Source organism: Pseudomonas sp. P4_B4, from assembly GCF_056402255.1.
Map to the genome: position 1 here is coordinate 115,344 of NZ_JBFUHS010000016.1, position 105,352 is coordinate 220,695.

Consider the following 105,352-nt stretch of genomic DNA (forward strand, 5'->3'; position numbering starts at 1 on the left):
CGACCTCCCGTCCCGCGTGATCAGTGCAATGGAGCTCATCGGCCCCCAGGACCCGGCCGCGTACGGCTTGGGCGCATCACCGGATTTTTTCCACCCGGCGATCAACTGGTCACACCACTTCCACGCGGCTTCGATTTCATCTTTACGGACAAACAGGTTCTGATTGCCGCGCATCACTTCCAGCAACAACCGTTCGTAGGCATCGGGAATCCGTGCGCTGCTCCAGGTGTCTGAAAAATTCAGCTGCAATGGACCGCTGCGCAGCTGCATGCCCTTGTCCAGGCCTTGATCTTTGGTCATGACACGCAAGGAAATGCCTTCGTCCGGCTGCAGGCGGATAATCAGCTTGTTGCTGATTTGCAGGCGCTGCTCGGGAGCGAAGATGTAGTGCGACGGTTCCTTGAAGTGGATGACGATCTGCGACAGCTTCTGCGGCATGCGCTTGCCGGTACGCAGGTAAAACGGCACGCCGGCCCAGCGCCAGTTGCGGATGTCGGCACGCAGGGCGACAAAGGTTTCGGTGTCGCTCTGGGTGTTGGAATTGGGTTCTTCCAGGTACCCCGGTACCGCTTTGCCTTCGCTGTAGCCGGCGATGTACTGGCCGCGCACCACCTGGGTGGTCAGGCCTTCCGGGCTGATCGGCGCCAGGGCCTTGAGCACTTTGACCTTCTCGTCGCGGATGCTGTCGGCGGACAGGTCGGCCGGCGGGTCCATGGCGATCAGGCAGAGCAGCTGCAACAGGTGATTCTGGATCATGTCCCGCAGCTGGCCGGCCTTGTCGAAGTAACCCCAGCGGCCTTCGATACCGACCTTCTCGGCCACGGTGATTTCCACGTGGGAAATGTAGTTCTGGTTCCACTGGGTTTCGAACAGGCTGTTGGCGAAACGCAGGGCGATCAGGTTCTGGACGGTTTCCTTGCCCAGATAATGGTCGATGCGATAGGTGCGGTTTTCCGGGAAGAACTGCGCTACGGCGTCGTTGACCTTGCGCGAGGACTCCAGGTCCGAACCGATGGGTTTTTCCAGCACCACACGGGTGTTTTGCGCCAGGCCGACCTTGGCCAGGTTCTCGCAAATCGCGCCATACACGGCGGCCGGGGTCGCAAAGTAGGCGATGACCCGCTGCGAACTGCCGGCGGACTCGGCCAGGGCCACATAATCTTCGGAATTGAGGAAGTCGACGTGCAGGTAGCTCAGGCGCGCCAGAAAACGCTCGGCCACGGCTTCATCCAGCTCTTTGGCACCGACATAGCGGCGCAGCTCGGAGGTGATGAACGCCAGGTGTTCCTGCTCGCTGCCCGGCTCACGGGCCAGCGCGATGATCCGGGTGTCCTCGTGCAACAGGCCGGCGCCGTCAAGTTGATAAAGGGCAGGAAACAGCTTGCGCAAGGCCAGATCGCCAAGGGCGCCGAACAAGGCAAAGGTGCACGGTTCAACCGTAATCGAGAGCATGATGTTTGTTCTTTTATCAAGTTAAGCTACAAATACCTTTTTTTAAGGCATCACTCAAGGGAAAATGTAGTAATAACCACAACATTTTCGCAAAATACAGATTCCGAGTGGTGGTCGGTCGGAGCCATCAGTAGGATAGGCCACCGTTACGGGCCTCACCAAAGGCCCTTTTTGCATTAGCCGCGCGCTTATCGGTGCCGGTGAATCAAGGAAACTTATATGGACCGCGTGCGAAATTTACTGGAGCAAATCCAGAATCGCCTTGAAGAGCTGAACAAGGCCGAACGCAAAGTCGCCGAGGTGATCCTGCTCAACCCGCAGCAGGCCACCCGCTTCAGCATCGCCGCCCTCGCCCAGGCCGCCTCGGTCAGCGAACCGACGGTCAACCGTTTCTGCCGTTCGTTCGGCGTCAGCGGCTACCCTGAGCTCAAACTGCAACTGGCCCAGAGCCTGGCCAGTGGTGCCGCCTATGTCAGTCGTGCGGTGGAAGCCGATGACAATCCGGAGGCCTACACCCAGAAGATCTTCGGCAGCGCCATCGCCTCGCTGGACAGCGCTTGCCAGGCACTGGACCCGAACCTGATCAGCCGCGCCGTCGACCTGCTGATCCAGGCCCGGCAGATCCACTTCTTCGGCCTCGGCGCCTCGGCCCCGGTGGCACTGGATGCGCAGCACAAGTTCTTCCGCTTCAACCTTGCCGTCACGGCCCACGCGGATGTGCTGATGCAGCGCATGATTGCCTCGGTGGCCCATACCGGCGAGCTGTTCGTGATCATTTCCTACACCGGTCGCACCCGCGAACTGGTGGAAGTGGCACGCATCGCCCGGGAAAACGGCGCCTCGGTGCTTGGCCTGACCGCCGAGAACTCGCCACTGGCCAAGGCCAGCACCCTGAGCCTGAACATTCCGCTACCGGAAGACACCGACATCTACATGCCGATGACGTCGCGGATCATCCAGCTGACCGTGCTGGATGTGCTCGCCACCGGCATGACGTTGCGCCGGGGCGTGGATTTCCAGCCGCATTTGCGCAAGATCAAGGAGAGCTTGAATGCCAGCCGGTATCCGGTGGGTGATGAGTTCAACTGACCGATCCTGAATCTTTATTGCTTGAAAGGACGCCTTCGCGAGCAAGCCCGCTCCCACATTTGACCGCGTTCGTTCTGACGGAACCGGGTCACCTGTGGGAGCGGGCTTGCCCGCGAAGGGGCCAGCCCAGACACCACAAGATCCAGAACTAAGCCCCCACCCGCGCCTGCAAACTCAAATGCGCCCGCTCCCCAGGCTTCAGGCACAGGCTGTCGGTACCGCCACTCGCCGCCTCCACACAGACAAATTCGGATATCTCGTTCCAGGTCACGCCGAGCAACGGACGTGAACCGGGATGCCACACCACCGTGTCGGCCGTTTCACCCGTGTCGATACACAGCGCCCGCTGCCAGGCGTGGTCATTGAGCTGCAATTCGCCGTCGTGCTGGAACACCCGCTGGCATCCGCCGTCCACACGTAATTCGCCTTCCTGCTGACAAACCTGCCGGCTCAACTGGTCATAACCCTGCGCACCCTCGAGCCCAGACAGCGCTATCTCACTGACATCGCCAATACGCCAGTAAGCATGCAAAGCCTGGCTCAACTGGCACGGCATGTCGTCCTGATGCACGGTGCTCAGGCGCAGTTCCATGCGCTCACCCAGATGCGCATGCAGGTCCACCTGCCAGTCGCACAACTTCAGTTGCCAGTGCAATCGCACGCCATCGTCGTCACTGTTGCTGTCGAGCAGCTTCCAGTCGAGCAACCGCGCCCAGCCATGGGACGGCCAGGCGTTTTCGCTCGGATGCCGGCCATACCACGGCCAACACACCGGCACGCCGCCACGAATGGCGCCGACCTGCGGCCACTTCGCCGCGCACCACAGCCAGGGTTTCTGGCCCTTGGGCTGGAAGTGCAACAACTGCGCGCCCTGACGGCTGAACACCGCCTGACACAGCGGATGATCGATCACCAGCACGTCGCGCGTCTGATAGCGCTCCCACGCGAACACCGGACGTTCGCGCAAGGATTTGAAGAAGCGTTGTAGCGGATGCTCAAGCATGTGCCACGGTCCTGAAATCAACTGTCACCGGGGTGCGCGACCCGCAAAAAAAAGCGGACAGCCATGGCTGTCCGCAAATATGCGCACATGGAGAGAAGCTTATCGCAGACGCGTTAGAACACCGACTGAATTTTCAGGCCAGCCACCAGCGCGTTGTCGACTTCATCCACACCACCCGGGTGAGTGACGTATTGCAGGTTGGGGCGTACGGTCAGCCAGTTGGTCACGTGGAAGCCGTAGTTGATCTCGTAGTTGTATTCGGTTTCACGAATGGGCGAGAACAGCGGATTGTCGTATTCCGAAACACCGTTGGCCGCGTTGGTCAGCTCGGCGTTTTTCTTCACGTCATCGTTGACATGGATACGGGCGAAACCGATGCCCACGTCATCCTTCGGACGCGCGTCGAACGGGCCCTTGTACACAAACATCAGCGACTGGTAGTTGTCGATGAAGTTGGTGTCCTTGTCGTGGAAAGTGGCGTTGGCCGCGATGTTCAGACCGCGGGAAGCGTCGCCATTGTGGCTGGTGAGTTGCTGCTGCGCGACGAACCAGTAGCCGTGCTTGCTATCGTGGACGCGAAAAGGGTTGCCGGTGGTCGCGGCGTCCTGGCCGTTGTCGTCCTTGAGAACGTCGTCGGCAGGGGCAGTGCTTTTGTAGTAACCGACACGGTATTCGCCCGGCAGGTTGTTGACCTTCGGCGACCAGACCAGCTCGACCGGCAACACGGTGCCCGCAGTACCACTGCCGCTGAGCTTGAAGCCGTTGCCGTGCTCCAGTTGCGACGGGTTCTGGTTGTACGCGCCAATCTGAGCATAGAGCTCATCATTGATGTTGTACTTCACGCGGATCGCCGCCTGGCTGACCGGCCAGTTGAACCAGATGTTGGTGGCCCAGTTACCCACCTGGGATCCGCAGAACGCCAGGTTCTGGAATTCGCACGGGAAGGTGTTGAAGTCTTCACCTTCACCGAAGTAACCGGCTTTGACGTCCAGTTTGTTGTCGAGGAACTGATGCTGAATCCACAACTGGGTCAGACGGACCATATGACCACGACCGAAGACTTCCTGGGAGGAACTCAAGGTGCCGGCACGTGGATCGCCGATACGGTCGTTGGAGATGTTCTCACCGTTGCGGTTGGTGAGCTGGATCTTGGCCTGGGTGTTATCCCAGCCGAACAGTTTCTCCAGGTCCAGCGCCGCGCCCAGGCCAAACTGGTCGGCGTAGCGCGCGGTCTTGTCATCGTTGAAACCGCCATGCAGATTGCCGCCGACTTCACCGACGTAGTCCATCTTGATGTCGATGCCTTGCTCGATCAGCTTGGTACGCTCGCCACCCCAGTCGCCCGTCATCCATTTGGAGTCGGAGCTGAACGCTTCATCGGCCATCGCATTGCCGGCCAGAACCAGTGCTGCCGCTGCTGAAACCTGGCAGATCAACCGGGCCTTGTTCTTCATCTTCATCCCTACTTCCTCGTTTTATTGTTATTAACTTTTCTTCTTTAACGCGGTTACAACGGTTGCGACGGATGTCTCCACCCAACGCATATCCTCCCTGTGGGAGCGGGCTTGCTCGCGAAAGCGGTGTGCCATTCAACGCAGATGTCGACTGATACACCGCCTTCGCGAGCAAGCCCGCTCCCACATTTGTTCTTCAGCGACCTTTGAATTGGGCCACGTTATCAGCGTGCGCCTCGGCTTTCGGCACGCCGGCAACGCCCAACCGCTCCCCGCTCTTGGCATCGAACAGCAGCACTTTCGCCGGATCGAATTGCAGGGTCAGGGTCTCGCCCACTGCAGGCGCCACGTCCGGTGCCAGGCGGCAGCAGACCTTGGTGTCGTTGAGGTTGACGAAGACCAGGGTGTCGGGACCGGTCGGTTCAGTGACCTGGACTTCGGCACGAATGCTCGGCAAGCCGTTCGCTTCGCCATTGGCCAGGATGATCTGCTCAGGGCGCATGCCGAGGATCACTTCACGGTCTTCAAGACCGGCGTCCTGCATGCCCAGCGGCAATTCGCAACGGGCCTGGCCGCTGTCGAGCAACGCCAGCAGTCGACCGTCCTTGCGCTGCAAGCGCAGCGGGATGAAGTTCATCGGCGGCGAACCGATGAAGCTCGCCACGAACAGGTTGGCCGGGTTGTTGTAGATGTCCTTCGGCGTGCCGAACTGCTGGATGATCCCGTCCTTCATCACCGCCACTTTGTCGCCCAGGGTCATGGCTTCGATCTGGTCGTGGGTCACGTAGACCGTGGTGGTTTTCAGGCGCTGGTGCATCAGTTTCATTTCGGTGCGCATCTCGACCCGCAGCTTGGCGTCGAGGTTGGACAGCGGTTCGTCGAACAGATAGATCTTCGGCCGCCGCGCCAGGGCACGGCCCATCGCCACGCGCTGTTGCTGGCCGCCGGAGAGCTGGCCTGGCTTGCGGCTGAGCAGGTGTTCGATCTGCAACAACTTGGAAACCCGAGCGACCTCTTCGTCGATTTCGGCGGTCGGCATTTTGCGGATCTTCAGGCCGAAGGCGATGTTGTCGCGCACGCTCATGGTCGGGTACAGCGCGTAGGACTGGAACACCATGGCGATGTCGCGATCCTTGGGGCTCATGCCACTGATGTCGGCGTCGTCCACCAGGATCGCGCCGCCACTGATGGTTTCCAGGCCGGCGATGCAGTTCATCAAGGTCGACTTGCCGCAGCCCGACGGGCCGACCAGGATCAGGAACTCACCGTCATCGATTTTCAGTTCGATATTTTTCAGGGTGTCCGGCAAGCCGGGGCCGTAGGTCTTGTTGACGTTGCGTAATTCGAGAGTTGCCATGTTTCTACCCCTTGACCGCGCCGGACGTCAGCCCACGCAGGAAATACTTGCCAGCGAAAATGTAGACCAGCAGTGTCGGCAGCCCGGCGATCATCGCGGCGGCCATATCAACGTTGTATTCCTTGGCCCCGGTGCTGGTGTTGACCAGGTTGTTCAGGGCCACGGTAATTGGCTGGGCGTCGCCACTGGCGAACACCACGCCGAACAGGAAGTCGTTCCAGATCTGGGTGAACTGCCAAATCAGGCAGACCATCACGATCGGGATCGACATCGGCAGCAGGATCTTCAGGAAGATCGTGAAGAAGCCCGCGCCATCGAGCCGCGCGGCCTTGACCAGCGCATCCGGAATGCTCACGTAGTAGTTGCGGAAGAACAGCGTGGTGAACGCCAGGCCGTAGACCACGTGCACCAGCACCAGACCAGTGGTGGTGTTGGCCAGGCCGAACTTGCCGAGGGTGAACGAGGCTGGCAACAGCACGGTCTGGAACGGCAGGAAGCAGCCGAACAGCAGCAGGCCGAAGAACAGTTGCGAACCACGGAAGCGCCACATCGACAGCACGTAGCCGTTCATCGCACCAATAAACGTGGAAATCAGCACCGCCGGCACGGTGATCTTCACCGAGTTCCAGAAGTAGCCGCCGACCACGTCCCATGCCTTGATCCAGCCGATGCCGTCGATCACGCTCGGCCAACTCAACAGGTTGCCCGTACGGATGTCTTCCGGGGATTTGAAACTGGTCAGCAGCATCACCACCAGCGGGATCAGGTACACCGCCGCTGCCAGTAGCAGGGTGGCGTAGATCGCGATGCGGCTGAAACTGATACCCGATTTTCCGAGTTGATTAGTCATGGCGTTTGCCTCGCAGCTCGGAGTACAGGTAAGGCACGAGGATGGTCAGCACGGCGCCGAGCATCAGCATGGCGCTGGCCGAACCGATGCCCATCTGGCCACGGCTGAAGGTGAAGGAATACATGAACATCGCCGGCAGGTCGGAGGAGTAACCCGGACCGCCCGCGGTCATCGCCGCGACCAGGTCGAAGCTCTTGATCGCAATGTGCGCGAGGATCATGAAGGCACTGAAGAACACCGGGCGCAGGCTCGGCAGGACGATCTTCAGGTAGATGGTCGGCAGGCTCGCCCCGTCGACTTGCGCGGCACGGATGATCGATTGATCGACACCGCGCAGACCGGCGAGGAACATCGCCATGACAAACCCTGAGGCTTGCCACACGGCGGCGATCACCAGGCAATAAACGACACGATCCTGATCCACCAGCCAGTCGAGACGAAAGCCCTCCCAGCCCCAGTCACGCAGCATCTTGTCCAGGCCCAGGCCTGGGTTGAGCAGCCATTTCCACGCGGTACCGGTGACGATCATCGACAGCGCCATCGGGTACAGGTAGACGGTGCGGATGAAGCCTTCCTTGCGAATGCGCTGGTCCAGCAGCACCGCGAGGAACACGCCCAGCACCAGGCTGATGCCGATGAACATGCCACCGAACACCGCGAGGTTCTTGCTCGCGACCCACCAGCGGTCGTTGTCCATCAGGCGCATGTATTGCTGCAGGCCGACCCACTTGTAGCTCGGCATGAAGCTGGAGTTGGTGAAGGACAGAATGAACGTCCAGATGATGTAACCGTAGAAGCCAACCAACACGATCAGCATGCTCGGCGCGAGTACCAACTTGGGTAGCCAGCGTTGCAGCGCATCGAACGGTGAGGCTTTGCTGAAAACCGCCACAGAGCTCATCGGGATAATCCAGGTTTAGAGAAATGAATCGACACGGTGGTCCCTTGTGGGAGCGGGCTTGCTCGCGAAAGCGGTGCGTCAGTCGACATCAATGTTGAATGTCAGTCCGCATTCGCGAGCAAGCCCGCTCCCACATTGGGTCAGGCTGTGTCAGGGATTACTGGGCCGCTTTGACAGCCGAGGCCAGTTGGGCGCTGGCCTTGGCCGGGTCAGCATCCTTGTCGTTCATGAAGTTGGTGACCACATCGAAGATCGCGCCTTGCACCGCCAGGGAAGTGGCCATGTTGTGCGCCATGCTCGGTTGCAGGCCGCCGGTCTTGTCGTCCGCGATGAAGTCCTTGGCCGACTTCTGGGCGCACTCGTCGAAGCCGAGCTTGTCCATTTCGCTCAGCATGTCGTTACGCACCGGGATCGAACCCTTGTTCATGCTGAAGACTTTCTGGAAGTCGGTACCCAATGCGACCTTGGCCAGGTCTTGCTGGGCAGCGATGTCGCCCTTGCGATCGGCCTTGAGCTTGAACACCGCCAGGGAGTCGATGTTGTAGGTGAAGGCTTTTTCAGTGCCAGGGAACGCTACGCACTGGTAGTCCTTGCCCGCGACTTTCTTCGCCGCAGTCCACTCGCTTTTCGCCCAGTCGCCCATCATCTGCATGCCGGCCTTGCCATTGATGACGTCGGCGGCGGCGATGTTCCAGTCACGACCGGCGCGGTTCGGGTCCATGTAGCCGGTGATCTTTTTCAGCTCGGCGAACGACTGGGTCATCTGCGGGCCGGACAGGGTTTTCTGGTCCAGGTCGACCAGGGCTTTCTTGTAACCGTCGGCGCCCATGACCGAGAGCACCACGTCTTCGAACACGGTGCTGTCTTGCCAAGGCTGGCCGCCGTGGGCGAGCGCGATGAAGCCGGCGGCTTTGAGCTTGTCGCCGGCGGCATAGAATTCTTCGAGGGTAGTCGGGGCTTTTTCGATCCCGGCTTTCTTGAATACTTCCGGGTTGATCCACAGCCAGTTGACACGGTGAATGTTCACCGGAACGGCGACGTAGTCACCTTCGTACTTCACGGTGTCGGAGACTTTCTTCGACAGCAGGCCATCCCAGTTTTCCGCCTTGGAAACGTCTTTCAACGCGTCGGTGCTGAGCAGGCCAGTGCTGCCCCACTCCTGGATGTCCGGACCCTTGATCTGTGCAACGCCCGGCGGGTTGCCGGCTACGGCGCGACTCTTGAGTACGGTCATGGCCGTGGAACCACCACCGCCGGCGACTGCGCCATCCTTCCAGGTGAAGCCGTCTTTTTCGACTTGAGCCTTCAGGACATCGACCGCTGCTTTTTCACCACCGGAGGTCCACCAGTGAACGACTTCAACGGAGCCTTTGGATTCGGCGGCCAGGACACTGAGGGGGAGTGCAGACAGGGAAGCGAGAGAAATGACAGTAGCGAGGCGAGAAATCGCATTCATCTAGGAGCACCTTTCTTGTTGTTATGCATGCAAGTCTGTTGCTTGCGCTGCATAGGATTCTAAACAGGGGATAGCCCCTCGCAGGTAACGAAGGGATGCGCGAATGTCACCGCATGGTTACATAGAACCGCTCTGGGACAACTGCGCCAGCGCCGTGGCCATGCTCGGTGCCAGCGCCAGGCGCGGAATCAGCACGGCTTGCCAGGCGTGGTAAAGGTCAGGTTTACCGGGCCAGATATCGGCACTCGGGCGGTTCAGCGGGTCGAGTTCGTGATGCCAGCTGCCATCGCAGCGGTCGATGAAATGACTGTCACAGAATTCCCAGAATAATCGGTACCAGTGTTCGTATTGCACCTCCCCAGTGCGCTTGAGCAGCGCACTGGCGGCGGCGCTGGCTTCGCAATGGGTCCAGTGCAGGCGATGGCGGACCACCGCTTTGTTGTCCCAGTCCAGGGTGTAGACGATGCCCGGCGCGCCATCGACCTCCCAGCCGTGGAGGCAATTGTGCTCGAACAGTTTTTGCGCGTCGGTGACCAGCCAGCCCGGCGTGAGCATCCCGGCCTTCACCCGCGACGCCTCGAGGTGCAGCAACAGCCGCGCCCACTCGAAACCATGGCCCGGGGTGGTGCCGTAGGGGCGGAAGCCGTCGGCCGGATTGTCGTGGTTGTAGTCCCGCAGCGGCTGCCAGTCGCGGTCGAAATGCTCGATCACCAGGTAATCGTTGGCGGCGGCGTGATCATGGATCACGCGCTCGACGATGCGCTGGGCACGGCACAACCAACGGTTGTCATCGGTGACATCGGCCAGGGCGAGGAAGGCTTCGGTGGCGTGCATGTTGCTGTTGGCACCCCGGTACGCCTCCTCTTCGCTCCAGTCGCGATTGAAAGACTCGCGCATCGCGCCTTCTTCTTCGCGCCAGAAACAGGTGTCGATGATGTCGATGGCATCATCGAGCAAGGCTTGTGCACCGGGGCGCTGTGCGACCACCGCAGAACTGGCGGCCAGCGCGACGAAGGCATGCAGATAGGCGTTCTTGCCGGTATTGTCGTCGCGATGTTCGGCAGCCGCGAACCAGCCGCCATGCAGCGCGTCGCGCAATGGCCCGCACAAGGCCTGAATGCCGTGATCGACCAGTTCGGCAAAACCCGGCAAGCCCTGAATATGGGCCATGGCGAAGCTGTGGGTCATGCGCGCGGTGTTCATGGTCTGGGCTTGCGCATCAGCCGCAAGGCGACCCTTTTCATCGAGGTTGCCGAAGCCTTCAGGCAGTTTCGAAGCTTTGGCAAACGCCAGCAGGCGCAAGCCTTCGGTGGCAAGCCATTGCTGATGGGCAGGTGCGTTCAGCCAACTGCTGAAGGCCGGTTGGAAGGTGTCCATGGCGTACCTTTTTTGTTGTTTTGACTGTGGGGCAGCATAAACAACGGGGGAAGGTAGGCATGTAACGAAGGGGGTGGGTTATGTCACCAGGCTGTGACAATTGCATAGCAAGATCCTTTCAATCCATCGAGCGGGGTAACTGCAGGGTCACTCGCAACCCGCCCTCACGCAAATTCTGCAAGCTGACCTCACCGCCATGGCTATGGGCAATGTTGCGGGCAATCCCCAGCCCCAACCCATAACCCTGCTGCTGCCCGGCCAGGCGGAAGTGCGGTTCGAACACCTGCTCCAGGCGCTGCTCCGGCACGCCCGGCCCTTCATCATCGACATGCAGGATGAACGCGCTTTCGTCGTCATCGATGTGCAGGTGCGCGTTCTGCCCGTACTTCAACGCATTGTCGATCAGGTTGCCGATGCAGCGCTTGAGCGCCAGCGGTTTGCCCGGGTACGCCGCCAGCGCCCGCCCCTGTTGGGTCACGCGGCCGTTGCCGTTCGGCGCGAGATAGGGCTCCACCAGGCAGTCGAGCACATGGTTGAGATCCACCGGCTCGATGTTCTCGTGGATGTCGGTGTCTTTCACGCATTGCAGCGCGCCCTTGACCAGCAATTCGAGCTCGTCCAGGTCGCGCCCGAACTTGGCTTGCAGCGTTTCGTCTTCAAGCAACTCAACCCGCAGGCGCAAGCGGGTGATCGGCGTGCGCAGGTCGTGGGAAATGGCGCTGAACAACTGGCTGCGCTCGGTCAGGTAACGACTGATGCGCTCGCGCATGGTGTTGAAGGCGCGCCCGACCTCGACCACTTCGCTGCCGCCGCCCTCGGCCACCGGCTCCACGTCAGCCCCCAACGACAAATCCCGCGCCGCCCGCGCCAGGCGCTTGAGCGGACGACTCTGCCAGTGCACCAGCAGGCCGATGAACAACAGCAAAAAGCTGCTGGTCAGGACGATGAACCACACCTGCTGCGCCGGCAGGCCCTGCTCTTCAAGACTGGTGTAGGGCTCGGGCAACAGCGAGGCGATGTACAGCCATTCGCCCGGCGCCATCTGGATCTGCGTGACCAGCACCGGCGGATTCACCGGCTCCAGGGTCAGCGCGTAGTGCGCCCAGGAGCGTGGCAACTCATCGAGTTTCAGGCCGCCATTGAAGATGCGCAGGTCTTCCGGGCTGACGAAGGTCACCGAGATGACCGTGTCCTGGCCGAGGGACTGGCGCAGCACTTCGTCCACCGCTTTGAGCACCGCCTCTTTGCGCGGGGTGATGGGCAGCACTTCCATGCCCAGGGGTTTGTCGTTGAGCGTCACCACGAACCGGGTGCCGCCCATGCTGCGCAACTGGTCGAGCACCAAGGGACGATACGCCACCGGCAACGAACGGAAATAACTGACGCTGGCGGTCATTGAATGGGCCAGGCTGCGAGCACTGGTGACCAGGCCCTCGAGCTGCGTGGCGCGCAGTTGCGACACCCAGATCACGCTCGACAGCGTCTGGGCGAACAACACCGCCAGCAAGGTCAGCAACAACATCCGCCCAAGCAGCGAACGCGGCACCGGCACCTTGGCGGCGAGCTTGCGCAAAGTCTCAGTGACCATTGCTGGCAACCACGTTGGCTGCCAGTTGGTAGCCGCTGCCACGCACGGTGCGGATCAGCCGTGGCGGTTTTTCCGTGTCGCGCAGGCGCTGGCGCAATCGGCTGACCGCCATGTCGACGATGCGATCGAGGGGCATCAAATCGCGGCCACGGGTGGCGTTGCCGATGGTGTCGCGGTCGAGGATTTCCTGCGGGTGATCAAGGAACAGTTTCAGCAGCGCAAAGTCTGCGCCCGAGAGAATCACCTCTTCGCCGTCGATGTGAAACAGCCGATGGCTGACCATGTCCAGACGCCAGTCATCGAAGGCCAGCACCTCACCGCCACTGCGCTCCTGACCGAACTGCGCGCGGCGCAGCAACGCCTTGATCCGCGCCTGCAACTCCCGTGGGCTGAACGGCTTGCCCAGATAATCGTCGGCGCCCAGTTCCAGGCCGATGACACGGTCGGCTTCGTCGGAACTGGCGGTGAGCATGATGATCGGCACCTGTGCCTGGCGCGGATGCTGGCGAATCCAGCGGCACAGGCTGAAGCCGTCTTCGTCGGGCAGCATCACATCAAGGATCACCAGATCGCTCGGCGCCTCGTTCAGCGCCTGACGAAAACCGGCGCCGTCGGGCGTGGTACGCACCTGGAAACCGGCGCGGGTCAGGTAGGTGTCCAGCAACTCGCGTATCTCTTGATCGTCATCGACCAACAAAATCGACTTGTTGACTGAGCTCACGGGCGGCGTCCTTGTTGTTTGAATTGGGCGGATTATGCCTTATGCGCAAAATATACAAACACCACAGAAACAACTGTGGGAGCGGGCTTGCTCGCGAAGACGGTTTTACATTCAACACATTTGTTGCCTGACACTCCGCTTTCGCGAGCAAGTCGGAACGCCGCACCGCCGCTCCCACATTTTGATCGTATTTCAGGCTGGGAGAGATTGTTCCAAGGCCACACCCGCACCCATCAAGCCCGAATACGGCGCCGTCACCAGCCACACCGGAATCCCCTTGAAGTAATCGCTCATGCAACCCTTGTCGGCGAAGCACCGGGCGAAACCGCTTTCGAGGAAGAAATCGGCAAACCGCGGAATCACTCCGCCAACGATGTACACGCCACCGCGTCCACCGGTGGTCAGCACGTTGTTGCCGGCCACGCGACCGAGCCAGCAGCAGAACTGCTCAAGCACTTCCACGGCAATCGGGTCGCCCGCCAGCCCGGCAGCGGTGATGGCTTCCGGCGTGTCGAGCACCGGCGTGTGCCCGTCCACCGCACAGATCGCACGATAGACGCGGGGCAAGCCGCCACCGCTCAGGGCTGTCTCTGCACTGACATGGCCAATTTCGTTGAAGATGTGCTGCCAGAGTTGAGTTTCACGCGGACTGCTCAACGGCAGATCGACGTGACCGCCCTCCCCCGGCAACGCGGCAAAACGACCCTCCCCCAAATCGAGCAAGGTACCGACGCCCAAACCAGTGCCCGGGCCAATCACCACCGCCGGGCGCAATGGCTCCGGCGTACCTTCGCAGACCACGCGGAATTCGCCGGGCTGCAAACGGGTCATGCCCAGGGCCATGGCCGAGAAGTCGTTGACCAGCAACAGCTGATCCACCTGCAAGGTCTGGCAAAAGCCCTTGCGGCTCAGGCGCCAGTGATTGTTGGTGAACTTGAATTCGTCACCACTCACCGGGCCTGCCACCGACAGGCACACCGAACCGATCGCACCCGGTGCCAGCCCCAGGCCATTGAGGTAGAGGCTGATCGCATCGATAGGGCTGGGGAAATCTGCCGTTGCCAGCACCTGGACCGATTCCAGTTGCTGGTTTTTCCACAACGCGAAACGTGCGTTGGTCCCACCGATGTCACCGACCAAAGCCAGTTTCAATTAAGCGTCTCCAGGGCAGAAGTGAAGGCGCTGGCGCCCTGCTCCGCCGAGCTGAAGGCCATGCGCATGAAACCGAACAGCTCGCGACCGGTGCCGATGTTGTTGCCCAACAGGCCCTTGGCCGGCGTGCGCGCTGCGAATTCTTCGGCGTCCACCTTAAGCTCCAGGGTGCCTTTGACGCCATCGACGCGAATGATATCGCCCTCTAGCACCCGCGCCAAAGCGCCGCCTACGTAAGCTTCGGGGCTGACATGAATGGCCGCCGGGATTTTCCCCGACGCGCCGGACATGCGCCCGTCGGTCACCAGCGCAACTTTGAAGCCGCGATCCTGCAGCACGCCGAGGAACGGCGTCATCTTGTGCAGCTCCGGCATGCCGTTGGAGCGTGGCCCCTGGAAGCGCATCACCGCGACAAAATCCTTCTCCAGCAAACCGGCCTTGAACGCATCGGCCAGGTCCTGCTGATCCTGGAACACCATGGCTGGTGCTTCGACGATCTGGTTTTCCACGGCTACGGCGGAGACCTTCATCACGCCACGACCGAGGTTGCCTTCCATCACCCGTAGGCCACCTTCCGCCGAGAACGCGCGGGCGACCGGACGCAGGATGCTTTCATCGAGGCTGTCGGTCACGCCTTCACGCCAGACCAACTGGCCATTGTCGAGGAACGGCTCCTGGGTGTAGCGGCTCAGGCCGTGGCCCATCACGGTGTTGACGTTTTCGTGGAGCAACCCGGCTTCCAGCAGTTCACGGATCAGGAACGACATGCCGCCCGCGGCCTGGAAGTGGTTGATGTCGGCTTTGCCGTTCGGGTAGACGTGGCTCAGGGTCGGCACGACTTCGGAGAGGTCGGCCATGTCCTGCCAGGTCAACTGAATGCCCGCCGCCATGGCGATGGCCGGCATGTGCAGGGTGTGGTTGGTCGAGCCGCCTGTAGCGTGCAGTGCCACGATGGAGTTGACCAGCGAACGCTCGTCGACGATTTCGCCGATCGGCATGAAGTCGCCGTTCTGCTTGGTCAGGCGCGTGACCTGGTGCGCCGCCTCACGGGTCAAGGCATCGCGCAACGGCGTGTTCGGGTTGACGAAGGACGAGCCCGGCAGGTGCAGGCCCATGACTTCCATCAGCAACTGGTTGGTGTTGGCAGTGCCGTAGAAAGTGCAGGTGCCAGGGCTGTGGTAGGACTTCATTTCCGATTCCAGCAGCTCTTCGCGTGTCGCCTTGCCTTCGGCGTACTTCTGGCGCACGTCGGCTTTCTGCTTGTTGGAAATGCCCGAGACCATCGGCCCGCCCGGCACGAAGATCATCGGCAGATGGCCGAAGCGCAGTGCGCCCATCATCAGGCCCGGCACGATCTTGTCGCAGATGCCGAGCAGCAGCGCGCCGTCGAACATGTTGTGGGACAGCGCCACGGCCGTGGACAACGCGATCACTTCACGGCTCGGCAGGCTCAGCTCCATGCCCGGCTCGCCCTGGGTCACGCCATCGCACATGGCCGGGGTGCCACCGGCGAACTGGCCGACGGAGCCGATTTCGCGCAGGGCCTTTTTGATCATCTCTGGAAAGACTTCGTACGGCTGGTGCGCCGAGAGCATGTCGTTATATGACGAAACTATCGCGATGTTGGCGGAGTTCATCATCCGCAGGCTGTGCTTGTCGTCGCTGCCGCAACCGGCCACGCCATGGGCGAAGTTGGCGCATTGCAGCTTGCCGCGCATCGGACCGTCGCTGGCCGCACCGCGGATCAATGCAAGGTAGGCCTCACGCGTGGCGCGGCTGCGGGCGATAAGCCGTTCAGTGACCTCAAGGACGCGGGGATGCATGTGTAGAACTCCAGGCTAACGGATGTGGCGACCTGATTGTCTATGCTGATCAAAGGCCGGTGTCGATGGGATGACAGACGGTTTATTTGACCATTTGGACCAGTTGATTCAGGTCACTCGTTGTAGATCGAACAAAATATTGCCATCAAAAAGGCTTGTTTTCTATTTTTTTACGAATAATCTTGTAATTCCAACAACAAAACGACGGTAGCGCCGCAATATGACTCTTCGAATCGCAATCAATGGTTTTGGCCGCATCGGCCGTAATGTCCTGCGCGCACTCTATACCCAGGGCTACCGTCAGGATCTGCAGATCGTCGCCATCAACGACCTGGGCGACAGTGCGATCAATGCTCATCTGCTCAAGTACGACACCGTTCACGGCACGTTCGATGCCGATGTCCAGCACGATCAGGAGAGCCTGACGGTCAATGGCGACCGCATTTCGGTCAGCGCCATCCGCAACCCGGCCGACCTGCCCTGGGCCGCGGAAAAGATTGATGTGGTGTTCGAATGCACCGGTCTGTTCACCGACCGGGCCAAAGCCGCCGCGCATATTACGGCGGGCGCGCGCAAAGTGATCATCTCGGCCCCGGCCAAAGGCGCCGACGCCACCGTGGTTTACGGGGTGAACCACGACATTCTGCGCCAATCGCACCAGATCATTTCCAACGCGTCGTGCACCACCAACTGCCTGGCCCCGGTGGCCCAGGTGCTGCATCGCGAGCTGGGCATCGAAAGCGGTTTGATGACCACCATTCACGCCTACACCAACGATCAGCACCTGACCGACGTCTATCACGTCGATCCGTACCGCGCCCGTTCGGCCACCCAGAACATGATCCCGAGCAAGACCGGTGCTGCTGAAGCGGTGGGCCTGGTGCTGCCGGAACTGGCGGGCAAATTGACCGGCATGTCGGTGCGCGTACCGGTGATCAATGTGTCGCTGGTGGACCTGACGGTGCATCTGAAAAAAGAAGCCAGCGCAGAGGAAGTCAATGCGCTGATGAAAGAAGCCAGCCAGCACTCGAAGATCCTTGGCTACAACACCCTGCCGCTGGTCTCCAGCGACTTCAACCACAACCCGCTGTCGTCGATCTTCGACGCCAACCACACCAAATCCACCGGCAAGCTGCTCAAGGTGCTGGCGTGGTATGACAACGAATGGGGCTTCTCCAACCGCATGCTCGATAACTGCCTGGCGCTGTGCAACGCTGAATAAGCCCGGAGCAACTATCGATGATCGGCATCAGCTTTACGCAAAAGACCATGGCGGCGCGCAAGCGTATCGCCCTGGTCGCCCATGACCACTGCAAGGTGTTCTTGCTGGACTGGGCCGAACGGCAAAAAGACAGACTGGCCCAGCATGATCTGGTCGCCACCGGCACCACGGGGTTGTTGTTGCAACAACGCCTCGACCTGCCGGTGCAAAGCATGATCAGCGGGCCACTGGGCGGCGACCAACAGCTCGGTGCGCAAATCGCCGAGCAGCGGGTCGACATGCTGGTGTTTTTCTGGGACCCGTTCGAACCCCAGCCCCACGACCCGGATATCAAGGCATTGCTGCGGGTCGCGGCGGTGTGGAACATCCCGGTGGCGTGCAACGAATGCAGCGCCGACTATCTGCTCAGCAGCCCGCTGATGGATCAGGCGCACCTCCATCGGATTCCCGATTACGCCACCTATTTGCAGGGGCGCGCGTAAAGCTTCACAAATCAGTACTTGACCATTCGAGTAGATGATAAGCATTATCATTTGCTCGAAATGGATCAGGTTCTCCCGTGAGTCAGTCGCGCTTCAACCACGTTTTCCTCGCCCAGCGCACCTCCCTGCTGCGCACGCTGGAACGGATGGTCAACAATCACAGCACCGCTGAAGACCTCCTGCAGGAAACCTACCTGCGGGTGACCCGTGCATTGAGCGAACGGGCCATCGATCATCTTGAGCCCTTCGTCTTCCAGACGGCGCGCAACCTGGCGCTGGACCATTTGCGCGCGCGGCGTATCCACTCGCGCACCATGGTCGACGACGTGCCGCAGGAGGTGGTGTACAGCATCGCCGCTCCCACCAGCAGTGCCGAAGACGCCGCCCACGCCGAACAATTGCTGGAGCGCCTGAACGTGAGCCTCAGTGAACTCAGCGCCCGCCAACAGCGGATTTTCATCCTCAGCCGCCTGCACGGGCACAGCTACCAGGAAATCGCCGACGAGCTGAACGTGTCCCTCAGTACCGTGCAGAAAGAACTCAAACTGATCATGTCGATCTGCATCGGGGTTGCCGATCGCTTGAACACCAACTGAGCGCCAGGACCTTGCGCCTACCTGGACCGACTGCGCTAATCATCAGGCTTTGCTACCCTTGGCCCACTTTTACGCTTCACTAAAAAAACAGCCGTGCACAGACACTGCCGAGGAAACACCGTGACGGACAACCACCGCTCCCCTGAGCCTTCATCGGCGCAGGACCCCGCAAGCGCGATGGACCAGGCCCTGGACTGGCTGATCGTGCTCGGCAGTCCCGACGCGGAGCAGACCCGCCAGTTCCATGCGTGGCTCGACGCCGATCCGTTGAATGCCCAGGCGTTCGCCAAGGCCCAGGCGATCTGGGACGGCCCGCAAGTGGCGCAGTGCGCGCAAAACCTGGCCGCCCGTCCGGCGAAAGTCACTGTCCTCGCCCGTCTGCGTCCGCACTGGAAACCACTGGCCACTGCCGCCGTGCTGCTGCTCGGGCTGTTCAGTTTCAGCAGTTTGCCAATGCGCCTGCAGGCCGATCACCTGACCGTGGTCGGCGAGCGCCAGCGCCTGCAACTGGAGGACGGTTCCAGGGTCCTGCTCAATACCAATTCGGCGTTCTCAAGCACCATCAACGGCCAGCAACGTGTTGCCCGCCTGTATCAGGGCGAAGCGTTTTTCGAAGTCCAGGCCAATCGCGGCCAACCACTGGAAATCGACGCCGGACCGGTCACGGCCAGCGTTCGCGATACCGCATTTGCCGTGCGCTACCTCGACGGCGTGGCGCAGGTGCGGGTGCAACGCGGGGATGTCGACTTGCGCGCCACCCGGGATGACGCGCGGGTGCGCTTGTCCGCCGGGGAAAGCATTCGCATCGGCCCCAATGGTTTCGACCGCCCGGCCAAGCTGGATACCGCCACCGACCTGGCGTGGGTCCAGGGGCGACTGGTGTTCGAAAACTGCCCGCTGAACCAGGTGCTGGCAGAACTTCGCCGCTACTACCCGGGCTGGATCATCAACAACAACGAACAGTTGGCCGATGTCACCGTGACGGGCAACTACCGCCTCGATCAGCCGCTGGACGTGGTTCGCTCCCTGGCCCATATCACCTCGGCACGGCTCCAGGAATTCCCGGCGCTGGTCATCCTGAACTGAATGAGAATTATTTTTACTCGATAGCCAAACCCCGTACGTCTCGTTATAGCCAATGCAATTGATTCGCATCTCACCATGCCGATCAGCACCTATAAAGATTCGTGCGACACGGAGCGCTATCGATGTCCTCTCGCCTTACCCGCCAAGCCCCTTCACCCTCCCGCGTGCTGTCGCTGCTGACCGCTGCCATCCTGATGGCCGGTACCGCACCGCTCATGGCCGCCACCGCCACCGAGCAATCGACCCGCAAAATGGGCGACTACTCGTTCGCCATTCCCCAGCAATCACTGGTGTCGGCACTTAATGCCTTTACCGCCGTGACGGGCTGGCAGGTCGGCGTATCGTCGGAGCTGGCACAGGGTGTGGCCTCGCCGGGAGTACGCGGTTCGCTGTCGCCGGAGAAAGCCGTGGAGCGCCTGTTGGTGGGGACCACCCTGAGCTATCGCAAGCTAGGCAACAACAGCATCGTTCTGGAAAAACGCAGCGGTAGCAGCGCCCTCAATCTGGATCAGATCACCATCAGCGCCACCCGTAACGAACAGGCTGTGAACAGCGTGCCGAGCACGGTCTCTGTCTACACACGCGAAGATCTGGACCGCAATAACGTCAATACCATCAAGGAACTGGTGCGCTACGAACCCGGTGTTTCGGTAGGCGGCGCAGGCCAACGCGCCGGCATCACGGGCTACAACATTCGCGGTATCGATGGCGACCGTGTGCTGACCCAAGTCGACGGGGTGCAGGTGCCCGACGGTTTCTTCAACGGCCCGTATGCCCAGACCAACCGCAACTATGTCGACCCGGAAATCGTCAAGCGTGTAGAAATCCTCCGGGGCCCGGCGTCGGTGCTGTATGGCAGCAGCGCCATTGGCGGTGCGGTCAGTTACTACACGCTGGACCCGGACGACATCATCAAACCGGGCAAGGATGTCGGCGCACGTCTGAAAACCGGCTACAGCTCCGCCGACGACAACTGGCTGACTTCCGGCACCGTCGCCGGCCGTAACGGCGAGTTCGATGGTCTGCTGCATCTCAGTCAACGCAACGGTCATGAAACAGAGTCCTTTGGCGAAACCGGCGGCACTGGCCTGAACCGCACGGAGGCCAACCCCCAGGACGTGCGCACCACCAGCGTGCTGGCCAAACTGGGCTGGAATTACGCCGACGACTCGCGCCTGGGCCTGACCTACGAGCATTACAAGGCCGACCGCGACACCAATCAATTGAGCGCGGTGGGCGGCCCGTTCAATGCCGGACGCGGCTTGGGCTTCTATAAGTCCCGTACCGGTAACGACACGATCACCCGCGAACGCTTTGGCCTGGAACACAGCTTCGGTCTGGACAGCGCACTGGCTGACAACATCAAGTGGACGCTGAACTACCAGATCGCCAAGACCGACCAGAGCACCGAAGAGATCTACGCGCCGCCGTCACGGACCGTGTTGCGTAACCGTGATACCAACTTCAAGGATCGCCAATGGGTATTCGACGCCCAGGCTGACAAGTCGTTTGCCATCGCCGATACCGATCACTTCGTTACCTATGGCACCACCATCAAGCAGGACAAAGTTACCGGCCTGCGTACCGGTACCGGCACCTGCCTGACCGTGGCCGGTGCCTGCCGTGTCATTGGCGCCCCGAGCGCCAGCGACACGCTGAAACCCGCCAGTGACTTCCCGGACCCGACCATCAACAGCTACAGCCTGTTCGCCCAGGATCAGATCAGCTGGGGCAACTGGACCTTCCTGCCGGGTGCACGCTACGACTACACCGAACTCAAGCCGCACATCACCGAAGAGTTCCTGGCCACCGCCGACCAGAGCGGCAACGGCGTGGTCAGCGACGAGACCAAGATCTGGCATCGCCTGTCGCCGAAGTTCGGCACCACCTACAGCTTCAACGACCACTACACCTGGTTCGGCCAATACGCCGAAGGCTTCCGCACCCCGACCGCCAAGGCGTTGTATGGTCGTTTCGAAAACATCGCTGGCGGCTATCGGGTCGCGCCTAATCCGGACCTGGAGCCGGAAAAAAGCAAAAGCTACGAGACGGGTTTGCGCGGCAACTTCGAGCAGGGCTCGTTTGACGTGGCGGTGTTCTACAACAAATACCGCGACTTCATCAACGAGAACGCCATCACGCCCGGCTATAGCGAGACCATTTTCAAGAGCAACAACATCAAGCACGCCACCATCAAGGGTGCCGAGGTCAAGGGCCGCCTGAACCTCGATGCCTTCGGCGCGCCGCATGGCCTCTACACCCGGGGCTCGGTGGCCTATGCCTACGGGCGCAACGACGACAACGGCGAGCCGCTCAACAGTGTCAATCCGCTGACCGGCGTATTCGGCCTCGGCTACGACCAGGACACCTACGGCGGCTTGCTCAGCTGGACGCTGGTGAAGAAGAAGGACCGCGTCGACAGCACCAGTTTCAAAACCCCGGACGGCACCAGCACCCAGTTCAAGACGCCCGGTTTCGGCATTCTGGACCTGAGTGCGTTCTACAAGGTGACCGACGACGTGACCGTCAGCGGCGGCGTCTACAACCTCACCGACAAGAAATACTGGCTGTGGGATGACGTGCGCGGCTACGACAGCGTCGGCGAAGCCTCGGTGACCCAACCGGCCAACCTCGACCGCCTGACCCAGCCGGGTCGCAACTTTGCGGTCAACCTGATCTGGGATATCTGATCCGCTCATCCCGCCGGGCGGTTTCATCACGCTGCCCGGTGAGGATTTTTTACTGTCAGGCGCCTTCCTGTTCGTCTCGTTACCAAGCGCCTCTTCTTTCTCCAAGGAATTGCCATGACTACCCAGGCCACCGAACAACGCCCCAACCTGCGTTCGCAGCGTTTGAACCAGATCACCAACGAGCCGCACAGCAAGCTCGATGCCCTGGTCAAGGCCCATGCTCCGTTTGAAACCCCGGCCAATTTCGCCCGCTTCGTGGTGGCGCAGTACCTGTTCCAGTCGGAACTGGTGTCGCTGTACAACGATGCCGAACTGACCGCCATCGTCCCGGACCTGCCGGCCCGCTGCCGTGCCGATGCAGCCAGGGCCGACCTCGCGGACCTGGACACCGAGGTGCCAGCACCTGTCGCCGGTGCACTGAAGAGCCCGACCAAGGCCGAAGCCCTGGGCTGGATCTTCGTCTCCGAAGGTTCGAAGCTCGGCGCGGCGTTCCTGATCAAGCGGGCCGTAGGCCTTGGCCTGAGCGAAACCTTCGGCGCCCGCCACCTCGGCGAACCGGCCGGCGGCCGCGCTGAAGGCTGGAAGAGCTTCGTCAAGACCCTGGACGGCCTGGCATTCAGCGCCCGGGAAGAAGCTGAAGTGGAAAAAGGCGCCATCGACGCGTTCAACCGTTTTACCGTGTTGCTGGAGCAGGCTTACGCCAGCGCACCGGAAGTCGCCTGACACAACACCGACCCTGTGGGAGCGAGCCTGCTCGCGATGACGGTATTCCAGACAGCATTATTGTCGACTGATACTCCGCTATCGCGAGCAGGCTCGCTCCCACAAAGGGCCGGGTGAATCTGTAAGATCTCCATTCAGCGTCACACGCCCCCCCAGAGCCCATGCCTGCCTCCTCAAAACTCTCCCGCCTCCTCTTCGGCCTGCTGGCCTATGTCAGCCTGGGCATCGGCCTGATCGCCATCGTCATACCCGGCCTGCCAACCACCGAGTTCATCCTGCTGGCCGCCTGGGCCGCGACCCGAAGTTCGCCGCGCCTGAGTGCCTGGCTGGAAAACCATCGGCTGTTCGGCCCCATCCTCCATAACTGGCGCAACGGCAAGATCATCGCGCGCCGGGCAAAAATCAGCGCCACGGTCAGCATGTTGTTATGTGCCGGTCTTATGTTGGTGATGCTCGATCACGGTTGGCCGATTTACCTGGCAATTGCCGGGATGGGGCTGGGCAACCTGTGGATCTGGTCGCGACCGGAATCACTGTCGCAAGTCACCTGAAACCTCTTCAAACCGCCCTGTATTAGCCGGCAACGGCACACTTGAAAGTACCTACTTCCTGTTCGGATTTCTCCTACGCGGTTATCAGGTCATCCATGACCGGGTTTGGCCGTTAAGCACCATGAAACCCCACAACGAGAAGCTGACATGAATGTAAGTGCCGCTGCATCTTTTCAAGTTCCGTATCCGCAAACATTGAAAGCGAACACAGAAACGGCTCAACCCGAGAAAGTTGAACGCCCGGTAATAAATGAGCAAAGGGGGAGGTTTCTCATCGACAAAATCATGGGTCGTGCGGAACAAAAAGGTTACACGCTCGAAGAACTGCAAGAGGTGGAAGCGTTTTTGGAGACGAACGATCGAGGCCCCGACGATTGTGGACTTTATTTTCGGATGAAGGGGGGCAGAGCTGGGTTCCTCCTCGGTAAAGAAATCCAGGCAGAGATAAAGCTCCGTGAAATGGAAGGGATTTACTCCGATTTCAAAAAAGACTTGCAAAGCAAATGGTCTGGCTTGGCCAATAAAGTAATGGGCTTCACCGTGGCCGAAGACGGTCAGTTGAAAGTCACTTCGCCCCCCGACACACTGACTGCCAGGGATGAGGAAATATTGAATACCCTGTTGAACGAGACCAAAGGTTTGCAAACCCTGACACTCAAGCATGCCAAGCTTGTGATCGAACTGGTCCAGATGGATAAACCACAGTTCGAAGGCAAGGTGAATCTTGACCTGCGCAACTTCCATAAGATGATTGACTATGGATTATTGCTGAACAAAGGTGCGCTTGACCTGAGAAATTCAGACTCCTGGCTGGATCAATTGCATAAAAACGCTGAAAAGTATCCGTTTGAAAAAAGGCAGGGGCTACACATCGAAGCCTGATCGTTTGATAAAGCCCGGTAACGCGGGTGTGCACTACCGCGTTGCCGGGAATATAACAGGCCTAGTTACGCAACATATTTTGATAGCATATCTGAGCAAATGAAACGTTCCGCACGTTGTAACCTCCCACCCCCGAATCCTCTTTGTGTTGAACCTGGATCAACCAATACCCCAGATTGTATTCAACTTCCCACTTATAGCGATACTTGCCACTGCTGGTCCAGAAAGGATCAGACTTCAACTGGCCATAACACCTGCCTAACTCAAGAGCTTGCGCAGCGCTGCCAGTGCTATCCGTTATAAGGTCAAACTTCTCGTCATCCGCCCCTTTGTTCAATATCAAAGTAGCGGTAGCGCCTTCGAGCGGTTGCCCGGTCGAATCCCTCAATCGGACCGACCAATTCAAGACTCTGTAGGCCTGCGTAGTCGCCCAGTAGTGCCGCAGATCACCGGTATCGCCCTGGACGCGACTGTCGGCGTAATAAGGCGCTGAACCCAACTCAAGGTCGTAGATATCATCCGCCACGAACGGGGCAGACGGCATCTTCGAAATGCGAACCTGAACTTCCTGATTCGGCTGCAAGCCAGAAACCGTAAAGGGTTTACCCCAAGGGATTACGGCCCAGTTTCCATCGCGATTGTATTCCAGCGTCAATGGCCCGCCTTTCGTCACACCTGCATGGATCCACACATCCTGCCCCCGTACCGCCATGAAGCTGTAATGCTTCACATCCGTTTCGTCAGCCAGACTGTCCTCAAGGGTGTTCAGTTTGTCCGGCAGTACCGTGGCCGCCGAGGGTATTTGAGAGGCGATACCCGAAATAGCCGCCGAGTTCAGAAAAGACATCGCAGGTGCCGCACCTGCCGCCAATAACATCCCCCAAAAAAACAACACCGAGCGCAACCCGGTCCTTTTAATGCAAGTAATACACATGATGGCTTTCTCATTATTTACTGTCAGATGCCAGAAGCCAAAACTTCCGGAAGCGTTCCACCGAGGTGGCATCTGCATTTAATCGGTCTGCCCTTAATGAGAAGCGGTACATATGTATTTCGTGAACTTCATTTAAAGCGCAAAAAGCACCCTGGACGTCGATGCCAAATTGATCACCGTCCATCCGTGACTTTTCCTCTTTTTACCCCCATTTTCGGCACATTTTTCTGCGCAAACGTTCAACCACTACCGTTCGTCGAGTTGCCCCTCATGTAACCTCAGCGCCACGCCGATGTGCATTGATCGGCGCTAAATGGATTTAGCGTGTGAGCCGCAACGGCCCACAGCCAACACTTCATCCATTCGCGAGTTCGCCCCATGTTCGACTCACTGTCCATCCGCCTGAAAATCGTCCTGCTGTCCGGTCTGTGCCTGCTGGGCGTCGTCGCCTTGATAGTGGGCATGAACATCTACCAGACCAATCAGAACGATGACCTGGTCAGCGATTCCAGCAGCAGAATGCTCACCGCCAGTGTGCAGGACCTGCTCCAGGCCAAAGCCGCCGAGCAAGCGGTGCGGGTGCAGAAGACCTTCGGTGAAACCCTGACGGTGGTGACCGCCCTCGCGGATCAGATCCAGGACATGCGCAACCTCGCCGCCAAGCGCTCGCTTGAACCCGGCGCCCTGCGTGAAGAGTTGAACCAGAGCCTGAAAACCGCCTTCGAGCGCAACAGCAAGGTGCTGGGGATCTGGCTGGCGTTCGAACCCAACGGCCTGGACGGCAAGGACAGCGAATTCGCCAACGACGCCGCCCGCCAGTCCAACGAGATCGGTCGTTTCGCCACGTACTGGAGCCGCGCTGGAGGTGATGCCCTCAACACGATCATGGTCGAAGAGGACATGACCAAAACCACCCTGAACCTCAGCGGCACGCCGTACAACGTCTGGTACACCTGCCCGCGGGACAGCAAGCGCACCTGCCTGCTCGACCCCTACGCCGATACTGTCGGCGGCAAGGAAGTGTTGATGACCACCATTTCTGTACCGCTGCTGGAGAATGGCAAGTCCATCGGCGTGGTCGGTATCGACATCGCCCTCGATGCCCTGCAAGCGGCGGCGGTCGACTCCCAACGCGACCTGTTCAACAGTGCCGGGCACATGCTCATCGTTTCCGGTACTGGCGTGCTGGCCGCCTACAGTGTCGATGCCGGCAAAGTCGGCAAGAACATCGGCGACACCCTGGGCGCCGATGGCAAGGACATCCTGCAATTGCTCGCGAATGGCGCGCCGAAGATTCTCCAGCAAGGCGACCTGATCCGCGCGGTATACCCGGTCAGCCCGATTGTCGATGCCAAGGCCTGGGCCGTGGTGATCGACCTGCCCAGGCAAGTGCTGCTGGCCGACTCGGTGAAGCTGCAAGCGGTACTCGACGATGCCCAGCAAAGCGGCACACTCAAGGCGCTGTCGGTGGCGGTGATTGCCGGCCTGCTCGGGCTGTTGCTGATGTGGCTCACCGCGTCCGGCGTGACCCGCCCGATCAACAGCGTGGCACAAATGCTCAAGGCGATTGCCAGTGGCGACGGCGACCTGACCCAGCGCCTGCACTACAGCAAGCAGGACGAACTGGGCGAACTGGTGAGCTGGTTCAACCGCTTCCTCGAAAAGCTGCAACCGACCATCGCGCAGATCAAGCAAAGCATCACCGATGCCCGTGGCACCGCCGATCAGTCGTCGGAGATTGCCCGCCAGACCAGTGAAGGCATGCAGGTACAGTTCCGCGAAATCGACCAGGTCGCCACCGCGTCCAACGAAATGAGCGCCACCGCCCACGATGTCGCCAACAGCGCCTCGAACGCGGCGAATGCAGCGAAAGGTGCCGACCAGTCGGCCCGCGACGGCATGTCGATCATCGAGCGCAGCACTCGCGACATCAATCAACTGGCCGAAGAGGTCAGCAAGGCCGTGACCGAAGTCGAAGCCCTGGCGGCCAACAGCGAGCAGATCGGTTCGGTGCTGGAGGTGATTCGCAGCATCGCCGAACAAACCAACCTGCTGGCGCTCAACGCCGCCATCGAAGCCGCCCGTGCCGGTGAAGGCGGTCGAGGCTTTGCTGTGGTCGCCGATGAAGTGCGCAACCTGGCCAAGCGTACCCAGGACTCGGTGGAAGAAATTCGCCTGGTGATCGAGCGCATCCAGTCCGGCACCCGCGGCGTGGTCGCCACCATGCATTCGAGCCAGACCCAGGCCCACAGCAACGCCGGGCAGATCCAGCAGGCGGTCCAGGCCTTGGGCAAGATCAGCGACGCGGTCACCGTGATCAGCGACATGAACCTGCAAATCGCCAGCGCCGCCGAGCAGCAAAGCGCCGTCGCCGAGGAGGTCAACCGCAACGTCTCGGCGATCCGCACCGTTACCGAAACCCTGACCGGCCAGGCCACCGAATCGGCGCAGATCAGCAGCCTGCTCAACTCGCTGACCAACCACCAGATGAAGTTGATGGACCAGTTCCGCGTTTAGGAAGCACCACCGATCAATGTGGGAGCGAGCAAGCCCGCTCCCACAAAGGGATTTCATCTGGCCTCAGTTTTTTGATCTAAGATCTGGCTCTCGCTCCGGAGGGCTCTTCAATGACTGATCTGCTCACGTCCATTCAAGCCGCACTCGGTTTGCCTCACACCCCGATTCCATTCACGTCCAGCGGTGCCCTGCCCTCGGCGTTTGCCGTCACGGATCTGGCCTGCGCCAGCATCGCTGCCGCCGGCCAGGCCGCCAGCGAACTGCTGCACCAACAAACCGGACGCCTGCCCGACCTTGAGGTTGACCGGCGCCTGGCGTCTTTCTGGTTCGCGACCTCGATTCGCCCGCTTGGCTGGAGCGTTCCGCCGTTGTGGGACCCGATCGCCGGTGACTACGCCACCCGCGATGGCTGGATTCGCCTGCACACCAACGCGCCCCATCACCGCGCCGCTGCCGAAAGCGTGCTCGGCGCCTGTGCCGACCGAGCAGCGATGACCGGCAAAGTCGTGCAATGGGCGAAAAGCGAGCTGGAGCAGGCGGTGGTCGATGCCGGTGGTTGCGCCGCCGAAATGCGTACCTGGGAACAATGGCAGACCCATCCTCAAGGACAGGCGGTAAATGCCGAACCCTTGATTCTGTTCGCCAACCACCCAAGCCAGAACAGCAAACCGTGGACAGGTTCAGTTGCTCGACCACTGGCCGGCATCAAGGTGCTGGACTTGACCCGAGTACTGGCAGGCCCCATCGCCAGTCGCTTTCTGGCTGGCCTTGGCGCCGATGTCTTGCGCATCGATCCGCCGACCTGGAACGAGCCAGGGGTGGTGCCGGAAGTCACCTTGGGAAAACGCTGCGCGCGCCTTGATCTGAACGACAGGGCCGACCGCGCTGTATTCGAATGCCTGCTCAAGGACGCCGACATCCTGCTCCACGGCTATCGCGCCGATGCACTGGAGCGACTTGGCCTGGGCATGAATGAGCGCCGGCAACTGAACCCCGGCCTGATCGATGTTTGCCTCAACGCCTATGGCTGGAGCGGCCGCTGGCAAAACCGACGGGGCTTCGACAGCCTGGTGCAGATGAGCAGTGGCATTGCCGAAGCGGGCATGTGCTGGAAGCAGGCGGACAAGCCGACGCCATTGCCGGTGCAAGCCCTCGATCACGCCACCGGGTACTTGATGGCGGCCAGTGCAATCAGATTGTTGTCGCAGCGGTTGAACGACGGTACGGGGGGCTCGGCGCGATTGTCGTTGGCACGTACGGCGAGGTTGTTGATCGAGGCTGGGGCCGGGTCCGATGAGCCGTTGCGGGCAGAGGATCAAAAGGATCAGGGAATGGTGGTGGAGCAGACGCCGTGGGGGCCAGCGTATAGGTTACATGTGCCGCTTAAGATGATCGGGACACCGTTGCAATGGACATTGCCAGCAACTGATTTGGGTTCACATCGCGCGCAGTGGTGGTGACCGTCAGATCGCCTTCGCGGGCAAGCCCGCTCCCACAGGGACTGCGTTTTTCCTGACTATCGCGATCAAATGTGGGAGCGGGCTTGCCCGCGAAGGCGTCAGGACTATCAGCACAAAACCCGGATCAGCTCAGTCCGCCCGACTCAAAGAAGTCCACAGCACCTGCGCCGCATACCCTCGATAAGGACGCCACCCTTCAGCCCGCAACAACAGCTGCTTCGCTGTCACCGGCTCACCCTCCAGCGCCGCCAGCGCATTGATCAGCCCGACATCACCATTGGGAAACCCATCCATCTCCCGCAACTGACGCAAGGCAATGTATTGCGCCGTCCAGTCACCAATCCCGTGCAACGCCAGCAAGCGCGCTACGCCCCCCTCCCGACCGGGTTCAAACAATCGCGGATCATCGAGCAGTGCCTGAGCTACCCCCGACAAGGTCCGGCCTCGGCTTTTCGGCATGCCCAGCGCTGCCAGATCCGCTCCCGCCAGCACATCAGCCGTGGGAAACACATGGCTCAATCCCGACTGCGCTGAACTCAATGGCACACCGTACTGCGCAACCAGTTTGCCCGCCAACCGGATCGCCGCCGCCACCGTAATCTGCTGCCCCAGTACCGCACGGATCGCCAGCTCCAACCCATCCCACGCCCCCGGTACGCGCAGGCCCGGGCGTTCGGCAATCAACCGCGCCATCAGCGGATCAACCGCCAGGTGTCGGTGAATCGTGGGCAGGTCGGCATCCAGGTCGAACATTCGCCGCACTCGCGCAACGATCTCGGGCACGGCAGCAGCCTCTGGAAAGTCCAGGCTCAGCTCAAGTGCATCGGATGTAGCAGGCTGGATCGAAAACGTACCGTAAACGCCATGCAAGTCGATGCTGCGCGAGTAAACACTCTCGACCACCGTTTCCAGGCCAACGATCGCCCGCGCCGACAAGAACCCCAGCAACGCCGGCCAGTCATAGGGCGGCTGGTACGCCAGCAACAACCTCACAGACTGAGCAACCCGCTGTACAACCCATAAGCCGCCAGCCCCGCACCACCGATGACACAGGTGAAAATGCCTTTCTCGACCACCGTGAACAATGGTTTGCCCTGCTCATTACGTGCCTTGGCAAACAGGATCACACCCGGCGCATACAGCAACGCCGACAGCAGCAAATATTTCAGGCCGCCGGCATACAGCAACCACACCGCGTAGCCCAGGGCGATACCACCGATCAGCAGATCCTTGATCCGCTCGGCGGATGCCTGTTGGTAGGTTTCACCCCGTGCGCACAACAACACCGCATAGGCCGCCGACCACAGGTACGGCACCAGAATCATCGAGGACGCCAGATAAATCAGGCTGGTGTAGGTGCCGGCGGAAAACAGCGTGATCAACAGGAACAGCTGGATCATCGAGTTGGTCAGCCACATCGCATTGACCGGCACACGGTTGGCGTTTTCCTTGGTCAGGAATGCCGGCATGGTTTTGTCTTTCGCCGTGGCGAACAGGATTTCGGCGCACAGCAGCGCCCAGGACAATAAGGCCCCCAACAGCGAGATCGCCAGGCCGACACTGATCAGCAACGCCCCCCAGGGGCCGACGATATGTTCAAGCACCGCCGCCAGCGAGGGGTTCTGCAGTTTCGCCAGTTGCGGCTGGGTCATGATCCCCAGCGACAGCACGTTCACCAGCACCAGCAGCGCCAACACCCCAATGAACCCGATCACCGTCGCCCGGCCCACGTCGGAGCGTTTCTCTGCCCGGGCCGAATAGACACTGGCGCCCTCGATACCGATGAACACGAACACGGTGACCAGCATCATGTGCCGAACCTGATCCATCACGCTGCCGAATTCCGGGTTGTTGCGCCCCCAGATATCGAGGGTAAAGATGTCCGCCTTGAACGCCACGGCGGCAATCACGACGAACATGATCAGCGGCACAATCTTGGCCACGGTGGTCACCTGGTTGATGAACGCCGCCTCCTTGATCCCGCGCATCACCACAAAATGCACGGTCCAGAGCAGCACCGAAGCGCAGACGATGGCGATCGGCGTGTTGCCTTCACCAAAGACCGGAACGAAATAACCGAGGGTACTGAACAGCAGCACGAAGTAGCCGACGTTGCCCAGCCAGGCGCTGATCCAGTAGCCCCAGGCCGAAGAAAAACCCATGTAGTCGCCGAACCCGGCCTTGGCATAGGCGTACACCCCGGAGTCCAGCTCCGGCTTGCGGTTGGCCAGGGTCTGGAACACAAACGCCAGGGTCAGCATGCCGACGGCAGTGATTGCCCAACCGATCAGGATTGCCCCGGCATCGGCCCTGGCCGCCATGTTTTGCGGCAGGGAAAAAATCCCGCCGCCGATCATCGAACCCACCACCAACGCGATCAATGCGCTCAGGCGAAGCTTGTTCGGTGATTGCGCCATCGTTGCATCTCCATATTGGGGGGGCGACAACTGCCGCGACATCGTCACATAACGGGCGTCAACTAAACTGTTGAAGAGTAATAACGTTTATTGGATAACGCCAACATACGTCTTTTACTTGCACAAAACGGCTATTAGAGGCGCCGATATAATCATTTGTTGTATACGTTTTTCTAATACATCAATTTTGTACAAAAAACCCACGAGGAAAATTTGCGAATTCTCAAAAACCAACTAGCGTCATAATTCGAAACAAACTTTAAAAGTACTGAAATAATGTACAAAAGGCTCTAGAACAAGCGTTACAGACAGCCGCCTTGCAAATGATGGCACTCCGCCAACAAACTGGGAACGCTCTCATTTAGTGATCCAAGTCAGCTGATTGGATAGCCAACGGAATTAGTCTGTTGCCTCTCTTCTCCTGCATTGGAGTCATGCAATGTCTGAAGCTCCCGGAAAACTGAAACTCGGCGCGCTGGTTGCGTTAGTCGTGGGTTCGATGATTGGTGGCGGTATCTTTTCCTTGCCACAAAACATGGCCGCCAGTGCGGATGTCGGCGCCATTCTGATCGGTTGGGCGATCACTGCCGTCGGCATGCTCACCCTGGCGTTCGTGTTCCAGACCCTGGCCAACCGCAAACCCGATCTTGATGGCGGGGTTTACGCCTACGCCAAGGCCGGTTTCGGCGACTACATGGGCTTCTCGTCCGCCTGGGGGTACTGGATCAGTGCCTGGCTGGGCAACGTGGGGTACTTCGTACTTTTGTTCAGCACCCTCGGCTACTTCTTTCCGCTATTTGGGGAGGGGAATACCCCCGCAGCCGTGATCGGCGCCTCGGTGCTGCTCTGGGCCGTACATTTCCTCGTACTGCGAGGAATAAAGGAAGCCGCGTTCATCAACCTGGTGACCACCGTAGCCAAGATCGTGCCGCTGCTGCTGTTCATGTTGATTGCGGTGTTCGCCTTCAAACTGGACATCTTCACCGCCGACATCTGGGGCCTGAAGAACCCGGACCTGGGCAGCGTGATGGACCAGGTGCGCAAAATGATGCTGGTCACCGTGTGGGTGTTCATCGGCATCGAAGGCGCGAGCATCTTTTCGGCCCGCGCGGAAAAACGCAGCGATGTGGGTAAAGCCACCGTGATCGGCTTTGTCACCGTGCTGCTGTTTTTAGTCCTGGTGAATGTGCTGTCGCTGGGGATCATGACCCAGCCGGAACTGGCCAAACTGCAGAACCCGTCAATGGCCGCCGTGCTGGAACACGTGGTCGGTCACTGGGGCGCGGTGCTGATCAGCGTCGGCTTGATCATCTCGTTGCTGGGGGCGCTGCTGTCGTGGGTGCTGCTGTGCGCGGAGATCATGTTCGCCGCCGCCAAGGACCACACCATGCCGGCGTTTTTGCGCAAGGAAAACGCCAACCATGTACCGGTCAACGCCCTGTGGCTGACCAATGCCATGGTGCAGGTTTTCCTGATCATCACACTGTTCTCTGCCAGCACTTACCTGTCGCTGATCTACCTCGCCACCTCGATGATCCTGGTGCCTTACCTGTGGTCGGCGGCCTACGCCTTGCTGTTGGCAGTGCGCGGCGAAAGTTACGAAGGCGCGGCGGGCGAGCGGCAGAAGGATCTCATTATCGGCGCGGTGGCCCTGATCTACGCGATCTGGCTGCTGTACGCCGGCGGCATCAAATACCTGCTGCTGTCCGCCCTGCTCTACGCCCCCGGCGTGACCCTGTTCGCCAAGGCCAAGCTGGAAATCAACAAACCGGTTTTCACCAACGTAGAGAAGCTGATTTTCGCTGTGGTGGTCGTCGGCGCCGGGGTGGCGGCCTACGGTCTCTATGACGGCTTCCTGACCCTTTAGCTCCTGTTTCTAGAAGCACAACCCTGTTTTGTCATCTGGAGGATCACTGTAATGACCAAGGAAAAAGTTAAGTACGGCGTCCATTCCGAAGCCGGCAAACTGCGCAAAGTCATGGTTTGCTCCCCAGGCCTGGCCCATCAGCGGCTGACCCCGAACAACTGCGATGAACTGCTGTTCGATGACGTGTTGTGGGTGGCCCAGGCCAAACGCGACCACTTCGACTTCGTCACCAAGATGCGCGAACGCAACGTCGATGTGCTGGAAATGCACAACCTGCTGACCGACATCGTCGCCATCCCCGAAGCCCTGGACTGGATTCTGGAACGCAAGATCACCGCCAACTCGGTGGGCCTGGGCCTGATCAATGAAACCTCGTCGTGGCTGCGCAGTCTGGAGCCGCGCAAGATCGCCGAGTTTCTGATCGGTGGTGTCTCGGGCGACGATTTGCCCACCAGTTTCGGTGGCAAGGCCATCGAGATGTTCCGCGACTTCCTCGGCAACTCCAGCTTCATCCTGCCGCCGCTGCCCAACACCCAGTTCACCCGAGATACCACCTGCTGGATCTACGGTGGCGTCACCCTCAACCCGATGTACTGGCCGGCGCGCCGTCAGGAAACCCTGCTGACCACCGCCATCTACAAGTTCCACCCCGAGTTCACCAACGCCGACTTCCAGATCTGGTACGGCGACCCGGACAAAGAACATGGCAATTCTACCCTTGAGGGCGGTGATGTGATGCCGATCGGCAACGGCGTGGTGTTGATCGGCATGGGCGAACGCTCGTCGCGCCAGGCCATTGCCCAACTGGCGGTGAACCTGTTCAAAAACAAGGCCGTCGAGAAAGTGATCGTCGCCGGCCTGCCGAAATCCCGCGCGGCGATGCACCTGGACACCGTGTTCAGCTTCTGCGATCGCGACCTCGTCACGATCTTCCCGGAAGTGGTGAACCAGATTGTCGCCTTCACCCTGCGTCCCGATGAAAGCAAGGCGGGCGGCATCGACATCCGTCGCGAAGAAACCAACTTCCTCGACACCGTGGCCCAGGCCCTGAACCTCAAAGCGTTGCGCGTGGTGGAAACCGGCGGCAACAGCTTCGCCGCCGAACGCGAGCAATGGGACGACGGCAACAACGTAGTGGCCGTGGAACCGGGCGTGGTCATCGGCTACGACCGCAATACCTACACCAACACTCTGCTGCGCAAAGCCGGCGTGGAAGTGATCACCATCAGCGCCGGCGAACTCGGCCGGGGACGGGGCGGCGGCCATTGCATGACCTGCCCGATCATCCGCGATCCGATTGACTACTAACCTATTACCTTGGCCCGCGCTGCCCTCTACCCAAGGGCATGCGCAAGCCAAGGGGATAACCGACACCTTAGGAGATCCAAAATGGCGTTCAATATCCATAACCGCAATCTGCTGAGCCTGGAACACCACACCCCTCGCGAATTGCGCTACCTGCTCGACCTGTCCCGCGACCTCAAGCGTGCCAAGTACACCGGCACCGAACAGCAGCATCTCAAGGGCAACAACATCGCGCTGATCTTCGAAAAGACCTCGACCCGCACCCGCTGCGCGTTCGAAGTTGCAGCCTATGACCAGGGCGCCAACGTCACCTACATCGACCCGAACTCTTCGCAGATCGGCCACAAGGAAAGCATGAAGGACACCGCCCGCGTGCTCGGGCGCATGTACGACGCCATCGAGTATCGTGGCTTCAAACAGGAAATCGTCGAGGAACTGGCCAAGTTCGCCGGCGTACCGGTGTTCAACGGCCTGACCGACGAGTATCACCCGACGCAAATGATCGCCGACGTGCTGACGATGCGTGAACACGCCGACAAGCCCATCCACGAGATCAGCTACGCCTACCTGGGCGACGCGCGCAACAACATGGGTAACTCCCTGTTGCTGATTGGCGCCAAGCTCGGCATGGACGTGCGCATCTGCGCGCCAAAAGCCCTGTGGCCGGCGGACGACCTGGTGGCTCGCTGCAAACAGTACGCAGAAGAAAGCGGCGCGCGCATCACCCTCACCGAAGACCCGAAAGCGGCGGTCAAGGGCGTGGACTTCATCCACACCGACGTGTGGGTGTCGATGGGCGAGCCGGTCGAAGCCTGGGCCGAACGCATCCAGCAACTGCTGCCGTATCAGGTCAACGCCGAACTGATGAAAGCCACCGGCAACCCGCGCACCAAGTTCATGCACTGCCTGCCGGCGTTCCACAACAGCGACACCAAGATCGGCAAGCAGATTGCCGAGCAGTACCCGCACCTGAAGAACGGCATCGAAGTGACCGATGACGTGTTCGAGTCGCCAGCCTGTATCGCCTTCGAGCAAGCGGAAAACCGCATGCACACCATCAAGGCGATTCTGGTGTCGACGCTGGCTGATCTCTGACGGCTGACTCGCTCCCACTGACGCAACGCGGTCAATGTGGGAGCGGGCTTGCTCGCGAAAGCGCTGTATCAGACAACAATGATGTCGACTGACGCTCCGTCTTCGCGAGCAAGCCCGCTCCCACACTGGCCCGATTCCAACCGGGAGATCGAGTTGTTTGTGACTTCTCTTTTAGAAGGACTAGCACCATGCGTATCGTCGTTGCTCTGGGCGGTAATGCCCTGCTCCGCCGGGGCGAACCCATGACCGCTGACAACCAGCGCGCCAACATCCGGATCGCCACCGAACAGATCGCCAAGATCCATCCCGGCAACCAACTGGTCATCGCTCATGGTAATGGCCCTCAGGTCGGCCTGCTCTCATTGCAGGCGGCGGCCTACACCTCGGTTTCGCCCTATCCGCTGGACGTGCTCGGTGCCGAAACCGAAGGCATGATCGGCTACATCATCGAACAGGAACTGGGCAACCTGCTGGACTTCGAAGTGCCCTTCGCGACCCTGCTGACCCAGGTCGAAGTCGATGCCAATGACCCGGCCTTCAAAAACCCTACCAAACCCATTGGCCCGGTCTACAGCAAGGCCGAGGCGGAACAACTCGCTGCAGAGAAAGGCTGGGCCATTGCCCCGGACGGCGACAAATACCGTCGCGTGGTCGCCAGCCCGAAACCCAAACGCATCTTCGAAATCCGTCCGATCAAATGGCTGCTGGAAAAAAGCAGCATCGTGATCTGCGCCGGCGGTGGCGGCATTCCGACCATGTATACCTCGCCCGGCAAACTCGAGGGCGTCGAAGCGGTCATCGACAAGGACCTGTGCTCGGCGCTGCTGGCCGAACAGCTTGAAGCCGATCTGCTGGTGATCGCCACCGACGTCAACGCCGCGTTCATCGACTTTGGCAAACCCACGCAGAAAGCCATTGCCCAGGCACACCCCGACGAAATGGAAAAACTCGGCTTCGCCGCCGGCTCCATGGGACCGAAGGTGCAGGCAGCCTGCGAATTCGCGCGCCATACTGGAAAAGTGGCGGTGATCGGCTCGCTCGCAGACATCGAAGCGATCGTCCAGGGCAAGGCCGGCACGCGCATCAGTACGGCGACACCGGGCATCAGCTATCAATAAACGAAACTGCGGGGCAGGCCTGAGGCCTGTCCTGATTCAAGATCTTTTGAAGGAGAGTCAACAATGGCAACGTTCGAGCCGGGTCACCTGCACATCGAGCGACACGCGCTGAACAAGGATGACGTCAGCTACAACATCTACCTCGACTATGAAGTCAGCCAGGATCCCAAGGAAGGCAAAGGGATGCTGTTCAAGATGCACGGCAGCATTCAGAACAAGGACATGAGCGAGTCGTTCTTCCTGCCCAAGGACATGGCCTACAACTTCGCCAGCAACGTCACCAAGATTGCCGAGAAGCACGGCATCCCGAAAACCCATAGCAACATCGGTTCGGTCCACAAGCATTACGACAAAATGTTCGAAGACGTGCGGGTGCAGTTGAACATGAAATCGGGCGACCCGGTCAAACCCGAGCACCTGGAGTAATCCAGTCTCCAAGTGGAAGCTGTACCTGTGGGAGCGGGCTTGCTCGCGAAAGCGGTGTATCAGTCGCCAACGATGGTGTCTGACACGACGCTTTCGCGAGCAAGCCCGCTCCCACATTGGTTCGGTGGGCACTTGCAAATCCGTTTCAAAATTTCACCATTAGCCCGCCCCAAGGCATACTTGCCACCCTTCGCACTGCAGAACCCAAAACCGCCCCATGCGTATCCACGTCAGTTTCATCGACCGCGTCGGTATCACCCAGGAAGTCCTGGCCCTGCTCGGCGGGCGCAATCTGAACCTGGATGCGGTGGAAATGGTCCCGCCCAATGTTTATATCGATGCCCCGACCCTGAGCGCGCAAGTCCTCGAGGAACTGCGCGATGCCCTGTTCAGCGTGCGTGGCGTGCAAGCGGTGACGGTGGTCGACATCCTGCCCGGCCAGCGCCGGCACTTGCAGCTCGACGCGTTGCTTGCTGCCATGACCGACCCGGTACTGGCACTGGACAGCGACGGCAAGGTGCTGCTGGCCAACCCGGCCCTGATCGCCCTGTACGGCCGCGAACCGGACGGTGAAAGCGTGGGCGACCTGTTTGCCGACCCGGCCTTGCTCGACGCCCTGCTCGAACACGGCTTTCGCCTGCCGCTGCGGGAAATCACCGTCAACGGCCAGACTTTGTTACTCGACGCCACTCCGATCACCGACGCCGGTGCCCTGCTGACCCTGTACCAACCGAACCGCATCGGCGAACGCCTTTCCGCGCTGCACCATGACCACGCCGAAGGTTTCGATGCCCTGCTCGGCGAGTCCCCGGTGATCCGCACCCTCAAGACGCGCGCCCAGCGTGTGGCGGCCCTCGATGCACCGTTGTTGATCCAGGGCGAAACCGGCACCGGCAAGGAACTGGTGGCCCGCGCCTGCCACGCCATCAGCGCCCGGCACAGTTCACCCTTTCTCGCGTTGAACTGCGCGGCATTGCCGGAGAACCTCGCCGAAAGTGAACTGTTCGGCTACGCCCCTGGTGCCTTCACCGGCGCACAACGGGGTGGTAAGCCGGGGTTGATGGAACTGGCCAACCAGGGCACGGTGTTTCTCGATGAAATCGGCGAGATGTCGCCGTACTTGCAGGCCAAATTGCTGCGTTTCCTCAACGACGGCAGTTTTCGCCGGGTCGGCGGTGACCGTGAGGTCAAAGTCAATGTGCGGATCCTCAGCGCCACCCACCGCGACCTGGAAAAAATGGTCAGCGAAGGGCAGTTCCGCGAAGACCTGTTCTATCGCCTCAACGTCCTCAACGTCGAAGTTCCGCCCCTGCGCGAACGCGGCCAGGACATCCTGCTGCTGGCCCGCTACTTCATGCAGCAAGCGTGTGCGCAGATCCAGCGACCAATCTGTCGCCTGGCGCCAGGCACTTATCCGGCGCTGCTGGGCAACCGCTGGCCGGGCAACGTGCGGCAATTGCAGAACGTGATCTTCCGTGCAGCGGCGATTTGCGAAAGCAGCCTGGTGGACATCGGCGACCTCGACATCGCCGGCACCTCGGTAGCGCGCCAGAGCGACCATGACGTCGACAGCCTGGAACAGGCCATGGATGAATTCGAGAAAACCCTGCTGGAAAAACTCTACGCCAGCTATCCCTCGACCCGGCAACTGGCGACCCGCCTGCAAACCTCCCACACGGCGATTGCCCATCGGTTGCGCAAGTATGGGATTCCCAACAAAGCCTGAGGCCTGACACCGAACAACTGTAGGAGCGAGCCGGCTCCGGGCGGCGTTCCGACGATAGCGGTGTGACATTCAACATTGATGTCGACTGACATGGCCTCATCGCGAGCAGGCTCGCTCCTACAGATTCCTCCGTCATCCGAAAAACCGCGCCAAAAACGACCTCAATCTGTACTGAAAGCGCTACAGCGGAACGATATCGCTACACCCCTCTCCGATCACGGCTGTGCAAGGCTTTGATCCACCTCGGCTTTCATCCTTGACATATGCCGTATCGATTTCGCTACAACGATTGAATTTCAGCCTTTGTCGAAACCACCTAAATCATTGATCAATAAGAATAAAAACAACGTTGGCCGCGTTCTTGCTATGTACTCCCCCATAACCCGGGCATTGCCCAAGCATTCAATCGCGTCCACCAGACGAGTCTGGCCCCTTAGGAGTTTCCATGAGCGAGTTGCGTTTTACTGAAGATCACGAATGGCTGCGCACCGAAGCTGACGGCAGCGTTACGGTCGGCATCACCGCGTTCGCACAGAACGCCCTGGGCGACGTGGTTTTCGTTCAACTGCCTGAGCTGCAGTCCTACGACAAAGGCGCCGAAGCCGCCACCGTGGAATCGGTAAAGGCTGCAAGCGGCGTGTACATGCCGCTGGACGGCGAAGTGCTGGAAGTGAACCCGGCGCTGGACAGCAGCCCTGAGCTGGTCAACGAAGATCCGCTGGGCGAAGGCTGGTTCTTCCGCTTCCAGCCAAGCGACGCCTCGGCTGTCGCCCAACTGCTGGATCAGGACGCCTACGACCGCCTGATCAAAGCCCAAGCCGAAGCCTGAGGAGCGCTGACATGACCCAAGTGAATCTGACTACCGCCAACGAATTCATCACCCGTCACATCGGCCCGCGCGCCGGTGACGAGCAATCCATGCTCAACAGCCTCGGTTTTGACTCCCTGGAAGCCCTGAGCGCCAGCGTGATTCCCGACAGCATCAAGGGCACCAGCGTCCTCGGCCTGGAAGACGGCTTGAGCGAAGCCGATGCCCTGGCCTTGATCAAGTCCATCGCGACTAAAAACCAGCTGTTCAAGACCTTCATCGGCCAGGGTTACTACGGCACCCACACGCCGTCGCCGATCCTGCGCAACCTGCTGGAAAACCCGGCCTGGTACACCGCCTACACCCCGTACCAGCCAGAAATTTCCCAGGGTCGTCTCGAAGCGCTGCTGAACTTCCAGACCCTGATCAGCGACCTCACCGGCCTGCCGATCGCCAACGCCTCGCTGCTCGACGAAGCCACCGCCGCAGCCGAAGCCATGACCTTCTGCAAACGCCTGAGCAAGAACAAGGGCAGCCACGCCTTCTTCGCCTCCGTGCATTGCCACCCGCAGACCCTTGACGTACTGCGCACCCGTGCCGAGCCTCTGGGCATCGACGTGGTGGTTGGCGACGAGCACGAACTGACTGACGTGACGCCATTCTTCGGCGCGCTGCTGCAATACCCGGCGAGCAACGGTGACGTGTTCGATTACCGCGAGCTGACCGAACGCTTCCACGCCGCCAACGCCCTCGTTGCCGTGGCTGCCGACCTGCTGGCCCTGACCGTGCTGGCCGCGCCGGGCGAATTCGGCGCTGACGTGGCCATCGGCAGTGCACAACGCTTCGGCGTGCCGCTGGGCTTCGGTGGCCCACACGCGGCGTACTTCTCCACCAAGGACGCGTTCAAGCGTGACATGCCGGGCCGTCTGGTCGGTGTTTCCGTAGACCGTTTCGGCAACCCGGCCCTGCGCCTGGCCATGCAGACCCGCGAGCAACACATCCGTCGCGAGAAAGCCACCAGCAACATCTGCACCGCGCAAGTACTGCTGGCCAACATCGCCAGCATGTACGCCGTGTACCACGGTCCAAAAGGCCTGACGCAGATCGCCAATCGCGTGCATCACCTGACTGCGATCCTGGCCAAAGGCTTGAGCGCACTGGGCCTGAACGTCGAGCAAGCGAGCTTCTTCGACACCCTGACCGCGAAGACCGGCGCGCAAACCGCGGCCCTGCACGACAAGGCACACGCCCAGCGCATCAACCTGCGCGTGGTCGATGGCGAGCGCCTGGGCCTGTCCCTGGACGAAACCACTACTCAGGCCGACGTGGAAACCCTGTGGAGCCTGCTGTCCGACGGTAAGGCCCTGCCAGACTTCGCCGCCCTCGCCGCCTCGGTGCAGAGCGCCATCCCGGCTGCGCTGGTGCGTCAGTCGCCGATCCTCAGCCACCCGGTGTTCAACCGCTATCACTCGGAAACCGAGCTGATGCGCTACCTGCGCAAACTGGCGGACAAGGACCTGGCGCTGGACCGCACCATGATCCCGTTGGGTTCGTGCACAATGAAACTCAACGCCGCCAGCGAAATGATCCCGGTGACCTGGGCCGAGTTCGGCGCCCTGCACCCGTTCGCCCCGGCCGAGCAAAGCGCCGGCTACCAGCAACTGACCGACGAACTGGAAGCAATGCTTTGCGCTGCCACCGGCTACGACTCGGTTTCGCTGCAACCGAACGCCGGCTCCCAGGGTGAATACGCAGGTCTGCTGGCGATCCGTGCCTACCACCAGAGCCGTGGCGAAGACCGTCGCGACATCTGCCTGATCCCGTCGTCGGCCCACGGCACCAACCCGGCCACCGCACAAATGGCCGGCATGCGCGTGGTCGTCACCGCCTGCGATGCCCGTGGCAACGTCGACATCGAAGACCTGCGCGCCAAAGCCATCGAGCACCGCGAACACCTCGCCGCGCTGATGATCACCTACCCGTCGACTCACGGCGTGTTCGAAGAAGGCATCCGCGAAATCTGCGGCATCGTTCATGACAACGGCGGCCAGGTGTACATCGACGGCGCCAACATGAACGCCATGGTCGGCCTCTGCGCCCCGGGCAAGTTCGGCGGCGACGTTTCGCACCTGAACCTGCACAAGACCTTCTGCATCCCCCACGGCGGTGGCGGCCCGGGCGTCGGCCCGATCGGTGTGAAATCGCACCTGGCACCATTCCTGCCGGGCCACGCACAGATGGAGCGCAAGGAAGGCGCCGTTTGCGCGGCACCGTTCGGCAGCGCGAGCATTCTGCCGATCACCTGGATGTACATTCGTATGATGGGTGGCGCGGGTCTCAAGCGTGCTTCGCAGCTGGCGATCCTCAATGCCAACTACATTTCCCGTCGCCTCGAAGAGCACTATCCAGTGCTGTACACCGGCAGCAACGGCCTGGTGGCGCACGAGTGCATCCTCGACCTGCGTCCACTGAAAGACAGCAGCGGCATCAGCGTCGATGACGTCGCCAAGCGCCTGATCGACTTCGGCTTCCACGCGCCGACCATGTCGTTCCCGGTAGCCGGCACGCTGATGATCGAGCCGACCGAAAGCGAATCCAAGGAAGAACTGGACCGCTTCTGCGACGCCATGATCCGCATCCGCGAAGAAATCCGCGCAGTGGAAAACGGCACCCTGGACAAGGACGACAACCCGCTGAAAAACGCCCCGCACACCGCCAAGGAGCTGGTGGGCGAGTGGTCGCACCCGTACAGCCGTGAGCAAGCGGTGTACCCGGTTGCGTCGCTGATCGAAGGCAAGTACTGGCCACCGGTCGGTCGCGTCGACAACGTGTTCGGCGACCGCAACCTGGTCTGCGCCTGCCCGTCGATCGAAAGCTACGCTTAAAGCAGCTACAAGCTACAAGCCTCAAGCTGCAAGAAAGAGCTGATCGGCTTTCAACTTGCGGCTTGTAGCTTGCTGCTTGCCGCTGCCTCAATAACAAGAAACCGGAGAACCACCATGTCGTTAAGCGTGTTCGACCTGTTCAAGATTGGCATCGGCCCCTCCAGCTCCCACACCGTCGGCCCGATGCGCGCCGCTGTGCGTTTCGTCGAAGGCCTGCGCCGTGAAGGGCTGCTGACGGCCACCACCTGCGTCAAGGTTGAGCTGTACGGCTCGCTCGGCGCCACCGGCAAAGGCCACGGCAGTGACAAGGCTGTGCTGCTGGGCCTGGAAGGCGAACACCCGGACACCGTGGATACAGAAACCGTCGCTGTGCGCCTGCAAGAAATTCGCAGCAACGGCCGCTTGAACCTGCTCGGCGAACACAGCATTGCGTTCAACGAGAAAGAACACCTGGCGATGATTCGCAAACCGTTGGCCTATCACCCCAACGGCATGATTTTTCGCGCCTTCGACGCGGCGGGCCTGCAGATCCGCAGCCGCGAGTACTACTCGGTCGGCGGCGGTTTTGTGGTCGATGAGGACGCCGCCGGCGCCGATCGCATCGTCGAAGACGCCACCCCCCTGACCTTTCCGTTCAAAAGTGCCAAGGATCTTCTCGGTCATTGCGTCAAATACGGGCTGTCGATCAGCCAGGTGATGCTGACCAACGAAAGCGCCTGGCGCCCGGAAGCGGAAACCCGCGCCGGCCTGCTGAAAATCTGGCAAGTGATGCAGGACTGCGTCGCCGCCGGATGCCGTAATGAAGGCATCCTGCCCGGCGGGCTGAAGGTCAAGCGCCGGGCCGCCGCGCTGCATCGGCAGTTGTGCAAGAACCCGGAATCGTCGTTGCGCGACCCGCTGTCGGTGCTCGACTGGGTCAACCTCTACGCCCTGGCGGTCAACGAGGAGAACGCCAACGGCGGGCGCGTCGTAACGGCGCCCACCAATGGTGCAGCGGGGATCATCCCAGCGGTGTTGCACTACTACATGCGCTTTATCCCGGGCTCCAATGACGACGGCGTGGTGCGATTCCTGCTGACCGCCGCGGCCATCGGCATTCTGTACAAGGAAAACGCCTCCATCTCCGGCGCCGAAGTCGGCTGCCAGGGCGAAGTCGGCGTCGCCTGCTCGATGGCCGCCGGTGCCCTGTGCGAAGTGCTTGGCGGCACTGTGCAACAAGTGGAGAACGCCGCGGAAATCGGCATGGAACACAACCTCGGACTGACCTGCGACCCGATTGGCGGGCTGGTGCAAGTGCCTTGCATCGAGCGCAACGCCATGGGCTCGGTCAAGGCCATCAATGCCGTGCGCATGGCCCTGCGCGGCGACGGGCAACACTTCGTCTCCCTCGACAAGGTCATTCGCACCATGCGCCAGACCGGCGCCGACATGAAAAGCAAATACAAGGAAACCGCCCGTGGCGGTTTGGCGGTCAACATTATCGAGTGCTGATGCGCGCTCATCTGCACCCTTCTTCAGGAGCTGAATATGTCCACCGAACAACTGTTGAAAACCCCGTTGCACGCACTGCACATCGAACTCGGCGCGCGCATGGTGCCGTTCGCCGGCTACGACATGCCCGTCCAGTACCCGCTGGGCGTGATGAAAGAACACCAGCACACCCGTGATCAGGCCGGGCTGTTCGATGTCTCGCACATGGGCCAGATCCGCCTGACCGGCGCCAATGCCGCCAAGGCCCTGGAAACCCTGGTGCCGGTGGACATCATCGACCTGCCGGTGGGCATGCAGCGCTACGCCATGTTCACCAATGCGACGGGCGGCATCCTCGACGACCTGATGGTCGCCAACCTGGGTAACGACGAACTATTCCTGGTGGTCAACGCCGCCTGCAAGGACCAGGACCTGGCCCACCTGCGCAAGCACATTGGCGACCAGTGCACGATCGAGCCGCTGTTCGAAGAGCGCGCTCTGCTCGCCCTGCAAGGCCCGGCTGCCGTGACCGTGCTGGCACGCCTGGCCCCTACAGTTGCAAAGATGACCTTCATGCAGTTCGCCCGCGTGAAGCTGCTGGGCGTGGACTGCTTTGTCAGCCGTTCGGGTTACACCGGTGAAGACGGTTTCGAAATTTCCGTACCCGCCGCCAGTGCCGAAGCCCTGGCTCGTGCGCTGCTGGCTGAAGCCGAAGTGGCCGCCATCGGCCTTGGCGCTCGTGACTCCTTGCGCCTGGAAGCCGGCCTGTGCCTGTACGGCCACGACATGAACACCGACACCACCCCGATCGAAGCAAGCCTGCTGTGGGCGATCTCCAAGCCACGTCGCGCTGATGGCGCACGGGCCGGCGGCTTCCCTGGCGCCGAAACCGTATTCGCCCAGCAACAGGCAGGCGTGAACCGCAAACGTGTAGGTCTGTTACCACAGGAACGTACCCCCGTGCGTGAAGGCGCCGAGATCGTCAACGAAGCCGGCGACATCATCGGTAGCGTCTGCAGCGGCGGTTTCGGGCCGACCCTGGGCGGTCCGCTGGCCATGGGTTACGTCGACAGCGCTTACATCGCACTGGACACACCGGTTTGGGCGATCGTTCGTGGGAAAAAGGTGCCTTTGCTTGTAAGCAAAATGCCATTTGTTCCACAACGCTACTATCGCGGCTGATTGAATGTTCCTATAAGTAACGCGGTTGCGTTAACGGTGCATTAATGTGTAACGCAACCGCCATATAACAGTGCATCGTTTGGCTATAAGCTTCGATTATGAACTTTGCTTATAACGATCGAAAACAACTGAACAAGACCAGGGAATAAGGCCCCGCTAGTGGACTTACTTTGCCATCAACCTGAGGAAATACGGGGCCTTCACAGGGCTTGTTTTTTCTCCCGTAGTTGGCGTAGAGTTTGTTCACTGTGTTTGCATGGGTCGCTTGGAATCGTGACCTGGGCAGTAGCCTACAAGTTAGCTACATCCCGTTCGACGTCTTCTTACTCTCCTGCAACCAGCCCCAGTACTCTTTCATGAGAAGGAGACTGTCATTAATTTTTTGCGTCAAAGGAAATAAGAAATGTCCCAACGTCAGAGCGGTACCGTCAAGTGGTTTAACGACGAGAAAGGTTTTGGTTTTATCACTCCTGAAAGCGGTCCGGATCTGTTCGTGCATTTCCGCGCCATCCAGGGCAACGGCTTCAAGAGCCTGAAAGAAGGCCAGAAAGTGACTTTCATCGCCGTGCAGGGCCAGAAAGGCATGCAGGCTGACGAAGTACAAGCAGAAGCCTAATCTTCTGTAACGAAAAAGCCCCTGATGCTGACATCAGGGGCTTTTTTGTGCGCGTAAATCCGTAAAATGGCTTCTTTTTTTCACCGAGAGCCTGCCATGTCGAAACACCTGCTTACTCCCCAGGGCGACTTTCCTGCCGCTGGCCTCGGTCGTCGCCTGGCAGCCATGTTCTATGATTTCCTGCTGTGCACCGCCCTGCTGATCGTCACCAGCGGCATCTACAAGATGATCCAGATGGCGATCATCGGCGAAGAAAGGATGCGCACACTGACCGAAGCCGGTGCGCTGGACGGCGATCCCTTGCTCTCCACAGTGCTGTTGTTCGTACTGTTCGGCTTCTTCGCCAAATTCTGGACCTGGTCCGGTCAGACGCTGGGCATGCAGGTCTGGTGCATCCGCGTGCAGAATGCCGACGGCTCGTCCATCAGCCTGTGGCAGGCGCTGCTGCGCTTTGTGGTGTCGATTGCCTCGCTGCTGTGTGTTGGCTTGGGATTCTTCTGGTCGCTGTTCGACAAGCAGAAGCGCAGCTGGCATGACATCTATTCAAATACCGAACTGGTGCGGATTCCGAAGAAGACCAAGTAATCCGGGCTTGCGCAAAACAATGTGGGAGCGGGCTTGCTCGCGAAAGCGGTGCCTCAGCCAACCTAGATGTCGACTGATTCACCCTCTTCGCGAGCAAGCCCGCTCCCACAGTTTTTACGACTTACCTGACAGACCTCAGGCGTTACCGGCCAGCTTCATCCGCGCCGCCTGAGTGAAATCAAGCATGCGCTTGAGCGGGCGAATCGCCTGCGGAATCAGTGCCGGGTCGACAAAGATCTCGTTCGACCCTTCCTTCAACGCCTTGAGCGTGCGCTCAAGGGTGTTCATGGCCATCCACGGGCAATGTGCACAACTGCGGCACGCCGCGCCGTTACCCGCCGTTGGGGCTTCGATAAAGACCTTGTCCGGGCACAGCTGCTGCATCTTGTAGAAAATGCCGCGGTCGGTCGCAACGATCAACGTCTTGTTCGGCAGGCTCTGTGCCGCCGCGATCAACTGACTGGTGGAACCCACGGCATCGGCCAATTCAATCACCGATGTCGGCGACTCCGGGTGCACCAGAATCGCCGCATCCGGGTACAGCGCCTTCATGTCTTCAAGCTGCTTGGACTTGAACTCTTCGTGAACGATGCAGGCACCGTCCCACAGCAGCATGTCGGCACCGGTCTGGCGCTGGATATAGGTCCCCAGGTGCTTGTCCGGGCCCCAGATGATGGTCTCGCCGTTGTCCATCAGGCTTTCGACGATTTCCAGCGCACAGCTTGAAGTCACCACCCAATCCGCTCGGGCCTTTACCGCAGCCGAAGTGTTGGCATACACCACCACCGTGCGTTCCGGATGTTGATCGCAGAACGCAGAAAATTCGTCCACCGGGCAACCCAGGTCGAGCGAACAAGTCGCTTCGAGCGTCGGCATCAGCACGCGTTTTTCCGGGTTGAGGATCTTGGCGGTCTCACCCATGAACTTCACGCCGGCGACGACCACGGTCTTGGCCGGATGGGCGTTGCCGAAACGGGCCATTTCCAGCGAGTCGGAGACACAACCGCCCGTCTCTTCGGCCAGCGCCTGAATCACAGGGTCACAATAGAAGTGGGCCACCAGCACCGCGTCCTGAGCCTTGAGCTCGGCAGCGATGGCAGCACGGTAATAAGCCTCTTCATCGGCGGTCAGCGGCTTGGGCTGTTTGGCGTCGAGGTGGGCTTGAACCAGAAGGCGTTCGGAAATTTGCGTCATGTTCGCAAGACCTGCAGGCGCATTCGCGCGAAAGTCGAGTATACACCCGGCTCCGGCCCCTTCAGGGTACCGCCGGGAAAGTGAGTATTCATCAGGCACGGACAGCGTTGAAGCTGCGCAAGGCTACAGAATATCCGACGGATGCAAAAGGTGATTCTGACCTGCGTCATGCGCAGCAGCCCGCTGCGGGGCTGACTTGAATCGCGGGCAAAAAAAAACCCGGAAATCCTCACTTGCGTGGGCCTTCCGGATTTTCTAAACCGCCAAAAATGGTGGGTCGTGTGGGATTCGAACCTACGACCAATTGGTTAAAAGCCAACTGCTCTACCAACTGAGCTAACGACCCGCTGTGTGGTGGCGCGTATAATACTGATTTTTAAGGACTATTCAACACCTATTTTGAAATAAATCAAAAATAAGGGGTTGGATCGCTGATTCCGGCCGCCGCAAAGCCTTCTGCACGCAGTCGGCAGCTGTCGCACTTGCCGCACGCACGGCCTTCATCGTCGGCCTGATAGCAGGAAACGGTCAGACCATAATCCACGCCAAGCTTAACGCCGGCCTGGACGATCTGCGCCTTGCTGAGGTTTTGCAGCGGTGCCTGGATGCGGAAGCCATTGCCTTCCACGCCGGCTTTGGTTGCCAGGTTGGCCATGCGCTCGAACGACTCGATGAATTCGGGACGGCAGTCCGGGTAACCGGAGTAATCCACCGCATTGACGCCGATGAAGATGTCCCGGGCGCCGAGCACTTCTGCCCAGCCCAGGGCCAGGGACAGGAACACCGTGTTACGCGCTGGCACGTAAGTCACCGGAATGCCCTCACCCAACTCTTCCGGAATATCGATGCTGCTGTCGGTCAGCGCCGAGCCACCCATGCCGTTCAGGTTCAGGCCGATCACCTTGTGCTCGACCACACCCTGGTCTCGCGCTACACGCTCGGCGGCGTGCAGTTCGGCGTGAGAGCGCTGACCGTAATCAAAGCTCATGGTGTAGCAGCTGTAGCCTTCGGCACGGGCCATGGCCACGACGGTCGCCGAGTCCAGGCCACCGGACAGCAGGATGACCGCACGTTTTTCAGGAGTGTTCAGTTGTTCAGTCATTTCAGCGCCCCGGCTCGTCATTCCATAGATATTTATGCAACTGCAATTGCAAACGCACTGGCAGGTTGTCCGCCACCACCCAGTCCGCCAGATCCCGAGCATTGAGATCATGGTGACTTGGCGAGAACAGGACTTCACCGGCACGCAGGTTAAGACCGTACTGGATCAGCTTGGAAACGGACCAGTCATAGTCCTCCCGCGAGCAGATGACAAACTTCACCTGATCGTTGGGCGTGAGCAGCTCAATATTTTCGTAGCGATTGCGGTGTGCTTCCTTCGAACCCGGGGTTTTCAGGTCGACAACGCGACTGACCCGGGAATCTACTGCCGAGATATCGATAGAGCCACTGGTTTCCAGTGACACTTCGTAACCGGCGTCACACAAGCGCTTGAGCAAGGGAATGGCGTTGGGCTGTGCCAGGGGCTCGCCGCCCGTGACGCAGACGTATCGCGGGCGAAACCCTGCGACCTGCTCGAGGATGTCGTCGAGCGTGCGAATGGTTCCGCCGGTGAACGCGTAGGCGCTGTCGCAGTATTGGCAACGCAGAGGGCAACCGGTCAGGCGCACAAAAACAGTGGGCAGGCCAGCAGTCCGCGTTTCACCCTGCAACGAGTAGAAAACTTCGGTGATTCTCAATGTGTCTTGCATAGTCGCCACGGGCGTAACAGCTAAACAGGCTGTCCGCCTCCGTCAGGCACTTGAAGGAACCCCGGCAAAGCGCAGGCCCCCAAAAGCGTGTTTCATAAAATGGGCGTGAATTCTAACGAAAAAACCCGCGACAAGCGCGGGTTTCTTTGAAACGGGTCAAGCAGGCTTACATTTTTTGCAGATCGCGCTGGGCCAGCTGAGCGGCGGAAGTGCCCGGATATTGGGACACCACCTGCTGCAGAATGCCTTTGACCCGGTCGGTATGACCCAGGCGACGCTCTACATCAGCGAGTTTGTACAGCGAGTCAGGCACTTTGGCGTGCTTGGGATACAGCTGCGAAACCTTGGCAAATGCCTGACCTGCACCTTGCAGATCGCCCTTGGCCAGGTTCACTTCGCCCAACCAGTACTGGGCATTGCCCGCATACTGGCTGTTCGGGTATTTGCGCAGGAACGCGGCAAAAGCCTGGCTGGCCTTGTCGAAGTCCTTAGCCTTGATCAGGTCGAAGGCAGCGTCGTAATAGAGCTTTTCCTTCGCCGGATCTGCCGGCTCGCTACCCGCGGCAGGTGCTTGAGCGGCGGCTGCGCCAGCTGCCGCACCTGCGGCTGCACCGGTGGCATTCAAATCACCACTGGTGGAAGAATTTTGAGGACTCGCGGCTGGTGCAACGCCGGTTCCTATGCGCCGATCAAGATCCTGGTATCGCTCCAGGTTTTCCTGCTTCATGCGCGCTACATCATTTTGCAGAACTTCAATCGCACCTTGCTGGCGCTCGATCTGTTGCTGCATTGATTGCAGTTGGTTGAACAGCTCGCCCTGTGCCGAGACAGGGGCCGAAACCCCTCCCCCGGCATAGGCGCCGTTCGTACCGTAACCTGCAGGCGGATAACTGCTCCCGCTATTGTTATAACCGGAGTTGTCATCGACCACAGGAACCGCAGCCCACACCGCAAGTGGCGCGAGGCTGAGAGCCAGAACAGTTACAGCACGACGGCACGTTCGCATGACGAATTACTTACGCAGTTCGACGCGACGGTTTTGAGCCCAGGACTGCTCGTCGTTGCCGGTAGCAACTGGACGCTCTTCGCCGTAGGAAACCAGTTCCAGCTGAGCTGGGGAAACACCTTGCAGTACCAGGTAGCGCTGAACGGCTTTCGCACGACGCTCGCCCAGAGCCATGTTGTACTCACGGGTACCACGTTCGTCGGTGTTGCCTTCCAGAACAACGCGAGCGCCGTTTGCTTTCAGGTCTTTGGCGTGAACGTCCAGAGCGCGCATGGCTTCTGGCTTCAGGTCCGAACTGTCGTATTCGAAGTAGAAAGTGGTGATTGCGCGCAGAGCAGCTTCTTCGCTCAGGGAGCCGTCAACTGCGCCAGTGTTTGCGCCATAACCAGCGTTTGGATCTACCGCGCCTTCACCGGCATTGTCGCCGCCTTTGGACGAGCAACCTACAGCTACAGCCATGGCCAGTGCCAGCGCAGCAAATTTACCAAACTTCAGCATTTCCATCGTGAAACTCCTAATGAACCCCAGTGTGTTAAGTAAAACGTATAGCGCCGCGTCAGTTCAGGAAAGGGGACCAGGAAGGTTCTCTGACTTCGCCTTGTGCGGTAGGAAGTGGGAGCCTTACGCGTCCATTGATGGACACGAGCATCAAGACTCCCCGGCCCTGCTGGCGGGTGGCGTAGATTACCATGGTGCCGTTGGGCGCGACAGTAGGCGACTCGTCCAGAGTGCTATCAGTGAGGATTTTTACACTACCGCGCTGCAAATCCTGGGCCGCCACCTTGAAATTGGTGAAGCCATCCTGACGGTGAATCATGACAAGCGTCTTTTCATCAGCCGACAGTTTAGGGTTGGCGTTGTAGTTACCGACGAACGTCACACGTTCGGCACCGCCACCACCCGCGCTGGTCTTGTAGATCTGCGGTTTGCCGCCACGGTCGGAAGTGAAGTAGATGGTCGAGCCATCCTTGCCCCAGAACGGTTCAGTGTTGATGCCAGGACCGTTGGTAACGCGGCTGATCTGACGCGAACCCAGGTTCATCACATAGATGTCCGGGTTGCCGTCTTTTGACAGCACGAACGCCAGGCGGTTGCCATCCGGCGACCAGGCCGGCGCACCGTTCAGGCCTTCGAAGTTGGTGATCTGCTCACGGCGACCGGTGTCGATGTTCTGCATGAAGATGCGTGGACGTTTCTGCTCGAAGGAGACATACGCGATGCGCTTGCCATCCGGCGCAAAACGCGGCGACAGGATCGGCTCGCGCGACTGCAGCAGGGTCACGGCACGAGCGCCGTCATAGTCCGAACGTTGCAGGGTGTAGCGAGTGTTGTTCTCGGAGAAACGCTCGGCCGTTACATACAGCAGGCGAGTCGAGAAGGCACCCTTGATACCCGTGAGTTTTTCGAACGACTGGTCGGAGATGTAGTGCGCCATGTCGCGCAACTGATCGACGCCGCCGGACACGCTGCCGGTCAGCACTTGCTGCTCGGTGGCCACGTTGAACAGTGCGTATTGCACCTGCAGGCGGCCGCCCGCCGGAACAATGCTGCCGACCATGACGTACTGGGCACCCAGCGCCTTGAAGTCACGGAAGATGATTTCGCTGGCCTGGCTCGGCTGGCTGATCATGTTCTGCTTTGGAAGCGGCGAGTAGTAACCCGAGTTGCGCAGGTCGTTACCGATGATTTCCGCCATATCGTCCGGCAGCACGCTACCGCCCTGGAAGCCGAACGGTACAACGGCGATCGGGGTCGCCCGATCGCTGCCACTGGTAACCAGAATGTTTTTCTCATCTGCCATCGCCATCCCTGCCATGCAGCAGATAACGACCAGCATTCCTCGAAGAAGGTTTCTCACAAGGCTAGATCCTCAGGTGTGAATGTCATCTTGAATGAACGATACGGAGCGAAATCACTCGGCTTCATTCCCTGCATTTCTGTCAAACGTCCAATATTCTTCACCGCTGCAACAGCCGAGGCGTCAAACGGACCGTCGCCACTGGACTTGGACACGCTGACCGAAGTCACCGTACCGTCCGGCAACATGCCGATTTGCAATACGACCGTCATGCCTTTGCGTGCCGAAGGTGGACGAGCCCACCCTTCCGCTGCACGCGCACGAATCAGGTCATCGAAACTGCCGGCGACTTCGTCGCCCTGCTCATCGGCCAAGGCCTGCTGACGCTGTGGCGTGTCGGAAAGCAAATCTGCCAGGGCCTGGGCCTTTTTGTCTTCGGCGGATTTACGTGCCGCGTCCTGCGATTTCTTCTTCGCAGCATCGGCAGTAGCTTTCTTCTTCGCTTCCTCGGCGACTTTCTTCTTCGCCTCTTCAGCTTCAGCTTTCTTCTTGGCGTCTTCCGCGGCTTTCTTCTTCGCGTCTTCGACGATCTTTTTCTTGGCTTCTTCAGCGGCCGCTTTCTTGGCCTCTTCTTCCGCAGCTTTCTTGGCTTCTTCTTCGGCTTTCTTCTTGGCTATATCAGCCAATTGTTTCTCTTCTGCCTTCTTGGCTTCCGCGGTTTTCTTCGCATCGTCGGCTTTCTTGGCTTCATCAGCCTTTTTCGCCTCGTCCGCTTTCTTCGCCTCGTCGGCCTTCTTGGCTTCTTCGGCCTTTTGAGCCGCCTCTTCTTTCTTTTGTTCCGCAGCCTTCACCGCTTCCTGCTCGACCTTTTTCTGTTCCATCTGCTCGACTTCGGTCTGACGCGCAGCAGATTTCTGCGCCTCACCGGCAATCTTCTGATTGGTCTGGGTGGTCGCCCGACTTTTCGATTTCAGCTGGTACAAGGTCGCCTGGACAATCGGCTTGGCCGGCGGCAGTTCCGGGGTAAAGGCAAAACTGACGAACAGCATGCCGAACACCAGCACGTGCAAGCCAATCGCCCAGACACTAGGCCAGAAGTAGCTTTCCGAGGCGGACGGCTCTCGCTGTTGCTGCATCAGGGCGCCTCGGTAATCAAGCCAACATTACCGACCCCGGCTTTCTGCAACCCGCCCATGGCCCCCATGACGGAACCGTAATCGACACTCTTGTCGCCGCGAATGAAGACCTGGGTACGCTTGCCGCCTTCGTTGCCGACGCGAATGATCTTGGTCACCGCGTCAGTCATCTGCGGCAGGGTCATGGCCCGATCCTGCTGCTTTTCGGTGTCGACTTCGCTGCCAAGGTTCCAGTAGTAGGTCTTGTCGGATTTGATGGAAATGGTCAGGACCTGGGTGTTGTTGTCCTGCGGCAAGGCTTCGCTGGAAACCTTGGGCAGATCAACTTTCACGCCCTGATTGAGCATCGGCGCGGTCACCATGAAGATCACCAGCAGCACCAACATCACGTCGATGTAAGGCACCACGTTCATCTCGGCGACCGGCTTGCGCTTTTTGCGAGCTCGAGCGATTAAAGCCATTGGAAATTACCTGCTTATTCTTCGCTGGTGTGCACTTTGCGGTGCAGGATCGCCTGGAACTCGTCGGCGAAGGTGTAGTAGCGGCCCAGCAGGGTTTCGCTGCGAGCAGCAAAACGGTTGTAAGCGATAACGGCTGGAATGGCGGCGAACAGACCGATCGCGGTGGCGATCAGTGCTTCGGCGATACCCGGGGCCACAGTGGCCAGGGTCGCTTGCTGGGCGGTCGCCAGACCGCGGAAGGAGTTCATGATGCCCCAGACCGTACCGAACAGACCGATGTACGGGCTGACGGAACCGACCGTGGCCAGGAAGGGCAGGCTCTGCTCGAGCTTTTCTTCTTCGCGGGAAATGGCAACGCGCATGGCACGCGCCACGCCTTCCATGACCGCTTCCGGGTCAACGCCTGGCTGCTGGCGCAGACGGGAGAATTCCTTGAAACCGGCACGGAAGATTTGCTCGACGCCCGAATCAGGGTCCGGATTGCTGCCGGCCTGACGGTACAGTTTGGACAGGTCGATACCCGACCAGAAGCGCTCTTCGAAGCTCTCCAGGGCACGTCGACCGGCGCGCAGCAGGTTGCTGCGCTGAAAGATCATGATCCACGAGGTCACCGATGCGGCTACCAAGATCAGCATTACCAGTTGCACCACGATACTGGCATTGCTGACCAGGCTCCACATGGAGGAATGGTCGACGACGTTAGCTTCCACGCTTTATCTCCTGCTTTGAGTGTGTACCCGCGCCGCTCACGTCGGCAAAGGCCGCTCGTAGAGCTTCGGGAATGGCCCGGGGTTTTAAACTTTCAGTGCGCACACAGGCCACCAGAAACTGCCCTTCGCAGAGCAGCACATTATCCGTCGCCCGCCTGACCTGCTGTTTAAAGCGCAGGCTGGCACGGTTCAATTCGATTACTTCAGCGCTTACCAGCAGCTCGTCATCCAGTCGCGCCGGCGCGTGGTAGCGCGCTTCGCTGGAATGCACGACGAACAACAGGTCCTCCCCGGCAAGCTGCGATTGGGCAAAGCCCAGATCTCGTAGCCGCTCGGTTCGAGCCCGTTCCATAAACTTGAGGTAATTAACGTAATACACGATGCCGCCCGCATCGGTGTCCTCGTAATAAACGCGACAACGATGTGCGAAAGGCTCAAGCCCGTTTTGCGCGCGCATACTCTAGTGCTTACTCCTCAGGTTGCCAATCCGGCATGGCAACTGTTTTTCATTGTTCTGCGGCTTTCACGTGAAAGTACGGTCCTGGGACCCTACATTGCCCGAAAAAATCAGCACGCAACGTTAATTAATCGTCAGCGGCATCGAGGAACTCGTCTACCACGGGCATTTCGCCCAATCGTGACGGAATGTTTAAACCGAAATGCAGGTAGGCATGCCGCGTCACCACCCGCCCCCGTGGCGTGCGCATGATGTAGCCCTGCTGGATCAGGTAAGGCTCCAGCACGTCTTCAATGGTGTGACGCTCTTCGCTGATGGCGGCGGCCAGGCTGTCGACCCCGACTGGCCCGCCGTCGAACTTCTCGATCATGGTCAGCAACAGACGCCGGTCCTGGTGATCGAAGCCACGCTCGTCGACGTCCAGCAGGTTCAGCGCCAGGTCGGCAATCGGCTTGGTGATATGCCCCTTGGCGCGGACCTCGGCGAAGTCGCGCACCCGACGCAGCAAGCGGTTGGCGATCCGTGGAGTGCCACGGGCACGGCGGGCGATTTCGAAGGCGCCTTCCGGGTCCAGCGGCAAACCGAGGATGCTGGCCGAACGACTGACAATCGTCGACAGGTCGGCGGTATTGTAGAACTCAAGACGCTGGACGATGCCGAAACGGTCACGCAACGGATTGGTGAGCATCCCCGCCCGCGTTGTTGCGCCCACCAGGGTGAACGGGGGCAGGTCCAGCTTGATCGAACGCGCGGCCGGCCCCTCACCGATCATGATGTCGAGCTGGAAATCCTCCATGGCCGGGTACAGCACTTCTTCAACGATGGGCGACAGGCGATGGATTTCGTCGATAAACAGCACATCGTGAGGCTCAAGGTTGGTCAACAGCGCCGCCAGGTCACCGGGGCGCTCCAGCACCGGCCCCGAGGTGCTCTTGATCGATACGCCCATTTCCTGGGCGATGATGTTGGCGAGGGTGGTCTTGCCCAGGCCGGGCGGCCCGAAGATCAGCGTGTGATCCAGGGATTCGTTACGACCGCGAGCGGCCTGAATGAACAACTCCATCTGCTCGCGAACGCTCGGCTGGCCAATGTATTCAGCCAGGCTGACCGGGCGAATGGCGCGGTCCTGGACTTCTTCGCGCTCACGCGGGCTGTGCGTGGCAGCGATCAGACGATCAGCTTCAATCACTTAGATCATTCCCTTCAAGGCGCGGCGGATCATGTCTTCACTGCTCAAATCTTTCTCCTTGATCGCAGACACCGCCTTGCTCGCTTCCTGTGGCTTGTAGCCCAGGGAAATCAAGGCGCTGACGGCGTCAGTCTCGGCAGTGTTCACCGGGGCCGGTCCATCCGGCTGGTTCGGCACCAGGGCGAACATGGCCGGCACGGTTTCCCAGGCCTTGAAGCGATCCTTGAGCTCCACCAGCAAGCGCTCGGCGGTTTTCTTGCCGACGCCCGGGACCTTGGTCAGCGCCGAAGTGTCCTGGGACTGTACGCAACGAACCAGTTCGTCGACTTCCAGGCTCGACATCAAGGCCAGGGCCAGTTTCGGCCCGACGCCGTTGAGGCGGATCAATTCGCGAAAAAAGTCGCGCTCACGCTTGCCGACAAAACCATAGAGTAACTGTGCGTCTTCGCGCACGACCAAATGGGTATGCAAGGTTAGCGGCTCACCGACCGACGGCAAGCGGTAAAGGGTCGTCATGGGCACTTCAAGTTCATAGCCCAGGCCATTTACATCCAGAATCAGATGGGGAGGCTGCTTCTCAGCCAGGGTGCCGCGCAAACGTCCAATCACGTTACAAATCCTTGAGCGTTGGCCAGCTCTGGGCCAGCGACTGATAGAGCGAGGGAATACCGCCGACAACCCAGGCGGAACGCCCTCACTCCATGAAAATGATTGCTGATGCTATCAGAGACGCAGGCGCCCGCCACGACTGCGTGCAGCACCCAGACCGTGGGGCAGCAGACTGGAACGGGTATGAGCGTGGCAGATGGCAATGGCCAGGGCGTCCGAGGCATCGATCTGTGGTTTGCTGGTCAATTTCAGCATGTGCATGACCATCATCTGCACTTGCTCTTTATTAGCCGCACCGGTGCCAACCACCGCTTGCTTGACCTGGGTCGCGGAGTATTCGGCAATTTCCAGGTTTTCTTCCGCGCCCGCCACAATGGCGGCGCCACGGGCCTGCCCCAGTTTCAGGGCGGAATCGGCGTTACGGGCCATGAATACCTTTTCGATGCCCATGGTCACCGGATGGTACGTCTGAATGATCTCCCGCACCCCGCGGTAGACAATCTGCAGACGCTCATGCAGCTCGCCGGCACCGGTGCGGATACAACCGGAGGCGACGTACTCACAGCCACGGCCGGTATCACGAACCACACCGTAACCGGTGATGCGCGAACCGGGGTCGATACCAAGAATTAAAGTCATAACGCCTGCGGGTTAAGTAAAAGCACGATATTCATTACAGCAAATAACAAATGTGGGAGCGGGCTTGCTCGCGAAAGCGGTTTCATATTCAGCAACAACGTTGGGGATGTCCGCATTGGAGTAGACGTTTTGCACGTCATCCAGGTCCTCGAGCATGTCGATCAGCTTGAGGACTTTCTCGGCGCCTTCCAGATCGAGCTCGGCGCTGGTGGTCGGCAACATGACGATTTCCGCGTCGTCACCTTTGAAGCCCGCCGCTTCCAGTGCGTTACGCACCGAATAGAACCCGGCAAACGAGGTGAAAACGTCGATCGAACCGTCTTCGTTGGTCACCACGTCATCGGCGTCGGCTTCCATGGCCGCTTCCATCAGTGCGTCTTCGTCAACGCCGGCAGCAAAGGATATCTGCCCCTTGCGTTCGAACAGATAGGCCACCGAACCGTCAGTCCCCAGGTTGCCGCCGCATTTGCTGAACGCGTGACGAACAGCGGCTGCGGTGCGATTACGGTTGTCGGTCATGCATTCGACCATCACCGCCACGCCGCCCGGACCGTAACCTTCGTAGGTCAGTTCGACCATGTCGTCGGTATCGGCGGCGCCAGCACCACGGGCAACTGCCCGATCAATGATGTCGCGACTCATGTTCGCGCCAAGGGCCTTGTCCAATGCCAGACGCAGACGCGGGTTGGAGCCTGGATCACCGCCACCCTGACGGGCAGCGACAGTCAGCTCACGAATCCACTTGGTGAAAATCTTGCCTTTCTTGGCATCCTGACGTTCTTTGCGGTGCTTGATGTTCGCCCACTTGGAATGACCTGCCATAACTCGCTCCGAATTCTCTTTGAAACATTGCCCGCTGCGCTGTATTGCGCCGGCCGGCAAACAAAAATCTTGAACAGCTCTATCTATAAAGAAAGGGCGCATCCACAGATGCGCCCTTCAGGTCAGCCTTACTCGGCCTTAGGCGTTTCGCGCAGACGAATGTGCAGTTCGCGCAGTGCCTTGGCATCCACCTGACCCGGTGCCTGAGTCATGACATCTGCCGCACTCTGGGTTTTCGGGAAGGCGATCACTTCACGGATCGACTGAGCGCCGGTCATCAGCATCACAAGACGGTCCAGACCGAAGGCCAGACCACCGTGCGGCGGCGCGCCGTACTTCAGGGCGTCGAGCAAGAAGCCGAATTTCTCTTCCTGTTCCGCTTCGTTGATGCCCAACAGACGGAATACCGACTGCTGCATCTCTTTACGGTGGATACGGATCGAACCGCCACCCAGTTCGGTACCGTTCAGGACCATGTCGTAGGCACGGGACAGAGCGCCAGCCGGGTTGGCTTCCAGCTCTTGCGGGGTGCACTTCGGTGCGGTGAACGGGTGGTGCAAGGCGCTGAGGCTGCCGTCGTCGTTCTCTTCGAACATCGGGAAGTCAACGACCCACATCGGAGCCCATTCGCAGGTCAACAGGTTCAGGTCGTGACCGAGCTTGATGCGCAATGCGCCCAACGCTTCGCTGACGATCTTGGCCTTGTCGGCACCGAAGAACACGATGTCGCCGTCAACTGCACCAACACGATCCAGGATCACGTTGAGGTTGGCTTCAGGGATGTTCTTCACGATCGGCGATTGCAGACCGTCAACGCCATTCGCGCGCTCGTTGACCTTGATGTACGCCAGGCCCTTGGCACCGTAGATGCCGACAAACTTGGTGTAGTCGTCGATCTGCTTGCGCGGCATGCTCGCCCCGCCAGGTACGCGCAAGGCGGCGATACGGCATTTCGGGTCGTTGGCCGGGCCGCTGAACACCTTGAAGTCGACTTCCTTGAGCTGATCGGCCACGTCAACCAGTTCCAGCGGGTTACGCAGGTCTGGCTTGTCGGAACCGTAGCGGCGCATGGCTTCTTCGAAGGTCATGTGCGGGAACTCGCCGAATTCCAGGCCCAGCACTTCCTTGAACAGGTTGCGGATCATTTGCTCGGTCAGGCCCATGATCTCTTTTTCATCGAGGAAGCTGGTCTCGATGTCGATCTGGGTGAATTCCGGCTGACGGTCGGCACGCAGATCTTCGTCACGGAAGCACTTGGCAATCTGGTAGTAACGGTCGAAGCCGGCCACCATCAGCAGCTGCTTGAACAGCTGTGGCGATTGCGGCAAGGCGAAGAACGAACCGGCGTGAGTACGGCTCGGCACCAGGTAGTCGCGCGCGCCTTCCGGGGTAGCACGGGTCAGGATCGGCGTCTCGACGTCGAGGAAGCCGTTCTCGTCCAGGAAGCGGCGGATGCTGGTGGTCATGCGCGAACGCAGACGCAGCTTCTCGGCCATTTCCGGGCGACGCAGGTCGAGGAAGCGATAGCGCAGGCGGGTTTCTTCGCCGACGTCGGAGAACTCGTTCAACGGGAACGGCGGGGTTTCCGATTCGTTCAGCACTTCCAGTTCGTAACCCAGGACTTCGATCATGCCCGACGCCATGTTGGCGTTGGTCGCGCCGGCCGGACGCAGGCGAACCTTGCCGGTGATTTTCACGACGTACTCGCTGCGCACGCGATCGGCTGCGGCGAAGGTTTCAGCGCGGTCCGGATCGAACACGACCTGGGCCAGACCATCACGATCACGGATATCGAGGAAAATCACCCCACCGTGGTCACGGCGACGGTGAACCCATCCGCAAAGGGTAATTTCCTGGCCGTCCAGGCTTTCGTTCAGTTGGCCGCAATAATGGCTGCGCATCATGGTCGTGGTTTCACTTCTCGTAATTCGAAATTCGGTGGAGATCCTACAGCAGCCCCGCCTTTAAAAAAGGCGCCGGGTGATGCAAAAGCTCGCGCGTGTCGTTCAACTCAGGTTCCAGACCTTAGTCAGCTTTGTCGCCGCCGGCCAGGTTCTTCTTGGAACCGGTCTTGAAATCGGTTTCGTACCAACCCGTGCCGCTGAGGCGGAAGCCCGGCATGGACAGCAACTTTTTAAGCTCTGGCGCCTGACAGGCAGGGCAGTCGACCAGCGGTGCATCGCTGATCTTTTGAATGGCTTCCAACTGATGACCACAGGAAGCACATTGATAATCGTACATCGGCATGGAGGTTGTCTCGGCGATCAGATTGCTACCGCACACGCAGGGTTTTGCGGCAAAGAGCGGGATTATATCCATTAAATGCGGCCTGTGCAGCCGTAAGACTGCACAGACCGACACTCTGCTGCTTTCGCCGCTCAGGCTAGGCCGTGACGGCGCAACCCCCTTCCTTGAGACTGTGCACGACACAGACAACCCGCACCAATCCACTGAAGTTCCTTACCCCGCCATGACGCAAGTGAACTTCGCGATCCACGTGAGATAACAGGCTACTGACCGAGCAACCATTGGCCCGGGCCATCTCCCCCAAAATATCCCAATAAACCTGTTCAAGCCGCAAACAGGTGGCGAAGCCATTCAATCGTACGGAGCGGGACAAGGGCTGGGCCAACCCCATATCGAACTCGCGAACAAACGGATCGACCCTTACATCCCTGTGCGAACCGTATCGCCCCTCTTCTTGCCGTTCATAAACCATAACGCTGACACTCCTTTGCCATCCTGGTTTCGTTAAGAGCAACTGTCTGTCGACTTATAGAAACGCAGTTACAAAGGCATATCCAGACGACTTTATGACCATCAACGTAAGATAAGCCAACAACTGTTGGCAGACCCCGGAGAACGTCCTACTCCGGACATTTTCCCACGCAGCAAAGTGATGCCCCCTTCAGAAGCGCCGTGCTGAACGGTGTAGGAAAGAAGAGCGCGAACAACACTTCAAGGCGTCATCCGCGCACGCGAGCGTTACTGATCCAGCAGAGAGCGAAGTATCCACCCCGTTTTTTTTCATGCACCTGCATAGGCTGGGGCAGCAAGTCGGCCGTAGGTACCGCAGCCCCGCAACCCGGGGCAACCTGCACCAAATCATCCCCAAAGAGCCGCCGGACGCCCTGATTTGAGTAGCCTGCAGCTTTGCTGTTAAATAGACAGCGTGTCGCCAGTGCCTATTTTTTCCGGGCACGGCGCATAGGCTGATACCGGGTACGTGTCCAACGCCTCTTTATTATCTTGAAGCGAACCGTGCGCCATCAGCTCTTCCTTGTGAGCTGTCTTAACGTGAGTTAATCAAAATGTTGAAAATCGTCCATCTGTTGATAGGCGCAGCGGCCTTGCTGCTGTCCTTCATCCCTAGCCTGCAATCCGAAGCCTTACCTTACCTGCAACAACCCGACGCGCTGTACCTGGCCTTTTTCGGCCTGCTCAACCTCACACTGGCACCTGTCATCCCTTACTGGAACAAAGGCCCGCGTCACCAACTGCAAAACCTGGTCAGCGCCCTGCTGGTTCTGAGCGTGGTCCTGCAAACCCTGACGCTGCTCGCACCGATGCCCGTCATCGCCGGTCAACCCGCCGTTCTGTTCAGCCTGGTCGCTGCCCTGATCGCCGTTGCCCTGCACCTGGGCATCAGCTTCTACAAGTCGTCACCAGCCACCGCCTCGCCTAGCTACGACATGAGCAACCGCGATACCGGCACCGTCAAGTGGTTCAACACGTCCAAAGGCTTCGGCTTCATCTCCCGCGACTCCGGCGACGATATCTTCGTCCACTTCCGGGCCATTCGCGGCGAAGGTCACCGCGTCCTGGTCGAAGGCCAGCGCGTGGAGTTCTCCGTCATGAATCGTGACAAGGGCCTGCAAGCCGAAGATGTGATCGCCGCACTGCCGCGCCGCTGATTCAAGGCTAAAAAAAACCGCGCACAGCCGAGCTGTCCGCGGTTTTTTCATGCCTGCGATTTACTTAATAGTGGGGCGGCGGCGCTTCTTCTTCGAATGACTCGAACTGGCCGACCATTTCCTCCTGCCGCTTGAGCAGTGCGGCCATTTGCAGCTGCAGACGCTCGACCACCCGCTGCTGCGCCACCAGCACATCGTTCAATGCCTGGATGGTGTCATCCTGAAAGGCCAGACGACTTTCAAGCTCGGTAACGCGTTCTTCCAGGCTCATGGTTCAGCCCTCCAGAAACGTAAAATCATCGGTCAAAATCAGACGCAAACGTTCGCGAATGGCGACGATCTGCTCCGACTTGTAGGGTTTTGCCGGGTGTTTACCCCAAACCGGCGCGGGCCAGGCGGCATCTTCGCGCTTGCGCACAATCACATGCATGTGCAACTGACTGACAACATTACCCAGCGCCGCAACATTCAACTTGTCCGCATCGAACGAGTCCTTGAGCACTTGCGACAGCGCAGTTGTTTCCTGCCAAAGCTGTTGCTGGTCTGCGACATCCAACTGAAATATCTCGCTGATAGCCTCGCGACGAGGTACCAGGATGAACCAGGGATAGTTCGAATCGTTGGACAGCAGCAACCGGCAGAGCGGAAAGTCCCCGATTGGTAACGTGTCTTGTTGAAGTCGTGGATCTAAAGCGAACACTGCGCGCACTCCCGCCGGATCATCATTTTTCAGCTTAGCGCCCATCCTGACGGGACAGCGCGCCAAACGACCGGACGGCAGCATACCTGCGAACGGCGCACGCTTCACGACGAACCTTACGCAGAAGTCACAAGCGCTAACGAAAGGCTGACAACCCGCCCCCGATTGAGACACTTTTCGCTGCTGCGCACCATTGCAGAACCGATAAGCCGGCAAAAAACACCGAAATGACTGATTAACAAGAAGGAGTTCGTTACAGACAAACGGTCAAACTGGATGAACTCGGCACGACACAAAATTTTTTTGCACCAAAACCGCACAGTGGGTCTACGCTGAACGCTTCGACATCCGCCATTTACTCACTGACGGGGTGATCCGGTAACATTTTTGCCTGTCATGCAGTGGACCAGAACGGTGCAACATGATGCCGGACAAGGCGTCAAGCCCAAACTAAACGTGCTTGAACCCCCGGTTTTATGAGGTTTTTACGGCGTCAGACAGTCAACTGGAAAAAAACTGCAACAAAACCCGAATTTGCGCACACTTATTGCATTCATACCCAACATCGCCTGAGTGGCACCCGCTGGAAGCGGAGGCCCTCAGGCAAAAAAAAACAGTGGCAAGGTAGCCCGATGGAGATTCAAACGTTTCACCAGGACTCTTTTTACCGGTGCCAAGACTCAGAAAACAGCATAAAAGCTGTCAGCCCTGTTGCGTCGGAGCGGAAAATTTGCGACATCTACCACGCTGTTTGCGACAGGGTCGTAAAGAAGGCGAAAGGTTAGATACGCAAGTATCGCCAACATTGTCGGCGTGATATAAGTTTGCGCCGACACAAAAAGAAAGAGCCGCCCAGATAATAAATCAGGTGGGACGGCAGTACTCTTCTAAAACCAAAGGAGCAAATCACGATGCGCGTGATGAAGTGGAGCATGATCGCACTGGCAGTTGCAGCAGCAGCCAGTACTCAGTTGGCAGTAGCCGCACCTTTCGTAAGCGACCAGGCCGAAGCCAAAGGTTTCGTTGAAGACAGCAAACTCGACTTGCTGGTTCGCAACTACTACTACAACCGTAACAAGAAAGACGGCGCAGTCGATGACAAAGACTGGACCCAGGGCATTCAGGGCATGTACAGCTCGGGCTACACCCAAGGTCTGATCGGTGTTGGCGTTGAAGCTTGGGGCCAACTGGCCATTAAGCTGGACGGTTCCGACAAATATGCAGGTTCCGGCAACATGTCCGTGGACTCTGATGGCGAGGTCAACAACAGCCAGGGCAAAGCCGGCGCTGCCGCCAAGTTCCGCATCTCCAAGACCGAGCTGAAAATCGGCGACATGCAGCCAAGCACCTCTCCGGTGTTCGCTGTAGGCGGTTCCCGTATCCTTCACCAAACTGCCAGCGGTATCCAACTGCAGAGCAGCGAAGTTACAGACCTCGACCTCGAAGCCGGTCACTTCTACTCGGCAACCAGCCAGGACCGCAACGCTCGTGACGGCGAACTGTTCGCTACTTACGCTGGCGTGACAGCCAACTCCATCGACTACTTCGGTGGCAAGTACGGCATTACCCCGGACCTGAGCGTATCGCTCTACGGTGCCAAGCTCGAAGACGTCTGGAACCAGTACTACGCCAACGCGAACTACACCCTCGCACTGGGCGGCGACAACTCGATCAACTTCGACGGTAACATCTACAACACCAAGGATACCGGTGACGCTAAAGCAGGCGACATCAGCAACACCGCCTACTCCCTGGCTGCTGCTTACTCGTTCCTGAAAGCACACACCGTGACCCTGGCCTTCCAGAAGGTCAACGGCGATACTCCGTTCGACTACATCGGTGTGGGTGACAACAACCGTGGTGGCGACTCGATTTTCCTCGCCAACTCCATCCAGTACTCTGACTTCAACGCCCCTGGCGAGAAGTCGGTACAAGCCCGTTACGACCTGAAAATGGCCGAGTACGGCGTACCTGGCCTGAGCTTCATGGTCCGTTACGCGAATGGTTGGAACATCGACGGTACCAACACTCCATCGAACAGCACCTACACCGGTCTGTACGGTGCAGACGGCAAACACCACGAAACCAACGTGGAAGCCAAGTACGTCATTCAATCCGGCCCAGCCAAAGATCTGTCGTTCCGCATCCGTCAAGCATGGCACACCGCCAATGCTGACGAAGGCGAAGGCGATATCTCTGAGTTCCGCCTGATCACCGACTACCCGCTCAACATTCTGTAATTGCAGAAAGCTAGTTCGCGGTAATCAAAAAAAGGCCCATCTTCGGATGGGCCTTTTTCGTTGGCGTGTCAACAGTGCGTTTAAACGATCAGATCTATGCAGAACATGCCTGACCGAATAGTCAGGCATTGACCAGAAAACCAATTACTGCGCAGCAGATTCCTGAACCACACGAATAACCCGCTGTGGAAATGGAATATCGATGCCGGCCTCTCTCAAACGATCACGGGACAGTTCGTTGAACATGAACATCACGTCCCAGTAATCGGCAGTCTTTACCCAGACACGAAGCGAAAGTGTGATCGAACTGTCACCCAGGGTAGAAACAACTGCCTGTGGTGCCGGATCTGCCAATACTCGCGGGTCCTTGGCCAACTCCAGCAACACTTCTCGGGCTTTCTGCAAGTCCGCTTCGTAATCGACGCCTACATCAAATACGACTTTGCGGGTCGGCTGACGGTTGGTGTTGGTGATGATGCCGTTCGACAGATTACCGTTGGGCACGATGATGGTTTTGTTGTCACCGGTGCGCAGTACGGTATGGAAAATCTGGATGCTGTCGACAGTACCGGCGACACCCTGAGCCTCGATCCAGTCACCGATACGAAACGGACGGAACAGCAAAATCAGCACGCCACCGGCGAAGTTCGCCAGGCTGCCCTGCAAGGCCAGGCCAATGGCCAGGCCAGCCGCACCAATCGCTGCCACAAACGAAGTGGTTTCCACACCGATCATCGAGGCCACACTGACGATCAGCAGGATCTTGAGGATGATGTTCGCCAGGCTGCTGATAAAGCCTTGCAGCGCCAGGTCGGCATTACGCAATGCAATCAGGCCGCCGAGTTTTTTCGTGACTTTGTTGATCAGCCACCAGCCGATGGCCAGGGTGATGACCGCCAGCAGTACACGACTGCCGTATTCCATGATCATCGGGATCCAGGTTTGGGATACCTTGACCAGGTTGTCTACCTCAGCATTTAAGTCCATCTGCTTACTCCTGTTTTCCGGCTACCCGGCATGCGTAAAAAAGCGGCAGAAAGATTGAACCGCGACGGGCTCAATCGTTTCTGCCGTTGCTTGGGCCTCCGACGTCGCAAACGCCAAGAGGTTCCCGCTTTAAAGGTCAGTCGCGGAAGTTGTTGAACTGCAGCGGCATACCGAATTCCTTGGCCCGCAGCACTGCAATGGCTTCTTGCAGGTCATCACGCTTTTTGCCGGTAATACGAACCTGCTCGCCCTGAATGGCCGCCTGGACCTTGAGCTTGGCGTCTTTGACGTGAGCGACGATTTTCTTCGCCAGTTCCTTGTCGATACCTTCCTTGAGGACGGCTTCCTGCTTCATCAGCTTGCCCGACGCGAACGCGTCCTTGACTTCAAGGCACTGCACGTCGATTTTGCGCTTGACCAGCGCCAGCTTGAGGATCTCAATCATTGCTTCGAGCTGGAAATCCGCTTCCGCGGTCAGGTTGACGGTCAGGTCTTTTTCCTTGAACTCGAAGCTGCCTTTGCCTTTCAGGTCATAACGACGATCGAGTTCCTTGACGGCGTTCTCGACCGCGTTGGTGACTTCGTGTTTGTCCAGTTCGGATACCACGTCGAACGACGGCATGTAATCTCTCCAAATTTAAAGGCGCACTGATGGAGCACGCCTGGCTTGCGGTTAAAATCCGCGCTGATTATAACGGGTCTTTCCCATCATTCACTGTGAGCTGCCGATGCACGCCTTAAACAGAGCAAAAAGCTGATGTCTACCACCTGGCATGTACTGGGCGCCGGCAGCCTCGGCACTTTATGGGCGACACGTCTGGCACGGGCTGGAGTGCCGGTCAGTCTGATCCTGCGGGACACCGCGAGACTGCAGGCCTATGAGGCGGCCGGTGGATTGACCCTGGTTGAACACGGCGAGGCGCGACACTATGCTGTGCCCGCCGAGACAGCCGACAGCCCCCAACCGATCAACCGCCTGCTGGTGGCGTGCAAAGCCTACGATACCGAAAGTGCGGTGGCCCGACTGGCGCCACGCCTGGCCCCAGGCGCCGAACTGATCCTGCTGCAAAATGGCCTGGGCAGTCAGGACGCGGTGGCCGCACAGATCCCCCAGGCACGCTGCATCTATGCCTCGAGCACCGAAGGCGCTTTCCGCGATGGTGATTGGCGCGTGGTGTTTGCCGGTCATGGCTTCACCTGGCTGGGGGACGCGAGCCATCCGGTCGCGCCGATCTGGCTCGATGACCTGAGCGCTGCCGGCATCCCACATGAGTGGAGCACCGAAATCCTGACCAGACTGTGGCGCAAACTCGCCCTTAATTGTGCGATCAATCCGCTGACGGTGCTGCACGATTGCCGCAACGGTGGTTTGCAGCAACATCACTGCGAAGTCGCCACCCTGTGCGGTGAACTGGTGGAGTTGCTTGAGCGTTGTGGTCAGCCGGCAGCAGCCGAAAACCTGCCGCAGGAAGTCGAACGGGTGATTCACGCCACCGCAGCCAACTACTCCTCGATGCATCAGGACGTCACGAGCCAGCGCCGCACGGAAATCAGCTACCTGCTGGGTTACGCCTGCAAAGTGGCCGAGCGCCATCAACTGAACCTGCCTCACCTCAATCAACTTGAGGCAAGGTTGATCGCCCGCCTGCAAAGCCTTGGATTGCCCAGCGACTGAGCAGCGGCTACGCTGGCCACTTGTTCCTTGTTTGCGATGAATCCAATGCCATTGCGCCAGCGCCTTGAAAACCTGCCCGTCGGCCAGAAACTGCTGGCCGCCCTGCTGGTACTGATGGTCACCGTCCTGCTGGTTGCCAACCTGACCTTTATCAGCGCCGCCTACTACATCTCCCAGGAAAGCATGGCGCCCCAGGCCCTGCAGACCATCGGCCGGCTGGTATCCAACCCGAGCCTGGCCTCCGAAGCCCTGGAGTCACCGCAAAACGCCGAGCGCCTGCTGAATGAACTCAACAGCTATTCGCCGTTGCGCGCGGCGGCCCTGTATGACGCAAAGGGCGAGCGATTGGCGCAATTGCAGCATGGCGACAACCTGGAGCTGCCGAAGCGTTTCCGGCATATCGAAGACTGGCAGGCCACCGAGTTTCGTACCAACCAAGTCATCCCCCTGCCCCGCTCCGGTGCGGCACCAGGACACTTACTGTTGGTGGCCACGAGCGAATTGCCAGTGGCGTTCTACACCGGGACCCTGACGGCGAGCCTGGGGATTCTGATCTTCAGCGTGCTGCTGTGGCTGATCATTGCCCGCCAGATCAAGCGCCTGATTACCCGGCCGATCCACCAACTCGAGGAGTTGTCCCGGCAGGTAACCCGTGAAGAAAACTACGCACTGCGCGCTTCGCGAGGAAACCACGATGAAATCGGCAGCCTCGCCGAGGCGTTCAACACCATGCTCTCGCGGATCGAGGCCAGGGAGCAGCAACTCAAGCGGGCCAGGGACGACTCCCAGGCAGCCTACGACCAGGCCCAGGGACTGGCAGAGGAAACCCGCCATACCAACCGTAAACTGGAGCTCGAAGTCCAGGTGCGCAGCAAGATCGAGAAAAAGCTCACCGGTTTCCAGAACTACCTCAACAGCATCATCGACTCCATGCCGTCGGCGCTGATCGCCCTCGACGAACAGCTCTACGTAACACAATGGAACCAGGAAGCCAGCGCCCTATCCGGCACGCGCCTCGATGAAGCCCTGAACCAGCCCATCTTCCTCGCCTTCGAACCGCTCAAACCGTTTTTGCCGCAACTCAAGGAAACGGTCGAGCAGCATACGGTGGCCAAAATCGAACGTGTCACCTGGCTCAAGGACGACGACCCCCGCCATTACGCCCTGACTTTCTATCCGCTGATGGGCGGTGCCGGGCGTGGCGTGGTGATCCGGATCGACGACATCACCCAGCGCCTATCCCTGGAAGAGATGATGGTGCAGTCGGAGAAAATGCTTTCGGTGGGTGGCCTGGCCGCCGGCATGGCCCACGAGATCAACAACCCGCTGGGCGCGATCCTGCACAACGTGCAAAACATTCGCCGACGCCTGTCGCCCGATTTGCCGAAGAACCTCGAAGTGGCCGAACAGGCCGGCATCGAATTGGCGATGGTCAATCAGTATCTGCAAGTGCGTGAAGTGCCGCAGTTGCTCGACGGCATCCAGCAGGCCGGTGCCCGGGCGGCGAAAATCGTCACCCACATGCTCAGTTTCAGCCGCCGCAGCACCCGGCAGATGGCTCCCTGCGATCTGCCTGCCCTGATCGACCAAGCGGTGGAGATCGCCGGTAACGATTTCGACTTGGCGATCGGCTTCGACTTCAAGGGCCAGGCCATCCTTCGCCAGTTCGATCCGGCGCTGGGACCGGTCCCCGGCACCGCCAACGAACTGGAGCAAGTGCTGCTCAACCTGTTGAAAAACGCCGCGCAAGCCATTCACCAGCGCGAAGACGACAGCGAGCCGGGGCGGATCATTCTGCGCACCAGGCTGAATCCGCCGTGGGCGGAAATTCAGGTCGAGGACAACGGCATCGGCATGAGCGAAAGCGTGCGCAAACGCACCTTCGAGCCGTTTTTCACCACCAAGGAAATCGGCCAGGGCACCGGACTTGGGCTGTCGGTGTCGTACTTCATCATCACCAATAACCACAAGGGCCAGATGGAAGTGCAATCGACCCTGGGCCAAGGCACTTGCTTCACCTTGCGCCTGCCCCTGGCGACCACGCCGCCCGTTTCGCAACAACTCAATCTGCTATCGAGGTAACCATGGGCTTTCGTTTGTCGAAGATTTACACCCGCACTGGCGACAAAGGCGAAACCGGGCTGGGCGATGGCCGTCGCGTCCCCAAGGATCACCCGCGCATTGAAGCAATCGGTGAGGTCGATACGCTGAACAGCCAGGTTGGGGTGCTTCTGGCCGGGTTGGAGGCGGAAACCGCTCGGTTTCCAGGCTTGAACGAAGTGATCGAGGTATTGGCTCCCTGCCAGCATCGGTTATTTGATCTGGGTGGCGAATTGGCGATGCCGGTGTATCAGGCGTTGAATGCAGCGGAAATCGAACGCCTGGAAGCGGCGATCGATGTGTGGAATGAAGAGTTGGGGCCGCTGGAAAACTTCATCTTGCCTGGCGGCTCGACGCTGATTGCCCAGGCTCATGTCTGCCGCAGCCTGGCGCGCAGCGCAGAGCGGCGGTGTCAGCAGCTCAATGCGATTGAGCCGTTGGCTGGGGTTGGCCTGGCGTACATCAATCGGTTGTCGGATTTGCTGTTTGTGGTAGCACGGCTGATTGCCAAGCGTCAGGGAGTGGCGGAGATTCTATGGCAGCCGGCTGCGAAACCTGAGGTTTAGTCGGCGCCTCTCAGGGCCCCTTCGCGAGCAAGCCGGATCGCGAAGAGGCCAGCAGGAACGCTACAAAATCAGGCCTCAGGCCAAAACGCCCGAATCCCCGCTACCCCCTGCGCACCCGCCGCCCAGGCTTTCTCGACCTCAGCCGGGCCAACACCACCGAGCAGGAACACCGGCTTGCTGAACCCTTCGATCAAGCTCGACGCCTGCTCCCAACCCAACGGCTCGGCGCCTGGGTGAGTCAGGGTAGGTTGAACCGGCGACAGGGTCACGAAATCCACCCCCATCTGTTCGGCCAGCGCCAGCTCTTCAGCGTTATGGCACGACGCAGCCAGCCAGCGCGATGCTGGTAGCGGTCGCCCTGCCGCTGCGTATTTGCGCAGCTGCGCCGAGGTAATGTGCCAACCGGCGGACGGGAAGTCGCCCAGCCATTCGAACGGCCCCTTGATCATCAATTGCGCCTTGCCGGCACACAGCCCCACAGCATCCACTGCCAGGTCGCGATACTTCGGGTCGTAACCGTTCGGTGCGCGCAACTGAATCAGCTTGATGCCGCCGGCAATGGCCTTCTGAATACCACGCAGCAACGCAGGGGTTTCCAGATCTTCCGGCGTGATCAGGTACTGAGCGGGTAATTTCGCGGCCGCGACGATCGGCTGATTGGCCGTCGGGAACTCGTAATCCGACAGGTCGCGGGGAGACACCCAAGCCAGCGGTTGGCCTTCGGCGCCGTGGGGTTCGCCGGTAAACGCCGAGACTTCCCAGACATCCAGCAACACCTGCTTGTCCGGGTAATCGTGCCGGACCTTGATCAGCGGGCGCGCCGCGCCGACCACGATGCCCAGCTCTTCATGGAGTTCGCGGGACAGCGCAGTTTCGACCGACTCGTCGGCCTCGACCTTGCCGCCTGGAAACTCCCACAGGCCACCCTGGTGCTGTGAGTCGGCACGACGGGCGATCAGGATTTGGCCACTGCCATCGCGGATGACGGCGGCGGCGACATGGACTCGTTTCACCTTTGCAACTCCTCCAGTCCAGCCTTCTGCCAGGCCTTGAACGCCGGCCATTGGTAGAGGGTTTCAACATAGGCTTCGTCAGCCGCGGACAGTTTCACCCGATAGGTGCGCAGGCGCACGGCGATGGGTGCAAAAAACGCGTCGGCCAACGTGATGCGGCCAAACAAGTACGGACCGCTCTCGGTCGCAGCGGCACGGCACTCGGCCCACAGCGCTGACATGCGCTCGATGTCCGCCTGGACATCGGCCGGGACCGGCGACAGCGCTGCGTCATGGCTCAGATCGAACGGCATGTTGCCGCGCATGGCGAAAAAGCCACTGTGCATTTGCGCGCACGCCGAACGCGCCTGGGCACGGGCGGCAGTGTCTTTGGGCCACAGGTTCGCGTCGGGAAACTGTTCTGCCAGGTACTCGGCAATCGCCAAGGAGTCGGCGATGGTGCCGTGCCCGGTTTTCAGCAGCGGGACCTTGCCGGTCGGCGAATGCTTGAGCAGACGCTCACGGGTGTCCGGCTGGTTCAGCTTGATCAGTTCTTCGGTGTAGGAGGCACCAGCCAGATCGAGGGCCAGAGCCCCGCGCAAGGACCAGGAGGAATGCAGTTTGTCGCCGATGATCAGGTGCAGGCTCATGTTCGGGGTGCCTTCTCGTCAGGGTAACAAGCCAGAATATCTAGCGTCTGGTCGTCAGCCTTCGCGAGCAAGCCCGCTCCCACAGTTGATCGGGCAGTACGCACATATTGTGTTCACTGAAGTTCTCCTGTGGGAGCGGGCTTGCTCGCGAATGGGACGACTCGGTCTTGAACCGTGTATTAAGTACGGTACTCGGCGTTGATCTTCACGTATTCGTGGGACAGGTCGGTGGTCCAGATGGTTTCGCTGCAATCGCCACGACCCAACTCGATACGGATGGTGATTTCTTCCTGCTGCATCACCGCCGCGCCCTGGGCTTCGGTGTAGGTCGCCGCGCGCGCGCCACGGCTGGCAATGCACACATCGCCGAGGAATACGTCGATCTTGCTCACGTCCAGGTTCGGTACACCGGCACGGCCGACGGCCGCCAGGATACGGCCCCAGTTCGGATCAGAAGCGAACAGCGCGGTCTTGATCAGCGGCGAGTGAGCCACGGTGTAACCGACGTCCAGGCATTCCTGGTGGTTGCCGCCGCCGTTGACTTCAACGGTGACGAATTTGGTCGCGCCTTCGCCATCGCGAACGATGGCCTGGGCCACGTCCATGCACACTTCGAACACCGCTTGCTTCAACTTGGCGAACAACTCGCCTTCGGCACGGGTGATTTCCGGCAACGCCGCCTGACCGGTGGCGATCAGCATGCAGCAGTCGTTGGTCGACGTATCGCCATCGATGGTGATGCGGTTGAACGACTTGTTGGCGCCGTCCAGCATCAGGTTTTGCAGCACGTCGCGGGAGACTTTGGCGTCGGTGGCGATGTAGCCGAGCATGGTCGCCATGTTCGGGCGAATCATGCCGGCGCCTTTGCTGATACCGGTAACGGTGATGGTCACACCATCGTGCTGGAACTGACGGCTGGCACCTTTTGGCAGGGTGTCGGTGGTCATGATGCCGGTGGCGGCAGCTTCCCAGTTGTGGATCGACAGGTCGTCGAGGGCCGCTTGCAGCGCGCCTTCGATTTTCTCGACCGGCAGCGGCTCGCCGATCACGCCGGTGGAGTACGGCAGCACCTGGCTGGCATCGACGCCGGTCAACTCGGCCAGTTTCGCGCAAGTGCGCTCGGCCGCGGCCAGGCCTGGCTCGCCGGTGCCGGCGTTGGCATTGCCGGTGTTGGTCAGCAGGTAACGCACAGCACCTTGCACGCGTTGCTTGGCCAGGATCACCGGCGCGGCGCAAAAGGCGTTCAAGGTGAACACGCCGGCAACCGTGGAGCCTTCAACACAGCGCATAACCACAACATCCTTGCGCCCCGGGCGCTTGATGCCGGCCGAGGCGATACCGAGTTCAAAACCGGCAACCGGGTGCAACGTTGGCAAAGGACCAAGACCAACAGCCATGAATGCGCTCCTTTATAAATGATGTCAGCACCGTTTCAGCAGAACGGTGGTTCGAATGGTAAAACGCCGCGACGGCAGAAGCCGGTCGCGGCGCAGGTATTTCAGCGTTTGAAACGGGTTTACTGAATCTGCCCGTGGCAATGCTTGAACTTCTTGCCCGAACCGCAGTAGCACAGCTCGTTGCGACCCAGCTTCTGCTCGTTGCGAACCGGCGCAGCAGCGAGGGCAACATCGACCTCTTCGCCCAGCACTTCCGGTTGCTCAAGGCCCGGAGCCTCTTCATGCAGGAACTGCATGCGAGCGGCCAATGCCTCGGCTTCCTGACGCAGGCGCTGCTCTTCTTCGATCGGATCTTCGCGACGAACCTGAACGTGGGACAGCACACGGATCGAATCGCGCTTGATCGAATCCAGCAACTCGGAGAACAGGGTGAACGACTCGCGCTTGTATTCCTGCTTCGGGTTCTTCTGGGCATAACCACGCAAGTGGATACCGTGGCGCAGGTGGTCCATGGTCGACAGGTGGTCTTTCCACAGGTCGTCCAGCACGCGCAGAACGATTTGTTTCTCGAAGGTGCGCAGCGCTTCGGCGCCCGCCTGGTCTTCTTTCTCGTTGTACGCGGCAATGAGTTCCTGCATCAGCTTCTCGCGCAGGGTTTCTTCGTACAGGTGATCGTCTTCGTCGAGCCATTGCTGAATAGGCAGCGTCACACCGAAATCGCTCTGCAATGCAGCTTCCAGACCGGCCACGTCCCACTGCTCAGGCAGCGATTGCGGAGGAATGTGTGCGCTGACTGTGGCGTCGAGCACATCCTGACGGAAGTCAGCGATGGTCTCACCGATGTTGTCGGCGGCCAGCAACGTGTTACGCATGTGATAGATCACTTTACGCTGTTCGTTGTTGACGTCGTCGAACTCGAGCAGTTGCTTGCGAATGTCGAAGTTGCGGCCTTCAACCTTGCGCTGAGCCTTTTCGATGGCGTTGGTCACCATGCGGTGCTCAATCGCTTCGCCAGGCTGCATGCCCAGGGCTTTCATGAAGTTCTTCACCCGGTCAGAGGCGAAGATGCGCATCAGGCTGTCTTCCAGCGACAGGTAGAAGCGGCTGGAACCGGCGTCGCCCTGACGACCGGCACGACCACGCAACTGGTTGTCGATACGGCGCGATTCATGACGCTCGGAGGCAATCACCTGCAAACCGCCCGATTCGAGCACTTGCTGGTGACGCTTCTGCCAGTCGGCCTTGATCTGGGCAATCTGCTCAGGGGTCGGGTTTTCCAGGGAAGCCACTTCCACTTCCCAGTTACCGCCCAACAGGATGTCGGTACCACGACCGGCCATGTTGGTGGCGATGGTCAGTGCGCCCGGGCGACCGGCCTGGGCAATGATCTCGGCTTCTTTTTCGTGGAACTTGGCGTTCAGAACCTTGTGTTCGATGCCTTCCTTCACGAGCAGGCTGGACATGTGCTCGGAGGTTTCGATGGTGGCGGTACCGACCAGAACCGGACGGCCTGCGGCCATGCTTTCCTTGATGTCAGCCACGATTGCCGCGTATTTCTCGTCGGCAGTCAGGAACACCAGGTCGTTGTAGTCTTTACGGGCCAGCGGCTTGTTCGGTGGAATCACCATGACCTGCAGGCCATAGATCTGGTGGAACTCGAACGCTTCGGTGTCGGCCGTACCGGTCATGCCGGACAACTTGTTGTACAGACGGAAGTAGTTCTGGAAGGTGGTCGACGCCAGCGTCTGGCTTTCGGCCTGAATGTTCAGGTTTTCCTTGGCTTCGATGGCCTGGTGCAGGCCTTCGGACAAACGGCGACCCGGCATGGTACGGCCGGTGTGCTCGTCGACCAGTACCACCTGACCGTCCTGCACGATGTATTCGACGTTGCGATGGAACAGCTTGTGCGCGCGCAGGCCGGCGTAAACGTGAGTCAGCAGGCTCAGGTTATGCGCCGAATACAGGCTCTCGCCTTCAGCCAGCAGGCCTATGCGGGTCAGCGTTTCTTCGACGAACTGGTGACCGGCTTCGTTGAGTTCGACCTGGCGGGTCTTCTCGTCAACGGTGTAGTGGCCGGCCTTGGTGACTTCGCCTTCCACTTCTTCGATGTGCAACTCAAGCGTCGGGATCAGCTTGTTGACCTCGATGTACAGCTTGGAGCTGTCCTCGGCCTGACCGGAGATGATCAGCGGCGTGCGGGCTTCGTCGATGAGGATGGAGTCGACTTCGTCGATCACGGCAAAATTGAGTTCGCGCTGGAATTTTTCTTCCATGCTGAACGCCATGTTGTCGCGCAGATAATCGAAACCGAATTCGTTGTTGGTGCCGTAGGTGATGTCGGCGGCGTAGGCAGCGCGCTTCTCTTCCGGCGGCTGGAACGGCGTGACAACGCCGACCGTCATGCCGAGGAATTCATACAGCGGGCGCATCCAGTTGGCGTCACGGCGGGCCAGGTAGTCGTTCACCGTCACAACGTGCACGCCGTTGCCGGACAGCGCGTTGAGGTAAACGCCCAGTGTTGCCACCAGGGTCTTGCCTTCACCGGTACGCATTTCCGCGATCATGCCTTCATGCAAGGTCATGCCGCCGATCAGCTGGACATCGAAGTGGCGCATGCCCATGACACGCTTGCCGGCTTCGCGGGCGACCGCAAAGGCTTCTGGCAGCAGTTTGTCGAGGGATTCCCCTTTGGCGATGCGGGCCTTGAACTCGCTGGTCTTGGCACGCAATTGATCGTCCGAAAGGGCCACCATTTGCTCTTCGAAGGCATTGACGAGTTGCACCGTCTTGAGCATGCGTTTGACTTCACGCTCGTTCTTGCTTCCAAAAAGTTTCTTTAACAAAGGCGCAAACATATCGGCAGGATCTTCCACACTAAAGGGATGGAGGGCGGCCCCGTGAGTCGCCCGTGCAGCCCTCATGGCCGCATGCGAACGAGCATTCTACCCGGAAACGATGGAGAGGAAAGTGGCGATATTCCACGATGCTGGCACAACGCTTTGACGGGGCTCACTTAAAATAAGGGCGTTTTGCTCAACTTCAAGCCGTTCAAGGCAGAAGTTAGTTGTTGATTTAATGGGCAAAGCACCCACAAAAGCAATGGGCGGGTGCATCCGGCGCTTTCTGCTACCATGGCGCCTCTGTTACTTCAGGTGTCTGATCATGGCATTTCGCCCACTTACGGCCAAAGTACCTGCCGTTCTACTACGCGAAGCCAAGCCGCTGAAGGCCATTCTCGGCCACGCTCAACGCCTGGGTCATCTGCAACGTTTGCTCGAAAGCCAATTGCAACCCGCCGCTCGCGAGCATTGCCACGTGGCTTCCTGGCGCGAAGGCAGTTTGTTGCTGATTGTCACCGACGGACATTGGGCAACCCGCCTGCGTTACCAGCAGAAGCGCCTGCTACGGCAACTGCAGATGTTCGATGAGTTCGCCAATCTGACCCGGATTCTGTTCAAAGTTCAACCGCCGACCGTTCAGCAAGGTGCGGCCGGGCATACCATGGATTTGTCCAACGACGCGGCAGCGACCATTCAGGCCACGGCCGATGGCATCAGCGACCCGAATTTGCGGGCAGCGCTGGAGCGACTGGCGGCGCACGCCAAATCCAGGACCTGATACAAATCCAATGTGGGAGCGAGCTTGCTCGCGATTGCCATGCAACATTCAATGCATAAGTTGAATGATGCGACGCCATCGCGAGCAGGCTCGCTCCCACAGTTAAATTGTGTCCACTCGCTACCGGCGTTTTTTGCTGCCCAGCAACGAGCCCATCAAGCCGCGCACCAACTGTCGGCCAATCTGGTTCGCCGCCTGTTGCATCGCCGATTTCAGCGCCTTCCCTGCCGCTGTGCCGAGGAACTCTCCCGCCTGCTCGGTGAAGCTCGGTTCCTGTTTGCCCTGCTCCGCTTCGGGCTCAGGTGCCAACCCCTTGCGCCCCATCAGCACCTCATAGGCCGATTCACGGTCAATCGGCTTGTCATAACGCCCCTGCAACGGCGAACCGGCAATCAGCGCCGTGCGCTCGGCGTCGGTCAAAGGCCCGATCCGCGATTGCGGCGGTGCCACCAGCACCCGCTGGACCATTTCCGGCGTGCCCTTTTCCTGCAGGGTGCCAACCAGCGCCTCACCGATCCCGAGCTCGGTCAACACTGACAACGCATCGAACGCAGGATTCGGTCGGAAACCTTCGGCCACTGCGCGCAGGGACTTCTGCTCCTTGGCGGTGAACGCACGCAGACCGTGCTGGATGCGCAAGCCCAACTGCGCCAGCACATCATCCGGCAGGTCACCCGGTGACTGGGTGACGAAATACACGCCCACGCCTTTCGAACGAATCAGCCTCACGACTTGCTCCAGACGATCACGCAATGCCTGGGGCGTACCGTTGAACAACAAGTGAGCCTCGTCGAAAAACAGCGCCAGTAACGGTTTGTCAGCATCGCCACGCTCCGGCAACTGCTCGAACAGCTCGGCCAGCAGCCACAGCAGGAACGTCGCGTAGACTTTCGGCGCTTCATGCACCAGGCGGCTGGCATCCAGCAAATGAATGCGCCCACGGCCCTCCGCGGTGGGTTGAAGGATGTCTTCGAGTTGCAGCGCCGGCTCGCCAAACAGGGCTTCGGCGCCCTGTTGCTCCAGGGTTGCCAGTCGTCGCAGCAATGCCTGGCTGGAGCCGGTGGTCATCAATGCCGCATCGTCGCCCAGCAACTGGGGGTTGTCCCGCAGGTGATTGAGCAACGCCTTCAGATCCTTGAGATCGAGCAACAACAGGCCTTCGCGGTCCGCCACCTTGAACGCGGCGTACAGCGCCGACTGCTGACTGTCGGTCAGCTCCAGCAGGCTGCCCAGCAGCAGCGGCCCCATTTCACTCAAGGTCGTGCGTAAAGGATGACCGGACTGACCGTGTACGTCCCACAACGTCACCGGATAAGCCTGAGGCTTGTGGTTGAGCCAGGGCATCCCGGCAATCCGCTCGGCGATCTTGCCCTGGGGGTTGCCGGCGGCACCGAGACCGCACAGGTCCCCCTTGATGTCGGCGGCGAACACCGCCACGCCGGCATCGCTGAAGGCTTCGGCCATTCTTTGCAACGTGACGGTCTTGCCGGTGCCAGTCGCGCCCGCGATCAAACCGTGGCGGTTCGCCAGGCGCATGGCCTGGGCAATCGGCTGCCCTTCGAGATCGGCGCCGATAACGAGTTGCAATGAGTCAGGCATTTGGTCACCCATGATTAATCTTTGGCCCTACACGGCCGATAGAGATAACTGACAAAGCAGTCAGACACGATCTGGTCGGAAATTTCCCTAAGGAGAGTCGGAAAATTCACTTGCTTTCAACCTTGCCCGTCGTGCGTCCCTTTATAAAAGCACGCGCTGGACATTAAGACCTTAGTGGAACCCCAAGCCATGAACAAAAATCTGCGTTTCAGCCATAAGATCCTGCTGGCCGCCGCCCTCATTGTGATTGCCGCCTTCGCCTCCTTCACGCTGTACAACGACTATTTGCAGCGCAACGCCATCCGCAAAGACCTGGAAAATTATCTGCAGGAAATGGGCGCAGTGACCGCCAACAATATCCAGACCTGGTTGAACGGGCGCAGCCTGCTGATTGAAAACCTGTCACAAACTGTCGCGCTCAATCCCGATGCCGACAACGTTTCCAGGTTGCTTGTACAAAAAGCCGTGACCTCGACCTTCATGGGCGCCTACCTCGGCAACAAGGATGGCTCTTTCATCATTCGCCCGGACAGCAAGATGCCCGATGGCTATGACCCGCGTGCACGCCCTTGGTACAAGAGCGCACAAGGCAGCAGCGGTTCGGCATTGACCGAGCCATATATTGATCTGGCCTCCGGCCAACTGGTGATTTCCATTGTCGACAGCGTTATCAAGGACGGCCAGAACATCGGCGTGGTCGGTGGCGACCTGAGTTTGCAGGTGATCGCCGACAGCCTTGGCACGCTGGATTTCAACGGCATCGGTTATGCCTTCCTGGTCAGTTCCGACGGCAAGATCCTGGTACATCCCGACAAAACGCTGGCAATGAAGACGCTCAAGGATGTCTACCCGCAAGACACGCCGGCCATCAGCAGCGCAATGAGCGAAATCCAGGTCGACGGCAAAACCCGCATCGTGACCTTCACCCCGATCAAAGGCTTGTCGTCGGTCAACTGGTACATCGGTCTGTCGGTCGACAAGGAAAAAGCCTACTCGATGCTCAGCGAATTCCGCACCTCGGCTGTCGTTGCGACCATCATTGCCGTGGCCATCATCATCGCCCTGCTCGGCATGCTGATTCGCATCCTGATCCAGCCGTTGCACGTCATGACACGCGCCATGGCCGACATCGCCGACGGCGAAGGCGACCTGACCAAGCGCCTGACCATCCAGAACAATGACGAGTTCGGCACCCTCGGCACCGCGTTCAACCGTTTCGTCGAGCGTATTCACGGCTCGATCCGCGAAGTGTCCTCGGCCACCGGGCAAGTCAACGAAGTGGCATTGCGCGTGGTGGCCGCGTCCAACTCGTCGATGTTCAACTCCGACCAGCAAGCCTCGCGCACCAACAGCGTCGCGGCCGCCATCAACCAGCTCGGCGCCGCCGCCCAGGAAATTGCCCGTAACGCCGCGCAGGCTTCGAGCCAGGCCAGCGATGCCCGCAGCCTGGCCGAGGACGGCCAGCAAGTGGTGGACCGCAGCATCGTGGCGATGAATCAACTGTCGAACATGCTCATTGCTTCGAGCTCCAATATCGAATCGCTGAACAGCAAAACGGTGAACATCGGGCAGATTCTCGAAGTGATCACCAGCATTTCCCAGCAAACCAACTTGCTGGCGCTCAATGCCGCGATTGAGGCCGCCCGCGCCGGTGAGGCCGGTCGTGGATTTGCCGTAGTGGCGGACGAGGTGCGCAACCTGGCACACCGCACGCAGGAATCGGCGCAACAGGTGCAAACCATGATCGAGGAGCTGCAGGTCGGCGCCCGGGAATCGGTCAGCACCATGAGCGACAGCCAGCGCCACAGCCAGGACAGCGTGGAAATCGCCAACCTCGCGGGTGAACGCCTGAACAGCGTGACGCTGCGTATCGGTGAAATCGACGGTATGAACCAGTCGGTGGCTACCGCGACCGAGGAACAGACCGCCGTGGTGGAGTCGATCAACGTCGACATCACCGAGATCAACACGCTGAACCAGGAAGGTGTGGAAAACCTGCAATCGACCTTGCGCGCGTGTTCGGACCTTGAGCAGCAGGCGGCACGGTTGAAGCAGTTGGTAGGCAGTTTCCGTATCTAGCGCCTGAACTGGCCCCATCGCGAGCCTGCTCGCGATAGCGGCCTGCCAAACACTACAAGACCCCGCTGACGCCCCCACCCGCACAACCCCCAACCGAACATCTATCCTTCATATAGGTCAACCAAAGGAGTACCAGGACCGGAGGATCGTTCATCGTGCATATCGCTGACATCACCATGTTCTACGCCCCTGCCAGCGGTGGCGTGCGCACTTATCTGGATGCGAAGCACCGTCGCCTGGGCATCAAGCCGGGCATTCGCCACAGCTTGCTGATCCCCGGATCGTCGTTGAGTGAGCAAGATGGCATCTTCACCGTTCCGGCCCCTGCCCTGCCCTTCGGCAAGGGCTATCGCTTCCCTCTGCGTCTCGCGCCCTGGCGCAATGTCCTGCAAGACTTGCAACCCGATCTGATCGAAGTCGGCGACCCCTATCTCACCGCATGGGCGGCGCTGGATGCACGGCGGCAACTCGATGTACCGGTCATCGGCTTCTATCACTCGGACCTGCCGCTGCTGGTCAGCAACCGCATGGGCCATTGGGTGACCAACAATGTCGAGGCCTATGTCAGCAAGCTCTATGGCAACTTCGACCGGGTCCTGGCGCCCAGTCGGGTCATGGCCGACAAGCTCACCGGGCTTGGGGTCAGGAATGTGTTTGTGCAACCGTTGGGCGTCGACCTGCAAACCTTCAATCCCGATGCCAGAGACCCCGGGCTGCGGGCCGAGTTGGGCCTGGACGAAAACACCCGGTTGCTGATCTTCGCCGGGCGCGGTTCCATGGAAAAAAACCTGCCGGTGCTGCTCGAGTGCATGAAACGCCTGGGCCGACGCTATCACCTGCTGTTGGTTGGCTCGTCGATGCCCACGGCCGTGCCGTCTAACGTGACCGTGATCGACGAGTTCTGCCCGGCCGTACAAGTTGCCCGCCTGATGGCCAGTGCCGATGCACTGTTGCACGCCGGTGATCAGGAAACCTTCGGCCTGGTGTTACTCGAAGCCATGGCCAGCGGTATACCGGTGGTGGCCGTGGCGGCCGGGGCCTTCGAGGAAATCGTCACCGACGACTGCGGCGTGCTCTGCGCACCGAACAATCCCGCCGCGATGGCCACCGCCGTTCGAGAACTGTTCGGGTCAGGTAGCGTAGCCTTGGGCCAACAAGCGCGATTGCATGTCGAACGGCATTACGCCTGGGATACGGTGGTCAACAGCTTGTTGCGCCACTACCACGCCGTGCTCGGCAGCCAATGGCCGCTGACAGCTAATGGTTGAGCCCATGAACAGTCCCGCTTTACTGCTGGTACTGCACGACGTGGCACCGCCAACCTGGGCCGATTACCAGCCGTTCGTCAAAGCCGTCGACGCCTTGGGTGGCGTACCGATCACCTGGCTGGTGGTACCGGATTTCCACAAACACAACAATCTGGATGCCCATCCGCAATTTTGCCGCCAGCTCAGTGCCAGGGTTGCCCGGGGCGACGAACTGGCGCTGCATGGCTATTTTCACTGCGACGACGGGCCGCTGACCAGCAATCCCCGCGACTGGTTCATGCGTCGGGTCTACACCCACGAAGGCGAGTTTTACCGTTTGTCGCAGGAAGCCGCCCTCGCCCGCTTGCGTTTGGGTATCGAGATGTTCCACCGGCATGACTGGCCGCTGGAGGGGTTCGTCGCCCCGGCCTGGCTGATGAGTCAAGGCACTCGCCAGGCATTGCGCCAATTGCCACTGAGTTACACCAGTGACTCGCAGCATCTATACCGTTTGCCGGATTTCACCGCGTTCGAGGCGCCGGGGCTGATCTGGAGTGCGCGCAGTGCCTGGCGCCGAGGTGTATCGAAGCTCGTCAGCGACCGGCGTGAACAACGCTGGCAACACGCCCCGGTGATTCGCCTGGGCCTGCACCCGGTGGACATGCGCCATGAGTTCTCGCGTCGATACTGGCTACAAACCCTCGAACGCCTGCTCGACAACGGACGGGTGCCAATGACCAAGGCCCACTGGCTGGCGCCGCAAAACGACCGAATGGGCCGTGCCGCATGAGTCGCGGACTGCTGTTGCTCGTCGGCCTGCTCGCGGCAATTCTGATTTGGCGTGCGGTGGGCCGGTGTTTTTACTGATGCTGGGCCGCCCGCTGCTAACGAAATTGATGAAACTCAAGCAGGCTTAGGCTTGTCTTCGGGCTCTTGCTGCAACTGCTCCCACAACTGCGCGGCATCAGGAAACTCCGTACCGGTTTCAGGCCCCATGTCATCCGGGTCGTAGCGGCTCAGGCAACCCTCGCCCAGCGTGGAGGGAGCCTTTGATGTAGCTTTGTCCAGTGGATCGGCCATGGTCATGTCCTCGGTGCAAAAACGGCGAAGGGCCTGAAGCGATTGAACGCCCAGGCCCTTCGAATTTCAACTGTGCCGCAGGTCCGTCAGAAGACGACGGTCTTGTTGCCGTGCACCAGCACGCGGTCTTCCAGGTGATAACGCAAGCCACGGGCCAGCACCATTTTCTCGACATCACGGCCGAAACGCACCATGTCTTCGATGCTGTCGCTGTGGCTGACGCGAACCACGTCCTGCTCGATGATCGGGCCGGCATCCAGCTCTTCGGTCACATAGTGGCAGGTCGCGCCGATCAGCTTCACGCCACGCAGCGAGGCCTGGTGGTACGGCTTGGCACCGACGAACGACGGCAGGAAGCTGTGGTGAATGTTGATGACCTTGTGCGCGTATTCGCTGCACAACTCGGGCGGCAGGATCTGCATGTAGCGGGCAAGCACCACCACTTCGGCGTCGTGCTGCTTGACCAGGCGCGAAACCTCGGCGAAGGCTGGCTGCTTGTCCTGCGGATTGACCGGGACGTGGTAGTACGGAATACCGTGCCACTCCACCATGCTGCGCAAGTCATCATGGTTGGAAATCACACAGGAAATTTCGCATTCCAGTTCATCGCTGTGCCAGCGGTGCAGCAAGTCGGCCAGGCAGTGCGACTCGCGGCTGGCCATCAGGACCACGCGCTTCTTTTGCTCGGTATCGGTGATGCGCCAGTCCATAGAGAACTCTTCGGCGATCGGGGCAAAGGCCTCACGAAACGCTTCGATACCAAATGGCAGGGAGTCGGCACGGATTTCGTGACGCATGAAGAACCAGCCACTGAGATTGTCCGAGTGATGGCTCGCTTCAGTGATCCAGCCGTTGTGTGATGCCAGAAAGTTACTGACTTTGGCAACGATGCCAACACGGTCCGGGCAAGAAATCACCAGACGAAAAGTGCGCATGAGGGGGAAACTCCAGAACTTCGCAAAGGCCGCCATTCTAGCGATTGCGCAGCAAAACTGCAGTATTGTTGACGTTTCGCCCCGCCGGAAGGTCGGTGCGGCAGGGTGGGCAGTACCGGTACCGGTTCGCCCGGATGCTCTAGCGGTACCGGTCAATTGTTAATTTATGTATATCTGTCAGACCGGGACCACACTAATAACTGCATTACCAATGCGCGCCAAAACCCCGGCAATTAAATTAAATAAACTTGCCTTAAATGTTTACTTGATGAAACACCGTGACTATTATTGCCGCACTGTCACCTGCCATCCAGCGTACAACATAAGGTAGTCACCATGTCCTTGATCAACGAATATCGCGCCACCGAAGAAGCTATCAAAGAGCTGCAAGCCCGTTTGAAGAACCTGTCCCAAGACGACAAACTGCAAACCGAGCTGGAATTCGAAGGCAAACTGCGCACCCTGATGGGCGAGTACTCCAAGTCCCTGCGTGACATCATCGCGCTGTTGGATCCAGAATCCAAAACCAAGGCACCACGCGGCGGTGCAGTGAAAACTACCGGCACCAAACGTGCTCGCAAAGTTAAACAATACAAAAACCCGCACAACGGTGAAGTCATCGAAACCAAAGGTGGCAACCACAAGACTCTGAAAGAGTGGAAAGCCAAGTGGGGCGGTGACGTGGTGGAAGGCTGGGCTACCCTGCTGGGCTAAGCCTCAGAGCTTGTCGCAGACGGATCCGTGACAAAAAATAACGCCAGCAAATGCTGGCGTTATTTTTTGCGGGGTATTTAAGCCCTGGCATGTTCGATTTCAAAGATGCAAACGCTGGCGCAGTCCCTGGACATAATCCTGCCACTCACTGAGCACCCCCTGCTGAAACGGAGTAGCACTAACGCTCAATTGGGCCGTGGCTTCTACAAAACTTTCAAGGGTATTTGGCGCCCCCCACTCGGGTTCCGACAAACGTTTCTGACAGAATATTCGCCAGCGTTCCTGCTCTTCGGGATTCAACGTCTCGGGAAAGTTGCGTGCGCGATATCGAAACAGCAATTCAGGCAAACGTTCGTCATCGAAAGGCCACTGCTCTTGTGCCAATTGCATCGGGTCAACGGTTCTGACTTGTTCACACAATCGCCGATCCCGATCACCGATAAATCCATCATATAACTGTTGCTCCGGATCCTGGCTCGGGGAAAAGTCTTCGCGAGCATAAATCGCCAGGATTTTATCCAGCCAAACTTTCTGCGCGTCATTTAGCCGCAACACCCGCTGCTGATATAGCGCCATATCCAGCCCCAGGCGTTGCTGGTCTTCTTTGCGAAGTACCGACAACGGTGCCACCACCGGGCACTTGTTAATGTGAATCAGCTTCAACGGCACCGGCAACTCGCCTTCGGCCAGTTCGTCGCGGCGGGTATACAAGCGCTGGCGCAAGCTTTCGGCATCCAGGTCGAGCAGGCCTTGGGGATCGAGGTGCAGATCACAGACAATCAGGGCGTTCTTGTTGCGCGGGTGCCAGGCCAGCGGCAACACCACACCCACATAGCTGCGCGCGGCCGAAAATCGCCCGGAAACATGCACCAGCGGTTGCATCAGGCGTATCTGGTCCATGACTTTCTGCTTGCTGCGCAGTTGAAACAACCAGTCGTACAGCTTTGGCTGTTTTTCCCGTATCAGGCGCGCCAGGGCGATCGTCGCGCGAACGTCCGACAGCGCTTCGTGGGCATTGCCATGATCAATACCATTGGCAGCGGTCAGGCGTTCGAGCCTGAGCGTGACCCGCCCCTCGTCATCGGTCGGCCAGACCATGCCATCGGGGCGCAAGGCATAGGCGGCGCGCACCACATCGATCAGGTCCCAGCGGCTGTTGCCGCCCTGCCACTCCCGCGCATAGGGGTCGAAAAAGTTTCGGTACAGACTGTAGCGAGTCATCTCGTCATCGAAACGCAAGGTGTTATACCCCGCGCCACAGGTACCGGGCGCCGCGAGTTGGGCATGCACCCGGGTCATGAAATCGGCTTCGCTCAAGCCTTGCGCCTGCAGTTGCCCGGGAGTGATTCCGGTGATCGTGCAAGCAGCCGGATGCGGCAGGATGTCATCACTGGGCTGGCAGTAAAGGTTGACCGGCTCGTCGATTTCATTGAGATCGAAGTCAGTGCGCAGGCCGGCCATTTGCAACGGACGGTCGCAACGGGGATTGATGCCAGTGGTTTCGTAGTCGTACCAGAAGATGGAGGTCACGGGCGATTCCTGAACTGAAGATCGGCAAAGTCTAGGCGTTCACCTCCCGCCCCGGCCAGTAGTCTTGTCATTCAAGCACCTCGCGCGACTCACCATGCAATACATAGTTATGTCGTTTCCCCCCGCCCCCGCCCCTCGAATAGGCTGCTAGCATCGAATGGATACACAATCCCGATCCAGGCCACATTATCAGGTTGCCCATGCTCGAGACCACAGCACTGCCAGGGACTGCGCCGCTGTCACCACCGCTGGATACGCGGTACCGGGTCGAAACGCCGGAGGGCGTCGACCTGCCACTGCGCCCGGCCGGGTTGATGGTCCGTGCGCTGGCATTCTCCATCGATCTTGGTTTGCGCGGCCTGGTCCTGGGCGTGCTGTTCATTGCACTGGCGATGCTCGGCAAACTGGGGGCCGGGCTCGGTTCGATCCTGCTGTTCGTGGTGAGCTGGTGGTACATGGTGCTGTTCGAGGTGCTGAACCACGGCCGCTCGCCGGGCAAGCAATGGATGGGCTTGCGGGTGGTGCACGACGATGGCACCCCGGTCGGCTGGTCCGCATCGCTGCTGCGCAACCTGCTGCGCGTTGTCGACCTGCTGCCGTTCGGTTACTTCCTCGGGGCCATCAGTTGCCTGCAACATCCCCACTTCAAGCGCCTCGGCGATATCGCCGCCGGGACCCTGGTGATCTACCGCGAACAATCGCATACCCGCCCCGAACTCCCCGAAGCCCAGCCGCGTCGCCCGGCCTTTGTCCTGACACTCACCGAGCAAAGGGCCATCCTCGGGTTTGCCGAGCGCCAGGGTGAACTCTCCGAAGCGCGAGTCAATGAACTGGCTTCGATTCTTGCCCAACCCTTGCAAGTCCAGCCCCCGCAGGCGGTGACCGAGCTCAACGGCATCGCCCGCGGCTTGTTGGGGCCGACATGAAGCAAAGCCTTTTTGAAAGCCGGCACAAGGCCGAATGGGAACAGTTCACTCGCCTGCTCGAGCAATTGGAGCACGACAGGAAAGCCACTGGGGCCGGCAGTTTCCCGAAGGACTACCGACGCCTCTGCCAACACCTGGCACTGGCACGGGAGCGTGGCTACAGCAGTTTTCTGATCGATTCCTTGCAGCAACAAGTGCTGCGCGGACACCAACAGCTTTACCGACATCGCAGCCGTTTGGGGGCCAACGTGCTGGCATTCATCCTGGCCGACTTTCCGCGACTGGTGCGCGAACAGTGGCGTTTTGTCCTCGCCGCCAGCCTGATGTTCTTTGGCAGCCTGGTCGGTTTCGCGCTGCTGGTGTACCTGTACCCGGACCTGGTCTACAACCTGATCCCCGCCGAGCAGGTCAGTGAAATGCAAAGCATGTACGACCCCGTTGCCGGTCACCTCGGGCGCACGGCGGAACGGGCCGCCAGTGAGGATTGGGCGATGTTCGGCTACTACATCATGCACAACATCGGCATTGCCTTTCAGACCTTCGCCAGCGGTTTGCTGTTCGGCCTGGGCAGCGTGTTTTTTCTGATTTTCAACGGCCTGATGATCGGTGCGGTGGCCGGGCACCTGACCTACGTCGGCTACGGGCAAACCTTTTGGTCATTCGTGATCGGCCATGGCGCTTTCGAACTCAGCGCCATTGCCCTGGCCGGTGCCGCCGGCCTGAAGCTGGGCTGGGCGTTGGTCGCCCCGGGGCGCCTGCCACGGGCCGAGGCCTTGCGATTGGCTGCGCGCAAGAGTGTGCTGCTGATCTGCGGGGTCATGCTGTTTCTGTTGATCGCGGCGTTTATCGAAGCTTATTGGTCGTCAATGACCGGCCCTTCGCACCAGACCAAGTACCTGGTCGGCGCGGCGCTCTGGCTTCTGGTGGTGGTTTATCTCGTGTGTGCCGGACGTCACCGCCATGCGCCTGAGTGACGCCACGGTGGTGATTCGCCCGCGCTCGACCTGGGAAGCCATGGACCTTGGGGTGCTGCTGAGCCAACGCCACCGACGCCTGTTGATGACCAGTTGGGCCTTGGTCACCTTGCCGGTTTTCGCGCTGCTCAGTTGGGGATTCTGGGATTCGCCCTCTCTCGCCGTATTCATTTTCTGGTGGCTGAAGCCAGCGTTCGAACGCCTGCCCTTATACATCCTGTCCCAGGCGATGTTCGGTGAAACACCCACGCTCAAGCAGGCCCTGCACCAATGGCCACACCTGCTCAAACCGCAATTGCTGGCCAGCCTGACCTGGCGACGCCTGAGTTTGCCCCGCAGTTTCATGATGCCGGTGGTGCAGCTCGAAGGGCTCAACGGCCAGCAACGGCAGCAGCGTCTACAGGTGCTGTTGCAGCGAGACGCTGGCGCCGCACGCTGGCTGACGATCATCGGCGCGCACCTGGAAGGCGCGTTGTGGATCGGCTTGATGGTGTTGTTCTATCTGCTGCTGCCACAACAGGTCGCGCTCGACTGGAGCTGGCAGTCGCTGATCTCCGCGGCCAACCAGGACTGGTACTGGCTGGAACACCTGACCAACGCCTTTTATGCACTGGTGCTGGTGGTCTGGGAACCGATCTATGTCGCCTGCGGTTTCAGTCTGTACCTGAACCGGCGCACCGTGCTGGAGGCCTGGGATATCGAACTGGTGTTCCGCCGAATGCGCCAGCGCCTCGTCAGTGCAGGCGCTGTCCTGTTGATGGCCGTGATTTTGCTGATGCCGCCCGCCCACAGCGCGTGGGCCGCCGAACGGGCCATCTCACCCGACAGCCCGCGCCTGCTGGACCAGCCCCTGACCAGCCAAGCCTCCATGAACAGCATCAAGGCGATCCTCGAACAGCCGCCTTTCAAGAACCGGGAATCGGTCACGCGCTACCGCTTTGGCGAAGAACAACCGAGTGCTGAAGCCGCGGACGATGGCAAGACACCACAATGGTTGAAGGCACTGTTGAAGCTGTTTGAGGGGCAACGTTTCGGGGCATTGGCGACCCTGATTGAAATCGTGCTGTGGGGCATCGTCATTGGCGCCATAGGCTTGTTGATCTGGCGCTATCGCGACTGGTTGCAGGCGTTCGTCAGCCGACGACCGATCCCCGACAACAAAGCCACGCGACCGTTACCGCAGCAGGCATTCGGCATGGACCTCAAGCCCGAGTCCCTGCCCGCGGACATCGCCGCCCACGCCGAAAGTCTTTGGCAGACCCATCCGCGCGAAGCGCTCGGATTGCTCTATCGCGCCCTGCTCAGCCGTTTGCTGCACGACTTCAACATCGCGCTCAAAGCCGCCGACACCGAAGGCCAGGTGCTTCGGCGTGTCGAGCTACTGCAGCAGCCGGCCTTGCTGGCCTACAGCCAAAACCTGACCGGGCACTGGCAAAACATGGCCTACGGTCATCGCCTGCCACCCGCTCAGGTGCAGCAGGAACTGTGTAACGGCTGGCGTGTTCTGTTCGGCCCGGAGGCTGTCCGTTGAGTCGGCGCTGGGGCACCATAGCCGGGCCGTTGATCGCCGTGTTGCTGGCTGCGCTGAGCGTTTATCTGTACCTCAAGGCTACCCCCTACCAGACCGAAATCGACCACGGTCCGGCCCCCGAAGCCAGGGCTAACCCTTATCTGGCGGCGGAGCTCTTTTTACGCAAACAAGGCCTGAGCGTCGACCATGCCAATGGCCTCGACATCCTGCCCAGTCTCGACCCACGTCAACGCAGCCTGCTGTTGCTCGGGGACCGCTACAACATGACCCCACGGCAGATCGACCAGCTGATGAACTGGACCCGGGCCGGCGGGCGGCTTCTGTTCGTCGCCGAGTCGCTGTGGGATGAAAAACTCGGCCATAGCAATGACCTGCTGCTCGACCGGGTGCAACTGCACCAGTCCTTGAGCAAAGACCTCAAAGACCCGCCGCCGAATGTCGGCGCAGATCCGTACCCGCAACTGACCAAGCTCTATCTGGAAAACGAAGACGCCCCGGCCTACGCCGGTTTCGATACGGCGTTCCATCTCGAAGACCCGAAAAACCTCGCCCTGGCCTGGGCCAACAGCGCCAAGGCCACGCACATGATGCAACTCAACCACGGGCTGGGTTCGATCATCGTGGTCACCGATGCCGACCTGTGGAAAACCCCGGCCATCGACCGGTACGACAACGCCTGGTTGCTCTGGTACCTGACCGCCGATACCCGCGTGACGCTGATCTTCAACACCGATCACGACAGCCTGCTGACCTTGCTGCTGCGTTATTTCCCCCAGGCGCTGGTCGCGTTGTTCGCCTTGATCGGCCTGGGTTTCTGGCACTTTGGCGTGCGTCAGGGGCCACTGCTGGAACCGGCACCAAAAGCGCGTCGGCAATTGCAGGAGCACCTGCGCGCCAGCGCCGATTTCCTGTTGCGCCGCAACGGTCAGGCCGGCCTGTTGCAAGCCTTGCAGCAAGACATCCTGCGGCGTGTGCGGCGTCGTCATCCCGGCTTTGAACAACTCGGCGTTGCCGAACAATGGCTGGTGCTCGCGCGCCTGACCGGCCAACCCACACGCGCTATCAGCCAGGCCATGAGCCCGCGACCGAAGCAACGGCTTTCCAGCGTTGAATTCAGCCATCAGGTCGCCCACCTGCAATCCTTGAGGAACGCCCTATGAGTCAACCGATCGAGCCTGACGTACCGAGCCACGCCGCTCAACAACGTCAGCGTGCCGGCCATCTGGCCCAGGCCGTACGCAAAGAATTGCAAAAAGCAGTGATTGGCCAGGACCGCGTGATCGACGACGTCCTGACCGCGCTGATCGCCGGCGGCCACGTGTTGCTCGAGGGCGTACCAGGTTTGGGCAAGACCCTGTTGGTGCGTGCCCTCGCCCGTTGCTTCGGCGGTGAGTTCGCGCGCATCCAGTTCACCCCGGACCTGATGCCCAGCGACGTTACCGGGCATGCGGTGTATGACTTGCAGACCGAGCAATTCAAGCTGCGCAAGGGGCCGTTGTTCACCAACCTGCTACTGGCCGACGAGATCAACCGTGCCCCGGCGAAAACCCAGGCCGCACTGCTCGAAGCCATGCAGGAACGGCAAGTGACCCTCGAAGGCCAGCCGTTGCCGATTGCGCAACCGTTCATGGTGCTCGCCACGCAAAACCCGATCGAACAGGAAGGCACTTACCCCTTGCCGGAAGCTGAACTGGACCGCTTCATGCTCAAAGTACGCATGGATTACCCCGACGCCGAGCAAGAGCTGGACATGGTGCGTCAGGTCAGCCGCTCGACCCGGGCCGACATGCTCGACGTTCAACCGATGCGTACGTTGTTGCAGGCCAAGGATGTACTGGCCCTGCAACGCATTGCCAGCGACCTGGCGCTGGACGATCAGGTGCTCGATTACGCCGTGCGCCTGGCACGGTCTACCCGCAGCTGGCCCGGCTTGATTCTCGGCGCCGGCCCACGAGCGTCCATCGCGCTGGTGCGATGTGCCCGGGCCCGAGCACTGCTGCGTGGTGGTGAGTTCGTGATTCCGGATGACATCAAGGGTTGCGCCCTGGCCGTGCTGCGCCATCGTGTGCGCATCGCGCCGGAGTTGGACATCGAGGGCCTGGATGTCGATCAGGTACTCCAGCAGATGCTCGACCAAGTGCCGGCGCCGCGCCTGTGAAACCCTCGCGCCTGATGCTCGCCTGGCTGTTGATCCTGCTGGCCTGCGGCATTGTGTCGGGTACTTTGCGGGCATTGGAGTTCGCGGTTCCGGCGAATCTCATGGCGATCAACTGGGGGTTGCTCCTGGCGCTGCTGGTTCTGGCCCTGCTGGATGCGGTGCGCGTGAAGCGCCGGCCTTCGCCCCGGCTGAAACGCCAGTTGCCCGGCAGCCTGGCGCTGGGTCGATGGAGCGAGGTGCAACTGACAGTCGAACACGACTTTGCACAACCGCTGAACGTACAAGTCTTCGACCACGTGCCACCAGGCCTGGGCTTCGAAAACCTGCCCCTGACGGTCGAACTGCAACCCGGCCAGCACAGCCTGGCCGGTTATCGCCTGCGCCCGCTCAAGCGCGGCCACTTCAGCTTTGAACACTGCGAAATCGGCCTGCCAAGCCCCTTGGGGCTCTGGTCGGACAGACGCTTGCTCGACCTGCCCGATGCCACCCGCGTCTACCCAGATTTCGCCCGCTTGTATGGAGGGCAGTTGCTGGCGGTGGACAACTGGCTCAGCCAGCTTGGCGTCCGCCAGAAACAACGACGGGGCCTGGGCCTGGAATTCCATCAATTGCGCGAATTTCGTGAGGGCGACAGCCTGCGCCAGATCGACTGGAAAGCCACCGCCCGCCAGCGCACGCCGATTGCCCGGGAGTATCAGGACGAACGCGATCAGCAGATCATTTTCATGCTCGACTGCGGCCGGCACATGCGCAGCCAGGATGATGAACTGTCGCACTTCGATCACGCCCTCAACGCCTGTCTGTTGCTCAGCTACGTCGCGCTACGTCAGGGCGATGCAGTAGGCCTGAGTACCTTTGCCAGCGAGCAGCCGCGCTACCTCGCGCCGGTAAAAGGCACCAGCCATCTCAACACCCTGCTCAACAGTGTTTATGACTTGAACAGCAGCCAACGCAGCGCCGACTATCAAGCTGCGGCAACGCAACTGCTGGCACGGCAAAAACGCCGGGCACTGGTGGTGCTGGTGACCAATCTGCGCGAAGAGGACGACGATGAATTGCTCTCGGCGGTCAACCGCCTGAGCCGGCAGCATCAGGTGCTGGTCGCGAGCCTGCGTGAAGACGTGCTCGACACCCTGCGTCAGTCACCGGTGCAGACCTTGCCCGAGGCGCTGGCCTATTGCGGGACCGTGGACTACCTGAATGCACGCGCCGAACTCCATGAGCGCTTGAACGCTCATGGAGTGTTGGTGATGGATGCGCGGCCCGGTGAGTTGGGGGCAGAGTTGGTGACTCGGTACCTGGGCTGGAAAAGAACTGGACTCTGAGCCTGAGCAATCACCCACTGCCGGTTTTCCAGTGATCTCAAGCCGAAGCCGGCAACGGCAGAAAACTGAAATACTGCTTCAACGCCTCCACCAGTTGCCCATACTCCGGTGGCACCCGTTGCAGGCTGAACCCGGTGTCGTAATGTTGGGGGGTCGCGTCTTCGTGGCACCACAGGCAACAGGCCTGCAGGTCGATGATCCGCTGGCCACCTTCGCTGGCAGGAATTTTCAGGCGCAGGGTGAAGTCCGCGCCGATCATCATCGGCAGCAGGCTGATCAACATCAGCCCGTCTTCGGAGACATTGCCCAGGTAGCCGATGGGTTTGCCGGTGATGCCGTTGAACACTTTCAGGAAGTACGGCAGTTGATGCCGCTCGATTCGGCGGTCGGTGAACATGTGCAATTTCGCTATGCAAGGCTCTTAAGCAGAGCCGCACTACTGCTTCGGAACGGGTATGCATAAGTCTTTGCCCGCTCTCCCCGCTTCCGGTGCGCCAATCCTGACAGCGCTGAGTCCTGCTTGTGCCGGTCACAGGTGTTGCCCCGGTTCAGAGACAAGGCTCTAAAACCGGTTCATTGGACTATAGCTCAGCACCGCCGGTGAGCCAGCGATTGGAGGGTTATCACCATCAGAACTGCGTCGGTTTAACTGCCGCCGCACTGCGCGTCGGGTAGTGGCCCAGGCTCTGCAGGGTTTCAATGCGGGCACGGGCGCGGTAGGCATATTCGCTCTGCGGATAGGACGCCATGATGAACTGATAGGTCTGGGCCGCGTCGATAAACATCTTCTGTCGCTCCAGGCACAGACCGCGCATCATCGACACTTCCGGCCACACGTAAGGCCGCGCGCGGCTGTCGCGTTCGACCTTGGACAGCTCGAGCATCACCTGCTCGCAATTGCCCCGGTCATAGGCGCTGTAGGCATTGTTCAAATGATGGTTCATCGACCAACGGGTGCAGCCCGTGACACTAAGGGCGATGATGGCAAGGGCGGCAATGAGCACGAATCGCATGGGGGATCTCCTGTCTTGAACCCTGTATCGACCCATGGTCGGAAATCTTCAGGCTGCAGGAGCGAGAAGTTGCCAGGCTCAATAAAGAAGGCAATAACCAGGCTCTTCACGAAAACCAAGCTCTTCACGAAAAAGTAGTGCAAACGAACAATGACTACACCCTCGGAGCATAGTAGCCTCACTCAGCGCTTGAACTCAGGAGTCTTTGCATGTCCGTCCGTCGTACCAAAATCGTCGCCACCCTTGGCCCGGCCAGTAACTCGCCGGAAGTTCTCGAACAGCTGATTCTGGCTGGCCTGGACGTCGCCCGCCTGAACTTCTCCCACGGCACCCCCGACGAGCACAAGGCTCGCGCGAAGCTGGTGCGTGACCTCGCGGCCAAGCACGGTCGCTTCGTCGCCCTGCTGGGTGACCTGCAAGGCCCGAAAATCCGTATCGCCAAATTCGCCAACAAGAAGATCGAGCTGAAGATCGGTGATCAATTCACCTTCTCCACCAGCCATCCTCTGACCGAAGGCAACCAGCAAGTGGTCGGCATCGACTATCCGGACCTGGTCAAGGACTGCGGCGTGGGCGACGAGCTGCTGCTCGACGACGGTCGCGTGGTGATGCGCGTCGATACCGCCACGGCCACCGAACTGAATTGCACCGTGACCATCGGCGGCCCGCTGTCGGACCACAAAGGCATCAACCGTCGCGGTGGCGGCCTGACCGCTCCGGCCCTGACTGAAAAAGACAAGGCCGACATCAAGCTCGCCGCGGAAATGGAAGTCGACTACCTCGCGGTCTCCTTCCCGCGTGACGCCGCCGACATGGAATACGCCCGTCAACTGCGCGACGAAGCCGGCGGCACTGCCTGGCTGGTGGCGAAGATCGAACGCGCCGAAGCCGTGGCCGACGACGAAACCCTCGACGGCCTGATCAAGGCGTCCGACGCGGTGATGGTTGCCCGTGGTGACCTGGGCGTGGAAATCGGCGACGCCGAGCTGGTGGGCATCCAGAAGAAGATCATTCTGCACGCACGCCGCCACAACAAGGCGGTGATCGTCGCGACCCAGATGATGGAGTCGATGATCCAGAACCCGATGCCGACCCGCGCCGAAGTGTCCGACGTAGCCAACGCCGTGCTCGACTACACCGACGCCGTGATGCTCTCGGCCGAAAGCGCCGCTGGCTTGTACCCGCTGGAAGCCGTTCAGGCCATGGCGCGCATCTGCATCGGTGCCGAAAAGCACCCGACCAGCAAGACCTCCAGCCACCGCATCGGCAAAGAGTTCGAGCGCTGCGACGAAAGCATCGCACTGGCAACCATGTACACCGCCAACCACTTCCCGGGTGTGAAAGCTATCATCGCCCTGACCGAAAGTGGCTACACCCCGCTGATCATGTCGCGCATCCGCTCCTCGGTGCCGATCTACGCGTTCACCCCACACCGCGAAGCCCAGGCTCGCGCGGCAATGTTCCGTGGCGTGTACACCATCCCGTTCGACCCGGCTTCGCTGGCGCCGAACGAAGTCAGCCAGAAAGCTATCGACGAGCTGGTCAAGCGCGGCGTAGTACAGAAAGGCGACTGGGTCATCCTGACCAAAGGCGACAGCTACCACACCACCGGCGGCACCAACGGCATGAAGATCCTGCACGTTGGCGATCCGATGGTCTGAGTGACCGGTTGCTGAAAAACAAAAGCCCCGCCATGTGAATGGCGGGGCTTTTTGCTTTCTGATCCGATAGTTGTGTTGTCCAGGCCGACCTCATCGCGAGCAGGCTCGCTCCCACAGGGGACTTGTGGTGATCCTATAATTTGCTGAAAACGCCGGCCATTGTGGGAGCGAGCCTGCTCGCGATGGGGCCGGCCCAGTCAGCGAAGACTCAGTGCCGCTTGATAAACCCCGTCAACGCCGCCAACGCCTCCGGCGAACGCAGCCGTTGAGTAAACAACGCCCCCTCCTCTTCAATTACCTTGCGCAACAGCTCCCGATCCGGCGCCTTCATCAATTGCTTGCTGATGCGCACCGCTTCCGGTGGCAGCGACTCGAAGCGCAGCGCCATCTCCCGCGCCTTGGCCAAGGCTTCTTCGCCACTGCCCAGCGCTTCGGACGCAATGCCCCACGCGGCCGCCTGTTCACCACTGAAGCCTTCACCGAGCAACAATAACTCCGCCGCCTTGGCCTGCCCAAGCAAGCGCGGCAGGATCAGGCTGGAGCCGAACTCCGGGCATAAACCAAGGTTGACGAACGGCATGCGCAGGCGTGCGTCACGGCTGACGTAGACCAGGTCGCAATGCAGCAACATCGTCGTGCCAATGCCCACCGCCGCTCCGGCCACGGCGGCGATCACCGGTTTGCGGCATTCGAGCAGGCCCCGCATGAACTGGAATACCGGGCTGTCGAGGCCGTTCGGCGGTTGCTGGATGAAGTCGGCGATGTCGTTGCCGGCGGTGAAGCATTCGGCAGAGCCGGTGATCAGCACGGCATTGATCCCGGGGTCGCTGTCGGCCTGTTTCAACGCCTCGGCCAAGTGGCTGTACATGGCGCGGGTCAGCGCGTTTTTCTTGTCCGGGCGATTCAGGCGCAGGGTCAACAGGCCGTGTTCGCGTTCAATTTGGATGGCATCGGTCATGGCAGGTCTCGCGTCTGAAAAGTCAGCGCTCAACCACGGGGCAGGAATACATCGGCCAGCAGTTGATTGCGCGGCAATCCCGCCAGGTACAGGCGCCGGGCAAAGGCGTCGACACTGTCGGGGGCTCCGCAGAGTAAGGCCAGGGTTTGCCGGGAAACAAGCCGCAGTTGCGCCAAAGCCGCTGGCAACTCGGCCGGGGTCCACAGTTCGATATTCAGGTTCGGACGGCTGGCGGCCATGGCTTGCAAAGGTTTGGCCAGATAGTGCTCATCGGCATCATGGGCCAGGTGGATGACGCGGATGGCGCCTTGGTGATCCTGCCTCAACGCTTCGCGCAATACACCAAACAAGGGCCCCAATCCGGTGCCGGCCGCCATCAACCACAACGGCCGGGCGTGCCAGTCGGGGTCGTAATGCAAGGCGCCGCCGCGCAGTTCACCGAGACGGATCGGATCGCCGATGCGCAATTGCCTGGCTGCATCGCTGAATTCCCCGGGCTTGCGGCAATCGAGATGAAACTCCAGAAAACGGTCTTCTTGCGGCAGGCTGGCGAGAGAATACGGCCGCGCCACGATGCCCGCCCACAACACCAGGTGCTGGCCGGCGCCATAGCGCAACGGTCGCTGGGGGATTACGCGTAGACGCAGGACCGTGGCGCTCAACCAATCGACGGCAGACACTTCGGCCGGTCGGCCATCGGTTTGCGGGTCGAAGGCGTGCACCTGCAAGTCCTCGACCACCTGGCACTGGCATGCCAGGCGCCAACCCTGTTCACGCTGCTGTGCACTCAGGGCATCGGGGCGGCTGTCGCTCGGCAGCCCCCGCACACACTGCACCAGGCACGCATGGCAACTGCCGGCGCGGCAACTGTAAGGCACCGGCACGTCGTTCTGATTCAGCGCGTCGAGCAAATTGCTACCCGCCGCCACCGACCAGTGGCGCTCGCCGACCCGCAGCTCAGGCATCGACGTTCTCCCACGCTGCCGCGCATCGGTTGCGGCCGTCACGCTTGGCGCGATAAAGCGCCTGATCGGCCTGTTGCAGGGCGTCATCGAGGTCGTCGCCCCGTTCCAGCAGGGTCATGCCGGCGGACAGACTGAGGTTGCGCACATTCAGACCAATCAACTCGACATCGGTGAACGCGATGCGCAGCCGTTCGCAGCACGATGTCAAACTGTCGGCATCGCAATCGGGCAGCAGCACCACGAACTCTTCACCGCCGTAACGGGCCAGAACATCACCGTCGCGCAGGCATGCGCTGGCAACGCCGGCAAAGGCTTGCAGCACCTGATCGCCGGCGGCATGACCGTACAGGTCGTTGATGCGCTTGAAATGGTCGAGGTCGATCAGCGCCAGGCCATGCACGACACCCGCGTCCATGGCGTTCAGCTCACGGGACGCCAGGCGCAGGAAATGCCGGCGATTGAACAGACCCGTGAGCTCGTCGGTAGCCACCAGGTCTTCGAGCTGGCGCATCATCCCGCGCAATGTGTCCTGGTGCGCCTGCAAGGCAAAACGCCGCTGACGCATGCGTTGTCGCGAGGCCTGGACATAGCGGGCATACAGCACCAGCCACACCAGCACGATGAACAGCACACAGACCTGCAACACCGCCATGGCCGGGTCAGGCAGCTGGAAGTGGTAGACCTCCCACAGCGTGATCGCACTGAAACTGAAAAACACCAGCAGCGCGCATCGTACTAAAGATCGGCGTGACAGATGGAACAGGCCGAACAGCAGGATCAGCACGTAAAACACCAGAAATGCGCCCCGGGCTTCGTCCAGATGGGCGATCAGCCAGGTTTGCCACCCCAGCCCCAGCAACACTTGCGCCTCGGTCAGGCTGGGGTCGGCGAAACGCAGGTTGTAGCCGCTGTAGAACACCGCGAACAGGGTGACCTGGCTGATCACCACCAGCGCGCTGCCGATGGCGACATTGGAAAGCGGTGCATCGTAGTGACCGGTAAAAAACGCCAGCCACAGCAGCAACAATGCCAGGGCATAGGTGCCGGCCGCGAGGGCGAAACGTTTAAGCAAAAGGCGCTGGATGGCGTTATGGGTCAATCGTTGACTCACCAAATGAAAGGAGACTGACAGAGCGTCCTACTCTACAGACCGTATGTCACTTTAGTGGCAAGACCGATAAATGACCATTCAATTTTCGGGATCGACGGTCCGAGCCTTGCACACCCCTCGCCACAAAAGCCTTCACCACACATTTGCCGCTCGTAACTTGCCACTTTAAGCGCCTTCCATGCGACCAACGATTGACTGTCGGCGCGTGTGCCTGTCCGCAAGGCGCGTTATACTGCCGCGCCTTTTTAGCGTCGCGCCAGCTTGCCCGGCGTGCCTTGAAAGGTGCTTGCAACCGACCGATGCACCCAAGCTGCAAGCACCTTATTGAATGTTCCCGTCTTTTAGAGGAGCGCGACTCATGACCGTGATCAAGCAAGACGACCTGATTCAGAGCGTTGCCGACGCCCTGCAATTCATTTCCTATTACCACCCCGTGGATTTCATCCAGGCGATGCACGAGGCCTACCTGCGCGAAGAATCGCCAGCGGCCCGCGACTCGATGGCACAGATCCTGATCAACTCGCGCATGTGCGCCACCGGCCACCGCCCGATCTGCCAGGACACCGGTATCGTTACCGTGTTCGTGCGTGTCGGCATGGACGTGCGCTGGGATGGCGCCACCATGGGCCTGGACGACATGATCAACGAAGGCGTTCGTCGCGCCTACAACCTGCCGGAAAACGTCCTGCGTGCCTCGATCCTCGCCGACCCGGCGGGCGCTCGTAAAAACACCAAGGACAACACCCCGGCCGTGATCCACTACTCCATCGTTCCGGGTAACACCGTGGAAGTGGACGTGGCGGCCAAGGGCGGCGGTTCCGAGAACAAGTCGAAGATGGCCATGCTCAACCCGTCCGACTCGATCGTCGACTGGGTGCTGAAAACCGTCCCGGAAATGGGCGCCGGCTGGTGCCCACCGGGCATGCTCGGCATCGGCATCGGCGGCACCGCCGAGAAAGCCGCGGTCATGGCCAAGGAAGTGTTGATGGAATCCATCGACATTCACGAGCTGAAGGCGCGTGGCCCACAGAACCGCATTGAAGAAATGCGCCTGGAGCTGTTCGAGAAGGTCAACCAGTTGGGCATCGGCGCCCAGGGCCTGGGTGGCCTGACCACCGTGCTCGACGTGAAGATCATGGACTACCCGACCCACGCCGCCTCGCTGCCGGTGTGCATGATCCCGAACTGCGCCGCCACCCGTCACGCGCACTTCGTGCTCGACGGTTCCGGCCCGGCCTCGCTGGAAGCACCACCGCTGGACGCCTACCCGGAAATCGTCTGGGAAGCCGGTCCGTCGGCCCGCCGCGTCAACCTCGACACCCTGACCCCGGAAGAAGTACAGAGCTGGAAGCCGGGCGAAACCGTCCTGCTCAACGGTAAGATGCTCACCGGTCGCGACGCCGCGCACAAGCGCATGGTCGAGATGCTGAACAAGGGCGAAACCCTGCCGGTGGACCTCAAGGGTCGCTTCATCTACTACGTCGGTCCGGTCGATCCGGTCGGTGACGAAGTGGTTGGCCCGGCAGGTCCTACCACCGCCACGCGGATGGACAAGTTCACCCGTCAGATCCTCGAGCAGACTGGCCTGCTGGGCATGATCGGCAAATCCGAGCGCGGCCCTACCGCAATCGAAGCGATCAAGGACCACAAAGCCGTTTACCTGATGGCAGTCGGCGGCGCGGCTTACCTGGTGGCGCAAGCGATCAAGAAATCCCGCGTGGTAGCTTTCGCCGAACTGGGTATGGAAGCGATCTACGAGTTCGACGTGAAAGACATGCCTGTGACCGTTGCGGTCGACAGCAAGGGCGAGTCGGTACACATCACCGGTCCTGCCATCTGGCAGAAAAAGATCAGTGAAAGCCTGGCGGTGGAAGTGCAGTAAGCACTTAACCGCTGATTAAAAAAGAGCCGCGCTGTTTGTACGACAGCGCGGCTTTTTTTGTACCTGCTGGTCACCACCCCCCGGGGACTGGCCTACCATCACTTGTAATAAGTGGTTTTACACGCACGCAGCTCCTGTCGTACCTCGCCAAAGGCCTAGCTTTGAATGTCCGTGACCTACCTGCCGCTGGAATCCTGGAATAAACACTGGACACTCGACGGCCCGCTGGTGCGCTGTCGGCTGTGTGGGAGCGTTCAGGACCTCACGGACGCCGGCGCTTTTCGGCATGCACTCGGCTGTAAAGCCTGGGGACTGCAAGCCCAATACCCCAGTCGGGAACTGGCTACGCTGCTGCAGCAGAAAATCCAAGCGGGGTTGTTTTGATGCGCGCCATGCTCGAGGGCGGTGCCGCGCGTGAGGTGCTGGTCATTCGAAGCGTTTCACAGTGAAACGCTTGGGAATGTTCTCGGGGTAACGCCGCACAAGGTGACTCATCAGCGGCCATCTACCCGTCGAGTTTCCCCCTTAGCATGGGAAACGTTTCTCCGTGAAACACTCATGCGTTTTCACCGGCTCCAGGTGACAGCCTAGCTGAGCAGACCGGACAGGCCGACAGAATGCATGAAGCACACTTGAAAAATGATGATCTGAGTAACCCCAGAAAATCGGTAGTTTCGTTGGGGAAACTGACAGATAAACTGGAGCAGATGAAACGAAACATGAATCGTTGAACGCGCAAGGTATCCACCAGGGCGCAGTGAGATGAGATCTGGCGCAAGATAGTCCGCATGCTATCTTGCGCCTCCTATCTTTTGTCCGATTTCCGTTCGATGCTCCCGACCTCCAGATTCCTGCGCCTGACGCTGTATACCCTGCTGATCATCGCCGGTGCCGCCATCGCCGCCACCCTGGCCATGCGCCACACCGTGCGCCAGTCAATGGTCGAAGACGCGGCTCGCGCCAATCAGCAACTGGCGCTGTATGCCACGTCCCTGCATACCCTGATCGAACGTTACCGCGCCCTGCCTTCGGTGCTGGCGCTGGACCCGCAATTGCGCGACGCCCTCAAAGGCCCGGTGAGTCCCGAGCAGCAGGATGCGCTGAACCGCAAACTGGAAAAAATCAACGGCGCCGCCGAATCCTCGACCCTGGAACTGCTCGATCGCACCGGCCTCGCCGTAGCGGCGAGCAATTGGCGTTTGCCCAGCAGTTATGTCGGCCACAACTACGGTTTCCGTCCCTATTTCAACCAGACCCGCACCCAGGGCACCGGGCGCTTCTATGCCGTGGGGGTGACCAGCGGGATTCCCGGTTACTTCCTCTCCAGCGCGGTCAGCGATGACGACGGCCAGTTCCTCGGTGCCATGGTGGTGAAACTGGAATTTCCCGAACTGGAACGCGAGTGGCGTCAGGGCAGCGACACGCTGCTGGTCAGCGATGCCCGCGGGATCATCTTCATCGCCAACCAGCCGGGCTGGCGCTATCGCCTGCTCAAGCCGCTGAGCGACAGCGATCATGCCGAACTCAAGACCACCCGCCAGTACGACAAGCAGCCGCTGACGCCGCTTGAGTTTCAATCGTTGCGGCGTTTCGACGACAACAGTGACCTGGCTCGGGTCGATGGCCCGGATGGCAAGGCCGATTACCTGTGGGAATCCCTACCGCTGAGTACCGAGGGCTGGACCCTGCACCTGCTGCGTCGCCCGCAAGTTGCCTTCGAAGACAGCCGCAACGCCGCGCTCGCCGCGGCCGGGCTATGGCTGACCCTGGTGTTCCTGCTGCTGTTTCTCAACCAGCGCTGGCGCCTGGCCAAACTGCGTCAGCGCAGTCGCGAAGAACTCGAACGACTGGTAGAAGAACGCACCCGCGACCTGCGCACCGCCCAGGAAGGCCTGGTGCAGTCGGCCAAACTCGCGGCGCTGGGGCAGATGTCCGCCGCCCTGGCCCATGAGATCAACCAGCCGCTCACTGCCCAGCGCATGCAGCTTGCTACTCTGAGGCTGCTGCTCGACCACGGTCGCATCGACGACGCCTACAAGGCGCTCAAACCGGTGGATGAAATGCTCACCCGCATGGCGGCCCTCACCGGCCACCTGAAAACCTTCGCCCGCAAAAGCCCCAGCGGTTTGCGCGAACGCCTGGACCTGGCGGCGGTGGTGGACCAGTCGCTGCAACTGCTCGACACCCGGTTGCGCGACGAACAGGTCAGCACCGTGCTGCACCTGACCCGCCCGGCCTGGGTGCGTGGCGATGCGATTCGCCTGGAACAGGTGCTGATCAATCTGCTGCGCAATGCCCTCGATGCGATGCAGGATAAACCCTGCAAACGCCTGGAAATCCGCCTCGAAGCCGACGAGCAATTGTGGCGCCTGAGCGTAATCGACAACGGTGGCGGTATCGCCGAAGAGAACCTGTCCAAAGTCTTCGATCCATTCTTCACCACCAAACCGGTGGGCGAAGGCCTGGGCATCGGACTGGCCGTGTCCTTTGCCATCGTTCACGAATCCGGCGGACGCCTGAGCGCCGACAATCATGACAAAGGGGCCGTGTTTACCGTGACCTTGCCCATCGACCTGGAGGTGCATGAACCATGCTGAACTCAGTGATCGTGGTCGACGACGAAAGCAGCATCCGCAGTGCCGTCGAGCAATGGTTGAGCCTGTCGGGTTTCGAGGTTCAGCTGTTCAGCCGCGCCGATGAGTGCCTGGCACAATTGCCCAGGCATTTTGCCGGGGTGATTCTCAGCGACGTGCGCATGCCTGGCATGACCGGCCTGGAACTGCTGGCCGAGGTGCAACGCCGGGATGCCGATTTGCCGGTGATCCTGTTGACCGGCCACGGCGATGTGCCGATGGCCGTCGAAGCCATGCGCGACGGTGCCTACGACTTCCTCGAAAAACCCTTCAGCCCGGAAACCCTGCTCGGCAGCCTGCGCCGCGCCCTCGACAAGCGCCGGCTGGTGCTGGAAAACCGCGCGCTGCACGAGCAGGCGGATAACCGCGCCAAGCTCGATGCCACGTTGCTCGGCGTGTCCCGGGGTTTGCAGACCCTGCGGCGGCAGGTGCTGGACCTGGCAGCACTGCCGGTCAACGTGCTGATTCGCGGCGAAACCGGTAGCGGCAAGGAACTGGTCGCGCGTTGCCTGCACGACTTCGGGCCGCGGGCCGACAAGCCCTTTGTCGCACTCAACTGCGCGGCCATTCCCGAGCAATTGTTCGAGGCCGAGCTGTTCGGTCACGAGAGCGGCGCGTTCACCGGGGCGTCCGGCAAGCGCATCGGCAAGCTCGAGTACGCCGACGGCGGCACGCTGTTTCTCGATGAAATCGAAAGCATGCCGTTGGCCCAGCAAGTGAAACTGCTGCGGGTGTTGCAGGAGCAAAAGCTTGAACGGCTGGGCTCGAACCAGAGCATCCGCGTGGATTTGCGCATCATTGCCGCGACCAAACCGGACCTGCTTGACGAGGCGCGCGCCGGACGTTTTCGCGAAGACCTGGCTTATCGCTTGAACGTTGCCGAGCTGCGCTTGCCGCCGCTTCGCGAACGCCGTGAAGACATACCCTTGCTGTTCGAATCGTTTGCCCAAAACGCCGCCGAACGCTTGGGACGTAAATTTCCACCGTTGAGCGGCGCGCAGTTGAGTCACCTGCTGAGTCACGACTGGCCGGGCAACGTACGCGAACTGGCGAACGTCGCCGAGCGTCAGGTATTGGGGCTCGGTGAGCCGGAGCCCTTGGGCATCGAGCCCGGCCAGTCACTGGCGGCGCAGCAGGAAGCGTTCGAAGCGCAATGCCTGCGCGCGGCATTGACCCGGCACAAGGGCGATGTGAAAGCGGTGCTCGAAGAACTGCAACTGCCGCGCCGGACCTTCAATGAAAAGATGCAGCGGCATGGGTTGAGTCGGGAGATGTTTTTGCCCGAGACCTGATTTTTTTGGTGTCTGCTCCGGCCCCATCGCGAGCAAGCTCGCTCCCACAATGTTCGGCGTACACAGATCCACTAATGAAATGGCTACCCCCGCTGCCCCCTGTGATCGCCCACTAAGCTTTCGCAGGGGGCTCATCGGAGATCGTTGCCATGAACAAAGTAGCTATTGCCGCCATCGACTTGGGAAAACACACCTTTCATCTACATGCACAGGATGATCGTGGTCACGAGCTGTACCGAAAAAAATTCAATCGGGTAACGCT

Annotated in this window: 92 protein-coding genes, 1 tRNA gene and 4 pseudogenes (1 of these 97 running past the window's edge); 47 read left to right on the forward strand and 50 right to left on the reverse strand. The window is 60.0% G+C overall.

Annotated features, from left to right (window positions below; genetic code table 11):
- Positions 1 to 1,452, reverse strand: partial view of a glucose-6-phosphate dehydrogenase gene (gene zwf / locus AC1DVE_RS18150; protein ID WP_223457985.1) — the 5' portion only. Its footprint begins 18 nt before the window's first position; only the first 1,452 of its 1,470 coding nucleotides appear in the window; its start codon is at positions 1,450 to 1,452; the stop codon falls past the left edge of the window.
- Between the two features lie 228 nt (positions 1,453 to 1,680).
- On the opposite strand from zwf, the gene AC1DVE_RS18155 reads away from it, so the two are divergent.
- Positions 1,681 to 2,541, forward strand: a complete 861-nt coding sequence (locus tag AC1DVE_RS18155) for a MurR/RpiR family transcriptional regulator (RefSeq protein ID WP_170948639.1) — start codon at positions 1,681 to 1,683, stop codon at positions 2,539 to 2,541.
- Positions 2,542 to 2,689: 148 nt separating this feature from the next.
- Here the strand turns inward: AC1DVE_RS18155 and AC1DVE_RS18160 are convergent, their stop codons facing one another.
- The 11 genes from AC1DVE_RS18160 to edd all read right to left on the reverse strand — a co-directional run bounded on the left by AC1DVE_RS18160 (position 2,690) and on the right by edd (position 16,223).
- Positions 2,690 to 3,544: a D-hexose-6-phosphate mutarotase gene (locus AC1DVE_RS18160; RefSeq protein ID WP_223457987.1), complete on the reverse strand. Its 855-nt coding sequence runs from the start codon at positions 3,542 to 3,544 to the stop codon at positions 2,690 to 2,692.
- A 113-nt stretch (positions 3,545 to 3,657) separates the two neighbouring features.
- Positions 3,658 to 5,004, reverse strand: coding sequence for a carbohydrate porin (locus AC1DVE_RS18165; protein WP_223457989.1), 1,347 nt, complete (start codon positions 5,002 to 5,004; stop codon positions 3,658 to 3,660).
- Positions 5,005 to 5,194: 190 nt separating this feature from the next.
- Positions 5,195 to 6,355: an ABC transporter ATP-binding protein gene (locus AC1DVE_RS18170; RefSeq protein ID WP_223457990.1), complete on the reverse strand. Its 1,161-nt coding sequence runs from the start codon at positions 6,353 to 6,355 to the stop codon at positions 5,195 to 5,197.
- 4 nt (positions 6,356 to 6,359) lie between these two features.
- Positions 6,360 to 7,205, reverse strand: coding sequence for a carbohydrate ABC transporter permease (locus tag AC1DVE_RS18175; RefSeq protein WP_223457992.1), 846 nt, complete (start codon positions 7,203 to 7,205; stop codon positions 6,360 to 6,362).
- Positions 7,198 to 8,106, reverse strand: coding sequence for a carbohydrate ABC transporter permease (locus AC1DVE_RS18180; RefSeq protein WP_007974433.1), 909 nt, complete (start codon positions 8,104 to 8,106; stop codon positions 7,198 to 7,200). Before AC1DVE_RS18180 ends, AC1DVE_RS18175 begins: the two co-directional genes overlap by 8 nt.
- Positions 8,107 to 8,263: 157 nt before the next feature.
- Complete coding sequence (locus tag AC1DVE_RS18185) at positions 8,264 to 9,562, reverse strand: ABC transporter substrate-binding protein (RefSeq protein ID WP_223457994.1); 1,299 nt, start codon at positions 9,560 to 9,562, stop codon at positions 8,264 to 8,266.
- 117 nt (positions 9,563 to 9,679) lie between these two features.
- Positions 9,680 to 10,939, reverse strand: a complete 1,260-nt coding sequence (locus AC1DVE_RS18190) for a D-mannose isomerase (protein ID WP_477784104.1) — start codon at positions 10,937 to 10,939, stop codon at positions 9,680 to 9,682.
- A gap of 118 nt (positions 10,940 to 11,057) precedes the next feature.
- A complete protein-coding gene (locus AC1DVE_RS18195; protein ID WP_223458030.1) occupies positions 11,058 to 12,485 on the reverse strand; it encodes an ATP-binding protein in 1,428 nt (475 codons plus the stop codon).
- A 31-nt stretch (positions 12,486 to 12,516) separates the two neighbouring features.
- Positions 12,517 to 13,248 (reverse strand): response regulator, encoded by a 732-nt coding sequence (locus tag AC1DVE_RS18200; protein ID WP_056725962.1) that lies wholly within the window; start codon positions 13,246 to 13,248, stop codon positions 12,517 to 12,519.
- Positions 13,249 to 13,440: 192 nt separating this feature from the next.
- A complete protein-coding gene (locus AC1DVE_RS18205) occupies positions 13,441 to 14,400 on the reverse strand; it encodes a glucokinase (RefSeq protein WP_223457998.1) in 960 nt (319 codons plus the stop codon).
- A complete protein-coding gene (edd, locus tag AC1DVE_RS18210; RefSeq protein ID WP_223458000.1) occupies positions 14,397 to 16,223 on the reverse strand; it encodes a phosphogluconate dehydratase in 1,827 nt (608 codons plus the stop codon). The genes AC1DVE_RS18205 and edd overlap by 4 nt, the downstream gene beginning before the upstream one ends.
- Before the next feature lie 220 nt (positions 16,224 to 16,443).
- Between edd and gap the strand changes: the two genes are divergently transcribed.
- The 8 genes from gap (at position 16,444) to AC1DVE_RS18250 (ending at position 24,455) form a co-directional block, all read left to right on the forward strand.
- On the forward strand, positions 16,444 to 17,445 hold the full coding sequence (gap, locus tag AC1DVE_RS18215) for a type I glyceraldehyde-3-phosphate dehydrogenase (RefSeq protein ID WP_150726688.1): 1,002 nt from the start codon (positions 16,444 to 16,446) through the stop codon (positions 17,443 to 17,445).
- A gap of 17 nt (positions 17,446 to 17,462) precedes the next feature.
- Complete coding sequence (locus tag AC1DVE_RS18220) at positions 17,463 to 17,927, forward strand: methylglyoxal synthase (RefSeq protein WP_057713543.1); 465 nt, start codon at positions 17,463 to 17,465, stop codon at positions 17,925 to 17,927.
- Between the two features lie 77 nt (positions 17,928 to 18,004).
- Entirely contained in the window at positions 18,005 to 18,523 is a 519-nt protein-coding gene (locus AC1DVE_RS18225) for an RNA polymerase sigma factor (RefSeq protein WP_223458002.1), read from the forward strand.
- A gap of 120 nt (positions 18,524 to 18,643) precedes the next feature.
- Complete coding sequence (locus AC1DVE_RS18230) at positions 18,644 to 19,609, forward strand: FecR family protein (protein ID WP_223458004.1); 966 nt, start codon at positions 18,644 to 18,646, stop codon at positions 19,607 to 19,609.
- A 122-nt stretch (positions 19,610 to 19,731) separates the two neighbouring features.
- Positions 19,732 to 22,299 carry a TonB-dependent receptor gene (locus AC1DVE_RS18235; RefSeq protein ID WP_477784105.1) on the forward strand — a complete coding sequence of 856 codons (2,568 nt, stop codon included), beginning with the start codon at positions 19,732 to 19,734 and terminating at the stop codon, positions 22,297 to 22,299.
- 114 nt (positions 22,300 to 22,413) lie between these two features.
- Positions 22,414 to 23,022 (forward strand): biliverdin-producing heme oxygenase, encoded by a 609-nt coding sequence (locus AC1DVE_RS18240; RefSeq protein WP_223458008.1) that lies wholly within the window; start codon positions 22,414 to 22,416, stop codon positions 23,020 to 23,022.
- Positions 23,023 to 23,183: 161 nt separating this feature from the next.
- The gene (locus AC1DVE_RS18245; protein ID WP_223458010.1) at positions 23,184 to 23,573 is read left to right on the forward strand and encodes a YbaN family protein; all 390 of its coding nucleotides are present in this window, start codon (positions 23,184 to 23,186) and stop codon (positions 23,571 to 23,573) included.
- A gap of 147 nt (positions 23,574 to 23,720) precedes the next feature.
- A complete protein-coding gene (locus AC1DVE_RS18250) occupies positions 23,721 to 24,455 on the forward strand; it encodes a hypothetical protein (protein ID WP_223458012.1) in 735 nt (244 codons plus the stop codon).
- Between the two features lie 61 nt (positions 24,456 to 24,516).
- On the opposite strand, the gene AC1DVE_RS18255 is transcribed toward AC1DVE_RS18250, so the two are convergent.
- Positions 24,517 to 25,467 carry a hypothetical protein gene (locus tag AC1DVE_RS18255; protein WP_223458014.1) on the reverse strand — a complete coding sequence of 317 codons (951 nt, stop codon included), beginning with the start codon at positions 25,465 to 25,467 and terminating at the stop codon, positions 24,517 to 24,519.
- 564 nt (positions 25,468 to 26,031) lie between these two features.
- On the opposite strand from AC1DVE_RS18255, the pseudogene AC1DVE_RS18260 reads away from it, so the two are divergent.
- From AC1DVE_RS18260 to AC1DVE_RS18270, 3 genes and pseudogenes are all read left to right on the forward strand, one after another.
- A pseudogene (locus AC1DVE_RS18260) lies at positions 26,032 to 27,048 on the forward strand (methyl-accepting chemotaxis protein); the annotation flags it as partial.
- Between the two features lie 102 nt (positions 27,049 to 27,150).
- Complete coding sequence (locus AC1DVE_RS18265) at positions 27,151 to 27,906, forward strand: methyl-accepting chemotaxis protein (RefSeq protein WP_411741657.1); 756 nt, start codon at positions 27,151 to 27,153, stop codon at positions 27,904 to 27,906.
- Between the two features lie 110 nt (positions 27,907 to 28,016).
- Positions 28,017 to 29,366: a CoA transferase gene (locus tag AC1DVE_RS18270; protein ID WP_477784106.1), complete on the forward strand. Its 1,350-nt coding sequence runs from the start codon at positions 28,017 to 28,019 to the stop codon at positions 29,364 to 29,366.
- A gap of 129 nt (positions 29,367 to 29,495) precedes the next feature.
- Here AC1DVE_RS18270 and AC1DVE_RS18275 read toward each other — a convergent pair whose 3' ends face one another.
- Positions 29,496 to 30,359: a DNA-3-methyladenine glycosylase family protein gene (locus AC1DVE_RS18275; protein WP_223543457.1), complete on the reverse strand. Its 864-nt coding sequence runs from the start codon at positions 30,357 to 30,359 to the stop codon at positions 29,496 to 29,498.
- Positions 30,356 to 31,783, reverse strand: a complete 1,428-nt coding sequence (arcD, locus tag AC1DVE_RS18280; protein WP_223458022.1) for an arginine-ornithine antiporter — start codon at positions 31,781 to 31,783, stop codon at positions 30,356 to 30,358. Before arcD (AC1DVE_RS18280) ends, AC1DVE_RS18275 begins: the two co-directional genes overlap by 4 nt.
- 439 nt (positions 31,784 to 32,222) lie before the next feature.
- Between arcD (AC1DVE_RS18280) and arcD (AC1DVE_RS18285) the strand changes: the two genes are divergently transcribed.
- The 12 genes from arcD (AC1DVE_RS18285) to AC1DVE_RS18340 all read left to right on the forward strand — a co-directional run bounded on the left by arcD (AC1DVE_RS18285) (position 32,223) and on the right by AC1DVE_RS18340 (position 46,866).
- On the forward strand, positions 32,223 to 33,650 hold the full coding sequence (gene arcD, locus AC1DVE_RS18285) for an arginine-ornithine antiporter (RefSeq protein ID WP_223533823.1): 1,428 nt from the start codon (positions 32,223 to 32,225) through the stop codon (positions 33,648 to 33,650).
- 51 nt (positions 33,651 to 33,701) lie between these two features.
- Positions 33,702 to 34,958, forward strand: a complete 1,257-nt coding sequence (arcA, locus tag AC1DVE_RS18290; RefSeq protein WP_223533822.1) for an arginine deiminase — start codon at positions 33,702 to 33,704, stop codon at positions 34,956 to 34,958.
- Positions 34,959 to 35,039: 81 nt separating this feature from the next.
- Positions 35,040 to 36,050, forward strand: a complete 1,011-nt coding sequence (locus AC1DVE_RS18295) for an ornithine carbamoyltransferase (RefSeq protein ID WP_046042231.1) — start codon at positions 35,040 to 35,042, stop codon at positions 36,048 to 36,050.
- A 188-nt stretch (positions 36,051 to 36,238) separates the two neighbouring features.
- Positions 36,239 to 37,168 (forward strand): carbamate kinase, encoded by a 930-nt coding sequence (arcC, locus tag AC1DVE_RS18300; protein ID WP_150726702.1) that lies wholly within the window; start codon positions 36,239 to 36,241, stop codon positions 37,166 to 37,168.
- A gap of 63 nt (positions 37,169 to 37,231) precedes the next feature.
- Positions 37,232 to 37,594: a DUF5064 family protein gene (locus AC1DVE_RS18305; RefSeq protein ID WP_223458028.1), complete on the forward strand. Its 363-nt coding sequence runs from the start codon at positions 37,232 to 37,234 to the stop codon at positions 37,592 to 37,594.
- 217 nt (positions 37,595 to 37,811) lie between these two features.
- Positions 37,812 to 39,320 carry a sigma-54-dependent transcriptional regulator gene (locus tag AC1DVE_RS18310; protein WP_223459510.1) on the forward strand — a complete coding sequence of 503 codons (1,509 nt, stop codon included), beginning with the start codon at positions 37,812 to 37,814 and terminating at the stop codon, positions 39,318 to 39,320.
- 445 nt (positions 39,321 to 39,765) lie between these two features.
- The gene (gene gcvH, locus AC1DVE_RS18315; RefSeq protein ID WP_008047373.1) at positions 39,766 to 40,149 is read left to right on the forward strand and encodes a glycine cleavage system protein GcvH; all 384 of its coding nucleotides are present in this window, start codon (positions 39,766 to 39,768) and stop codon (positions 40,147 to 40,149) included.
- A gap of 11 nt (positions 40,150 to 40,160) precedes the next feature.
- Positions 40,161 to 43,013, forward strand: coding sequence for an aminomethyl-transferring glycine dehydrogenase (gcvP, locus tag AC1DVE_RS18320; protein WP_477784107.1), 2,853 nt, complete (start codon positions 40,161 to 40,163; stop codon positions 43,011 to 43,013).
- 114 nt (positions 43,014 to 43,127) lie between these two features.
- Positions 43,128 to 44,504: an L-serine ammonia-lyase gene (locus AC1DVE_RS18325; protein ID WP_223533558.1), complete on the forward strand. Its 1,377-nt coding sequence runs from the start codon at positions 43,128 to 43,130 to the stop codon at positions 44,502 to 44,504.
- A gap of 36 nt (positions 44,505 to 44,540) precedes the next feature.
- Positions 44,541 to 45,665 (forward strand): glycine cleavage system aminomethyltransferase GcvT, encoded by a 1,125-nt coding sequence (gene gcvT / locus AC1DVE_RS18330; RefSeq protein WP_223459516.1) that lies wholly within the window; start codon positions 44,541 to 44,543, stop codon positions 45,663 to 45,665.
- Between the two features lie 403 nt (positions 45,666 to 46,068).
- Complete coding sequence (locus AC1DVE_RS18335; RefSeq protein ID WP_007977299.1) at positions 46,069 to 46,281, forward strand: cold-shock protein; 213 nt, start codon at positions 46,069 to 46,071, stop codon at positions 46,279 to 46,281.
- A 96-nt stretch (positions 46,282 to 46,377) separates the two neighbouring features.
- Positions 46,378 to 46,866, forward strand: coding sequence for an RDD family protein (locus tag AC1DVE_RS18340; protein WP_057713522.1), 489 nt, complete (start codon positions 46,378 to 46,380; stop codon positions 46,864 to 46,866).
- Between the two features lie 135 nt (positions 46,867 to 47,001).
- Here AC1DVE_RS18340 and nadA read toward each other — a convergent pair whose 3' ends face one another.
- The 18 genes and pseudogenes from nadA to AC1DVE_RS18430 all read right to left on the reverse strand — a co-directional run bounded on the left by nadA (position 47,002) and on the right by AC1DVE_RS18430 (position 61,357).
- Positions 47,002 to 48,060, reverse strand: a complete 1,059-nt coding sequence (nadA, locus tag AC1DVE_RS18345) for a quinolinate synthase NadA (protein WP_095942772.1) — start codon at positions 48,058 to 48,060, stop codon at positions 47,002 to 47,004.
- A gap of 270 nt (positions 48,061 to 48,330) precedes the next feature.
- Positions 48,331 to 48,406 (reverse strand) — tRNA-Lys (locus AC1DVE_RS18350).
- A 63-nt stretch (positions 48,407 to 48,469) separates the two neighbouring features.
- Positions 48,470 to 49,162: a 7-cyano-7-deazaguanine synthase QueC gene (gene queC, locus AC1DVE_RS18355; RefSeq protein ID WP_223459520.1), complete on the reverse strand. Its 693-nt coding sequence runs from the start codon at positions 49,160 to 49,162 to the stop codon at positions 48,470 to 48,472.
- A gap of 1 nt (position 49,163) precedes the next feature.
- Complete coding sequence (gene queE, locus AC1DVE_RS18360; protein WP_150754451.1) at positions 49,164 to 49,811, reverse strand: 7-carboxy-7-deazaguanine synthase QueE; 648 nt, start codon at positions 49,809 to 49,811, stop codon at positions 49,164 to 49,166.
- Between the two features lie 166 nt (positions 49,812 to 49,977).
- Entirely contained in the window at positions 49,978 to 50,817 is an 840-nt protein-coding gene (ybgF, locus tag AC1DVE_RS18365; RefSeq protein WP_223533557.1) for a tol-pal system protein YbgF, read from the reverse strand.
- 6 nt (positions 50,818 to 50,823) lie between these two features.
- Positions 50,824 to 51,321, reverse strand: a complete 498-nt coding sequence (gene pal / locus AC1DVE_RS18370; protein ID WP_003178634.1) for a peptidoglycan-associated lipoprotein Pal — start codon at positions 51,319 to 51,321, stop codon at positions 50,824 to 50,826.
- Between the two features lie 52 nt (positions 51,322 to 51,373).
- Positions 51,374 to 52,654 carry a Tol-Pal system beta propeller repeat protein TolB gene (gene tolB / locus AC1DVE_RS18375; protein ID WP_191624928.1) on the reverse strand — a complete coding sequence of 427 codons (1,281 nt, stop codon included), beginning with the start codon at positions 52,652 to 52,654 and terminating at the stop codon, positions 51,374 to 51,376.
- A 17-nt stretch (positions 52,655 to 52,671) separates the two neighbouring features.
- Positions 52,672 to 53,751 carry a cell envelope integrity protein TolA gene (tolA, locus tag AC1DVE_RS18380; RefSeq protein WP_046042213.1) on the reverse strand — a complete coding sequence of 360 codons (1,080 nt, stop codon included), beginning with the start codon at positions 53,749 to 53,751 and terminating at the stop codon, positions 52,672 to 52,674.
- Positions 53,751 to 54,203, reverse strand: coding sequence for a protein TolR (tolR, locus tag AC1DVE_RS18385; RefSeq protein WP_162135951.1), 453 nt, complete (start codon positions 54,201 to 54,203; stop codon positions 53,751 to 53,753). Before tolR ends, tolA begins: the two co-directional genes overlap by 1 nt.
- A 23-nt stretch (positions 54,204 to 54,226) precedes the next feature.
- On the reverse strand, positions 54,227 to 54,922 hold the full coding sequence (gene tolQ / locus AC1DVE_RS18390) for a protein TolQ (protein ID WP_008147369.1): 696 nt from the start codon (positions 54,920 to 54,922) through the stop codon (positions 54,227 to 54,229).
- Positions 54,912 to 55,379 carry a tol-pal system-associated acyl-CoA thioesterase gene (gene ybgC / locus AC1DVE_RS18395; protein WP_007990726.1) on the reverse strand — a complete coding sequence of 156 codons (468 nt, stop codon included), beginning with the start codon at positions 55,377 to 55,379 and terminating at the stop codon, positions 54,912 to 54,914. Before ybgC ends, tolQ begins: the two co-directional genes overlap by 11 nt.
- Positions 55,380 to 55,506: 127 nt before the next feature.
- A complete protein-coding gene (gene ruvB, locus AC1DVE_RS18400; protein WP_477784108.1) occupies positions 55,507 to 56,568 on the reverse strand; it encodes a Holliday junction branch migration DNA helicase RuvB in 1,062 nt (353 codons plus the stop codon).
- On the reverse strand, positions 56,569 to 57,177 hold the full coding sequence (gene ruvA, locus AC1DVE_RS18405; protein ID WP_008052450.1) for a Holliday junction branch migration protein RuvA: 609 nt from the start codon (positions 57,175 to 57,177) through the stop codon (positions 56,569 to 56,571).
- A gap of 114 nt (positions 57,178 to 57,291) precedes the next feature.
- Positions 57,292 to 57,816, reverse strand: coding sequence for a crossover junction endodeoxyribonuclease RuvC (gene ruvC, locus AC1DVE_RS18410; RefSeq protein ID WP_046042207.1), 525 nt, complete (start codon positions 57,814 to 57,816; stop codon positions 57,292 to 57,294).
- 93 nt (positions 57,817 to 57,909) lie between these two features.
- A pseudogene (locus AC1DVE_RS18415) lies at positions 57,910 to 58,638 on the reverse strand (YebC/PmpR family DNA-binding transcriptional regulator); the annotation flags it as partial.
- Between the two features lie 128 nt (positions 58,639 to 58,766).
- Positions 58,767 to 60,542: an aspartate--tRNA ligase gene (aspS, locus tag AC1DVE_RS18420; protein WP_223459524.1), complete on the reverse strand. Its 1,776-nt coding sequence runs from the start codon at positions 60,540 to 60,542 to the stop codon at positions 58,767 to 58,769.
- Between the two features lie 121 nt (positions 60,543 to 60,663).
- Positions 60,664 to 60,885, reverse strand: coding sequence for an FmdB family zinc ribbon protein (locus AC1DVE_RS18425; protein WP_032829812.1), 222 nt, complete (start codon positions 60,883 to 60,885; stop codon positions 60,664 to 60,666).
- Positions 60,886 to 61,021: 136 nt separating this feature from the next.
- Complete coding sequence (locus AC1DVE_RS18430; RefSeq protein ID WP_223459526.1) at positions 61,022 to 61,357, reverse strand: ribbon-helix-helix domain-containing protein; 336 nt, start codon at positions 61,355 to 61,357, stop codon at positions 61,022 to 61,024.
- Between the two features lie 592 nt (positions 61,358 to 61,949).
- On the opposite strand from AC1DVE_RS18430, the gene AC1DVE_RS18435 reads away from it, so the two are divergent.
- Positions 61,950 to 62,552 (forward strand): cold shock domain-containing protein membrane protein, encoded by a 603-nt coding sequence (locus AC1DVE_RS18435; RefSeq protein ID WP_317848683.1) that lies wholly within the window; start codon positions 61,950 to 61,952, stop codon positions 62,550 to 62,552.
- Between the two features lie 64 nt (positions 62,553 to 62,616).
- Here AC1DVE_RS18435 and AC1DVE_RS18440 read toward each other — a convergent pair whose 3' ends face one another.
- A complete protein-coding gene (locus tag AC1DVE_RS18440; RefSeq protein WP_008052459.1) occupies positions 62,617 to 62,823 on the reverse strand; it encodes a SlyX family protein in 207 nt (68 codons plus the stop codon).
- Positions 62,824 to 62,826: 3 nt separating this feature from the next.
- On the reverse strand, positions 62,827 to 63,252 hold the full coding sequence (locus AC1DVE_RS18445; RefSeq protein WP_223459804.1) for an HIT domain-containing protein: 426 nt from the start codon (positions 63,250 to 63,252) through the stop codon (positions 62,827 to 62,829).
- Positions 63,253 to 64,163: 911 nt separating this feature from the next.
- Here AC1DVE_RS18445 and AC1DVE_RS18450 point away from each other — a divergent pair.
- Positions 64,164 to 65,492 carry an OprD family porin gene (locus AC1DVE_RS18450; protein WP_223459527.1) on the forward strand — a complete coding sequence of 443 codons (1,329 nt, stop codon included), beginning with the start codon at positions 64,164 to 64,166 and terminating at the stop codon, positions 65,490 to 65,492.
- A gap of 144 nt (positions 65,493 to 65,636) precedes the next feature.
- Here the strand turns inward: AC1DVE_RS18450 and AC1DVE_RS18455 are convergent, their stop codons facing one another.
- Positions 65,637 to 66,479: a mechanosensitive ion channel family protein gene (locus tag AC1DVE_RS18455; RefSeq protein ID WP_223459529.1), complete on the reverse strand. Its 843-nt coding sequence runs from the start codon at positions 66,477 to 66,479 to the stop codon at positions 65,637 to 65,639.
- A 136-nt stretch (positions 66,480 to 66,615) separates the two neighbouring features.
- A complete protein-coding gene (locus tag AC1DVE_RS18460) occupies positions 66,616 to 67,101 on the reverse strand; it encodes a YajQ family cyclic di-GMP-binding protein (protein ID WP_007977344.1) in 486 nt (161 codons plus the stop codon).
- 135 nt (positions 67,102 to 67,236) lie between these two features.
- Here AC1DVE_RS18460 and AC1DVE_RS18465 point away from each other — a divergent pair, with 135 nt between their 5' ends.
- Genes AC1DVE_RS18465 through AC1DVE_RS18475 form a run of 3 tightly spaced genes read left to right on the forward strand, consistent with a single transcriptional unit; the run spans position 67,237 to position 70,820 of the window.
- Positions 67,237 to 68,154: a putative 2-dehydropantoate 2-reductase gene (locus tag AC1DVE_RS18465; RefSeq protein ID WP_223459531.1), complete on the forward strand. Its 918-nt coding sequence runs from the start codon at positions 67,237 to 67,239 to the stop codon at positions 68,152 to 68,154.
- A gap of 45 nt (positions 68,155 to 68,199) precedes the next feature.
- Positions 68,200 to 70,236 (forward strand): sensor histidine kinase, encoded by a 2,037-nt coding sequence (locus tag AC1DVE_RS18470; protein WP_223459532.1) that lies wholly within the window; start codon positions 68,200 to 68,202, stop codon positions 70,234 to 70,236.
- A 2-nt stretch (positions 70,237 to 70,238) separates the two neighbouring features.
- On the forward strand, positions 70,239 to 70,820 hold the full coding sequence (locus AC1DVE_RS18475) for a cob(I)yrinic acid a,c-diamide adenosyltransferase (protein WP_223534406.1): 582 nt from the start codon (positions 70,239 to 70,241) through the stop codon (positions 70,818 to 70,820).
- A gap of 68 nt (positions 70,821 to 70,888) precedes the next feature.
- Here AC1DVE_RS18475 and AC1DVE_RS18480 read toward each other — a convergent pair whose 3' ends face one another.
- From AC1DVE_RS18480 to secA, 4 genes are all read right to left on the reverse strand, one after another.
- Positions 70,889 to 71,833, reverse strand: coding sequence for a Nudix family hydrolase (locus AC1DVE_RS18480; protein ID WP_223459535.1), 945 nt, complete (start codon positions 71,831 to 71,833; stop codon positions 70,889 to 70,891).
- Positions 71,830 to 72,462 (reverse strand): glutathione S-transferase family protein, encoded by a 633-nt coding sequence (locus tag AC1DVE_RS18485; protein WP_223459537.1) that lies wholly within the window; start codon positions 72,460 to 72,462, stop codon positions 71,830 to 71,832. Before AC1DVE_RS18485 ends, AC1DVE_RS18480 begins: the two co-directional genes overlap by 4 nt.
- 179 nt (positions 72,463 to 72,641) lie before the next feature.
- Positions 72,642 to 73,859 carry a bifunctional glutamate N-acetyltransferase/amino-acid acetyltransferase ArgJ gene (argJ, locus tag AC1DVE_RS18490; protein ID WP_090457453.1) on the reverse strand — a complete coding sequence of 406 codons (1,218 nt, stop codon included), beginning with the start codon at positions 73,857 to 73,859 and terminating at the stop codon, positions 72,642 to 72,644.
- Between the two features lie 119 nt (positions 73,860 to 73,978).
- Positions 73,979 to 76,714, reverse strand: coding sequence for a preprotein translocase subunit SecA (gene secA / locus AC1DVE_RS18495; RefSeq protein ID WP_223459539.1), 2,736 nt, complete (start codon positions 76,712 to 76,714; stop codon positions 73,979 to 73,981).
- Between the two features lie 307 nt (positions 76,715 to 77,021).
- On the opposite strand from secA, the gene AC1DVE_RS18500 reads away from it, so the two are divergent.
- Positions 77,022 to 77,477 carry a DUF721 domain-containing protein gene (locus tag AC1DVE_RS18500; RefSeq protein WP_108228633.1) on the forward strand — a complete coding sequence of 152 codons (456 nt, stop codon included), beginning with the start codon at positions 77,022 to 77,024 and terminating at the stop codon, positions 77,475 to 77,477.
- Between the two features lie 120 nt (positions 77,478 to 77,597).
- Here the strand turns inward: AC1DVE_RS18500 and AC1DVE_RS18505 are convergent, their stop codons facing one another.
- Positions 77,598 to 79,076 (reverse strand): helicase HerA-like domain-containing protein, encoded by a 1,479-nt coding sequence (locus tag AC1DVE_RS18505; RefSeq protein WP_223543439.1) that lies wholly within the window; start codon positions 79,074 to 79,076, stop codon positions 77,598 to 77,600.
- Positions 79,077 to 79,265: 189 nt separating this feature from the next.
- On the opposite strand from AC1DVE_RS18505, the pseudogene AC1DVE_RS18510 reads away from it, so the two are divergent.
- From AC1DVE_RS18510 to AC1DVE_RS18525, 4 genes and pseudogenes are all read left to right on the forward strand, one after another.
- Positions 79,266 to 80,297 (forward strand): annotated as a pseudogene (locus AC1DVE_RS18510) (HAMP domain-containing protein); the annotation flags it as partial.
- Positions 80,298 to 80,390: 93 nt separating this feature from the next.
- Entirely contained in the window at positions 80,391 to 81,155 is a 765-nt protein-coding gene (locus AC1DVE_RS18515; protein WP_471897033.1) for a methyl-accepting chemotaxis protein, read from the forward strand.
- A 155-nt stretch (positions 81,156 to 81,310) separates the two neighbouring features.
- Complete coding sequence (locus AC1DVE_RS18520; protein ID WP_223459545.1) at positions 81,311 to 82,423, forward strand: glycosyltransferase family 4 protein; 1,113 nt, start codon at positions 81,311 to 81,313, stop codon at positions 82,421 to 82,423.
- The gene (locus AC1DVE_RS18525; RefSeq protein ID WP_223459547.1) at positions 82,416 to 83,192 is read left to right on the forward strand and encodes a DUF2334 domain-containing protein; all 777 of its coding nucleotides are present in this window, start codon (positions 82,416 to 82,418) and stop codon (positions 83,190 to 83,192) included. The genes AC1DVE_RS18520 and AC1DVE_RS18525 overlap by 8 nt, the downstream gene beginning before the upstream one ends.
- 113 nt (positions 83,193 to 83,305) lie before the next feature.
- Here the strand turns inward: AC1DVE_RS18525 and AC1DVE_RS18530 are convergent, their stop codons facing one another.
- Both AC1DVE_RS18530 and purU read right to left on the reverse strand, forming a co-directional pair.
- The gene (locus AC1DVE_RS18530; protein ID WP_223459549.1) at positions 83,306 to 83,482 is read right to left on the reverse strand and encodes a hypothetical protein; all 177 of its coding nucleotides are present in this window, start codon (positions 83,480 to 83,482) and stop codon (positions 83,306 to 83,308) included.
- 86 nt (positions 83,483 to 83,568) lie between these two features.
- On the reverse strand, positions 83,569 to 84,417 hold the full coding sequence (gene purU / locus AC1DVE_RS18535; protein ID WP_223459551.1) for a formyltetrahydrofolate deformylase: 849 nt from the start codon (positions 84,415 to 84,417) through the stop codon (positions 83,569 to 83,571).
- Between the two features lie 336 nt (positions 84,418 to 84,753).
- On the opposite strand from purU, the gene mvaT reads away from it, so the two are divergent.
- Positions 84,754 to 85,131, forward strand: a complete 378-nt coding sequence (gene mvaT, locus AC1DVE_RS18540; protein WP_007933316.1) for a histone-like nucleoid-structuring protein MvaT — start codon at positions 84,754 to 84,756, stop codon at positions 85,129 to 85,131.
- A 99-nt stretch (positions 85,132 to 85,230) separates the two neighbouring features.
- Here mvaT and sbcB read toward each other — a convergent pair whose 3' ends face one another.
- Complete coding sequence (sbcB, locus tag AC1DVE_RS18545) at positions 85,231 to 86,661, reverse strand: exodeoxyribonuclease I (RefSeq protein WP_223459553.1); 1,431 nt, start codon at positions 86,659 to 86,661, stop codon at positions 85,231 to 85,233.
- Positions 86,662 to 86,861: 200 nt separating this feature from the next.
- On the opposite strand from sbcB, the gene AC1DVE_RS18550 reads away from it, so the two are divergent.
- The 6 genes from AC1DVE_RS18550 to AC1DVE_RS18575 are packed head-to-tail and all read left to right on the forward strand — an operon-like array spanning position 86,862 to position 93,575.
- On the forward strand, positions 86,862 to 87,587 hold the full coding sequence (locus AC1DVE_RS18550) for an RDD family protein (protein WP_223459555.1): 726 nt from the start codon (positions 86,862 to 86,864) through the stop codon (positions 87,585 to 87,587).
- Positions 87,584 to 88,561: a stage II sporulation protein M gene (locus AC1DVE_RS18555; protein WP_477784109.1), complete on the forward strand. Its 978-nt coding sequence runs from the start codon at positions 87,584 to 87,586 to the stop codon at positions 88,559 to 88,561. The genes AC1DVE_RS18550 and AC1DVE_RS18555 overlap by 4 nt, the downstream gene beginning before the upstream one ends.
- Positions 88,548 to 90,092, forward strand: a complete 1,545-nt coding sequence (locus AC1DVE_RS18560; protein WP_477784110.1) for a DUF4129 domain-containing protein — start codon at positions 88,548 to 88,550, stop codon at positions 90,090 to 90,092. Before AC1DVE_RS18555 ends, AC1DVE_RS18560 begins: the two co-directional genes overlap by 14 nt.
- The gene (locus AC1DVE_RS18565; protein WP_477784111.1) at positions 90,089 to 91,252 is read left to right on the forward strand and encodes a DUF4350 domain-containing protein; all 1,164 of its coding nucleotides are present in this window, start codon (positions 90,089 to 90,091) and stop codon (positions 91,250 to 91,252) included. The genes AC1DVE_RS18560 and AC1DVE_RS18565 overlap by 4 nt, the downstream gene beginning before the upstream one ends.
- Positions 91,249 to 92,250 carry an AAA family ATPase gene (locus tag AC1DVE_RS18570; protein WP_477784112.1) on the forward strand — a complete coding sequence of 334 codons (1,002 nt, stop codon included), beginning with the start codon at positions 91,249 to 91,251 and terminating at the stop codon, positions 92,248 to 92,250. The genes AC1DVE_RS18565 and AC1DVE_RS18570 overlap by 4 nt, the downstream gene beginning before the upstream one ends.
- Positions 92,247 to 93,575, forward strand: a complete 1,329-nt coding sequence (locus AC1DVE_RS18575) for a DUF58 domain-containing protein (protein WP_223543114.1) — start codon at positions 92,247 to 92,249, stop codon at positions 93,573 to 93,575. Before AC1DVE_RS18570 ends, AC1DVE_RS18575 begins: the two co-directional genes overlap by 4 nt.
- 37 nt (positions 93,576 to 93,612) lie before the next feature.
- On the opposite strand, the gene AC1DVE_RS18580 is transcribed toward AC1DVE_RS18575, so the two are convergent.
- Together AC1DVE_RS18580 and AC1DVE_RS18585 are read right to left on the reverse strand one after the other, a co-directional pair.
- Positions 93,613 to 93,972: a PilZ domain-containing protein gene (locus AC1DVE_RS18580; protein ID WP_223459565.1), complete on the reverse strand. Its 360-nt coding sequence runs from the start codon at positions 93,970 to 93,972 to the stop codon at positions 93,613 to 93,615.
- A 232-nt stretch (positions 93,973 to 94,204) separates the two neighbouring features.
- Positions 94,205 to 94,588 (reverse strand): tetratricopeptide repeat protein, encoded by a 384-nt coding sequence (locus tag AC1DVE_RS18585; protein ID WP_223532173.1) that lies wholly within the window; start codon positions 94,586 to 94,588, stop codon positions 94,205 to 94,207.
- Between the two features lie 209 nt (positions 94,589 to 94,797).
- On the opposite strand from AC1DVE_RS18585, the gene pyk reads away from it, so the two are divergent.
- On the forward strand, positions 94,798 to 96,249 hold the full coding sequence (pyk, locus tag AC1DVE_RS18590) for a pyruvate kinase (protein ID WP_150726740.1): 1,452 nt from the start codon (positions 94,798 to 94,800) through the stop codon (positions 96,247 to 96,249).
- 208 nt (positions 96,250 to 96,457) lie between these two features.
- Here pyk and AC1DVE_RS18595 read toward each other — a convergent pair whose 3' ends face one another.
- From AC1DVE_RS18595 to AC1DVE_RS18605, 3 genes are read right to left on the reverse strand one after another with little or no spacing between them, the layout of a single operon-like run.
- Positions 96,458 to 97,207: an enoyl-CoA hydratase-related protein gene (locus AC1DVE_RS18595; protein ID WP_477784113.1), complete on the reverse strand. Its 750-nt coding sequence runs from the start codon at positions 97,205 to 97,207 to the stop codon at positions 96,458 to 96,460.
- A gap of 29 nt (positions 97,208 to 97,236) precedes the next feature.
- Positions 97,237 to 98,172 (reverse strand): iron-sulfur-binding ferredoxin reductase, encoded by a 936-nt coding sequence (locus tag AC1DVE_RS18600; protein ID WP_223459571.1) that lies wholly within the window; start codon positions 98,170 to 98,172, stop codon positions 97,237 to 97,239.
- Positions 98,165 to 99,271, reverse strand: a complete 1,107-nt coding sequence (locus AC1DVE_RS18605) for a GGDEF domain-containing protein (RefSeq protein ID WP_223459573.1) — start codon at positions 99,269 to 99,271, stop codon at positions 98,165 to 98,167. The genes AC1DVE_RS18600 and AC1DVE_RS18605 overlap by 8 nt, the downstream gene beginning before the upstream one ends.
- A gap of 370 nt (positions 99,272 to 99,641) precedes the next feature.
- Between AC1DVE_RS18605 and AC1DVE_RS18610 the strand changes: the two genes are divergently transcribed.
- From AC1DVE_RS18610 to AC1DVE_RS18630, 5 genes and pseudogenes are all read left to right on the forward strand, one after another.
- On the forward strand, positions 99,642 to 101,165 hold the full coding sequence (locus AC1DVE_RS18610; protein WP_223459575.1) for a fumarate hydratase: 1,524 nt from the start codon (positions 99,642 to 99,644) through the stop codon (positions 101,163 to 101,165).
- A gap of 165 nt (positions 101,166 to 101,330) precedes the next feature.
- Positions 101,331 to 101,549: a hypothetical protein gene (locus AC1DVE_RS18615; protein WP_223534401.1), complete on the forward strand. Its 219-nt coding sequence runs from the start codon at positions 101,331 to 101,333 to the stop codon at positions 101,547 to 101,549.
- 446 nt (positions 101,550 to 101,995) lie between these two features.
- Positions 101,996 to 103,762, forward strand: coding sequence for a sensor histidine kinase (locus AC1DVE_RS18620; protein WP_477784115.1), 1,767 nt, complete (start codon positions 101,996 to 101,998; stop codon positions 103,760 to 103,762).
- Complete coding sequence (locus tag AC1DVE_RS18625) at positions 103,756 to 105,090, forward strand: sigma-54-dependent transcriptional regulator (protein WP_223459589.1); 1,335 nt, start codon at positions 103,756 to 103,758, stop codon at positions 105,088 to 105,090. Before AC1DVE_RS18620 ends, AC1DVE_RS18625 begins: the two co-directional genes overlap by 7 nt.
- Before the next feature lie 149 nt (positions 105,091 to 105,239).
- A pseudogene (locus tag AC1DVE_RS18630) lies at positions 105,240 to 105,352 on the forward strand (IS110 family transposase); the annotation flags it as partial.

What these genes read in the sequence shown, in the direction of transcription:
- AC1DVE_RS18550 (WP_223459555.1), top strand. Translation starts at nt 86,862, where the DNA reads ATGCTCGAGACCACAGCACTGCCAGGGACTGCGCCGCTGTCACCACCG.
- AC1DVE_RS18615 (WP_223534401.1), top strand. Translation starts at nt 101,331, where the DNA reads ATGTCCGTGACCTACCTGCCGCTGGAATCCTGGAATAAACACTGGACA.
- nadA (WP_095942772.1), bottom strand. Translation starts at nt 48,060, where the DNA reads ATGACGCAAATTTCCGAACGCCTTCTGGTTCAAGCCCACCTCGACGCC.
- AC1DVE_RS18305 (WP_223458028.1), top strand. Translation starts at nt 37,232, where the DNA reads ATGGCAACGTTCGAGCCGGGTCACCTGCACATCGAGCGACACGCGCTG.
- AC1DVE_RS18265 (WP_411741657.1), top strand. Translation starts at nt 27,151, where the DNA reads ATGCAGGTACAGTTCCGCGAAATCGACCAGGTCGCCACCGCGTCCAAC.
- pal (WP_003178634.1), bottom strand. Translation starts at nt 51,321, where the DNA reads ATGGAAATGCTGAAGTTTGGTAAATTTGCTGCGCTGGCACTGGCCATG.
- AC1DVE_RS18460 (WP_007977344.1), bottom strand. Translation starts at nt 67,101, where the DNA reads ATGCCGTCGTTCGACGTGGTATCCGAACTGGACAAACACGAAGTCACC.
- AC1DVE_RS18570 (WP_477784112.1), top strand. Translation starts at nt 91,249, where the DNA reads ATGAGTCAACCGATCGAGCCTGACGTACCGAGCCACGCCGCTCAACAA.
- AC1DVE_RS18440 (WP_008052459.1), bottom strand. Translation starts at nt 62,823, where the DNA reads ATGAGCCTGGAAGAACGCGTTACCGAGCTTGAAAGTCGTCTGGCCTTT.
- AC1DVE_RS18470 (WP_223459532.1), top strand. Translation starts at nt 68,200, where the DNA reads ATGCCATTGCGCCAGCGCCTTGAAAACCTGCCCGTCGGCCAGAAACTG.
- tolB (WP_191624928.1), bottom strand. Translation starts at nt 52,654, where the DNA reads ATGCTGGTCGTTATCTGCTGCATGGCAGGGATGGCGATGGCAGATGAG.
- AC1DVE_RS18500 (WP_108228633.1), top strand. Translation starts at nt 77,022, where the DNA reads ATGGCATTTCGCCCACTTACGGCCAAAGTACCTGCCGTTCTACTACGC.
- AC1DVE_RS18485 (WP_223459537.1), bottom strand. Translation starts at nt 72,462, where the DNA reads ATGAGCCTGCACCTGATCATCGGCGACAAACTGCATTCCTCCTGGTCC.
- purU (WP_223459551.1), bottom strand. Translation starts at nt 84,417, where the DNA reads ATGCGCACTTTTCGTCTGGTGATTTCTTGCCCGGACCGTGTTGGCATC.
- AC1DVE_RS18340 (WP_057713522.1), top strand. Translation starts at nt 46,378, where the DNA reads ATGTCGAAACACCTGCTTACTCCCCAGGGCGACTTTCCTGCCGCTGGC.
- queC (WP_223459520.1), bottom strand. Translation starts at nt 49,162, where the DNA reads ATGACTGAACAACTGAACACTCCTGAAAAACGTGCGGTCATCCTGCTG.
- gap (WP_150726688.1), top strand. Translation starts at nt 16,444, where the DNA reads ATGACTCTTCGAATCGCAATCAATGGTTTTGGCCGCATCGGCCGTAAT.
- AC1DVE_RS18270 (WP_477784106.1), top strand. Translation starts at nt 28,017, where the DNA reads ATGACTGATCTGCTCACGTCCATTCAAGCCGCACTCGGTTTGCCTCAC.
- AC1DVE_RS18450 (WP_223459527.1), top strand. Translation starts at nt 64,164, where the DNA reads ATGCGCGTGATGAAGTGGAGCATGATCGCACTGGCAGTTGCAGCAGCA.
- gcvH (WP_008047373.1), top strand. Translation starts at nt 39,766, where the DNA reads ATGAGCGAGTTGCGTTTTACTGAAGATCACGAATGGCTGCGCACCGAA.
- secA (WP_223459539.1), bottom strand. Translation starts at nt 76,714, where the DNA reads ATGTTTGCGCCTTTGTTAAAGAAACTTTTTGGAAGCAAGAACGAGCGT.
- edd (WP_223458000.1), bottom strand. Translation starts at nt 16,223, where the DNA reads ATGCATCCCCGCGTCCTTGAGGTCACTGAACGGCTTATCGCCCGCAGC.
- AC1DVE_RS18560 (WP_477784110.1), top strand. Translation starts at nt 88,548, where the DNA reads ATGCGCCTGAGTGACGCCACGGTGGTGATTCGCCCGCGCTCGACCTGG.
- arcC (WP_150726702.1), top strand. Translation starts at nt 36,239, where the DNA reads ATGCGTATCGTCGTTGCTCTGGGCGGTAATGCCCTGCTCCGCCGGGGC.
- AC1DVE_RS18160 (WP_223457987.1), bottom strand. Translation starts at nt 3,544, where the DNA reads ATGCTTGAGCATCCGCTACAACGCTTCTTCAAATCCTTGCGCGAACGT.
- AC1DVE_RS18165 (WP_223457989.1), bottom strand. Translation starts at nt 5,004, where the DNA reads ATGAAGATGAAGAACAAGGCCCGGTTGATCTGCCAGGTTTCAGCAGCG.
- ybgF (WP_223533557.1), bottom strand. Translation starts at nt 50,817, where the DNA reads ATGCGAACGTGCCGTCGTGCTGTAACTGTTCTGGCTCTCAGCCTCGCG.
- AC1DVE_RS18240 (WP_223458008.1), top strand. Translation starts at nt 22,414, where the DNA reads ATGACTACCCAGGCCACCGAACAACGCCCCAACCTGCGTTCGCAGCGT.
- AC1DVE_RS18475 (WP_223534406.1), top strand. Translation starts at nt 70,239, where the DNA reads ATGGGCTTTCGTTTGTCGAAGATTTACACCCGCACTGGCGACAAAGGC.
- AC1DVE_RS18435 (WP_317848683.1), top strand. Translation starts at nt 61,950, where the DNA reads ATGTTGAAAATCGTCCATCTGTTGATAGGCGCAGCGGCCTTGCTGCTG.
- AC1DVE_RS18255 (WP_223458014.1), bottom strand. Translation starts at nt 25,467, where the DNA reads ATGCAGATGCCACCTCGGTGGAACGCTTCCGGAAGTTTTGGCTTCTGG.
- AC1DVE_RS18505 (WP_223543439.1), bottom strand. Translation starts at nt 79,076, where the DNA reads ATGCCTGACTCATTGCAACTCGTTATCGGCGCCGATCTCGAAGGGCAG.
- tolA (WP_046042213.1), bottom strand. Translation starts at nt 53,751, where the DNA reads ATGCAGCAACAGCGAGAGCCGTCCGCCTCGGAAAGCTACTTCTGGCCT.
- mvaT (WP_007933316.1), top strand. Translation starts at nt 84,754, where the DNA reads ATGTCCTTGATCAACGAATATCGCGCCACCGAAGAAGCTATCAAAGAG.
- ruvC (WP_046042207.1), bottom strand. Translation starts at nt 57,816, where the DNA reads ATGACTTTAATTCTTGGTATCGACCCCGGTTCGCGCATCACCGGTTAC.
- AC1DVE_RS18555 (WP_477784109.1), top strand. Translation starts at nt 87,584, where the DNA reads ATGAAGCAAAGCCTTTTTGAAAGCCGGCACAAGGCCGAATGGGAACAG.
- AC1DVE_RS18455 (WP_223459529.1), bottom strand. Translation starts at nt 66,479, where the DNA reads ATGGACTTAAATGCTGAGGTAGACAACCTGGTCAAGGTATCCCAAACC.
- AC1DVE_RS18310 (WP_223459510.1), top strand. Translation starts at nt 37,812, where the DNA reads ATGCGTATCCACGTCAGTTTCATCGACCGCGTCGGTATCACCCAGGAA.
- AC1DVE_RS18175 (WP_223457992.1), bottom strand. Translation starts at nt 7,205, where the DNA reads ATGACTAATCAACTCGGAAAATCGGGTATCAGTTTCAGCCGCATCGCG.
- AC1DVE_RS18295 (WP_046042231.1), top strand. Translation starts at nt 35,040, where the DNA reads ATGGCGTTCAATATCCATAACCGCAATCTGCTGAGCCTGGAACACCAC.
- AC1DVE_RS18595 (WP_477784113.1), bottom strand. Translation starts at nt 97,207, where the DNA reads ATGACCGATGCCATCCAAATTGAACGCGAACACGGCCTGTTGACCCTG.
- AC1DVE_RS18525 (WP_223459547.1), top strand. Translation starts at nt 82,416, where the DNA reads ATGGTTGAGCCCATGAACAGTCCCGCTTTACTGCTGGTACTGCACGAC.
- pyk (WP_150726740.1), top strand. Translation starts at nt 94,798, where the DNA reads ATGTCCGTCCGTCGTACCAAAATCGTCGCCACCCTTGGCCCGGCCAGT.
- AC1DVE_RS18425 (WP_032829812.1), bottom strand. Translation starts at nt 60,885, where the DNA reads ATGCCGATGTACGATTATCAATGTGCTTCCTGTGGTCATCAGTTGGAA.
- gcvT (WP_223459516.1), top strand. Translation starts at nt 44,541, where the DNA reads ATGTCCACCGAACAACTGTTGAAAACCCCGTTGCACGCACTGCACATC.
- AC1DVE_RS18325 (WP_223533558.1), top strand. Translation starts at nt 43,128, where the DNA reads ATGTCGTTAAGCGTGTTCGACCTGTTCAAGATTGGCATCGGCCCCTCC.
- AC1DVE_RS18580 (WP_223459565.1), bottom strand. Translation starts at nt 93,972, where the DNA reads ATGTTCACCGACCGCCGAATCGAGCGGCATCAACTGCCGTACTTCCTG.
- AC1DVE_RS18610 (WP_223459575.1), top strand. Translation starts at nt 99,642, where the DNA reads ATGACCGTGATCAAGCAAGACGACCTGATTCAGAGCGTTGCCGACGCC.
- AC1DVE_RS18585 (WP_223532173.1), bottom strand. Translation starts at nt 94,588, where the DNA reads ATGCGATTCGTGCTCATTGCCGCCCTTGCCATCATCGCCCTTAGTGTC.
- arcA (WP_223533822.1), top strand. Translation starts at nt 33,702, where the DNA reads ATGACCAAGGAAAAAGTTAAGTACGGCGTCCATTCCGAAGCCGGCAAA.
- AC1DVE_RS18515 (WP_471897033.1), top strand. Translation starts at nt 80,391, where the DNA reads ATGTTCAACTCCGACCAGCAAGCCTCGCGCACCAACAGCGTCGCGGCC.
- AC1DVE_RS18250 (WP_223458012.1), top strand. Translation starts at nt 23,721, where the DNA reads ATGAATGTAAGTGCCGCTGCATCTTTTCAAGTTCCGTATCCGCAAACA.
- AC1DVE_RS18620 (WP_477784115.1), top strand. Translation starts at nt 101,996, where the DNA reads ATGCTCCCGACCTCCAGATTCCTGCGCCTGACGCTGTATACCCTGCTG.
- arcD (WP_223458022.1), bottom strand. Translation starts at nt 31,783, where the DNA reads ATGGCGCAATCACCGAACAAGCTTCGCCTGAGCGCATTGATCGCGTTG.
- argJ (WP_090457453.1), bottom strand. Translation starts at nt 73,859, where the DNA reads ATGGCTGTTGGTCTTGGTCCTTTGCCAACGTTGCACCCGGTTGCCGGT.
- arcD (WP_223533823.1), top strand. Translation starts at nt 32,223, where the DNA reads ATGTCTGAAGCTCCCGGAAAACTGAAACTCGGCGCGCTGGTTGCGTTA.
- AC1DVE_RS18430 (WP_223459526.1), bottom strand. Translation starts at nt 61,357, where the DNA reads ATGGTTTATGAACGGCAAGAAGAGGGGCGATACGGTTCGCACAGGGAT.
- queE (WP_150754451.1), bottom strand. Translation starts at nt 49,811, where the DNA reads ATGCAAGACACATTGAGAATCACCGAAGTTTTCTACTCGTTGCAGGGT.
- gcvP (WP_477784107.1), top strand. Translation starts at nt 40,161, where the DNA reads ATGACCCAAGTGAATCTGACTACCGCCAACGAATTCATCACCCGTCAC.
- AC1DVE_RS18220 (WP_057713543.1), top strand. Translation starts at nt 17,463, where the DNA reads ATGATCGGCATCAGCTTTACGCAAAAGACCATGGCGGCGCGCAAGCGT.
- AC1DVE_RS18235 (WP_477784105.1), top strand. Translation starts at nt 19,732, where the DNA reads ATGTCCTCTCGCCTTACCCGCCAAGCCCCTTCACCCTCCCGCGTGCTG.
- AC1DVE_RS18465 (WP_223459531.1), top strand. Translation starts at nt 67,237, where the DNA reads ATGTCTACCACCTGGCATGTACTGGGCGCCGGCAGCCTCGGCACTTTA.
- AC1DVE_RS18185 (WP_223457994.1), bottom strand. Translation starts at nt 9,562, where the DNA reads ATGAATGCGATTTCTCGCCTCGCTACTGTCATTTCTCTCGCTTCCCTG.
- AC1DVE_RS18530 (WP_223459549.1), bottom strand. Translation starts at nt 83,482, where the DNA reads ATGGCCGATCCACTGGACAAAGCTACATCAAAGGCTCCCTCCACGCTG.
- AC1DVE_RS18335 (WP_007977299.1), top strand. Translation starts at nt 46,069, where the DNA reads ATGTCCCAACGTCAGAGCGGTACCGTCAAGTGGTTTAACGACGAGAAA.
- AC1DVE_RS18245 (WP_223458010.1), top strand. Translation starts at nt 23,184, where the DNA reads ATGCCTGCCTCCTCAAAACTCTCCCGCCTCCTCTTCGGCCTGCTGGCC.
- AC1DVE_RS18180 (WP_007974433.1), bottom strand. Translation starts at nt 8,106, where the DNA reads ATGAGCTCTGTGGCGGTTTTCAGCAAAGCCTCACCGTTCGATGCGCTG.
- ybgC (WP_007990726.1), bottom strand. Translation starts at nt 55,379, where the DNA reads ATGCGCGCGCAAAACGGGCTTGAGCCTTTCGCACATCGTTGTCGCGTT.
- AC1DVE_RS18190 (WP_477784104.1), bottom strand. Translation starts at nt 10,939, where the DNA reads ATGGACACCTTCCAACCGGCCTTCAGCAGTTGGCTGAACGCACCTGCC.
- aspS (WP_223459524.1), bottom strand. Translation starts at nt 60,542, where the DNA reads ATGATGCGCAGCCATTATTGCGGCCAACTGAACGAAAGCCTGGACGGC.
- AC1DVE_RS18600 (WP_223459571.1), bottom strand. Translation starts at nt 98,172, where the DNA reads ATGCCTGAGCTGCGGGTCGGCGAGCGCCACTGGTCGGTGGCGGCGGGT.
- AC1DVE_RS18170 (WP_223457990.1), bottom strand. Translation starts at nt 6,355, where the DNA reads ATGGCAACTCTCGAATTACGCAACGTCAACAAGACCTACGGCCCCGGC.
- AC1DVE_RS18625 (WP_223459589.1), top strand. Translation starts at nt 103,756, where the DNA reads ATGCTGAACTCAGTGATCGTGGTCGACGACGAAAGCAGCATCCGCAGT.